Origin of the sequence: Providencia sp. PROV210 (assembly GCF_028479445.1) — a bacterium.
In the GTDB taxonomy this organism is placed as follows: domain Bacteria; phylum Pseudomonadota; class Gammaproteobacteria; order Enterobacterales; family Enterobacteriaceae; genus Providencia; species Providencia rustigianii.
This window is the reverse complement of the sequence record NZ_JAMPNQ010000003.1, coordinates 173014-288356: the sequence shown is the minus strand read 5'-3', so window position 1 is coordinate 288356 and position 115343 is coordinate 173014. Positions and strand designations below refer to the sequence as shown.

The 115343-nt window shown below is 41.0% G+C and carries 88 protein-coding genes, 3 tRNA genes and 2 pseudogenes (2 of these 93 only partly in view); 48 read left to right on the top strand and 45 right to left on the bottom strand.

The window, feature by feature from the left end:
- Nucleotides 1-161, bottom strand: partial view of a nucleoid-associated protein YejK gene (gene yejK / locus PR761_RS01835; protein ID WP_154611161.1) — the start only. The gene continues 841 nt to the left of window position 1, outside the view; 161 of the gene's 1002 nt are visible here — the first part of the coding sequence; its start codon is at nucleotides 159-161; its stop codon lies off the left edge, out of view.
- A gap of 238 nt (nucleotides 162-399) precedes the next feature.
- Between yejK and PR761_RS01830 the strand changes: the two genes are divergently transcribed.
- The 20 genes and pseudogenes from PR761_RS01830 (at nucleotide 400) to PR761_RS01730 (ending at nucleotide 26985) form a co-directional block, all read left to right on the top strand.
- A complete protein-coding gene (locus PR761_RS01830) occupies nucleotides 400-627 on the top strand; it encodes a YejL family protein (protein ID WP_039855328.1) in 228 nt (75 codons plus the stop codon).
- A 20-nt stretch (nucleotides 628-647) separates the two neighbouring features.
- Entirely contained in the window at nucleotides 648-2363 is a 1716-nt protein-coding gene (gene yejM / locus PR761_RS01825; RefSeq protein ID WP_039855330.1) for an LPS biosynthesis-modulating metalloenzyme YejM, read from the top strand.
- 95 nt (nucleotides 2364-2458) lie between these two features.
- A tRNA-Pro gene (locus PR761_RS01820) sits at nucleotides 2459-2535 on the top strand.
- Between the two features lie 677 nt (nucleotides 2536-3212).
- On the top strand, nucleotides 3213-3710 hold the full coding sequence (gene tssB, locus PR761_RS01815) for a type VI secretion system contractile sheath small subunit (RefSeq protein WP_006815467.1): 498 nt from the start codon (nucleotides 3213-3215) through the stop codon (nucleotides 3708-3710).
- A 19-nt stretch (nucleotides 3711-3729) separates the two neighbouring features.
- Entirely contained in the window at nucleotides 3730-5274 is a 1545-nt protein-coding gene (gene tssC / locus PR761_RS01810) for a type VI secretion system contractile sheath large subunit (protein WP_006815468.1), read from the top strand.
- Between the two features lie 22 nt (nucleotides 5275-5296).
- The gene (tssK, locus tag PR761_RS01805) at nucleotides 5297-6634 is read left to right on the top strand and encodes a type VI secretion system baseplate subunit TssK (protein ID WP_006815469.1); all 1338 of its coding nucleotides are present in this window, start codon (nucleotides 5297-5299) and stop codon (nucleotides 6632-6634) included.
- On the top strand, nucleotides 6631-7287 hold the full coding sequence (gene tssL / locus PR761_RS01800) for a type VI secretion system protein TssL, short form (protein WP_154611162.1): 657 nt from the start codon (nucleotides 6631-6633) through the stop codon (nucleotides 7285-7287). Before tssK ends, tssL begins: the two co-directional genes overlap by 4 nt.
- 2 nt (nucleotides 7288-7289) lie before the next feature.
- Nucleotides 7290-9029 (top strand): OmpA family protein, encoded by a 1740-nt coding sequence (locus PR761_RS01795; protein ID WP_195848297.1) that lies wholly within the window; start codon nucleotides 7290-7292, stop codon nucleotides 9027-9029.
- A 2-nt stretch (nucleotides 9030-9031) separates the two neighbouring features.
- A complete protein-coding gene (locus tag PR761_RS01790; protein ID WP_006815472.1) occupies nucleotides 9032-9523 on the top strand; it encodes an Hcp family type VI secretion system effector in 492 nt (163 codons plus the stop codon).
- Nucleotides 9524-9739: 216 nt separating this feature from the next.
- A pseudogene (gene tssH / locus PR761_RS01785) lies at nucleotides 9740-12441 on the top strand (type VI secretion system ATPase TssH).
- Nucleotides 12438-14834 carry a type VI secretion system Vgr family protein gene (locus PR761_RS01780; protein WP_006815474.1) on the top strand — a complete coding sequence of 799 codons (2397 nt, stop codon included), beginning with the start codon at nucleotides 12438-12440 and terminating at the stop codon, nucleotides 14832-14834. The pseudogene tssH and the gene PR761_RS01780 overlap by 4 nt, the downstream one beginning before the upstream one ends.
- A gap of 9 nt (nucleotides 14835-14843) precedes the next feature.
- Entirely contained in the window at nucleotides 14844-15707 is an 864-nt protein-coding gene (locus tag PR761_RS01775) for a DUF4123 domain-containing protein (protein WP_006815475.1), read from the top strand.
- A gap of 2 nt (nucleotides 15708-15709) precedes the next feature.
- Nucleotides 15710-18355, top strand: a pseudogene (locus PR761_RS17115) (T6SS effector BTH_I2691 family protein).
- Between the two features lie 2 nt (nucleotides 18356-18357).
- Entirely contained in the window at nucleotides 18358-19305 is a 948-nt protein-coding gene (locus tag PR761_RS01760) for a DUF6708 domain-containing protein (protein ID WP_006815477.1), read from the top strand.
- Nucleotides 19306-19410: 105 nt separating this feature from the next.
- The gene (locus PR761_RS01755; RefSeq protein WP_006815478.1) at nucleotides 19411-19677 is read left to right on the top strand and encodes a PAAR domain-containing protein; all 267 of its coding nucleotides are present in this window, start codon (nucleotides 19411-19413) and stop codon (nucleotides 19675-19677) included.
- 4 nt (nucleotides 19678-19681) lie between these two features.
- A complete protein-coding gene (locus PR761_RS01750; RefSeq protein ID WP_148449438.1) occupies nucleotides 19682-20884 on the top strand; it encodes a hypothetical protein in 1203 nt (400 codons plus the stop codon).
- Between the two features lie 59 nt (nucleotides 20885-20943).
- Entirely contained in the window at nucleotides 20944-24321 is a 3378-nt protein-coding gene (locus PR761_RS01745) for an ImcF-related family protein (protein ID WP_154611164.1), read from the top strand.
- A 167-nt stretch (nucleotides 24322-24488) separates the two neighbouring features.
- Nucleotides 24489-25835, top strand: coding sequence for a VasL domain-containing protein (locus PR761_RS01740; RefSeq protein ID WP_006815482.1), 1347 nt, complete (start codon nucleotides 24489-24491; stop codon nucleotides 25833-25835).
- A 99-nt stretch (nucleotides 25836-25934) separates the two neighbouring features.
- Nucleotides 25935-26612 (top strand): DUF1345 domain-containing protein, encoded by a 678-nt coding sequence (locus PR761_RS01735; protein ID WP_039855335.1) that lies wholly within the window; start codon nucleotides 25935-25937, stop codon nucleotides 26610-26612.
- 112 nt (nucleotides 26613-26724) lie between these two features.
- Nucleotides 26725-26985, top strand: coding sequence for a DinI-like family protein (locus PR761_RS01730; protein ID WP_006815484.1), 261 nt, complete (start codon nucleotides 26725-26727; stop codon nucleotides 26983-26985).
- 132 nt (nucleotides 26986-27117) lie between these two features.
- On the opposite strand, the gene PR761_RS01725 is transcribed toward PR761_RS01730, so the two are convergent.
- Nucleotides 27118-27357, bottom strand: a complete 240-nt coding sequence (locus PR761_RS01725; RefSeq protein ID WP_006815485.1) for a hypothetical protein — start codon at nucleotides 27355-27357, stop codon at nucleotides 27118-27120.
- 162 nt (nucleotides 27358-27519) lie between these two features.
- Between PR761_RS01725 and PR761_RS01720 the strand changes: the two genes are divergently transcribed.
- From PR761_RS01720 to PR761_RS01710, 3 genes are all read left to right on the top strand, one after another.
- On the top strand, nucleotides 27520-28194 hold the full coding sequence (locus tag PR761_RS01720) for a response regulator (protein WP_112836973.1): 675 nt from the start codon (nucleotides 27520-27522) through the stop codon (nucleotides 28192-28194).
- Nucleotides 28184-29551 carry a sensor histidine kinase gene (locus PR761_RS01715; protein WP_006815487.1) on the top strand — a complete coding sequence of 456 codons (1368 nt, stop codon included), beginning with the start codon at nucleotides 28184-28186 and terminating at the stop codon, nucleotides 29549-29551. The genes PR761_RS01720 and PR761_RS01715 overlap by 11 nt, the downstream gene beginning before the upstream one ends.
- A 93-nt stretch (nucleotides 29552-29644) precedes the next feature.
- A complete protein-coding gene (locus PR761_RS01710; protein WP_006815488.1) occupies nucleotides 29645-30220 on the top strand; it encodes a cysteine hydrolase family protein in 576 nt (191 codons plus the stop codon).
- A 321-nt stretch (nucleotides 30221-30541) separates the two neighbouring features.
- On the opposite strand, the gene PR761_RS01705 is transcribed toward PR761_RS01710, so the two are convergent.
- Complete coding sequence (locus PR761_RS01705; RefSeq protein ID WP_112836975.1) at nucleotides 30542-31054, bottom strand: anti-virulence regulator CigR family protein; 513 nt, start codon at nucleotides 31052-31054, stop codon at nucleotides 30542-30544.
- 179 nt (nucleotides 31055-31233) lie between these two features.
- Between PR761_RS01705 and PR761_RS01700 the strand changes: the two genes are divergently transcribed.
- The 5 genes from PR761_RS01700 to PR761_RS01680 all read left to right on the top strand — a co-directional run bounded on the left by PR761_RS01700 (nucleotide 31234) and on the right by PR761_RS01680 (nucleotide 37323).
- Nucleotides 31234-32484, top strand: a complete 1251-nt coding sequence (locus PR761_RS01700) for a mechanosensitive ion channel family protein (protein ID WP_039855338.1) — start codon at nucleotides 31234-31236, stop codon at nucleotides 32482-32484.
- Nucleotides 32485-32792: 308 nt separating this feature from the next.
- Nucleotides 32793-35222 carry a DMSO/selenate family reductase complex A subunit gene (locus tag PR761_RS01695; RefSeq protein WP_115164453.1) on the top strand — a complete coding sequence of 810 codons (2430 nt, stop codon included), beginning with the start codon at nucleotides 32793-32795 and terminating at the stop codon, nucleotides 35220-35222.
- Nucleotides 35223-35233: 11 nt separating this feature from the next.
- Nucleotides 35234-35851 carry a DMSO/selenate family reductase complex B subunit gene (locus tag PR761_RS01690; RefSeq protein WP_006815493.1) on the top strand — a complete coding sequence of 206 codons (618 nt, stop codon included), beginning with the start codon at nucleotides 35234-35236 and terminating at the stop codon, nucleotides 35849-35851.
- 1 nt (nucleotide 35852) lies between these two features.
- The gene (locus PR761_RS01685; RefSeq protein WP_154611165.1) at nucleotides 35853-36629 is read left to right on the top strand and encodes a dimethyl sulfoxide reductase anchor subunit family protein; all 777 of its coding nucleotides are present in this window, start codon (nucleotides 35853-35855) and stop codon (nucleotides 36627-36629) included.
- A 94-nt stretch (nucleotides 36630-36723) separates the two neighbouring features.
- Entirely contained in the window at nucleotides 36724-37323 is a 600-nt protein-coding gene (locus tag PR761_RS01680; RefSeq protein WP_039855488.1) for a TorD/DmsD family molecular chaperone, read from the top strand.
- Between the two features lie 65 nt (nucleotides 37324-37388).
- Here the strand turns inward: PR761_RS01680 and PR761_RS01675 are convergent, their stop codons facing one another.
- On the bottom strand, nucleotides 37389-37931 hold the full coding sequence (locus PR761_RS01675; RefSeq protein ID WP_115164454.1) for a DUF924 family protein: 543 nt from the start codon (nucleotides 37929-37931) through the stop codon (nucleotides 37389-37391).
- A 414-nt stretch (nucleotides 37932-38345) separates the two neighbouring features.
- On the opposite strand from PR761_RS01675, the gene PR761_RS01670 reads away from it, so the two are divergent.
- Entirely contained in the window at nucleotides 38346-38615 is a 270-nt protein-coding gene (locus PR761_RS01670) for a hypothetical protein (RefSeq protein WP_006815497.1), read from the top strand.
- Nucleotides 38616-38653: 38 nt separating this feature from the next.
- On the opposite strand, the gene PR761_RS01665 is transcribed toward PR761_RS01670, so the two are convergent.
- From PR761_RS01665 to PR761_RS01645, 5 genes are read right to left on the bottom strand one after another with little or no spacing between them, the layout of a single operon-like run.
- Nucleotides 38654-40396, bottom strand: coding sequence for an acetyl/propionyl/methylcrotonyl-CoA carboxylase subunit alpha (locus PR761_RS01665; protein ID WP_006815498.1), 1743 nt, complete (start codon nucleotides 40394-40396; stop codon nucleotides 38654-38656).
- Nucleotides 40383-41987: an urea amidolyase family protein gene (locus tag PR761_RS01660; protein ID WP_154611166.1), complete on the bottom strand. Its 1605-nt coding sequence runs from the start codon at nucleotides 41985-41987 to the stop codon at nucleotides 40383-40385. Before PR761_RS01660 ends, PR761_RS01665 begins: the two co-directional genes overlap by 14 nt.
- Nucleotides 41988-41995: 8 nt before the next feature.
- Nucleotides 41996-42802, bottom strand: coding sequence for a putative hydro-lyase (locus tag PR761_RS01655; protein ID WP_126436971.1), 807 nt, complete (start codon nucleotides 42800-42802; stop codon nucleotides 41996-41998).
- Entirely contained in the window at nucleotides 42799-43578 is a 780-nt protein-coding gene (locus PR761_RS01650) for a LamB/YcsF family protein (protein WP_154611167.1), read from the bottom strand. Before PR761_RS01650 ends, PR761_RS01655 begins: the two co-directional genes overlap by 4 nt.
- 26 nt (nucleotides 43579-43604) lie before the next feature.
- The gene (locus PR761_RS01645) at nucleotides 43605-44843 is read right to left on the bottom strand and encodes an NRAMP family divalent metal transporter (RefSeq protein WP_039855343.1); all 1239 of its coding nucleotides are present in this window, start codon (nucleotides 44841-44843) and stop codon (nucleotides 43605-43607) included.
- A gap of 392 nt (nucleotides 44844-45235) precedes the next feature.
- Between PR761_RS01645 and PR761_RS01640 the strand changes: the two genes are divergently transcribed.
- From PR761_RS01640 to PR761_RS01630, 3 genes are all read left to right on the top strand, one after another.
- A complete protein-coding gene (locus tag PR761_RS01640) occupies nucleotides 45236-45898 on the top strand; it encodes a GntR family transcriptional regulator (protein WP_006815503.1) in 663 nt (220 codons plus the stop codon).
- A 365-nt stretch (nucleotides 45899-46263) separates the two neighbouring features.
- Nucleotides 46264-47574, top strand: a complete 1311-nt coding sequence (gene gltP, locus PR761_RS01635; RefSeq protein ID WP_006815504.1) for a glutamate/aspartate:proton symporter GltP — start codon at nucleotides 46264-46266, stop codon at nucleotides 47572-47574.
- A gap of 448 nt (nucleotides 47575-48022) precedes the next feature.
- Nucleotides 48023-49531 (top strand): phosphoethanolamine transferase, encoded by a 1509-nt coding sequence (locus PR761_RS01630; protein WP_006815505.1) that lies wholly within the window; start codon nucleotides 48023-48025, stop codon nucleotides 49529-49531.
- Nucleotides 49532-50353: 822 nt separating this feature from the next.
- Here PR761_RS01630 and PR761_RS01625 read toward each other — a convergent pair.
- Together PR761_RS01625 and PR761_RS01620 are read right to left on the bottom strand one after the other, a co-directional pair.
- Nucleotides 50354-50429: transfer RNA gene (locus PR761_RS01625), tRNA-Thr, on the bottom strand.
- 5 nt (nucleotides 50430-50434) lie between these two features.
- Nucleotides 50435-50522: transfer RNA gene (locus tag PR761_RS01620), tRNA-Ser, on the bottom strand.
- Between the two features lie 215 nt (nucleotides 50523-50737).
- On the opposite strand from PR761_RS01620, the gene rcsD reads away from it, so the two are divergent.
- Together rcsD and rcsB are read left to right on the top strand one after the other, a co-directional pair.
- Nucleotides 50738-53437: a phosphotransferase RcsD gene (gene rcsD, locus PR761_RS01615; RefSeq protein WP_006815506.1), complete on the top strand. Its 2700-nt coding sequence runs from the start codon at nucleotides 50738-50740 to the stop codon at nucleotides 53435-53437.
- 1 nt (nucleotide 53438) lies between these two features.
- Entirely contained in the window at nucleotides 53439-54089 is a 651-nt protein-coding gene (rcsB, locus tag PR761_RS01610) for a response regulator transcription factor RcsB (RefSeq protein WP_004259923.1), read from the top strand.
- A 67-nt stretch (nucleotides 54090-54156) separates the two neighbouring features.
- Here the strand turns inward: rcsB and rcsC are convergent, their stop codons facing one another.
- Together rcsC and gyrA are read right to left on the bottom strand one after the other, a co-directional pair.
- Nucleotides 54157-57009: a two-component system sensor histidine kinase RcsC gene (gene rcsC / locus PR761_RS01605; protein ID WP_154611168.1), complete on the bottom strand. Its 2853-nt coding sequence runs from the start codon at nucleotides 57007-57009 to the stop codon at nucleotides 54157-54159.
- A 148-nt stretch (nucleotides 57010-57157) separates the two neighbouring features.
- Nucleotides 57158-59764 (bottom strand): DNA topoisomerase (ATP-hydrolyzing) subunit A, encoded by a 2607-nt coding sequence (gene gyrA, locus PR761_RS01600; RefSeq protein WP_039855351.1) that lies wholly within the window; start codon nucleotides 59762-59764, stop codon nucleotides 57158-57160.
- Nucleotides 59765-60106: 342 nt separating this feature from the next.
- Here gyrA and ubiG point away from each other — a divergent pair, with 342 nt between their 5' ends.
- From ubiG to yfaE, 4 genes are all read left to right on the top strand, one after another.
- Nucleotides 60107-60829, top strand: coding sequence for a bifunctional 2-polyprenyl-6-hydroxyphenol methylase/3-demethylubiquinol 3-O-methyltransferase UbiG (gene ubiG / locus PR761_RS01595; protein WP_039855353.1), 723 nt, complete (start codon nucleotides 60107-60109; stop codon nucleotides 60827-60829).
- A gap of 334 nt (nucleotides 60830-61163) precedes the next feature.
- The gene (gene nrdA, locus PR761_RS01590; RefSeq protein WP_006815510.1) at nucleotides 61164-63455 is read left to right on the top strand and encodes a class 1a ribonucleoside-diphosphate reductase subunit alpha; all 2292 of its coding nucleotides are present in this window, start codon (nucleotides 61164-61166) and stop codon (nucleotides 63453-63455) included.
- Nucleotides 63456-63466: 11 nt separating this feature from the next.
- Complete coding sequence (gene nrdB, locus PR761_RS01585; RefSeq protein WP_039855355.1) at nucleotides 63467-64603, top strand: class Ia ribonucleoside-diphosphate reductase subunit beta; 1137 nt, start codon at nucleotides 63467-63469, stop codon at nucleotides 64601-64603.
- Between the two features lies 1 nt (nucleotide 64604).
- Nucleotides 64605-64868: a class I ribonucleotide reductase maintenance protein YfaE gene (gene yfaE, locus PR761_RS01580; RefSeq protein WP_112836987.1), complete on the top strand. Its 264-nt coding sequence runs from the start codon at nucleotides 64605-64607 to the stop codon at nucleotides 64866-64868.
- A 237-nt stretch (nucleotides 64869-65105) separates the two neighbouring features.
- On the opposite strand, the gene PR761_RS01575 is transcribed toward yfaE, so the two are convergent.
- Nucleotides 65106-66446 carry an anaerobic C4-dicarboxylate transporter gene (locus PR761_RS01575; protein WP_006815514.1) on the bottom strand — a complete coding sequence of 447 codons (1341 nt, stop codon included), beginning with the start codon at nucleotides 66444-66446 and terminating at the stop codon, nucleotides 65106-65108.
- A gap of 501 nt (nucleotides 66447-66947) precedes the next feature.
- Here PR761_RS01575 and tyrP point away from each other — a divergent pair.
- Complete coding sequence (gene tyrP / locus PR761_RS01570) at nucleotides 66948-68096, top strand: tyrosine transporter TyrP (protein WP_230083615.1); 1149 nt, start codon at nucleotides 66948-66950, stop codon at nucleotides 68094-68096.
- Between the two features lie 251 nt (nucleotides 68097-68347).
- Here tyrP and PR761_RS01565 read toward each other — a convergent pair whose 3' ends face one another.
- The gene (locus tag PR761_RS01565; RefSeq protein ID WP_006815516.1) at nucleotides 68348-68890 is read right to left on the bottom strand and encodes a YfaZ family outer membrane protein; all 543 of its coding nucleotides are present in this window, start codon (nucleotides 68888-68890) and stop codon (nucleotides 68348-68350) included.
- Nucleotides 68891-69233: 343 nt separating this feature from the next.
- On the opposite strand from PR761_RS01565, the gene PR761_RS01560 reads away from it, so the two are divergent.
- The gene (locus tag PR761_RS01560; protein ID WP_197721682.1) at nucleotides 69234-70676 is read left to right on the top strand and encodes a catalase; all 1443 of its coding nucleotides are present in this window, start codon (nucleotides 69234-69236) and stop codon (nucleotides 70674-70676) included.
- 52 nt (nucleotides 70677-70728) lie between these two features.
- Here the strand turns inward: PR761_RS01560 and menE are convergent, their stop codons facing one another.
- From menE to PR761_RS01530, 6 genes are all read right to left on the bottom strand, one after another.
- Nucleotides 70729-72138, bottom strand: a complete 1410-nt coding sequence (gene menE / locus PR761_RS01555) for an o-succinylbenzoate--CoA ligase (protein ID WP_154611170.1) — start codon at nucleotides 72136-72138, stop codon at nucleotides 70729-70731.
- Nucleotides 72126-73097, bottom strand: coding sequence for an o-succinylbenzoate synthase (gene menC / locus PR761_RS01550; protein ID WP_006815519.1), 972 nt, complete (start codon nucleotides 73095-73097; stop codon nucleotides 72126-72128). Before menC ends, menE begins: the two co-directional genes overlap by 13 nt.
- On the bottom strand, nucleotides 73097-73954 hold the full coding sequence (gene menB, locus PR761_RS01545; protein ID WP_004912212.1) for a 1,4-dihydroxy-2-naphthoyl-CoA synthase: 858 nt from the start codon (nucleotides 73952-73954) through the stop codon (nucleotides 73097-73099). Before menB ends, menC begins: the two co-directional genes overlap by 1 nt.
- A gap of 12 nt (nucleotides 73955-73966) precedes the next feature.
- Nucleotides 73967-74749 carry a 2-succinyl-6-hydroxy-2,4-cyclohexadiene-1-carboxylate synthase gene (gene menH / locus PR761_RS01540; protein WP_154611171.1) on the bottom strand — a complete coding sequence of 261 codons (783 nt, stop codon included), beginning with the start codon at nucleotides 74747-74749 and terminating at the stop codon, nucleotides 73967-73969.
- The gene (menD, locus tag PR761_RS01535; protein WP_126436987.1) at nucleotides 74749-76422 is read right to left on the bottom strand and encodes a 2-succinyl-5-enolpyruvyl-6-hydroxy-3-cyclohexene-1-carboxylic-acid synthase; all 1674 of its coding nucleotides are present in this window, start codon (nucleotides 76420-76422) and stop codon (nucleotides 74749-74751) included. The genes menH and menD overlap by 1 nt, the downstream gene beginning before the upstream one ends.
- Before the next feature lie 126 nt (nucleotides 76423-76548).
- Nucleotides 76549-77874, bottom strand: coding sequence for an isochorismate synthase (locus tag PR761_RS01530; protein ID WP_265694464.1), 1326 nt, complete (start codon nucleotides 77872-77874; stop codon nucleotides 76549-76551).
- A gap of 700 nt (nucleotides 77875-78574) precedes the next feature.
- On the opposite strand from PR761_RS01530, the gene PR761_RS01525 reads away from it, so the two are divergent.
- Both PR761_RS01525 and PR761_RS01520 read left to right on the top strand, forming a co-directional pair.
- The gene (locus PR761_RS01525) at nucleotides 78575-79786 is read left to right on the top strand and encodes an alpha-xenorhabdolysin family binary toxin subunit A (RefSeq protein ID WP_154611172.1); all 1212 of its coding nucleotides are present in this window, start codon (nucleotides 78575-78577) and stop codon (nucleotides 79784-79786) included.
- 12 nt (nucleotides 79787-79798) lie between these two features.
- Nucleotides 79799-80809, top strand: a complete 1011-nt coding sequence (locus PR761_RS01520) for an alpha-xenorhabdolysin family binary toxin subunit B (protein WP_006815524.1) — start codon at nucleotides 79799-79801, stop codon at nucleotides 80807-80809.
- 61 nt (nucleotides 80810-80870) lie between these two features.
- Here PR761_RS01520 and nuoN read toward each other — a convergent pair whose 3' ends face one another.
- The 14 genes from nuoN to PR761_RS01450 form a co-directional block, all read right to left on the bottom strand.
- Nucleotides 80871-82376: an NADH-quinone oxidoreductase subunit NuoN gene (nuoN, locus tag PR761_RS01515; protein WP_112836993.1), complete on the bottom strand. Its 1506-nt coding sequence runs from the start codon at nucleotides 82374-82376 to the stop codon at nucleotides 80871-80873.
- Nucleotides 82377-82384: 8 nt separating this feature from the next.
- The gene (gene nuoM / locus PR761_RS01510; RefSeq protein ID WP_006815526.1) at nucleotides 82385-83908 is read right to left on the bottom strand and encodes an NADH-quinone oxidoreductase subunit M; all 1524 of its coding nucleotides are present in this window, start codon (nucleotides 83906-83908) and stop codon (nucleotides 82385-82387) included.
- Between the two features lie 19 nt (nucleotides 83909-83927).
- Nucleotides 83928-85784 carry an NADH-quinone oxidoreductase subunit L gene (nuoL, locus tag PR761_RS01505; protein ID WP_006815527.1) on the bottom strand — a complete coding sequence of 619 codons (1857 nt, stop codon included), beginning with the start codon at nucleotides 85782-85784 and terminating at the stop codon, nucleotides 83928-83930.
- Entirely contained in the window at nucleotides 85781-86083 is a 303-nt protein-coding gene (gene nuoK / locus PR761_RS01500) for an NADH-quinone oxidoreductase subunit NuoK (RefSeq protein ID WP_006815528.1), read from the bottom strand. The genes nuoL and nuoK overlap by 4 nt, the downstream gene beginning before the upstream one ends.
- Nucleotides 86080-86622: an NADH-quinone oxidoreductase subunit J gene (gene nuoJ, locus PR761_RS01495; RefSeq protein ID WP_006815529.1), complete on the bottom strand. Its 543-nt coding sequence runs from the start codon at nucleotides 86620-86622 to the stop codon at nucleotides 86080-86082. The genes nuoK and nuoJ overlap by 4 nt, the downstream gene beginning before the upstream one ends.
- Before the next feature lie 12 nt (nucleotides 86623-86634).
- Nucleotides 86635-87177 (bottom strand): NADH-quinone oxidoreductase subunit NuoI, encoded by a 543-nt coding sequence (gene nuoI, locus PR761_RS01490; protein ID WP_006815530.1) that lies wholly within the window; start codon nucleotides 87175-87177, stop codon nucleotides 86635-86637.
- 14 nt (nucleotides 87178-87191) lie between these two features.
- Nucleotides 87192-88169 (bottom strand): NADH-quinone oxidoreductase subunit NuoH, encoded by a 978-nt coding sequence (nuoH, locus tag PR761_RS01485; protein WP_039855361.1) that lies wholly within the window; start codon nucleotides 88167-88169, stop codon nucleotides 87192-87194.
- Nucleotides 88169-90892 (bottom strand): NADH-quinone oxidoreductase subunit NuoG, encoded by a 2724-nt coding sequence (gene nuoG, locus PR761_RS01480; RefSeq protein ID WP_112837553.1) that lies wholly within the window; start codon nucleotides 90890-90892, stop codon nucleotides 88169-88171. Before nuoG ends, nuoH begins: the two co-directional genes overlap by 1 nt.
- Before the next feature lie 97 nt (nucleotides 90893-90989).
- Complete coding sequence (nuoF, locus tag PR761_RS01475; RefSeq protein ID WP_006815533.1) at nucleotides 90990-92351, bottom strand: NADH-quinone oxidoreductase subunit NuoF; 1362 nt, start codon at nucleotides 92349-92351, stop codon at nucleotides 90990-90992.
- Nucleotides 92348-92887 (bottom strand): NADH-quinone oxidoreductase subunit NuoE, encoded by a 540-nt coding sequence (gene nuoE, locus PR761_RS01470; protein ID WP_006815534.1) that lies wholly within the window; start codon nucleotides 92885-92887, stop codon nucleotides 92348-92350. Before nuoE ends, nuoF begins: the two co-directional genes overlap by 4 nt.
- A 2-nt stretch (nucleotides 92888-92889) precedes the next feature.
- A complete protein-coding gene (nuoC, locus tag PR761_RS01465) occupies nucleotides 92890-94692 on the bottom strand; it encodes an NADH-quinone oxidoreductase subunit C/D (RefSeq protein WP_006815535.1) in 1803 nt (600 codons plus the stop codon).
- Nucleotides 94693-94766: 74 nt separating this feature from the next.
- Entirely contained in the window at nucleotides 94767-95441 is a 675-nt protein-coding gene (locus tag PR761_RS01460; protein ID WP_006815536.1) for a NuoB/complex I 20 kDa subunit family protein, read from the bottom strand.
- Between the two features lie 18 nt (nucleotides 95442-95459).
- A complete protein-coding gene (locus PR761_RS01455) occupies nucleotides 95460-95903 on the bottom strand; it encodes an NADH-quinone oxidoreductase subunit A (protein WP_006815537.1) in 444 nt (147 codons plus the stop codon).
- 991 nt (nucleotides 95904-96894) lie between these two features.
- A complete protein-coding gene (locus PR761_RS01450; RefSeq protein ID WP_039855364.1) occupies nucleotides 96895-97812 on the bottom strand; it encodes a LysR family transcriptional regulator in 918 nt (305 codons plus the stop codon).
- A gap of 773 nt (nucleotides 97813-98585) precedes the next feature.
- On the opposite strand from PR761_RS01450, the gene PR761_RS01445 reads away from it, so the two are divergent.
- Both PR761_RS01445 and yfbR read left to right on the top strand, forming a co-directional pair.
- Entirely contained in the window at nucleotides 98586-99800 is a 1215-nt protein-coding gene (locus PR761_RS01445) for a pyridoxal phosphate-dependent aminotransferase (RefSeq protein WP_006815540.1), read from the top strand.
- 479 nt (nucleotides 99801-100279) lie between these two features.
- The gene (gene yfbR, locus PR761_RS01440) at nucleotides 100280-100861 is read left to right on the top strand and encodes a 5'-deoxynucleotidase (RefSeq protein WP_006815541.1); all 582 of its coding nucleotides are present in this window, start codon (nucleotides 100280-100282) and stop codon (nucleotides 100859-100861) included.
- A gap of 42 nt (nucleotides 100862-100903) precedes the next feature.
- Here yfbR and PR761_RS01435 read toward each other — a convergent pair whose 3' ends face one another.
- The 6 genes from PR761_RS01435 to yfbV form a co-directional block, all read right to left on the bottom strand.
- A complete protein-coding gene (locus PR761_RS01435) occupies nucleotides 100904-101323 on the bottom strand; it encodes a hypothetical protein (protein WP_006815542.1) in 420 nt (139 codons plus the stop codon).
- Nucleotides 101324-101348: 25 nt separating this feature from the next.
- Nucleotides 101349-101723: a hypothetical protein gene (locus PR761_RS01430; protein ID WP_006815543.1), complete on the bottom strand. Its 375-nt coding sequence runs from the start codon at nucleotides 101721-101723 to the stop codon at nucleotides 101349-101351.
- A 166-nt stretch (nucleotides 101724-101889) separates the two neighbouring features.
- Entirely contained in the window at nucleotides 101890-103719 is a 1830-nt protein-coding gene (locus tag PR761_RS01425; RefSeq protein ID WP_112836997.1) for an SLC13 family permease, read from the bottom strand.
- 84 nt (nucleotides 103720-103803) lie between these two features.
- Nucleotides 103804-104481, bottom strand: coding sequence for a sugar phosphatase (locus PR761_RS01420; protein WP_039855497.1), 678 nt, complete (start codon nucleotides 104479-104481; stop codon nucleotides 103804-103806).
- A 166-nt stretch (nucleotides 104482-104647) separates the two neighbouring features.
- On the bottom strand, nucleotides 104648-105142 hold the full coding sequence (locus PR761_RS01415) for a YfbU family protein (RefSeq protein WP_006815546.1): 495 nt from the start codon (nucleotides 105140-105142) through the stop codon (nucleotides 104648-104650).
- A gap of 161 nt (nucleotides 105143-105303) precedes the next feature.
- Complete coding sequence (gene yfbV / locus PR761_RS01410) at nucleotides 105304-105759, bottom strand: terminus macrodomain insulation protein YfbV (protein ID WP_039855366.1); 456 nt, start codon at nucleotides 105757-105759, stop codon at nucleotides 105304-105306.
- A 596-nt stretch (nucleotides 105760-106355) separates the two neighbouring features.
- Here yfbV and ackA point away from each other — a divergent pair.
- The 3 genes from ackA to PR761_RS01395 all read left to right on the top strand — a co-directional run bounded on the left by ackA (nucleotide 106356) and on the right by PR761_RS01395 (nucleotide 111043).
- Entirely contained in the window at nucleotides 106356-107558 is a 1203-nt protein-coding gene (ackA, locus tag PR761_RS01405) for an acetate kinase (RefSeq protein ID WP_154611173.1), read from the top strand.
- A 79-nt stretch (nucleotides 107559-107637) separates the two neighbouring features.
- Entirely contained in the window at nucleotides 107638-109767 is a 2130-nt protein-coding gene (gene pta / locus PR761_RS01400; protein WP_154600492.1) for a phosphate acetyltransferase, read from the top strand.
- Nucleotides 109768-109906: 139 nt separating this feature from the next.
- On the top strand, nucleotides 109907-111043 hold the full coding sequence (locus PR761_RS01395; RefSeq protein ID WP_154611174.1) for a hypothetical protein: 1137 nt from the start codon (nucleotides 109907-109909) through the stop codon (nucleotides 111041-111043).
- Between the two features lie 30 nt (nucleotides 111044-111073).
- Here the strand turns inward: PR761_RS01395 and yfcD are convergent, their stop codons facing one another.
- Nucleotides 111074-111616 carry an NUDIX hydrolase YfcD gene (yfcD, locus tag PR761_RS01390; protein WP_039855369.1) on the bottom strand — a complete coding sequence of 181 codons (543 nt, stop codon included), beginning with the start codon at nucleotides 111614-111616 and terminating at the stop codon, nucleotides 111074-111076.
- 302 nt (nucleotides 111617-111918) lie between these two features.
- On the opposite strand from yfcD, the gene PR761_RS01385 reads away from it, so the two are divergent.
- Complete coding sequence (locus PR761_RS01385) at nucleotides 111919-112824, top strand: TIGR01777 family oxidoreductase (protein WP_006815553.1); 906 nt, start codon at nucleotides 111919-111921, stop codon at nucleotides 112822-112824.
- Here PR761_RS01385 and PR761_RS01380 read toward each other — a convergent pair whose 3' ends face one another.
- The 3 genes from PR761_RS01380 to cvpA all read right to left on the bottom strand — a co-directional run.
- Nucleotides 112825-113397 carry a UbiX family flavin prenyltransferase gene (locus PR761_RS01380; protein WP_112837000.1) on the bottom strand — a complete coding sequence of 191 codons (573 nt, stop codon included), beginning with the start codon at nucleotides 113395-113397 and terminating at the stop codon, nucleotides 112825-112827. It lies immediately after the preceding gene.
- A 257-nt stretch (nucleotides 113398-113654) separates the two neighbouring features.
- Entirely contained in the window at nucleotides 113655-115172 is a 1518-nt protein-coding gene (purF, locus tag PR761_RS01375) for an amidophosphoribosyltransferase (RefSeq protein ID WP_006815555.1), read from the bottom strand.
- Nucleotides 115173-115186: 14 nt separating this feature from the next.
- Nucleotides 115187-115343, bottom strand: the 3' portion of a protein-coding gene (gene cvpA, locus PR761_RS01370; RefSeq protein ID WP_006815556.1) for a colicin V production protein. The gene runs 347 nt beyond the window's last position; only the last 157 of its 504 coding nucleotides appear in the window; its start codon lies beyond the right edge, outside the window; its stop codon occupies nucleotides 115187-115189.

The following is a 115343-nucleotide window of genomic DNA, read 5'->3' as shown; positions in this document are numbered from 1 at the left end:
AATGCTTTACTCTTCGCACTATACACACGATGTAATTCTGCCATCATGTCTTGCACAACGTTATCTGTCGTTAATAACGAATCACGTAACATGACTTCTAAGGTCTGTTCATCTCGTTTAATCAACTGATGTAAAGCTATCTGGGTAATATCCAGACTCATTGTTGGCTCCTTTAACTCGCAGAAATAATGTCGCGTATTCAAACACTGAAATTATTCTGCTGCAACCTAAACTATCACTCGCCTCTTTTTTATCACTTTTATGGCGAACTATTATCCACTTCGATGATCTAAATAAGCATTATTATCAATTAAACGAAAATTTGTTTAAAGAATGAAGAAAAGTCACCCACAATGGGCTATTATATGGAGCTTTCATTAATTTAGGATGTCACAATTTATGCCACAATCATCTCGCTATAGTGATGAAAAAGTTGAAGGTTTACTGTCTGACCTTGTAAGTGTGTTAGAAAAAAACCATACTCCAGTAGATCTATCATTAATGGTGTTAGGCAACATGGTTACTAATCTGCTCAATACATCTGTCGCTCCGGCGCAGCGTAAAATGATTGCAGAGTCTTTTGCTAATGCATTAATTTCGTCTGTTAAAGAAGATAAATCACACTAATTGGTCGATAAATAAACAGCATGGTCACCCATCAGCGCTACCGTGATAAAGTCTCCAACATGATTGGCTGGGGACACTGGTTTGCACTATTCAACATACTACTTTGCCTCCTGCTAAGTAGCAGCTATCTGTTTATTTTTGACTGGCCAGATACGCTCGCTGGTCGCGTTTATGCTTTTGTCAGTTGGTTAGGTCATTTTAGCTTCGTAGTCTTTGCTACTTATTTGCTTATCATCTTCCCACTGACCTTTATTGTTATGTCTCAGCGATTACTTAGGGTCATCTGTGTTGCACTCGCCACTGCTGGGATCACGCTATTACTTTTTGATATTCGCGTTTTTAGCCAATTTGGTCTTCATCTTACTCCTCAAGTTTGGGATCTCGTTATCAATCCCGCTAAAGGGGAAATGGCACGTGAATGGCAGCTGATGTTTATCAGTATTCCTATCATTTTCCTCGTTGAGATGTTGTTTGCTACATGGAGTTGGCAAAAATTACGTAGCTTAAGTAGGCAAACTTTTGGCAAGCCACTTGCAGGAATTTTTATTGCGACGTTTGTTATGTCTCACTTAATGTATGCATGGGCTGATGCCAATTTTTATCGCCCTATTACCATGCAGCGATATAATTATCCCTTATCACAACCAATGACTGCTCGAAAATTACTCGACAGGTATGGACTTCTGGATTTAACTGAGCATCAAAATCGAGTATTCCAGCAAGGTAGCCCTACAGCCTTGAAACTACAATATCCGTTGAAGCCATTAAGCTATCAAGATCAAGGTACTGGCTATAACTTACTGTTGGTCGTTGTCGATGATTTAGGCAATGAGCGCCAACAAAAACAAATGCGTTCATTACAAGAATTCAAAGATATTAGTTCACAATTTACTAATCACTATACTACGGGACTACGCAATGATACGTCCCTATTTGGTCTGTTCTACGGAATATCATCAACCTATCTTGATAATATTCTTAATGGCCGGCACCCTTCAGTTTTGATTGAAGCATTACAGCATCAAGGCTATCAATTTGGACTATTCTCAACCGATGGGTTTAGTTCACCATTATTCCGTCAAGCAATATTGTCTGATTACTCCATGCCAGCAAAAGCAGCGGATAATGATAATCAAACTATCGCCCAATGGAATTTATGGCTAGATAATGTTAAACAAGGCTCACCTTGGTTCTCATTCTTGAATATTAAAGGTACTCCGGGAAGCCATGAAACAGACAATCAAATTAATCAAGTGATTGAAAAGCTAAAGCTTCAGAATAAACTTAACAACACCATTATTGTGATCACTGCAAATTATAATAATGATGGATCACAAGATACTGACTGGGTAAATAAAAAGCATTTCAATCGCGATAATATGCAAGTACCCCTGTTTATCTACTGGCCAAATACACCATCCCAGCAGATTGACAAGCTCACTAGCCATCAGGATATTATGACAACCATCATGCAACGTATGTTGCATGTCAACAACCAACCAGATGATTATAGCCAAGGTGAAGACCTATTTAGCCCCCAACGCACCTATCCTTGGGTAATTACAGGCGATAATAATGATGTTGTTATTACCACCAATCACTCCACTATGTACATGGATCGTAATGGTCAATTTAACATTTATGACCAGCAAGGTGCTGTAAACGAAAACGAAAAGCCAAACTTAGCTGAACTGTTGAAAATATTTACTGAACTCAAACGTTTTAATGAAAATTAATGTTTTAATTTTAACCATTCATCTTATTTCCATCTTGATTTTGCGGATGATTTGAGTAGTATATTTTGCCTGTGCAAGTCACATGATAGTGCAATCGGCATGTAGCGCAGCTTGGTAGCGCACGGTCATGGGGTGTCCGGGGTCGGAGGTTCAAATCCTCTCATGCCGACCAAATTCCTATAAAAAAACCAACCCAAAATGAAGTGCTCCCATAAAATTGGACTCTTCAAATAGGTTGGTTTTTTTATGTCTTAAATATCACCTTCCAACTTAAACTGATAGATAACGTAGGCTTTACTAATTAGACCAATAAGGTTTCTACTTCATCTACGTTTCCAAATAGCGAAATAAATCACAAATAGTGAAAAATGCTATTTTAATATGCCTGACCACATCCATGAAAAAATAAAAACTCAAATAGATTTAAACTCCAAAATTAATTATTAATTTAACCATTAATATTGAACATTATTCAAATAATTGATTTTATATCCATATAGTTCTATTAAAACCAACTTACACTCCATATGTGTAGGTATGTTTATATATTCTATTTTTCTTAAGAATATACCTAAAAATAAATAAATAGCCTTTCATCAATTCTTTTACAAAAAATAATAATCAATTGAAATAAAAGGATTTATTAAAATTCAACCTTTAAGTTACTGTAAATATACTTAAACTCATTACGTGTAAATCATCATAAAACATAAGAATTGTTGATTTAATTTAATTAAAGTTATATAAATGGAAAAGATCAAACTAAGTTAAATTTAAATTCAAACAGATAGATTATTTCGCAATAGATCGAACTATTCGCGAGTAAGGCTATTTTTAAAGGACTAGAAAATGTCAGATAGCTTCCAGAATGAAGTGCCAAAAGCACGCGTCAACATAAAATTAGACTTACACACTGGTGGTGCACAGAAAAAAGTCGAATTACCTCTGAAATTACTTGCAGTAGGAGATTACAGTAATGGGCAGGACAGCCGAGCGCTGTCAGAACGAGAAAAGATTAACATCAATAAAAATAACTTTAACAGTGTGTTGAGTGAGTTCACTCCAACAATAAATGTAACAGTTAAAAATACGCTTGCAGGTGATAACAGCGAAGAAAGTATTAAATTATCGTTCAAAAATATGAAAGATTTCGAACCTGAGCAAGTTGCCCGCCAAATTCCTCAATTACGAGCAATGTTAGCAATGCGTAATTTACTACGTGACCTCAAATCAAATCTACTCGATAACGCTACATTTCGCCGCGAACTCGAAAGTATCCTCAAAGATCCTGCGCTTAGTGATGAGTTACGTGAAGAACTAGCACAGCTAGCACCAAAAAAAGATTAATTTGGATTAATAAAGGATTATGCTGATGTCTGTAAAAACTGAATCTACCCAAAGCGCAACTGCAGTGCTCGATGACGCATCTAACCACGGTGTTTACGCTTCATTATTTGAAAAAATCAATTTAACTCCGGTCTCAACAATAACTGATATTAATGCTTTTCAAGATAACGCTGCACTTGCTGATGCCACTGCGGATGAACGAGTGACTGTTGCTGTGCAAGTATTTCTTAACCGTTTAAAATCATCTGGCCAAAAAGTTGAACGTTTAGACCGTAACCTGTTGGATCACCACATCGCTGAACTAGATAAACAAATCAGCCAACAACTTGATGAAGTTATGCATCATCATGATTTCCAAAAAGTTGAGTCCACATGGCGTGGTCTAAAATTCCTAGTTGATCGTACGGACTTCCGTCAAAATGTGAAAATTGAGCTTCTTGATATTGCTAAAGACGATTTACGTCAAGATTTCGAAGATAGCCCAGAAGTGATTCAAAGTGGTCTGTACCAGCACACCTACATCGCTGAATATGATACCCCTGGTGGTGAACCTATTGCAGCAATGATCTCAAACTATGAGTTTGACCGCAGCCCGCAAGACATTGCATTACTGCGCAGTATCTCAAAAGTCTCCGCATCCGCTCACATGCCATTTATCGGTTCTGTAGGTCCAAAGTTCTTTGGAAAAGAAACTATGGAAGAAGTTGCTGCAATCAAGGATATTGGCAACTATTTTGATAGAGCTGAATACATTAAATGGAAATCATTCCGTGATTCTGATGATGCTCGCTATATTGGGCTCACCATGCCCCGTGTTTTAGGGCGTCTACCTTACGGTCCAGATACTGTCCCAGTACGTAGCTTCAATTATGTTGAAGAGGTTAAAGGACCTGACCATGAAAAATATTTGTGGACTAATGCGACATTTGCTTTTGCTGCCAATATGGTAAAAAGCTTTATCAATAATGGCTGGTGCGTACAAATTCGTGGACCTCAAGCTGGCGGTGCTGTTAAAGATTTACCTATTCATCTCTTTGACTTAGGTACTGGTAGCCAAGTAAAAATCCCATCAGAAGTTATGATCCCTGAAACTCGTGAATTTGAGTTTGCCAATCTTGGTTTTATTCCTCTGTCCTACTATAAAAACCGTGATTACTCTTGCTTCTTCTCTGCTAACTCGGCACAAAAGCCAGCCTTATATGAAACTGCTGATGCAACCGCTAACAGTCGTATCAACGCGCGCTTACCTTACATTTTCTTATTGTCACGAATTGCTCATTATTTGAAGCTTATTCAACGTGAAAACATCGGTACCACTAAAGATCGTCGATTGCTTGAATTAGAACTCAATAATTGGGTTCGAGGTTTAGTGACTGAAATGACAGATCCAGGTGATGATTTACAAGCTTCTCACCCACTGCGTGATGCAAAAGTTGTCGTTGAGGATATCGAAGATAACCCAGGTTTCTTCCGAGTGAAATTGTATGCGGTACCACACTTCCAAGTAGAAGGTATGGATGTTGATTTATCACTAGTTTCACAAATGCCTAAAGCAAAAGCATAACGGAAATTAAAGGTCATTCAGGATGAAAATCTACCGTCCATTATGGACTGACGGGGCCTTTTTAGCCCCTCAACAATTTCAGCAACAAGCTCGCTGGGATAGCCATGTTGCAGAGGTCATTTCCCGTATGGAAATTGCTTCTCCATGGGGTGTTATTAGTACTGAATTTGATGAAAGTGCTCTTGCACTTTCTCGCCTCAGTGCACAAAATATGATCGTCCGCTTTCCGGATGGGACTCTTATTGATACCACTCTCGCAGATGCACTTCCTCCCGTTTTTTCTTTAAATGAATATGCTGAACGACAAACTTTAGATATCGTTTTAGCATTACCATTGATGTTAGCAAATGGCGGTAATCTGATTCCTGAAACAGGCACCGATCGTCCACGTCGATTTAATCAAGAATGGATAAAGGTCCAAGATTTGCTGGGCCATGAGCAGACGGACATCGCAGTGTTACGTCATATGGTAACCCTACGTTTAGCGCACGATGAAAATGCCGCATTCATGACTTGCCCTGTTGCAAGGCTAATACGGAATACACAAGGTGCATGGGTATTTGACACACATTTCATTCCTCCGCTCTTAGCTTGTAGTGGTAGTCTTGAGTTGGTCACCCTGCTCTCTGAATTCATGCATCGTCTAGTCGCTAAACGTCGCCGGTTAATGGCATTACGCCGTGAAAGTAATGAAAAAATGGCAGATTTTGTTGTCGCGGACGTTTCACTATTTTGGTTATTAAATTCCCTCAATAGCGCTGAACCTGTTTTAAATGAGCTTAGTGCATCACTAAGCCGACATCCTGAATTATTGTATAGGGAATTAGCCCGTCTAGCTGGAAGCCTATTAACTTTTTCCCTTGACCATCAACTTGACGATATTCCGTTATATAAACATGGTCACCCAGAGCAGGTTTTTCCTCCATTATTTACGCTCTTAAATACATTGCTAGAAGCGAGCTTACCATCTCGAGTCATTAGCATCGATCTCATAAAAGAGGGACCTTTCTGGAAAGGTCATCTCCATGATGGTCGATTACGTGAAGAAGCTGATTTTTATTTATCTGTACGTTCATCTTTACCAGCTCACTTGCTGATCACTCAATTCCCTTTACTGTGTAAAGCGGGTAGCAGTGATGATGTTGCAGACGTCGTAAATGTGGCATTAAATGGCATTCCATTGAAAGCTCTCAGCCATGTCCCAACCGCAGTTCCTCTCCGATTAGAAAATCAATATTTTGCGTTGGATATTGAAACGCCGGCAGGTCAGGCCATGTTGTCTTCAGGGCAGTGTGCGTTTTACGTCCCTAGCACATTAGGCGACATTCAATTAGAGCTATTCGCGGTACTTCGCTCATGAATAATCCAACCTCACACCATACTATCGACATGATTTTTGCACAAACATGGTTGATGGTTTGTCAGATCAATCAAGGAATATCCATCACTAATGGTGATGGATTTTACCGTCGTGTTTGCCAACTTGTGGATGAAACACGTCAAAAATTGCTAGAGCATGGGTATGCTGAATCCGCTGTTGAACATATGCAATATGCGCAATGTGCACTAATTGATGAAAGTATCATGAACCGCCAAACACGGGATGAAGGATATAACACTTGGATTCAATCCCCTCTCCAAGCTCGTTATTTCAATACATTAGAAGCTGGCGACAAACTATGGGATAGATTACGTAGCATCTTAAATGAAACAGCTCCTAATCCTGATGTTTTGCTGTGCTTTCATCGTGTTCTCACTCTTGGATTTGTCGGTAAATTTCGCCGTAAAGATGCCCCAGAACGTGAGCAAGTTATGGCTCAGCTCAACGTTCAATTGCCTGATTACTTAATCTCATCTGAATTACCTCTTGTGGTAAAACCTAAACTACGCTTTAGCCGTCGCCGACTTTATTGGCTAGGTTGGCTTTGCGGAATTCTATTACTCGCTGGTATGTGGTGGGGCTTTTCAGCGTCCTTAGAACAGTTGCTCCAACAATGGATGACACAAGGATAGTCATGCAAAACCCAATCAAACAGTGTCTGACGCTTTTTGCGACGGGTCTTTTCCTGTGGCTACTCTGGGGATTTTGGTCTCTGGGACAGACTGTCACCATTTTTATTTCAGTCTTAGTTTTAGCTCTCACCAGTGGAATATTATTTTGGCACTATAAACAGCGACGCCAAAATATCTCCACTGAACACGACTATACAGGTGCATTTCCTACGGATAATTATCAGGGACCCGTAATTTTAGTTTGCGGGCAATCACAGGCATTATTCCTTGATAATCAATTACATCGTGAAACTAGCCAAGGCTGGTATATTCATGTTTCTGCACCAACCGAATTAGCTAAGTTGGTGACTGCCTTAATCGAGTATGCTCCATCCTTATTAGGACAAATCTCTTTACTTTACACGGTGATACCTGAACAACTAACCCAGCAAGAAACATTTACTCAAGAATTACTTAATTGGCGACGTGCTATTGGCGAAAGCCGCCAGAAGACAGGTACTAAACTGCCATTTTGGGTAACTGTTTATATTTCCACTCCTCATCAACTAGATTCAACTTTTCGGGTCGACTATGAGCATACACCATGGATGACATTACTCAGTCATCAAAGTGAATTTCAAGTGGAGCAAGAGGGCACGATGTCAGCGCCCTACTCCTCATGGTTACCCGCACAAATTGGGCATACTGAGCAGAGTCTTCAACTTTCACTCTGGTTTGATCTTCTGCAAAGCTGGTTAAACCAAATCCTCATCCCTCAGCTGACAATGCCTCAAGCTGGAGCTCCAAAATTGATCCCTTCTGCATGGGCAATTCAGTGGATCAACATTTCCAGTCAACCAAACAATTTATGGCAACAATTTATTCAAGAAAAAACATCGTTACCTTTAGCCCTCTCAACTCAAGTAACTGATTTATTGCCATTACCTGATGTGATGCTACGTCGCTTAAAACACGACATTAGCCTGAGTCGTACAGAACGAACTGTTGGTGCTGTAGGTCTGCTCTTTGGTATTTTTCTCATTGGTGCGTTAGTAGGGAGCTATCATCATAACCAGCAACTTATTCGCCATATTGGCGAAGATACAAAACGATTTTTACAGCTCTCGGATAACCCTCTGGCGCCAAAACTCACTGCATACCAGCAATTACAGGAAGATGCAGTTCAGCTATCCCGTTGGGAGCGTGAAGGGATTCCAACAGCCTATTCATTAGCTCTCTACCAAGGAGAGCGTCTACTTCCTTACTTACATACTCTGCTCGGTAGCTGGGCACCTACACAACCTAAAATAATCCCTAATGCTCCTGTTTTAGCACCAGAAATGGTGACCCTCGACAGCTTATCTCTATTTGATGTGGGCCAATATACGCTGAAAACAGATGCAACCAAAGTGCTGGTAGATGCCTTACTGAATATCAAAGCCAAATCAGGCTGGTTGATTGTGGTCTCTGGCTATACCGACAATACCGGCAACCCAGAACTGAACCAAAAACTATCATTAAAACGCGCTGAATCTGTTCGTGATTGGATGATACAAACCAGCGATATTTCACCAACCTGCTTTGCAGTGCAAGGCTACGGGCAAAACAACCCAGTGGCTAGCAATGAAACATCCGAAGGTCGAGCTCAAAATCGACGTGTAGAAATTCGTCTAATACCGCAAGCCGAAGCTTGCCAATTATTGGACATCAAAACCGTGCCATCGATGGATGGTGGCACACATTCCCCACAAAAGGAGAAGTAACTATGGCAATCCCTGTTTATTTATGGCTGAAAGATGATGGCGGTGCTGAAATCAAAGGTTCTGTCAATGTACAAGACCGTGAAGGTAGCATTGAAGTTGTCGCTCAAGACCATAACCTTTATATCCCAACAGATAACAATACCGGGAAATTAACGGGTACTCGCATCCATACTCCATTCATTTTCGTAAAAGAAATTGATGCTTCAAGTCCTTATCTTTACAAGGCCGTGACCACTGGTCAAACCTTGAAAGAAGCTGAGTTCAAATGGTACCGCATTGATGATGCAGGACAAGAAGTCGAGTATTTCAATACTAAACTTGAAAATGTCAAAGTCGTGAAAGTAGCACCAAAAATGCACGATATCAAAGACCCAAGCAAAGAGAAGCACAACCATCTCGAAGAGATTGAGCTGCGCTACGAAAAAATCACGTGGACATACAAAGACGGCAACATCATTCATTCTGACTCTTGGAATGAACGCGCTACCGCATAATTAATCCCAGCAGGCGTTTTAGCGCCTGCTTTTTTATTGCACATATTGTGCAAACCTGACTCGCACAAAATCGACTTTGTCATTAAACACAGAATACTGCGCCATTCTCGGCGTATCACCTATCACGAACATCAACCTTATGAACCTCGGTTAATGGTTAGGGGCGGTAGCGTGCCTAAACACATTGAAACTCACAAGATTATCTAGGGAAAGAACATGGAAAATCCTTCAGTTATGTTATTACGTCGCTTAAATCCTTTTTGTGCAAATGCACTTGAGGCAGCGGCTTCCTTGTGCCAAACACGCGCTCATGCTGAGGTCACGATCGAACATTGGCTTCTCAAACTCCTTGAACTCGGTGAAAGTGATATCACAGTGTTAGCACGCCGTTATGAATGGGATATTTCAGCGCTTTGGCAAAACTTACTAACTGAGATAGATAACCTTCCACGCTCAATCCATACCCGCCCTACCTTATCCAAACAGTTACTTAATTTAATCCAAAATGCATGGGTCATAGCTTCACTTGATGAGGATATCGAACACATTCGCAGCGTACACATTCTTGCGGCAATGGTAAAACAGCCCTCCCTTGTCCCAAATGATGCGCTATGGCCATTAATGACATTAAGTCTCACACAGTTACAACGCTTAAGACCCATGCTAGATGCTCAATCAGATGAACGACCTGAAATTCAGCAATTAGCCGCGCATAATCAATCCCTACCGAATGAAGCTCCTCTTGATGCCAAACCAGTAGATGAATCCAATGCACCAAATTTAATTGGCAATACATTGAACGACGCCTTACTTGCTGTACTCAATAAATTTACGATCGATGTCACCGAAAAAGCGCGCGAAGGGGCAATTGACCCTGTTTTTGGGCGTGATGATGAGATTCGCCAGATGGTAGATATTCTTTCTCGGCGCCGTAAAAATAACCCCATCTTAGTTGGTGAACCCGGTGTAGGTAAAACTGCATTGGTAGAAGGCTTAGCGCTGCGAATTATTGAAGGTAATGTTCCTACTAGTTTACAAACTACATCATTGCGCACGTTAGATTTAGGCTTACTGCAAGCGGGAGCTGGGGTAAAAGGTGAATTTGAACAGCGTCTCAAAAACGTTATTGAAGCCGTGCAACAATCACCAACCCCAATTTTACTGTTTATTGATGAAGCCCATACTATTATCGGCGCAGGTAACCAAGCCGGTGGGGCTGATGCTGCTAACCTACTGAAGCCAGCGCTTGCCCGTGGTGAATTACGTACTATTGCGGCAACTACATGGTCTGAATATAAACAATATTTTGAGCGTGATGCGGCCTTAGAACGCCGTTTCCAAGTGGTTAAAGTGGATGAGCCTGATGACGAAAAAGCCAGTTTAATGCTACGAGGACTAAAACCCCGCTACGCCAAATATCATGGCGTCCATATTACTGATGATGCAGTAAAAGCTGCGGTGACTTTATCCCGACGTTACTTAACAGGTCGACAACTCCCAGATAAAGCCGTTGACCTGCTCGACACCGCCAGTGCACGTATCCGTATGAGTCTCGACACTCTTCCAGATGAAATAACGCGTTTAAAAGCCAAACGTGTCGCTTTAAAACTTGAACAACAAGCCATTCTTGCTGATATAGCGATTGGTAACATGAGCAATCAATCGTTACTCAGTGAATTAGTGACTCAAGATGCTCAAATCATGCTGAAACTGACTGAATTAGAACACCGTTTTGAGCAAGAAAAAAGTTTGATTAATCAGTTAATGGAACAGCGTCGACAAGCCCAAGATGTGAGTGAAATTCAAGCTCAATTAGAGCAAGTTCAGCTCGGGGAACCACTGATTACACCAGATGTGGATGTACGAACCGTAGCCACTGTGATTGCCGACTGGACTGGAGTCCCCCTATCCAGCTTATTAAAAGACGAACAAACCGAACTGCTTGAGCTGGAAGGTTCTTTGGAAAAACGAGTTGTCGGGCAAGAAAGTGCGTTATTGGCACTAGGACAACGTCTACGCGCCGCTCGTACAGGCTTAGCATCTGAAAATGGTCCTCAAGGGGTATTTTTGCTCGTCGGTCCAAGCGGAATCGGTAAAACTGAAACTGCCTTAGCCTTAGCAGATGTCCTGTTTGGTGGCGAAAAATCTTTGATCACTATTAACATGTCTGAGTATCAAGAAGCCCACACCGTTAGCCAATTAAAAGGCTCCCCTCCAGGTTATGTGGGTTATGGTCAAGGCGGGATTTTAACGGAAGCCGTTCGTAAACGCCCATACAGTGTCGTATTACTCGATGAAGTAGAAAAAGCCCATACAGTGTCGTATTACTCGATGAAGTAGAAAAAGCCCACCGCGATGTGCTCAACCTGTTTTATCAGGTTTTCGACCGCGGATTTATGCGTGACGGCGAAGGTCGTGAAATCGATTTCCGTAATACCGTAATCTTAATGACGGCGAATTTAGGCAGTGATTTATTAATGCAGCAGTTGGAAGAATTCCCTGAATCTACAGATAGTGAACTTCAAGAAATATTGCGACCAACCCTACGGGATCATTTCCAACCCGCCTTACTCGCTCGGTTCCAAACCTTGATTTATCGCCCATTAGGCCCTGTCGCACTGCGCCAAATTGTTGAAATGAAACTGGGCAGCGTAATTAAGCGTCTCTACACCCACTACAAGCTTGAAGGCATTGTAGAAGAAGCACTGTATGACACGCTCGTGAGCGCCTGTTTGTTACCAGACACCGGCGCCCGAAATATAGATAGCCTGCTCAATCAACAAATTTTACCGGTACTGAGCCAGCAATTACTCATGCGCCAAGCTAACCACCAGCAAGCGCAAAGCCTAAATTTAGGGTATAGCGAAGAGGAAGGGATCACTCTGAGTTTCAGTGATATTGAGGAGATAAATCCATGAGCCTACTCGATACAGCCAAAAACCTACTCCAAGGTCAAAACCGCTATCGCTTAGAAGTGCAAGGCTGCTCAGATTTACTGGATGTTGAACATTTTACGGGACGTGAAGCCGCTAGCGATACCTATCGCTACCAAATTACGTTTACCTGTTCCGCCCAAGATCTTTCTGCTCAACAATTACTGCGCCGCAATGCCAGCCTGACCTTTTCTGCGCCGATAAATAACGTAATGGGACTCGCCACTCAACCTAGCGTTGCCAAGCGCGTTCATGGCGTAGTGACGGATTTCCGTCGCCTCTCTGGCTCTGCGGATGAAGCTCGCTACCAGTTAGTTATCGAGCCTTTTTTTGCGCTACTACGCCATCAAATTCGTACCCACCGTTTTTTTATTAACCAATCCATTCCTGATGTGGTTGAACAGATTCTGCGTGAGCATAATTTCAAAGGCTGGGAGTTCGAATTTCATCTCGACAAAGCGTACCCAAAACGCGAGCAAATTAACCAGATTAATGAAAGTGACCGCCAATTTATTGAGCGCTTACTCAGTGAAGTGGGTATTTTCTATCGCTTTGGTTTGCAAGATGAAACCCAAACTGAAGTCCTCCATTTTACGGATAGCCAGCGCGGCTATGTGTATGACAAAACCCTGCCATTAAATAGCCCATCTGGGCTGAGCGATAACCATGCCGACAGTGTTTGGGGATTATCTTTGCGTCATCAAGTGGTTGAAAGCAGTGTTTTTGCCAAAGACTATAACCACCGACTAGCGGAAGATACTTTGATTTCCGCCGTTGCAGACATGACCCGCGGTGATGGAGAGAAAACCAACTACGGGGATGTTTACCACTATAAAGGCCGCCACCTAACCCGTGGGGATAAAATTCACCCAGAAACGGAAACGGCTAACTTCTGGGCAAGACTCGACCACGAGCGCTTTTTAGCTCGTCAGACTTTACTGCGCGGGGAAAGTAGCGCAGCAGACCTGACCCCATTATTAGTGCTAAGCATTCAAGACAATCCGCTCAGTTCGACGTTACCCAGCGTATTCAAATCACCGATTTTAATTACTCGCCTACGCTTTACCGCCAGCCGAGATAAAGCACTAACTGTCCGTTTCGATGCCGTGCCTTACACTGAATCACTGTGCTGGCGTCCTGCACTCAAATCACGCCCTGTCATTGCCGGAACATTAATGGCACGCGTCACCAGCGTAAAAGACCAGGATATTTATGCTCATCAAGATGAGCATGGTTTTTATTGGGTTAAATTCGATGCAGATCGTGATGATAAAACTAAGGGTTACGAAAGTATGCCAGTACGTTTGGCAAAACCTTACGCCGGCGATACTTACGGGATGCATTTTCCGCTAATTCAAGGGACTGAAGTTGCCATTGCCTTCCATGAAGGTGACCCTGACCGCCCGTATATCGCCCACGCACTGCATGATTCCCGCCACCCCGACCATGTTACAGATAAAAATAACACCCGCAATGTGATCCGCACACCTGCAAATAACAAGCTGCGCATGGAGGATAAACGCGGGCAAGAGCATATTAAGCTCAGCACTGAGTATGGCGGAAAAACCCAGTTAAACTTGGGGCATTTAGTCAACGCCGAACGCGAACAACGTGGTGACGGTTTTGAGCTACGCACCGATAGCTGGGGCGCGATTCGTGCGGGTAAAGGGTTGTTAATAAGTACTCAAGAGCAAGAAAAAGCGAACGAGCAACAACTCAATATAGATGAAATTAAACGCCAACTTTCTGATGCATTATCTACGGCTGAATCTTTGTCCTCAATATTAGAACAGGCAAATATCGACTCTTTAGACAACCAAACGCAAGAAGTATTTCTACAACAAAATATTGAACAACTACAAGAGCCGGTCATTCTTGTCGGCGCACCTGGCGGTATAGCAACTTCCACACCAAAGCACATTCAGCACAGCAGTAATGGCAATCAAATCTATACAGCAGCAGGCAATACAGAAATTTCATCATTAAAGCGCATGGTTTTATTTGCCAAGAAAAAGATGGTGTTATTCGCTCATGAGTTAGGCATGAAGTTAGTGAGTGCGGCAGGCAAGATAGAAATTCAAGCCCAAACAGGTGAAGTCGACATCATTGCACAAAAAGGACTGAATATTACGAGTACCGACGATGAAATTATCATCAGTGCGAAGAAAAAAATCACACTGCAATCTGGTAGCTCATATATCACCATTGAAGGTTCACAGATAGAGCACGGAACTAGTGGAGACTTCAATGTAAAAAGTTCAAATCTTCAATATATGGATGCTGCAACGTTGAACATACCGTATCCACAATTTACTGCTTGTGAATCCATGGTTTCAGAAGCTGCTCAACAGGGTTCAGGTATTGTACCTCTACGCTAAGGATATTGTATGATACACTATCTACCCCAACATAAAAATTTCGGTGAGCACCAATTTGCATTAATTGATAAAGCATTTGCTCGTTCATTGCTTGATGACTATCCCTCATTAGATATTGTCTCAGCACACTTGGCACCCCAATCACATTTATATCCAGCACTGATATCACTACATGAATTACCCACTTCAGACTGGGATATGTTCACCACTAGAATAACAGAACAATATCAAGGGCTTTCGACACCTAACATCAACTTATTACTCAGTAGCCCTTTATCAGCAGAATCATTGCGCAATGAGCTAGCTAGCCTTCTTTTAATTAATGATGAAAAACAACAAAACTATCTTTTTCGCTACTACGACCCCAGAGTTTTAATTCAATTATCTTGGATGCTGACCCCTTGGCAGTTGCAAACTTACTTAAAAATGCAAGTGATTCCATCTTGGACATTTTTTATTGATAAACAATGGTATACGTTAAATTTTCAAGAAAAAGTACCCTATATCAAAAATGACCCTATTAATTTGCCGTTAGAACAAATTAATAGGATTGGTTTAATTAACCAAGTGTTAGAGCAAGTACCTATTACAAAAAACTTAGACGAAAAAATTAGACTTAGCCGACACATTGATGAATTGCTATTGATCGCATCCAATTGTGGCTTGGTTATAAATAAAGATATAAATATTTTTGTACAGCAAGGCATCAAGCAACAATGTGCTTTTTGGTTACATCATGATGTTCAAGCCGTATTAAAAGTTGCTGCTCATAATCCTGAATATTACCATCGTACAACCTCCAATTGGAATGAAAAGCGCTGGCAAGAAATAAAAGCCAATGCTCCCACGTTAATAACGTCTAAAGGAATCTAGATATGAAAGATAAAAATGAGTCGCAAGGTTGCAGTTTTTGCATTCGACGTGGATTTCCCATTTTATTAGCTCGCCCTGCTATTATGTCTCAGCATGACATTCTCCCTGTTATGCCTAAAAGTATTCATGTCCCCGTTGAAGCCCAAGGGGAAACTGCGTATACCTTGCGGTTATTGCGCTCTGGCTACTTAAATATTTGGGATGAATTAGGTAACTCATGGATTAATTATTATATTACTGACGGTGGGTTTTATTACCCGATTCCCGAAAGTGGTGAAGCACCTGACGATGTTATATCTGGTGAAACTAAACCTTGTGTAAATAATCCTGAGGAGCTGGCAAAAGCCTCTTTAATTACCCTGCCGATAATGCCTAGTGGCATGAAAAATGGTTTATTTTGGTTTGCATGGTCGGAAGTGAAATGGACAGAATCCATTCGAAAACAATTCAAAGATAAAAGCCACCGAGAGCAGTATATGCAGCCCTTTGATATGGATGCATGGCTAAATAGCCAAAATACTGAGCAAACCTTGCCATTAGCACAACTTGAGAATACGATTGCGGAATACCACCAACATGCCCAAAAAAGTCAAATGCGTGGCTGGTCTACCTCACTATTATCCCGAGCGCTTGATGGATTTATCACCTATTCTTATCGAATTCAAACACAGATATTTATACCAACAGCCTCGGGGAATAAAATTGAAACTGTCGTTCAGAGCCCAGATGACCAATTGGATCCTCGTGGTGCTGTCTTTGTACTTCAAGATCCAACGGGAATTTTAAAAGACCTCCCGACATTAATTCAGTATGAACTAGATAGAAATGTCTATAACCGACCAGATATTGAGCGAAAGGTAGCACTCTATGGAGCTATATCTGGCTTGAAGGCGGGTATGAGAACAGACTTTGAAAGAGCTTATACCGCAGAAACAGAGTTTAATGATAAGCGCGCTAGAGGAGGGGTTTTTGAGTACCTTCATGTCAGAAACAAACCCGCTGTTGAAACAATATATACTCCAGTTCGCGATCAACACATGTCAGCAGCTGCCGATGGCAACTGGGCAAAATATCAGCAGTATTATTATGCTGATGCCGTTGATGATTTTAGACTTAAATTCCAAAAAATATTAACCGAATATAATCAGTGAGTTGTCAGCCCCCGAACAAAACTCTATTTGGATTGGTTTCAATCTTCAACACTACAACACTATTTTCAACAATACTTTGACCCTAATGATTTGTTAAGCGGCATTGCTTACACAGCCATTGTTAGCTACTGCATCACGAATATGTCGGACAAAAAAGGCAGCATGGATTTTTTCCATCAGTCACTATTAAATAGCTTGTCTGATCCTAGTAATATTCTGGGAAGAGCTTTAGTACTTAATCAAGCAGTTTTAGCGGAGAAAATTAATGAAGCAACAGCACAGCAATCAATTGAAGTGCTTGAGTTACCATGGTCTACCATCGACAAAAATATTTCCGTCAGCAAAATTACATTGCCTTGGTCTGGGCTAGCCGATGCTTTTGCAAAAGTGATAGAGCCTCAGAGTTTAGCATCGCAATCAGTCATAGCAATCTATTTAGGTCGGCTAGCCACCAGCACAATGAAAGCATTTGATAGCACCATCAGCTCCCCTAAAGTTTATGCTTTTGCTGTCGCAATAGCTGCATTTCAAAATAAAGAAATTGTACGAATTCATAAAAAGGCAAAATTTGGCCATTTTGCTAAAAAAGTGTCAGACGCCTTGATTCGATTAAGTGATAACAACAACGCATTAAACGAATCTGAAATTAATCGGCTTGTCCACGAAGAGTTGAAGCGTTTACGGGTTTCAGGTTTACCGATGAACAAAAATAAAATCTTGGATTATTGGGTTGATATTGATACTAGAGAGCTTGACCGAGTAAAACAGCTTCCCCCGAAACAACAAGAGAGGGCTTTAACTAAACTCTTACGACTATTCAGTGAAACCGAAGCAATAAATTACGCCCAATATCGCACCAGTATGACCTCTGGGACAGGAAAATCCGCTATGGTTGTCAGCGCTGGTGGGTTATCAGTAATTTTACAAAGCTTAGCCTTGTTCCATTCCGCCGATTTAAGTGACAAGAAAACGCTTTCTGAAGATCAATTTGAAGCACATAGCCGTTTCTTGTCAGGCGTTGCTGGTATCATCAGTGGCACTATCGGTGTATTGGATGAAAGTGTTCAACGATTTGTGCTATTACGAAGCTTCAAGAATATCACGGCATATAACACCCTTAAAACATTTGGAGTGCGTGTAGGTGTAGGGGCAGGGATAGTAGCTATTGCGTTTGATATTTTTCATCTGTTTGATGAAGTTGGTAAAAAAAATTATGGCCTCGCTTTTGCTTATTTTCTTTCTGGAGCAAGTGGTATATGGCTTATTCTTGCTGCACTTGTTTCAACAATACCCGTTTTTGGCACCGTGATTGCCGTACTCATCGCATTAGGAACCGCTATTTTTATCGCGTATGAAGGACAGGACAATATTCAAAAATGGTTAGAGAAATGCTGGTGGCGACGAGTCCCCAAACATATCCCTGTAGACAAGTGGCCCGAAATTTATCCCTCTATGTGGATGGAAATGGAACAGTTTAAACGCGCAATAGGACAATAAATATGGATTATTACGGATTATTTCCACAATTTAAAATCAATAGACCATTAAATGAAAGTGAATTTACAGGAAAATTAGAGCAAAAAACACGAATCAATATCGATACGAAACAACTCATGCCGGATTTAAAAGTTATTACGATAAATTCTAATTACTTGGAAATGGTAGATAAATTTTATTCTTCCAAGGGATTATTATCACTTGTTGCTTTCTTCGGTTGTTTATTTTTTTTGGGTACACCATTCGGATTAATTTTTAGTACAATCATTCAGTCACAATATGCAATTGACCATATTTTATTCATGCTAGCGATAACCTTGATTGCAAGTCCAATGGGTCTTTGGATGCTATTCTTATTAAAAAAAGAATGGCTCGCATGGACTCATTACCCTATTCGGTTTGATCGTAAAAACCAGTTGGTACACGCTACACGTATTGATGGCTCTATCTTTACTACCCCATGGCAAAACGTGTTTTTCACGACAGGACTAAATCATCGCAAAGAAATCGGCAAGGATTATTATATTAGTGGGCATGTATTGGCGGATGATGGCATCACGATTATCGATACCTTTTGTCTACCTTCATCACATAGCAATCTTGAAGAACTGAAAGCCCATTGGGAATTTGTGCGTCGTTATATGGAAGAAGGTCCACAAGGTATGAAAGAACGCATTCCTTTTTGTTTACCAATAGCAAATAAAAAAGAGAGTTTTGGATTTACCTTCTTCTACTCCATGACACAACATAATGGTACACCTGTGATCCTGTTTCCTATTACAGTACCGTTAGCCTTTTTATTTGCGTTACCTCGCTATATCGCAATTTTAACCAGCCGTCGTCCTATCTGGCCTGAGTCTATCCAAGCTCAATGCCCGATAGAAAAGGATGACCCATATATTCTTAATGCATCGATGAACCCCAAAAATCTTTGGAAAACCTTTTTTTAATTATTATGAATGGAATTACATTTATTATTTAATTCCATTTTAACGTATGTTTTCTTTAAAGCCGTACCTATCAGCTTCCCATACTAAATGTAAAGGACTTTTATCATGAAAGGTATTATTCGTATTGGTGATAAAAATACAAGTGGTGGACAAGTATTATCAGGTTCTTCATCAATGGTTTTTAACGGTATTGGTGTCGCCCGCTTAGGTGATCCCGTATCATGTCCTAAAAAAGGGCATAATAATGTAGTGATTTCCCAAGGACATCCAACATTTCTAGATAATGGCTTACCTGTTGCATTTGATGGACATAAGTGTAGCTGTGGCTGCACATTGATTTCCTCTCTTCCGAATGCCAAAGCGAGCCTCTAAACTGATGCCTGTTGATTTATTATCACTACCGCCAAAAGCAAAACGTCAAGATTTTCCATCAATTAAACGATGGGGCATTTTTTTTGTTTTACTATCATTAGTCATTTATATTTCACATGGATTTTTAGTTTCCCAGTTGTTAATAGAAAAAATACCAGAGTTTAATTTACTCATTTTCACCATCATAATTTGGCTAGGTTTATATTCTGTTAGATATATATTTTTTCTTTTTAATAAATGGGCTGCTGATGGATGGGATACGCAAAGACAAATAGACAAAGATAAAAGAATATCGATAGGCCAAAGAAGAGTTACACTTTTAGCACAAGCCATGATTCTTCCTCACATAACAAACTGCAAAGATTTATCAACACAAATAATTACTAGTAAAATATCTCTTTTGCCTCCTAACCTAGTCAACGGTAAAGCAAGTTATTGTGCTCAGTTCATTGATAGCAACGCATCAGATGTAGAAAGAGTTATCAATAGAATTAAAGCGTTAGTTAGTGAGCCATCAATGCTAACCGCAATCAAATATCTATCTGACAATGTATCATTAAATATTTTAGTTTCGATTGGTGAAAGTATCATTCTAAGTGAAAATGATACTAAACAAATTAATCAAGAAATTTCTCAATTACTCGAAAGACCATTCAGCATTAATTATAAAAAATATATCCCAATTAGTATTATAGATAACTGGTTAGATAAAGCTGATGATTTTGAATACTTACTCACTATAAACCTTTACCAGATTAAGCAACCTATTGATAAATACACAGAGGTTAGTGTGGCTCATTTATTATCATCACCTAAAAAAACGCAAAAAAAATATATCGCTTTTATTCACCGACCTGAGTCTATATCCCAATATAAGGACAATACATTGGATTTAAATAAATCCATTAATAATGCCCTCCTTTGGGGGAATGTCGAAATAACTAAAGTAAAGTCTATTTTCCTTAACACTTTTTCAATCAGTAATCTGGATGATACTAGAAAAGAAGTTCTATTTACCGAGAGTGGAGGAAAAATCCCTTTATATAGCATTGATAATATTATTGGCTGTACTCAGCACGTCTCACCTTGGGTTAACCTTTATATTAGTACCTCATGTTTAATAAAAACCGAAGCTGCCCAACTTGCGATTACACGCCAAAACAATGAAATATTTGTTTGGACAGTTACCCCGCCAATCGGAATTTAATACTTCATTACATTGAAACACATTAATTACTTTATTTTCATCGTATCTGGAGCCAAGATATGAAATCTTATTTACTCTCTACACTAAAGAGTTTAGAAAAACCATGGGTTATTCTATTAGTGTTATTCTGCATAGCTATACCCCTTGGCTTAGTTCTTTATTTCTCACCAGAAATATTAGAAATTCAGCCAAACTCGGAAAAACAATATAATGCTTTGAATACCCTCGTATGGGTAACTGGTTTTATTGGTTTAGCTTCTATTGTTGTTTTTACTGTTAGCCGCTGGATTGGAAAACAAGCTTATAGTGGCACAAAGGAAAAAACAAATAACGTCATTAAAAATCATAATGATACGGATAATGTATTACTACCAGAAATCCAAAACACCCTAAAATCCCAATACGGCACGTTCTGGCATGCCAAAGTCTCCATTCAGCTCCTCCTCGGCTCTCATTCCGCCGTCGAAAAACTCGCCCCAAGTCTGACCCAAGAAATCTGGCAAGAGTGTGATGGCACCCTACTCATCTACGGTGGCGATATCGGCAGTTCGATGGATGCCGAAAGGCTGGAGACCCTCAAGCAATTGCGCCGACGCCGTCCGCTCGATGGCGTGATTTGGGTAACTGAAAATAGCATTTCGTCCCAGCTTTTAGACAACAACGTCACGTTCACTAACCTCAATACCGCAACAGCCCACAATGCCGGGCGTGCCATCCAAAACCTCTTCCAAGAATTAGGTTGGCGTGCGCCTGTTTGGGTTTGGAGTGTCAGTGACCAACAATCCCTCAGTGCTGTTGATACGCCCTCTATCCTCTGCATGACAGAGCAAAATATGCCCGCCGAGGCGCTATCACCGAGCTTATTAAGCCTGATCCCCGCGCTCGTGATCAACGGAACTCAAGCGTTACTGCGCGAACAGAAACACACCTATCTACTGGCTCTGGCCCAATTTTTACAAAACGGGGGTAGCCAACAGCTCGCGACCGCACTAGCGCCACTCAATACCCAATTACGGACGTTACCTTTTTCCGGCATCACATTCAGCCCTTCTATCCATCCGTTAAATCAGCAACGTTTACCCAATAGTTGGCACCCCGATACACGCTGGAAAAGCTGGTTGAATGTGCAATCTGAACTGGCATCCGGTTTGCAACCTGCCGCGTTAGGTTTTGACAAAAAACGCCTCGTTCAATACGGTGCCGCCACCGCCATGACTTTGTGGGGCGCAGGGATGATTGTCTCTTACTTCGCCAATCGCCAGCTCATCGAAGAGAGCTACCAAAGTGCGAGCGTCGCCGCTAACAGCCAATTACCGGAAACTGAACGCCTCAAAGCCCAGTATGATTTTCAGCAAACCCTAGGTTTACTCAATCATCGCGAGCAAACCTCGGTACCATTTTGGCTGCATTTTGGGCTAAACAGTAATCAGCCTCTACTCGCCCATTTATGGCCGCTATACCAACAAACCGTATTGCCTCCCCTGCGCGATAACATCCGCCAGCAATTAGAACAACAATTACAAACGTATGCCCAACTTTCCCCTAACAGTGATGAACGTCGTCAAGCAACTCAACAGGCGTATCAATCCCTCAAAACCTATTTGATGATGACCACGCCGGAGCGTATGGAGCCAGTCTTCTTTACTGAAAGTGTACTGAATACCCTCCCCGTCCCGCAAGGAATGAACGAAGGGGAATGGCAAACCCTCGGCAAAGAATTACTGATGTTCTATGCCCAGCAGCTACCGAAGCACCCTGAATGGCAATTAACCGCCAACAATAACCTGATTAATCAAAGCCGTACTCTGTTAACCCGACAAATTGGGCAGCGCAGTGAAAGTGCCACACTGTATCAAGACGTGTTACTGCAAGCGCAGCATCAGTTCCCAGATATGACCCTGGATGACATGACTGGGGATACGGATGCCAGCTTTTTATTTACCACCGATGAGTTTGTCTCCGGCACCTTTACCCGCAAAGCGTGGGAAGAGTCCATCGAGCCCGCCATTAAAAAAGTGGTGGAATCCCGCCGCAATGAAATTGATTGGGTATTGAGCGATAACCAGCATGACCTCAGCGAGGACATCTCCCCTGAAGCCTTGAAACAACAATTAACTGACCGTTATTTTGCTGATTTCTCCGATAGCTGGCTTAACTTCCTCAACAGCTTACAGTGGCGCCAAACCGAAAGTTTATCGGATACCATTGACCAGCTATCCTTGATGAGCGATGTCCGTCAATCCCCTATTATCGCATTAATGAATACGATAGCTTATCAAGGGAAAACTGGGCGCCAGCAAGAAAAGCTCACCGACTCCTTTATGAACTCAGCCAAAGACCTACTCAACAAAGACCAAAAACCCATGATCAGCCAAAAAGCAGAATTTACAGGTCCCCTTGAAGAGACCTTCGCCCCTGTTCTGAATTTTGTAGATCCGCAAGCCACCACACAAACCAGTGATAACCTCAGTCTACAAGCCTATCTCACCCGCATAACTCGGGTACGCTTAAAACTTCAGCAAGTGGTGAATGCACCCGATCCGCAAGCCATGTCTCAAGCCCTTGCTCACAGTATTTTGGAAGGAAAAAGTGTCGATTTTTCAGAAACAAAAGATATGGGAAGCCTGATTGCGGCTAGCTTTGGTCAAGAGTGGCAAAGCTTTGGGGAGGCCCTGTTAGTCGAACCGATGACCCAAGCGTGGCAACAGCTTTTGACCCCAACCGCTCAAGGCATTAATAGTGAGTGGCAAAATTCCATTGTCAATGAATGGAATAGCGCATTCGGCGGTCGTTACCCATTGAAAGACACCCAAAGTGATATCTCTTTACCGTTGATGGCACAATATCTCAAACCCGATAATGGACGCATTCAACGTTTTCTCGAAACCCGTTTACAAGGGGTTTTACGCAAAGAAGGTAACCGCTGGGTGCCTAATTCAACGAATGCCCAAAGCCTGCGATTTAATCCTGCGTTTTTAAATGCCCTGAATACGCTCACGGAATTGGGTGACGTCGCTTTTGCTAATGGCGAAGCGCGCCTGTATTTTGAAATGCGGCCAGGCACCAGTAAAAACATCATGCAAACGATATTGGTGATCGATAAACAAAATCTCACTTACGATAACCAATTCCCGGAATGGCAACGTTTTGTTTGGCCAGCCGATACGGTGGCGTCTGGTGCATCCTTAACGTGGATGACCACCTCATCAGGCACCAAATTGTACGGAGATCATCGTGGTGTCTGGGGCTTGATCCGTTTACTCGAAACCGCCAATATTGCCCCTTATGCGGGCAGCACCAGCAGCTATACCGTGACATGGAACACAAAAGAAGGTTATTCGCTGAATTACCAACTTCGTACAGAAATGGGGCAAGGCCCGCTGGCGCTATTAAAACTGCGCAATTTTGTTCTACCTGAAAAAATCTTCTTGGATTAGCGTCGATAGGAAATCGTACTATGCCTTTATTAACCGCATTACGCACAGCCAGCTTTACAGGCCCTCCTCTTGCCGATGGGCATATTTTATTGCACCATCTGAAAAAACAATTCGATCATCTTTAATATTTCATCAATACACCTCCTTTTCTTCGATTTGAGACAATTATGAATCCAGATTTAAATACATTACGACTTGGTGGCGACCCTCGGACATATGCGGACTTTGCTGCACTAAAAGAAGAGTTAAATAAGCGCTTTCATCCAGCACGCCCTGATATTGACTGGGCTCGTGCCCATGGACTATGCCTATCATTATTCAATCAAAATGGGGCCGACTTACAAACCTGTGCATGGTTTACACTGATCCGCCAGCATCAGGCAGGAATTGTGGGATTAAATGAAGGTCTATCTCTGCTCCAACATTTACTCAATCGATACTGGCAAGGGCTATGGCCTCAGCAAACCCATGCCCGCGTTGAAATATTATCCACTCTGAGTCAACAATTGATCACGGGATTACGTAGCTATTCCCCTGTTTACGCTGATCTTTCCTCACTTTATCAAGCTGAGAAAACATTAGAACAAATAGGACAACAGCTACAAACATTGGAATTAAAACATCTCACGCAGCTCGATCGACTACAAAACTTGCTGACAACGCAATCACGCCAACTAGAAAGTACCGATGCCCCAACCAGTGGTTTTATCCCATCAACCCCCTTGCATATCCCTAAAACCGCACCCTCAACGTTTCATGCAAATACTGCCGCTATACCGATATCAATCAAAGCCAATGCCACCATCAGTACACCACCGCAACCTAAGCCCTCTTACCGTAAAGGTTTTGGTGTGGGGCTGGTATGGGGGATTGTCGTCACAGGCGCTATTTGTGCCGGTACGCTTTATATACTCCATCCAAAAATTAGCAATCACGCCTTAACACAAGCGCTCCCTCAACTTCCTGAGTTTACATCGAATATTGAACTCTTACTCGGACAGCAATTACAACCCAATCCATCCCAACCCAATAGTTTTTCTTCGGAAAATCTGAGTTTTATTGATAATTATCTTGGCGAGCTAGAGTCAGTATCCCCAATTTGGTCCCAGCAATACGGGCTCAATATGGTGAATTACTTAACTAAACAGTATGGTGAACATCAGGAAGTCAGTAGTTTTAATGATAAATGGCGTCAGAAAATGCAGATCAATTCGCTTTCGAATGACAAACTGCAACAGTGGTCAAAAGGGATGGAACAGCTTAATCAGCTCAGTGTCCGTTTAGATAGCTTAGATGGAAAACCTCGCAGTTATATAACAGGCTCTGAATTAAAGACTGTTATATTCAATGCTCGACAAAATTTTAACCAAGCTATTCCTCTGGAAGAAGAGTTACGCCGCTTAGAACAGCTGCAAACTCAAGGTAACGTCCCAGAATCTGAATATCAGCGTATTGACAATCACTTTAAACAGCTACTCAATCGCTATGCGTTAATGAAACAAGATGAAAAGTGATTCTCTTATTCCTTGAAATCCGATAATTAGAGCTTCATTTCTATCGGTGATATACTCGTTTTATATTAAGAATATATGTTTATTTTCAAGGAATATCTCATGCTTCGTTATGCTGCTCGTATCACACGCTGGTTACGTCATGCATTTCATTCTCGACCGCGATTTTTAGTGTCATTAATCGCGGCATTTATTACCTTTTTTGCGTTATTTAATGACCAAAATTTGATCATCAATCTCATCATTAGTTGGAATGTGTTTGCTTGGTCCTATTTGCTCTTTCTATTTCAACGAATAATTAGTCATAACGTCAAAGATATTCGTAGACTCACCAAAGTCGAAGATGAAAGCGCACGGATGGTCATATTCTTCTTGATGTCCGGTTGCTGTGTTAGCTTATTGGCTCTATTTTTTGCCCTTGGTGGTCATAGTGATATCCCAAAAGCAGATAAAATTTACTCTTATATTCTAACCGCGTCGACACTCATTTCCTCATGGCTGCTTTTACCAATGGGGTTTACCATGCATTATGCCCACCTCTATTACAGCAATGTTGAAAATGAAAAACCTTGGCTGAATTTTCCCGATAAAATTAGTGAGCCAAGCTATTCAGATTTTCTGTATTTTTCATTTACGATTGCTGTTGCTTCTCAGACCGCGGATGTGGAGGTCGCCTCTACACCAATGCGCAGAGCCGTATTACTGCAATCTATTATTTCGTTTATTTTTAATATGGCGATCCTCGGATTATGCATTAATATCTCCGCCAGCTTCTTCTAAATTCATTTAACCTCCGCAGAAAGAGTAAAAATATTATTGGATGGATATTGACAATTACCCAATATCCATTTAAAAATACTGTATATCAATACAGTCTTTAGTAGAGGCTATTATGTTACGTATCGAAGTATTATTTGACAAAAATGCAGCACAGAAACCAAGTAATCAGGTTCTACAGGCTTTAGAGTCTGAGATTTTGCGCAAACTACAATCTCAATATCCTGATATCGTCACGCGTGTTGGTTTTAGTTCCCAACAAGCGGTCAATATTTCTGGTACTAAAATCGCAGAAGATAAGGTTCGCATCCAAGAAATTCTCGAAGAAATCTGGATGGATGACGGCTGGCTCCCCGAAGAAAACATAGAAAATTAATATCTGAATAGAGGAAAAGGAATGGCTTATCTTAAAGATATCGCATTCTTTTTCCTGATTTTTTATATTTATTATTCCGAATTAACGTTTTAACCTTCCAATCTAATCTAGCTCTCATCGACCAACTTATCCTTAATAGAGTTTTTTTCGTAAAAAAGATCTAATCTCTTTTACCAGATTAACCCCATCATTATTAGATACTAATACATGGTCATTCAATTTGCACTTATTGGTATCCGTACAAATAGACATTTCATTAAATGTTAAATTACCAATTTTAATCTGTGGCTTACTCAAATTTGTACCCATAAGAGTAACTGCAATAAAAATAATCACAAAAAATAATGGTACTTCAATAAATGCTTTCTTCATTTTCAATTCTCTCTCTTTTAGAGCGTGAGAGCATATTAGTCATTTATATTTTTAGTACCTTAAAATTTAGTTAAACCAACCTTAAGGGATACTTAAGATGTCAAATATGGTGGTTGCTGGGATAAAGCTGTCTGCTTATACTCCGTACCAGAGGTAACAAATATGAATATTTTATTGGTCGAAGATGATCTTCAACTTGGAAAAGCGTTGTGTCGAGGACTTGAATTAGCGGGTTTTAACCCTTGTTGGGTTAGGCTATTAGCTGATGCAAAACAGCAATTAACCACTCGCAATTTTGATCTCATGCTACTGGATTTAGGTTTACCAGATGGAGATGGCCACAATGAATTAATCGCATGGCGCCAAGCCGGTGAATCAATACCGATTATCATTCTGACTGCCCGCAATAAAATGGACAATTTAGTTGCCAGCTTAGATTCCGGAGCCGATGATTTTTTAACTAAACCATTTGAAATGCCTGAACTCATCTCACGAGTCAAAGCGATTAGTCGTCGGATGGCTGGGTTTTCCTCTGAAATATGGCAATTAGATAATCTGCAATTAAATCCGCTGAATCATCAAGTGACTTTGAATGACCAGCTACTGTTGCTGTCAGGCAAAGAATATTTATTACTCTTCGAATTAATAAAAAACTCAGATAATGTAGTCCGTAAAACCGATTTAGAACAGCGCTTGTTTGGACTTGATGATGTAGAAAGTAATTCACTTGAAGTTCACATTCATAACTTGCGCCGTAAAATTGGTAAAGACCGAATTGTTACTATCCGGGGTATCGGCTATTTATTGAAAAAAGAAGCTCAACCTAGTGAAAATTAAATCGTTCCTTGTTTATACCTTTGGGATCCAAATTGGCTCTGTCATTTTACTATGGCTGCTTCTAATTGGCTGGCTACAGTTTTTTTATCTTCCCGATATTGTTGATGATGATGATTTCAATCAGCAACAGCAAATTGTTACCCAAGGTATAGCGCAAACTCTCGGAACCGTTTCAGACAATCAGGAATATTTTGATACGTTAGCCGCTACCTTGCAAAAAATGTATACCGATGCCATGGAAAATGGCTTGGATACTAGCTATAAACCTTTTATGGTCGTCAGAGATAAGCAAGGTCATGTGCTATACCGCAACAGTGAAAAGATTGCCGACCCCTCCTTAAAATCAGTCAAGGACTTGACCAATCTATACAAGGATTGGCATTTTACTTCCGCTTGGGACGATAAACATAAATTAGAAGTCGTCATCGCAGAGTCTTATCTTGAGCGCAGAAAATTGATAGGTAACCCTGCGGAGGGAACCGCTATCCCTTTAGCCTTTATTCTGGGGATTATGTTAATCGCAATTTTAATTACTGCATATTTCAGTATTCGTCCAATCAAAAAAATTGCGACTATTATTTCTTCGCGTCAGCCGGGAAATTTAGCCCCGATTGATACTAAAGATATGTATAAAGAAACTCGCCCGATTATTTCAGCAATTAATAAATTAATGGCCCGCGTAGACGAGGCAAATCAACGAGAAAAACGTTTTATGGCTGATGCAGCTCATGAACTACGAACCCCTATTGCCGCAGTCACGGCGCAACTACATTTGTTAATGAATATTGATAATCCAAAAGAAAAAGCTGAAATCATTAATGACATGAAAGAAACGCTCAATCGCGCCGCTTCGGTATCCCATCAATTAATCGATCTCGCCAGATTAGAAGCTGAAGACTTCACCATTCGCAAAGAAAAAATTGATTTGCCGACGCTAATTAGCCATCTGATTTCTTCACATATTCCTTATGCATTAAGTAAAGATATCGATGTCGAGTTACAAAGCCCTGATGCGTTTGACGTGACTACCGATAAATTGGCGCTAAGTAACGTTTTTACTAGCCTAATTGAAAATGCGATCAAATATTGCCCTGAAAAAGCAAAGATTAAAGTGACGATAAAAAATCTGAGCCCATTTGGTGCAACAATTACGATTCAAGATAATGGTCGCGGGATCCCTGATGAAGAACGAGAGCATCTATTTTCTCGCTTTTATCGTGTTCCTGGAACATTAGAAATGGGTAGTGGTTTAGGATTATCTATTGCACAAAATCTTGCATCCAAAATTGGGGCAACATTAAAAGTGACTGAGGGGCTAGATAATAAAGGGATCGGCTTTATCATTGATGTACCTTAAATAGAATAATGCTATTGAGTTAACATCCCTCCCTACGAATAACCACTACAATGCCACTTTACGTTTATTTACTTAGCCATTGAAGGGGCAATAATGTCAAAAGCGCTAATTATCATCGATCTTATTAACGATATTGTTGGTAAAAATGGATTATCCAACAGTAGCTATCTACAAACTAACTCGCGAAAAATTATAGAAAAAGCAAACCAAGCAGCGAGTTATGCACGTAATCAAGGTATTCCCGTCATTTGGGTCAAAGTCGGTTTTAGCGATAACTATCAAGATATTCCCACTGGCTCCCCCCTATTTCAACACGCGAAACAAGTCGGCGCCCTTAAATTAAGTGGGCACGGTTGCAGCTGGGTTGATGAGCTAGAAGTTCATATGCATGACCGAGTGATGATTAAAAAAGGTGTTTCTGCTTTTGCTGGGAATAAGCTTCATCAATGGCTACATGATAATGACATCACCCATCTCTATTTTGGTGGAGTGAGTTCTGTGATGGCAATTCAGAGTAGTGTAAGACAAGCCCACGACCTCGGCTATTTTTGTCATGTATTAGAAGATCTCTGTGCAGCCGCAACCCCTGAATTACATGACCAAAGTATGTTAGAACTCACTAGTTTATCAATAATTTCATCAACTAAAGAATTTATGCAAACAAAATAGTCCGCAATATACCTAAGGTTGTAAATAACTTTTTACACTCATTAGGCTACAAATAAGTTTAATGTTTAAAATATTTTTTAATCGATTATTGACTTTGGTCAATAAAAAATTAGAATGCTCCTACGTGATCAAGATCACACATTAACATTCGGAGCTAATATGAACAGCATCAAAGAATTTTTCGTTAACCTGCAAGAAGTTGTTGAATTGTTATCTAAACGTTTTATGTAATTTGCGTTAAATCATAGTCAATCAAACTTTTATTTACCTCATTCTAGTATTTGCAAAATTTTGCTAACGGCCTTATTAAAGGCCGTTTTTTTATTCAAAAACATTCTCAATAATTTCAGCAATAACCGCTGTGCCAATTGCAACCAAAATTAAATCCTTTCCACTCATTTTCCATTCATAGCCTGCATAGGCTGGTAATTGATGTATGAATTTCGATGGCAATATTTTTTTCGCAATTCCTGGCGGTAATGGTTTTCCTCTTCTTACTTGTTTTGCAATACCCGGCGGCAATCCTTTATAGCCTGTAAGACCATATTCAATAGCTAGTGGCCTCACCTCCCCAAAACTCACACTAAAACTGATATTTGGAGCAATACGCAAAGTTCCTTGAATACTCGAATTATCATTATTCCATTGCTTCATTTTATAATGGTCATCGTCTTTATTCTTATGGCCGTTGTTGCCTTTAAATTCTTTATTATGTTTGTTACCGTTTCCATGCCCGTTGTTACCATTCGGATCGGAGAACGCAAGTGGGGATATCCCCATGAATACCAAAATAAGAACAAGTGGTAGGCACCTATTTCTTGTAGGCTTTTTCATCAGTATTTCCTCGTAATCATGATCGTCTGAGAGTATCCCTCAAATTATAGAGCATCAATCAGATTAACCGCCATTTTCCGTAATCTTATGTAAATATTCATGATTTTTCACAAATCTGACACATATTTCCCTATACTAGATTGTCATTTATGGATGTTCTGAACCGCAAAGGAGAACCTATGCAGCAGCAACTGCTCAACTGGGTACACCAGTTTAATCAAGACTATGCCAACCTCGCTTCACTACTGATGGTTCTTGGGCTGATTCTCATTGTTGCCCTCGTCTTACACCTGATTCTACATAAAATACTTTTACCTACCCTTGAAAAAAGAGGGAAAAAACTGGGATCCGGCTGGCAGCATCAACTAACACAACATAATTTATTCAATCGTATTGCCTTTATTATTCAAGGTGTTGTGGTTAATATTCAATCGACACTGTGGCTACAATCAGGCTCGACGCCACAAATTGTTCTTAATGTAGCTTCCCAAGCGTGGTGCTTGTTGTTTGGTTTGCTTGCCATTTATTCGATCCTAGATATCGTACTGGAAGTACTACAACGCGCAGCGAAAACAGCTCACCTGCCCCTAAGAGGGATTTTCCAAAGCATCAAATTGATCGCCACCCTACTGATCTCAATAATGATCATTGCGCTACTCATTGGTAAATCACCACTGATCATTCTGAGTGGCTTAGGGGCAATGACTGCGGTCATGATGTTAGTATTTAAAGACCCAATTATGGGACTCGTTGCTGGTATCCAATTATCAGCAAACAATATGGTCAACATCGGCGATTGGCTAGAAATGCCGAAATATGGTGCTGATGGAGCAGTGATTGACATTGGATTGACTACGGTGAAAGTCCGAAATTGGGACAATACCGTGACGACAATCCCAACCTACGCTCTAATTTCTGACTCTTTTAAAAACTGGAAAGGGATGACGGAATCTGGTGGGCGTAGAATCAAACGAAGCCTGCGTATAGACGCCAACAGTATCCATTTTTTGCAATCAGATGAAATTGCCTATCTAGAGAAAGCAAACTTGCTTGAACCTTATATAGATAAAAAAATCTCTGAAATTCAATCATATAATAATTCATTACCCGAAGATAAAGCGGTTCCATTAAATCAGCGACGTTTGACCAATATTGGTACATTTCGCGCTTATATAGAAGCCTACTTACGTTCTCATCCTAATATCCATAAAGGAATGACGATCATGGTTAGGCAGCTAGAATCTGATTCCAATGGTATTCCAATCGAGATTTACGCCTTTACCAATACTACCGTGTGGCTAGAATATGAGCGCATTCAATCGGATATTTTTGATCATATATTCTCTATATTGCCTCAGTTCAATTTACACGTTCATCAGTCACCTACCGGAAATGATGTTCGATTAATAGGCCATTCAACAGTTAAATAGCTAATTAGATGCAACTTATAAATCCTGCTTAATAATTCTAATGCTGTTCCATGACCTTTAGAGGGGGAAACCCCTCTTATACTCCCTATACCACTTTATGGTTATATATAAAATAATATAACGATTGATAACCAAAACAGAACTAAAACTATCTCCTAATCAGAAAAAGTCCTTAAAAATTAAATAAATAAAAACATTTACCATGCTTTTATCATGGTTATTGTTGATGTATATCATGTTAGCAATGGGCTATTTTTTCTAACATATAGGCATACACCTAATACGTTTTTTACATATAGGCAATGTCGATGCATAAAAATAAAATAACACCTAAATTCGCAGAACTGAGCAGGAGGGAGTTTATACAAACCTCCGCAACCGTCGCTGGTGCAGCAGCGGTCGCAGGCTCAATCACTCTGCCTTTTGCTGCTCAAGCAAAAACACCAACCATCATGCCAGATGAAGTCAGCGAAAAAATCAGTTATAGCGCATGCTTAGTTAACTGTGGTAGCCGCTGTCCACTTAAAGTTCACGTAAAAGATGGCGTCATCAGCCGTATCTCGAATGAAACGATGTATGACGACTCAACCCTTGGCGAACACCAAATTCGCCCTTGTCTACGTGGCCGTTCGGTTCGCTGGAAAACATACAATCCCGATCGCTTAAAATACCCAATGGTACGTGTTGGTAAGCGTGGTGAAGGTAAGTTCAAAAAAATCAGTTGGGATGAAGCAACGACTATCATTGCTGAAAAGTTGAAATATACTATTGATAAATATGGTAATGATGCAATTTACTACCAATATGGTTCAGGTTCTACAGGCGCAAACTTACATGGTCGTGCAGCGTGTAAACGTCTACTGAGTTTAACGGGTGGATTCTTAGGTGACTATGGAACATATTCTTATGCTCAGCTAATGGAAATTACACCATATGTATATGGTAGCGTTGAAGAATCTTACTTATCTGAGATTCAAAATTCCGATTTAGTTGTGATGTTTGGTCATAACTTAGCGGAAACTCGTATGTCTGGAGGGGGACAATTCTATGAAACCCTCAATGCCCTTGAAAAGAGCAAAGCCAAAGTTATTATCATTGATCCTCGTCGTACCGATAGCGTAACCACCCTTGGTGCCGAATGGATCCCTATCTATCCAGGTACCGATGCTGCATTAGTTGCTGCTCTGGGTTATGTGATGATCCAAGAAGGCTTAACTGACGAAGAATTCCTGAAAAACTATTGTGTAGGCTGGGATGAATCAACACTTCCAGCATCCGCACCGCGTAATGCATCTTACAAAGATTACATTTTAGGTAACGGTCCTGACGGGATTGCAAAAACACCAGAATGGGCAAGTAAATTAACCGGAATTTCCGTCGCTCGTATCACTCAGTTGGCTCGTGAAATTGGTAATGCACAGCACGCTTGGATCTCACAAGGCTGGGGCTTACAACGTACCGAAAATGGTGAGCAAGCTTGCCGTTCTATCATGATGCTCCCGATTATGTCTGGCAATATCGGTCGCTCAGGTACCAATACTGGTTTATGGGGTAACAGCTTTGCTTATCCTGTAGCTGGATTTGGTTTGCCAAACCCAGTTAAAGCCCTGATCCCAACCTATATGTGGTCAGAAGCCATTGTTCGCGGTAAAGAACTCACTGCAGAAAATGGAGGCATTAAGGGTGTCGATAAGCTGAATAACGACATTAAATTTATGTGGTGCTACTCCAGTAACGTAATTGGTAACCAACACGGCGACTTAAATAAAACCCATGAAATTCTTGCGGATGAATCTAAATGTGAATTTATCCTCGTTTGGGATAACCACGATACCCCGTCAGCAAAATACGCCGATCTATTGTTACCCGATGTGACTACCGTTGAGACTAATGACTTAATCAATAACTCTTACGCAAGTGGGGCTTATCACTATCTGGTTCGTCTGCAAAATGCTATCGACCCATTATGGGAAAACCGCCCTAATTATGATGTATTAGCTGAAATTGCTGAAAAAATGGGTGTCAAAGACCAATTTACTGAAGGTCGCACTTACGCTGAATGGATTGAGTTCTGCTATAACAAGACTCGAGAGAAAATGCCTCATCTGCCTGAATTTAGTGAAACCGATGGCGCGGGTATTATTGACCGTAAATTCCTCAATAGCGCAGAAAATGTAGCATTGAAAAATTTCCGTGATGACCCTGCGACTAATCCATTGAAAACACCATCAGGAAAAATTGAGATCTATTCTGAACAACTGGTTGAACGCGTTAAAAACTGGGAACTCCCAGAAGGTCAGCGTATCCCAGCAATTCCTGAATATTGTGTGAACAAAGAAGGTGTTGAGGCGCAAAATGCGCAACAAAAACATACTTTATTAATGACCGGCTTCCACGATAAAGGCCACGTTCACTCCACTTATTACAACGTGGCAATGCTACGTGAGGCGATCCCACATCAATTCTGGTTGAACCCAATTGATGCTCAACAACGTGGCTTGAAAAATGGCGACCTTGCTGAAATCTTCAATGATCGTGGGCGTCTACAAATTAAAGTGAAAGTGACAGAGCGCGTATTGCCAGGTGTGATTGCTGTTCCTCAAGGTGCATGGCGCGCGTTGAACAGCGAAGGCTTAGATGTTGGTGGTTGTATCAACACTCTGACCTCACATGTCCCTTCCCCTCTGGCGAAAGGTACACCGCAACATACTAACCTTGTTGAAGTCAAACGCGCTTAAGGAGTTAATTGATGAAACAGTATGGATTTTATTTTGACTCCACAAAATGCACTGGCTGTAAAACTTGTCAGGTCAGTTGTAAGGACGAAAAAGATTTAGATTTAGGCCCAAAATTCCGCCGTGTTTATGAGTTTGGTGGTGGTAGTTGGCAAAAACAAGATGGCATCTGGCAGCAGAATGTTTTTAACTACTATTTGTCTATCTCTTGTAATCACTGTTCTAACCCAACATGTGTAGAAGGTTGCCCAACAGGTGCGATGCATAAACGTGCTGAAGATGGTTTAGTGGTCGTTGACCAATCTATCTGTGTCGGTTGCCGTTACTGTGAATTGCGTTGCCCGTATGGCGCCCCACAGTTTGATGAAAAGAAAAAGCTGATGAGCAAATGCGACGGTTGTTATGAACGTGTCGCAAAAGGCATGAAACCTGTTTGTGTAGAGTCTTGCCCACAACGTGCTTTAGACTTCGATGACATTACAGTTCTGCGTGAGTTACACGGCACAGAATGCGGTATTGCACCAATGCCAGATCCTAGCCTGACTAACCCTAATATCGTCATCAAGCCACACAAAGATGCAAAGCCATCCGGTGATAAAAGTGGCGAACTGAAAAACCCTGCGGAGGTCTAATATGCATGAGTTACCACTGGTTTTCTTTACCGTCTTAGGGCAATCCGCTGTCGGTTTATTCTTACTCGCTTATTTAGCACGCAAGATGGGTTCCATCGATGACAAGCAACTCAGAGTTGCGAATATTATCGGTTTCATCATTGTGCTGATTGGCTTAGGTATTGGAGCGCTACACGTTGGGCAACCACTGCGCTTCTTTAATATGCTACTGGGTGTCGGTCGCTCACCGATGAGTAATGAAGCATTTTTAAGTGGTGTATTTGTGGGATGTGCTGCTGCAACGGTATTCTTTACTCATTTTGTGAAACAATCCGTTCTGCGCGAGCTGGCTAACATTGCCACTGTCATTTCGGGCTTAGCTTTTGTTTGGTCAATACCGCAAGTCTATAATATTGCCACTATTGCTAACTGGAATACGGAATATACGACGCTACAAATGTGGGCAACGATGTTTGTGGGCGGCGGAGCATTGGCTATTGTCATTGGTGCTCGTGGTCTAGGTATTGCGGCTTTCCTACTCGGTACCTTAGCTATTTTTGCTAGCCGTGCAGGATATCAAGCATTTTTATCCGAAACAGGTCCAGCATTGAGTGCTGAACAAACTGGTTTCTGGGGCTTCCAAGTCGTGGTTTTAGTGATTGCATTAGCGGCTTTCGTCGGTTTTGCTCTCAAGCAACGTGCGCCTAAAATCCCGTTAGCAACATGTGCAGCCGCGGTATTGTTAGCTGAATTATCCGGTCGTATCGCGTTCTATAACCTGTGGCAAATCACCATGTAAGGTGCTTTATCCCGTGTTATGATTGATGACCAAAGCGCCTGAATTCAGGCGCTTTGTGTTTAACTCTGCTGACGTTCATCTGATAGGTATAATGATGCAAGCTCTCGATACAACACTTTTTCGTATTTTAGGGGCAATGTTTTATTACTCCCCTGAAAGCCAAACTTTTCAAACCCTACAACCTGTGCTTCCTCAGATCCCCACATTACATACATGGGATGATAATGAACAAATAGCGGCGATCTGTGATCAACTCGCTCAGTATTCTCCAGAGACGCTTCTTTATGATTTTTCAGTGCTCTTTGAGGGGCAAGGTACTATGCCAGCACCACCTTGGGGTTCGGTGTATTTATCCCATGATAATATTGTCATGGGAGATTCCACCAGCGCTTATCGCCATTTTCTTATGGGGCAAGGGTTAGTCACCAATACAGGGATCCGTGAGCCAGAAGACCAATTTGGTTTAATGCTCATGGCGATATCCGCATTGGCGGAACAAGGGGAAAATGCGGCCATTATTGAACTATTGGAAAAACATTTATTACCCTGGGCGTACCGCTATTTAGCATTGGTACAACAGAGTCAAACTGAACATCCTTTTTACCCACAAATAGCCCAAATTACTGAACAGTATTTATCCCACTTGCAGCAGCAACTGGAATTACAACCGACCCCTGCGGAGCTGTTCCGCTAACGTTCAGGCTGAAAACATGAGTTTGTAGTACAAAACTACAAACTCATTTTTATGGTCAGTCTCAATTAAAATGAAGAGTTAGGTTGCTGTAAAAAAGCCACTTCCTCTGCTGTTGACGGTCGGTTCAAAATGCCATTTCGATGAGGGTATCGACCAAACTTATCAATAATTGCCTTATGACGCATTTCATAATCCAACGTATTATCATCCCCTAGCATGCGAAATAACTCTACGGCTTGTAAGTGAATAAAGCTGGATTCTGAGTGCATAAATGGCATCAAAATAAATTTGCGCTGTGATAGCGTCAGCATATTGTAATCAGGTTGCTTGATAGCCTCTTGGGCAAGAACTAGCGCCATACCATCTTGAGCAAAGGCTCGTGGCGTGTTTCGCCATAAGTTACGGGAAAATTGGTCAAGAATAATAATTTCAGCCAGACGCCCTCGAATCGATGAACGCCAGTATGCCAGCTCCCCTTGTGATGCTTGTTCACTGAGTGTTTTAAAACGCTTAGCGATGGTTATGTCAAATTTTTCGCTTTTCTCAAACCATTGTTTTGGGGTCGATTCCTCGAACCAAAATGAAAGCACTTCTTCCATGGCATTCATAATGTACCTATCTCTATTATTATTGCGTTATTTCGCTAATCGTAGATAAAAATCATTTAGATTGACAGGATGGGGATCTTAAAACACACATTTACAGACAACTATTTGGTTCTTTTGCGAGCCAAGCCTAAATTAATCGGACTGTTAAAAATAATTCCCCTCTTTTCGCCAATAACCCGCTATAAATAAAACTAATCTGTTTATGATTATCTAATTAGTGAATTAATCAGTAACCACTTGCTAATTAATGTGAAATGTCATTTATCTATCATCCGAATACATACTTTTAATAAATCCGATGTTAGAATTTGACTTATATTTTTCGAATAAAAGACGCTTTTCACCCTATAAAAACGGTGTTAATGAGTCATCTTGGGTCGGCTTCATTCGTGATTAATTGAGAAGGCAATGTAAATGGCAGGACATATGGTACTTATTGGTTGGGCATTATGGGTCAGCCCTTGTGGTTCCGACTCATGCGATGCATTACCTGTTACCGAAACCATTTATACCCAAGAACAGTGTATGAGTAGGAAAGCTTACTTAGAATCTAAGCGCCCTAATCTATTTTTCCTTTGTGGCGAGGTTTACCGCGATAGCGATGAAATTGCCAAAGAAGAAAAAAATGTCGTACCCGCACCAGCCCCACCACTGCGTAATTTGCCTGAACGTGAGGCGCGTTAAAATGAGGTGGCATATAGCCACCTCGTGATGATTTGAGACTAAATAATCTCCGCAATCTTACAATCCGCACTGATAAAATCCCCTTGATTGGCCGCATATTGTAGCTGTCCTGAGCGGTGGGCTATCACTTGAACCTCCATTTTCATCGCTTCCATGACGCCGATAACATCGCCTTCAAGCACTTTATCACCTTGAGGTACTAACCAATTGAATAATATTCCAGAAATGGGAGCATTCACATTATAAGGACTGTTATCGGCAATATGTGCCTCTTGAACAGCGATATTTTGAGTGACTGCCATACCAGAAAATAATTGTGCAGGTAATCCCAATTCACAACGCTTACCATCAATTTCTATAAACGTACGTGTTAAATCTTGATTGACTTGAGGAAGCTGTTTTTTCGCGGGTGGAATTTCCACATTAAATTCGGTCTCAATCCAACGTGTGTGTACCTTGAACTGTTCACAGAAATCATGGTGATCAATGACTGCACGATGAAATGGTAATACAGACGCCACCCCTTCAATGTTGAACTCAGCAAGCGCTCTGCGTGCTCGTACAATCGCTTGCTCACGGGTTGACCCGACCACAATCAATTTAGCCATCAACGAATCAAATGTACCCGGAATGGTGGTTCCCGCAACGACACCACTATCAAGGCGCACTCCCGGACCTGACGGGGCATCAAAGCGAATAATAGTGCCCGGTGTCGGTAAAAAGCCATTGCCTGCATCTTCGGCATTGATTCTAAACTCAAATGCATGGCCTCTGGGTACTGGTGTTTCCAAAATACTGAGTGGCAATCCTTCAGCTATTCGTAGCTGCTCAATAACCAGATCAATTCCCGCGGTTTCTTCAGTGACAGGATGTTCAACTTGTAAGCGAGTGTTAACTTCTAAGAAAGACAACATTCCTTCTTGGCTCAATAAAAATTCGACTGTTCCTGCGCCAACATACCCTGCTTGACGGCATATATCCGTCGATGCGCGTATAATTTGCTGTTCTAATGCATCAGATAAAAACGGTGCCGGTGACTCTTCGACTAACTTTTGATTACGGCGTTGTAAAGAACAATCTCGCGTTCCTACCACCACTACATTACCGTGTGTATCCGCAATCACTTGGGCTTCAATATGACGAGGATTATGCAAAAATTGTTCAATAAAACATTCACCGCGACCAAATGCAGCTGTCGCCTCGCGTACCGCGGAATGGTATAACTCTTCGACTTCGTGCATCTGCCATGCCACTTTTAAACCACGACCTCCCCCACCGAATGCGGCTTTAATCGCGATAGGTAGACCATGCTGGTGAGCAAATTCAACGACTTCACTGGCTTCTTTGACAGGATTTTTAGTTCCAACGACTAACGGAGCGCCCACTTGGAGTGCAATGTGGCGAGCTTGTACTTTATCACCTAAGGTATCGATACTTTCAGGGCTAGGTCCAATCCAAATCAGGCCGGCTTGTTGTACCGCACGAGCAAACTCTGAGCGTTCTGAAAGAAAACCGTACCCCGGATGCACCATTGTCGCCCCTGATTTTTTGGCGATCTCGATTAGTTTCTCAATATTTAAGTAGCTTTGTGCTGGAGTATTACCGCCAAGACCAAAAGCTTCATTAGCCATCGTGACATGCAATGCATCAATATCACTGTCCGCATACACCGCGACAGAAGCAAAACCATAGTCACGACAAGCACGAATAATACGTACCGCAATTTCACCACGGTTAGCAATTAGAACCTTATGTACTGGATTATTTTTATTCGTTTTCATAAGCCTCACGACTCCCTTCAAATTCATTAAATTCATTCAGTGGATTAAAGCGAATTTTGCCATTGACGGGGATTTGTCCCGCTAAATCTAAATGGTATTCGCACACTGATCCAATCACTGGATAGCCACCTGTTAGAGGATGGTCATTCAAAAATAGAACCGGTTGTCCATTCGCGGGCACTTGAATTGCACCAATACAGGTTCCTTCACTGGGTAATTCTTGTAATTTTTCACGCTCTAAGGGAATTTCCCCTGAGAGGCGTAATCCGATACGGTTCGATGCCGCAGTCACTTGCCAGATTTGTTGCTTAAGTAGAGCGAGCGCTGGTTGACTAAACCAATCTGTTCTCGGCCCTAAAATAATATCCAGCACGACCACATCATCCGCCGTTGGATAATCAAATGCAGGAGTTTCATTGAGTGAAATAGCCTGTGTGCAGCTATTTTTTTCGACTGATAATGACTGCCCTACCATTAAAGGAGCTGGACCCACTTGAGCGAGAGTATCAAATGAGCAACTTCCCAAGATAGGAGCCACATGGAAACCACCGCGCACAGCAAAATAGCTACGTACCCCTTTGGTCGGTCGCCCAATGTGGATGACATCCCCTTTTGCCAGATGAACAGATTGATAATTTGCGACGAAATAGCGCTTTCCTTCATCGGTTGTGATTTCTATTGAACATTCGGCTCCCGTCACGGCGACTAATAAATCTTTATTCGCTCGGGCTTTGAATCCCCCTAACGTGATTTCTAATACGGTAGAATCCGAGTGATTACCGACCAAACGATTCGCACTATACAAGGCGGATTTATCCATCGCCCCTGCTTCAGAAATACCTAATGCCGATTGCCCAATACGCCCTAAATCTTGAAAAAGTACCTGTAACCCTGTCGCGAGCACAGTTAAATCATAAGTTTGTGCGTTATCTGCTCGTTTTTTTTCTGGCTGACTTGGTAGGCTATAACTGATGGCACTTTTGGCCTGATCCACAAAATGAACACGATATCCTGCTTGTAGTAAAGCGGGCTCTGAGCGATTAATATCCCAAACGGCGAGATCCGTAATGCCGATCAATTGCCATCCACCGGGGCTAGCTTGTGGATAGACGCTACTGAACTCACCCGCAAGTGCGACTGAACCCGCTGGTATGCGTACACGAGGAGATTGACGACGAGGTACATGTAACTGCGCCTGTTTGGATACCATATAACCAAATCCTGGTGCAAACCCACTAAAGGCAACTTGATATTCATTTTCTGTATGGCGCCGGATCACTTCATCAACTGTAATGCCCAGATATCCCGCCACTTCCGCTAAATCTTCACCATTATAATGCACCGGAATAGTCACTAATTTGCCCGCTTTGTATTCCAAGGCTTCAACATTGCGTTGGGAAATTTGTTGAATTAGCACCTCAACATTAATAATGATCGGGTTATAACGCACAAGAATGGTACGTGCCGCTGTCGTGATTTCATCAATTCCATTAATCGGCATATTAGTCAAAGAATCAGTGAGTGCCATGGTCTGTTCAAGACTGGGTAATTCAACCATAAAAGCTTTTAAATTAACGGGTAAAAAACGCATAGGCACCTCTATACATGATAAGCCGCATCAGGAATATCGGTGATAAACATATACCCCGGAGCATGGCTCAATGCGAAAGGTACCCCCGATTTCATCACTGCGGCTTGAGGCGTGACACCACAAGCCCAAAATACGGGAATTTCACCTTCTTCGATGCGAACCGCATCCCCAAAATCAGGGCACATAATATCGTGAATACCCAGCGACTCCGGAGCACCAATATGTACCGGTGCACCATGTACCGCAGGAAAACGTCCCGAAATACTTACCGCGTCAGCCACTCTATTTGCAGGAATAGGTCGCATTGACACCACCAATTCACCTTCTAACCGTCCTGCTGGACGGCATAATCGATTGGTTTTATACATCGGTACATTGGAGTTATCCGTGATGTGACGAATTTCAATCCCAGCTTCTAACATAGGTGTTTCGAACGTGAAGCTACAACCAATTAAAAATGTCACTAAGTCCGGATGTTGCTGATAAATTTCGGTAGCATCCGTGATTTCATTCACTAATTTTCCGTGCTCCCACACACGATAGCGTGGAATATCAGTACGTAAATCTGCGCCTTCTGCCAATATCGTCTGCCAACTGCCAGCTTCACAAACATCCAATACTGGGCAACTTTTTGGATTACGTTGGGCATAGAGTAAAAAGTCAAAAGCCCAATCTCGTGGTAATGCAATCATATTGGCTTGGGTCATTCCCGGTGCCATACCCGCGGTCGGCTTATCATAACCTTGACGGATGGCGTCTCGCGCTGCTTTTGCTGCTTGAATTGCAGATTTAGAGGCTTTCATTAATTGGCTCATGACCCGCACCTCTTCCCTGTAAATGCACAGACCTTAATACCTTGTTGCTCAAAGATTTCACGTACTTTCTTCGCCATCTCTAGCGCACCGGGGCTATCTCCATGAACACAAATGGAGTCGGCATCAATCGGTGTAAATTTACCATCAATCGAGATAACCCCGCCTTCATTCACCAGTTGTAGCATACGTTCTGCCACGAGTTCCGGGTCATGGAGGACTGCTCCCGTCAGCTTTCTAGAGACCAGTGTGCCATCGTTGTTATAGGCTCTATCAGCAAAAGCTTCCGCGACGACATTTAGCCCTCGACCCTTTGCCCAACCTACTAGCGGGGATCCTGCTAATGCTACCAAGGTTAAATCGCCATCAATGGCTAGTATTCCATCAATTACTGCCATTGCTTGGCGTTGGTCATGAGCGATGGTGTTATACAGTGCACCATGAGGTTTCACATATTCGACTTTCGCTCCCACCGCTTTGGCCAAACCTTGCAAGGCACCAATTTGGTAAATCACATCAGCGATTAGCTCCTCAGAGGCAATATCCATATTGCGACGACCAAAGCCTACTAAATCGGGATATCCCACATGCGCCCCTACAGTGACGCCATTTTTTTTGGCAGAAGCTAAGGTTTTCATGATGCCTTCGGGAGAACCGGCATGAAATCCACACGCGATGTTTGCACTACTTACGATGCTTAGCATCGCTTCATCATTTCCCATCTCCCACTGCCCAAAACTTTCCCCAAGATCGCTATTTAGGTCGATTTGCTTATTCATTATGATCCCTTAGCCTCTTATCGATTTTATTTTAAGTAGTTGAAAATTGCCGTAACGGACATTGCTCCCATGTACCATGTTAAAGCGCAAGTCACTACCCCAGACCACAATAACCAACGCGGGTAATGGTAGCCTGACATCAAGTCCGCTCTTTTCCATGCGATATACACAAAGATACTCAAACCAATCGGTAGGATCAGGCCATTAAAACCACCCGCAAAGACTAATAATGCCGCAGGTGCCGTCCCCATTAAGAGATAAATCGCCAGAGAAACCGCGATAAAGATGATCGTTGAAATGTTACGCTGTCTTTCTGTAATGCTGGATTTGAACGCTTTTAAGAAGCTCATTGAGGTATAAGCTGCGCCAATCACACTGGTGAGTGCTGCCGCCCATAAAATTAAACCGAAGATACGTAAACCATAATTACCCGCTGCCGCTTGGAAGGCTTGGGATGCAGGGTTGGCCGATTTTCCTGAAATATCAATAGTTACGCCACTTGCAACGACACCGAGAATGGCTAAAAACAGTACGTAGCGCATGATCCCAACCACCACGATCCCTTTAGTTGCCGCGCTCGCTACTGCTTGAATATTTTCAACACCCACTTCACCTTTATCTAATAAACGGTGGGCACCCGCATAACAAATATATCCCCCCACCGTACCACCAACAATCGTTGTGATCATCGCAAAATCAACAGTATCTGGCAGGACGCTTTGACGCAACGCTTCACCCACTGGCGGGTTTGATGCAAACATGACAAACAACGTTAAGCCAATCATCACTAAGCCAAGTACGATAATTAGCCGATCAATAAATGTACTGGCCTTTCGGGATGAGAAAATATAGATGGCAAGTAATGCACTGAGTAATCCACCCCATTTAGGATCCAGACCAACTAACGCATTTAGCCCTAACCCTGCGCCAGCAATATTACCGATGTTAAATATTAAACCGCCGAATATGACTAATACCGCGAGCACATAACCGCTTCCCGGAATAGTGGCATTGGCGATATCCGATGAGTGCATTTTTGTTAACGTCACGACGCGCCAAATATTTTGCTGTACTACGAAGTCAATGATGATTGATGCCAAAATACCAAAAGCAAATGCAGCCCCGAGAGTGACGGTAAAGGTTGCTGTTTGAGTGATAAATCCCGGTCCAATTGCTGATGTCGCCATAAGAAAAATAGCGCCAATTAAGGATGAACGACGTTTTTTTACATATTCTGCGGTAGTCGTATTTTCTTGAGCTGCCATACGCATACTCCTCTATGAATTGTTTTTGTAGTTATGAATTTATGTGTGTTGTGCTGATTTATAGAGGCAATTTTCGTGCCATTGTTCTACTAATAGTGAAGATTGTTTATTGATCTGCATTGGATTGTTCAACAATTAATATGAAATGATGAATAAACAATCAATGAAAATCGTTATTGATGATTAAAAAATCAAAGCTTGATCACTTTTTTAACAAGTAACCTCAATTATTAACATTTAATATTCCAATACAGACCCAAACTTGTGCGATGACTGATTCCATTTTTAGATCCATGCCCAAAATAAGTGCATAAAAGGAATCTTGCTGCGATTAACTGAATATGTGAAGATATCTGCCTATCACTCTCATCCACTCAATTAAGCTTGTCTTTATGAAGAAACAGCCTATGGCTCAAACACTGTCAGTCACCATTGCAGAAACTATTCGTCATAAAATTACGATCGGTGAATTAACACCAGGACAGCGTTTATCTGAGGCGATGTTGAGTGAAGAATTAGATATTTCACGCAATACCCTGCGGGAGGTTTTTCGCGTTCTGACTCAGGAAGGATTACTGACTTATGCACCAAATAAGGGCGTTTATGTGTCAGTACCTGATATGGCCGCGATTATCGACATTTACCAAGTTCGCCGATTAATTGAATGTGATGCACTAACCCATGCCTATGCCCTGCATCCCGCAGTGCAAAAAATGAAGCAATCCGTCAGCGAAGCACGCGAACATGAAAAAGTAGAAAATTGGATTGGTGTGGGTACAGCAAATATGAATTTTCATACTGCTATCGTTGAGCTGTCTGACAGTGAACGTCTTATTAAGCTATATCATAATATTGCCGCTGAATTACGGTTAGCTTTCGGTCATTTAAATGATCCAAAAATTCTTTACGCTCCTTATATTGATAAAAACCAAGCTATTTTAGCGTTATTAGATGCAGGGAAAAACCAAGATGCGGCAAATACCTTACGTGAATATCTTGATTTATCTGAGCGTACATTATTAGCTGCATACAAAAGAAGCCAATCACGGTTATAAACCCCACTCTAATTTATCCTCTCTGTTATCTGAATTCTTCCATTTATTTCGATAAATATTTTATTCTTAATATATAAAATCCTGTCTATTTTCACTTTCTTTAATAAATTATATTTAACCATCCTCCTGAGTAATTAACATCTTATTTTATTATCCTCACCGATACATAATAACTTACATATAGAAACAAAATGAAATAACACAGCGATATTAAATAACATTTTTTACATTTTATTATCAATAACCTTTGTAAATAACTCCATTTTCTCGAATAAATGATTGTGGTTTTTCCGAATATTAGTTATAAAAATGCCCATAACAAAAAATACAATGTTAAATATTATTAATATATTTGAGAATTAATCATGACACTAAACAACATCGTTCCAAAAAAAACATTTAAATTTGGCCTAGGATGGCAGATTCTAATCGCTCTCATTTTAGGGGTTATTGTCGGTGCTTTGCTGCATGAAAGTGCAGAATATAAAGATTGGCTAATCCTAAATATTTTATCTCCCGCAGGTAAAATTTTTATTCAATTAATCAAAATGATTGTTGTCCCGATTGTTATATCAACATTAATTGTCGGGATTGCAGGTGTGGGTAATACCAAGCAATTGGGAACATTGGGTTTTAAAACCATTGTTTACTTTGAGATCATAACGACAATAGCTATTATTGTGGGGATCTCTTTTGCTAATATCTTTGAACCTGGTGTCGGTATTGATATGTCTCAACTGACACAAGTTGATATTTCGCAATATGAAAAAACCACTCAAGAAGTTGCAAGTCATCCATCTGGCATTGTAAACACGCTATTATCTCTGGTTCCTAGCAATATATTTGCAGCAATGGCAAGTGGCGATATGCTTCCTGTTATTTTCTTCGCGGTATTATTCGGTTTGGGGCTATCTTCTCTACCTTTAGAAAAAAAACAACCTCTGCTGAATGTTCTACAAACTTTCTCAGAAACCATGTTCCGTGTGACAAATATGATTATGCTGTATGCGCCTGTTGGGGTATTCGCATTAATTTCGGTTACTGTCGCAAATTTTGGCTTTAGCTCATTAATCCCACTACTTAAATTAGTTATTTTGGTTCACTGTGCAATTATCTTCTTTGCTGTTGTTGTGCTGGGACTGGTCGCGCGTTATTGTAAAATCAATATTTTCACACTGATGAGAATACTGAAGGATGAATTATTATTAGCCTATTCCACAGCCAGCTCCGAAACAGTTTTACCGCGGATCATGGATAAGATGGAAAAGTATGGAGCTCCTAAATCAGTTACCAGCTTTGTAATCCCAATTGGTTATTCCTTTAACCTTGATGGCTCCACTCTCTATCAAAGTATCGCTGCCATTTTTATAGCTCAACTATACGGCATAGAGCTTTCTATTGGCCAAGAACTTATTCTGGTATTTACCCTAATGATTACTTCAAAAGGAATAGCTGGTGTACCAGGCGTATCTTTTGTTGTTCTTCTCGCCACGTTAGGTTCGGTTGGGATTCCATTGGAAGGTTTAGCCTTTATTGCGGGCGTGGACCGTATTCTAGATATGGCTCGTACTGCACTCAATGTTGTCGGTAACGCATTAGCCGCATTGGTTGTCGCTAAATGGGAGCATAACTATGATGTGACAAAGGCTCGTGAATATGAAAAGAGTTTAGGATAAATATTTAACCTTTGACTATTAATAGACAGCTTACCTATCATTAAATCTTAAAATCACCTTTCTTAATCATAGAAAGGTGATTTTAAATTATATTCATTAAAAGAGTTAATTTTCTAAAGTAATCATCTTCAATATTAAAGTACTTCGATACTAAAAATAGAAAGTGATTATGAATTAGTAATCATTAAAATATCAATTTTAGTGTATTTTGATAATCAAAAAGATATTGAATAAAAATAGTTTTTACTATTTGTTTTTTTTCATTTACCATTCATCAGCGCAAAAAAATCTCTGCAAACTCTATGCTATTTCTCTTATCGTTTGATGATTTTTAGTACGATAAAAACAGCAAGATTAGACGCTCTAATGGCAAGATTCTCTGTCTGAGGTCTGAGGATTCTTTATAAAATGGCTAAAATTCAACCATAGCTCCATCATAGATAATAATATGCTTAAATTAGTCAAGAACAAAACATCATTTAATACGTTAATTTTATTTTTATTTTTTACTGCCATTCATTATGCAATGGGGTATCACTTCAAAATTTTCTATGTTCTCGCGATGACTGGGCTACTTGTTGTCATTAGTCGCTTTACGATAACCTATAGAATTATTATTTTGTTCTACACAGTGATAGCTTCATTTTACTTACCCGTAGGTTTATTGTACGGCTATCCTGATTATAATATTTTTTCCTCTTTTTATTATACTGACAGTGAAGAAGCGAAAGGTTTCTTAACAAACATAAATTTAAAATATTATGCCCTATCGATTTTGTTATTTGCCTTTGGTGTCTTTGTCTCTCGGCTTAAATTTGAAATAGGTAAAAAAAGCCAATACGCATTTCTAACATTTTTCATTATTATTACAGCAATTTCGCCCATCAAAGCTATGTCGAGTGGAAGCTGGAGGCTACTTTTAACCTCAGGGCTCCCCGAGTTTCGTTTTTTCACTGAAAGTCTTTTCTATTTAGATTATTTAAATCAAGAAAAAAAATCTGTTGAAGGGGACGATACCTTCGTATCTCCAACAGTAAATCCAAAATACAATATTTATGTTGTTGTTATTGGTGAGAGTGCACGTAGAGATTTTATGCATAGCTACGGTTTTCCTCTTGAAAATACACCATTCATGGATAATGCTCCCGGCTATATTTTTAATAATTTTATCTCTGCAGCAGGATCAACAAATTTATCGTTATCCCATACGTTATCAATGTATCCAAAAATGCCTAATAATCTAATAACCTTAGCAAATAAAGCCGGTTTTAAAACATACTGGATATCAAGACAAGGAATTTTTGGTAGACATGATGGCCCAGTAGCTTCGATTGCCAAACGTGCCACTGAAAACCATTTCGTAGGGGGAAGCCAGCTAATAGATGATAATGTTATGTCCCAAGATGCACCGGTTATCCCTAAATTTATCGAATCTCTTAATCAGCCCGGTAAACATAAATTGATCGTTGTACACTTAATTGGAAGCCATTCCCCATTCTGTGAGCGCAGTTTTAATGCCTATGACCAATTTTATAAGAGCGATAAACTATCTTGCTATGTACAGACAATAAAGAATACTGATTTACTGCTTTCACAATTACAAAAAATCCTTGTAAAACAAAACACCTCATGGTCAATGCTCTATTTTTCCGATCATGGCTTATCATTTATTGATAATCAAGAAGACCTCATTCATGGAGATAAAAAGCGTCAAAACTTTGAAATCCCATTCTTTATAACCTCTTCTGATGCAACTCAACAGGAAGTTATTTCTGCTCGACGAAGTGCTTTTAGCTTCTTGAATCTCTTTGCTGAGTGGACGGGTATATCTGAAAAGCATATCAATACTTCATGCAAAATGATTTCCAATCAAGAATGTGATAATCAAAATACAGTTATTAATTTTGATAAAAATACAATGAACTTTGATCAGCTTGATCATGATGATATTCAATAGAAGAAATCAGCAATTTATTCATTGGGGTATATTGCTGGTTTTTATTGACTAAAAATAAGTATTTTTACTTGCTATAAGTTTATTTAAAAAAATATTATGTATTTTTTTAGCAAAATACTATTTCCCTGCTAATCTCAATATTACTCAACTTTTGCATTCCATATATTTAGGTTAGTTGCAATGAATCAGGTCAGACGTTTTCTATTGTTTCTCAAAGTTATTCAACATTTAATGGTTATCTTTTTATTTTCAATGTCATACTTTATGCTGCAAAACTGGCTTCAATAATAAAGGAAAATAAACTATAGGTAATCGTAATCTACTCGATACAAGTAGATATAGAATTCTTTTGTCTAATGATTGATAAATGTATTTTTTAGTATTAAAAATTCAATATTGAGCTATAAAAACCAAATAAAGGAAATTTTAAAGATAAATTATCCTAAATTAAATTATCTCTGTTCTGCTTTATATTTTATATAAAGCACCATTATTATCCTGCACTACGCTAATTCTCATTGGCTCATATACTTTGCAATAACAATTAGTACCTATCATACACCCCGTAATCAGGTTTTTCCCCTCTCATAACTGCTCGTTGTTGCTCATGAACCGCTTCCCTATCCACTCTTTTTTGTTCAGATGAGCGAGAATCTTTATGTGTCTTTGGCCATGCAGACTTATTTGGCTCATATGTAGGCGTGAATGAGCATCCTGTAATAATAGATAAACAAAGTAGTGATATGATTAATTTCATTATTTTTCTAAGCATGAGTAAAAAGAAAAAACCCGTTGCATCTTTCGATGTAACGGGTTCTTATTTGGTGCCGGCTACCGGAGTCGAACTGGTGACCTACTGATTACAAGTCAGTTGCTCTACCAACTGAGCTAAGCCGGCTAATTTGGCGGAGAGATAGAGATTCGAACTCTAGGATGGTTACCCATCGGCGGTTTTCAAGACCGCTGCCTTCGACCGCTCGGCCATCTCTCCATGGGGCGCGATTATGGAGGAATCGCAGGGGCTTGTCTACCCCTGAAAGTAAAAAAATTGCATTTTTTTGTTCATTTGACTAATCTTCACTCAATTGTTCTCTATTTCCCTAAAAAAATGCTAATATCGAGGAGAAATCAGTATTTGCCCGCTGTCTAGGTGTATGATTTTTAATCTAATTAATTCAATTTGCCCGTGGGACTGCGAAGGACTGTATGTACAAACAATCACTATTAAAATCAAATACGCTTTCTCGCATCTTTATTGCGTTTGTTATTCTGCTGGTCGCCACTTTATTCTTATCTTTGTACAACTTTTATCATGCGTGGATGCAAGGTCATCAAACTGCGGTCAATACGCTGGCGAACCGTCTTGCTTATCAAATAGAAGACTACCGTTATCAAGCCAGTCAGATATATAAATTAGCAAATGATAAAAGTGCCCCCGACTCAATGAACGACATCACTGTGACTGAAGTCCGTAATGACATGTATTGGCTAAGTAGCGCCAATCAAACTATTGACTCAGTGGTTTTTGGAATCAATAAGCCGAGTAGTAAAGTGTTAGCATCTAAGCTTGCTAACTATATGGAAATTGTGTGGGGAGCTCGTAACGAGTTTAACTCCATGTATTATTTAAATGGTCAAGATAATACATTAGTGCTGGTCACGACCCATTCTATTTTAAAACCGGAACTACGCTATAAAGAAAGCTATTTAACTCTCACTGCCGAAGACAAGCGTGCTGACATGATTTCTCAATCCACCTTACTGGATCGCCGTGAAATTATCTCTAATGTACAAAAAAATAGCGCTGACAATGTCTACTATTATACTTATCGTTTAGTGTTCAACTCACCGGGGCGACTCAGCAGTGTAATTTCTTTTGATATTTCAGTTAATTCTATTCTGCCATTTACGCTGCAAGGGAATGATGTTTCGCTATCTCAGCGCGCAAATAACTCGACAAATAATGAATCTAGTATGTCCTTAGTGGGAACCAGCGTCGTGTTATCTAAACCTGTTGAAGGAACTAATTACCAAGTTCAATACAATATATCGCTGAGAAATATCATATTCGGTGTGGTCAGCTATAACTTATGGTTGATTGTTTGTATATTCGCAGTGGCATTTTTAGCGATGTTAACGACTGTATTCATCCGTAAGCGCGTGATCTCACCTAATGCGACTATGTTGAATGAGTTAAGATTTAAAGACACACTCAATAACGATATTATTAGCCATATTTCTTACGGAATCCTAGTGTATGACTTTTATACCAACAAGAAAATATTGAGTAATAGCATTGCTAACCAGTTATTTCCATCAATGGACTTAAATCACATCAAGGAAATGGCAACTGAGCACAATGATATTATCCAAGTATCTATTGAAAATAATGTTTATGAGATCATTTTAGTTAATAGTGCAGCCACTGAGAATATCATTCTCTTTATCATTATTGATAAAGATAAAGAGCTTTTGACACAGAAGCGCCAAGAGATGGCAAATCGTGAGTACCAGCGAAATATCCAACTAAGAAAAATCGCATTTGAAAATATTTGCAGTGAGATCTTACCGGCAATCACTCATATTGATCACTCATTCACTTTACTTGCCGATTCCGAACACATCAAAGACAAAGCATCACTCATTGAGATTCAAAATCAGTTCTTCTATATTCATAATTGGTTTAAAAATATTGAATTAATTAATCAGCTCGAAGCTCAGCAGGTAGATTGGAAACAAGAAAAATTCTCTATTAGCCACCTTATTAGCCAGTTTATTAAGCAAAATTTAATACATTTAGGAAGCAAGGGGCTAGGGTTTTACTTTTATAATCGCGTTCACCCTGACTTTTTAATTGAAAGTAGCCCATCCCATTTACGTACACTATTTCAATTAGTCTGGGATTACGCCATTGAAACAACCGCCTTTGGTAAAATTGTTGTTTCTATTGACTACGATGAAGAAAAACATGAAGTTGAAATCAATATTAAAGACAGCGGTATTGGTTTAACCCCTATCGAGTTAAATAACCTACAAAGCCCATTTACTGGACAAATTTTACATACTTCAGTATTTAAACGTTCAGGAATGACTTTTTATCTCTGCAAATTGTTAACTCAAAAAATGCATGGCTCATTTTCGATAAAATCTAGCGAAACCATTGGGACACATTATCAAATCTTGTTGCCTGCATTGATGGATCAGCAAACCAATGAATATCCAGCCCTGCTAGAGGATATTTATATCCGGCTTAATATTCATAATGCAGATAGTGCCCGCATAGTAAAACGAGTCCTAAGTAACTATGGTGCGGAATATCTTGATATACATGAAAGTTCGCCTCATGGAGATTGGGATCTATTACTGACAGACAATGATGAAATTGATTTTAATAACATAATTAAAATTAATGGTAATTTACGTGGGATCCATAAAACTAAGCCAAATTACATCGAGGTTAACTATAACTTTGCAGATGAATTAATTGATGCAATCTCTTTGTTGATAGAAAATTCCGAGCTCGTAGAAGATAACCCTGCATCTCAAGAGATTTTGATGCAGAAAAAACTTATCGAACCGCTTGAAACTAATCATTCAATAGATGAAATTCTTTATAGCTATCATTTAATTCTGTCAAAGAGTGATTATAAAGATTTGTTTATCACAACAGTACCGATAGATATTAATAAACTGTATAATAGTGAAAGTGTTGCGAATTTAACCGAATTAAAAAACACTGCACATCGACTAAAGGGAGTTTTTGCTATGCTTGAATTCGAATATCTTCATCAACTCTGTGAGGATCTAGAACGTTTCATAGCAGATGAAAACGGACTTGAAATAAAAAATTGCATTAGAGAACTGGATGTCTCAGTAAAAAGACTAATGCCAGAAGGTAACCAATAATATGAATAACCTAAATGTCATTGTTGCCGATGATCATCCTATTGTTCTTTTCGGTATTAGAAAGTCGCTTGAACAAATCGAATGGGTGAATATCGTTGGTGAATTTGAAGATTCTACTTCTTTAATTAATAACTTAGCGCGTTTAAATGCTGACGTGCTAGTTACTGATTTGTCTATGCCCGGCGATAAATACGGTGATGGAATTACGTTAATCAAATACATTAAACGCCATTACCCTGACCTTTCTATTATTGTTCTTACCATGAACAATAATCCTGCAATTTTAAGCGCAATTCTTGAGCTCGATATTGAAGGTATCGTTCTGAAACAAGGTGCTCCAGCAGATTTACCAAAAGCACTTGCCGCGTTACAAAAAGGAAAAAAATTCACGCCTGAAAGCGTCAGTAAACTGCTTGAAAAAGTGAATGCAAGTGGTTATGGCGATAAACGTTTATCACCAAAAGAGAGTGAAGTACTGCGTTTATTTGCAGAAGGTTTTTTAGTGACCGAAATCGCGAAAAAACTCAATCGCAGTATTAAAACAATTAGTAGCCAGAAAAAATCTGCGATGCTAAAACTCGGTGTTGAAAATGATATTGCACTGCTTAACTACCTTTCCTCAGTGAGCATTGATAACTCGCCTAGCGAATAAGTTCGTTTTTTTAGATATTCAAATAAAAACCCGAAATCGGGTTTTTATTTTTTTGAATCTATTGGATCTATGCGTTGGGCTTTACGTATTTAACCAACGCCTCTCGAAGTACTCTAATCGACGTTGGTTTAGAGAGACAATCATTCATTCCCGCATCCAGACAACGTTGTTTTTCTTCTGCCATTGCATTCGCTGTCAACGCAACAATAGGCTGGCTAAAACCAGTTTTTCGTAATGCCCCTGAAAGTTGATAACCATCCATATTTGGCATATTCACATCCGACAGAACAATATCTACTTGATGATGCTCCAAATATTTTAGGGCATCTAATCCATCCACCGCGGTTCCCGTACTGAACCCTATACTCGTTAGTTGCTCAACCAGTAACATTCTATTAATTGGGTGGTCATCAACAATGAGAATTTTAAATTCATTTAGCGCTATATCAGTCTCTTGTTTATTCTCATCATTGAATAGCTCTTTTGAATTTTGGGCGACTTTAACAATGATTTTATCAATCAGCATCGGTAATTTGTCTAGCTGATAAGTATTGTAACTCCAATCATTAGGTTGAATTTCAATCAATTCACCCGTATACAAATCAAGTAAACGAATGAGATTTTCTCCCGCAATAGCAACCTCATGTTGATGGTCGGTAATCACTAAATCAACATGTTCGTTGTCTTCAATATGTTGGCTCTCAACCACATTAAAATGGTGGTGTTTCAGTAATCTAATCAAAAAATTCATTAAGAATGTATTTTGACAAGTCACTGCAATACGATAATTTTTTCGATATTCAGGTATAACCTGTTCTAGATATTTTTGTCCGTATAAAGGAATTCGAATCGTAAAGGTACTTCCAAGACCAGCTTGTGAGTTAACCGCAATATCACCATCCATCAAGTTAATCAGTTTTTCACAAATAGCTAAACCGAGTCCTGTACCTTTATGACCATTATTTTGGTCATAAACTTGAAAGAACGGATCAAATAGCTGCATGACTACCGCAGGCGTCATCCCTATCCCAGAATCTTTAATTTCTATTTTAAGGTAATTACTATCCTTCCATACGTGCAACATAACAAAACCAGAGTCAGTAAATTTAATGCTGTTATTCACGATATTAGAGATCACTTGTTGAAGTCGAACAGCATCACTTAGCATTAGATCGGGAATATTAGGTTCAACATAAGAATAGAGTGAAATATGTTTCTTACTTGCTAAAGGAACGTAATTTGCCAAAACAAAAGCAAAAACATCTCGACAATTGAATGATTTATTTTCTATTTTTAGCTGTTCGGATTCAATTTTCGAAAAATCGAGAATATCACTAATAATTTGTAGCAATAATGACGATGAGTTGTCCATTGTAGAAACAAGCCTCACCGCTTTATCTGATAAGTCATAGCGTTGTAATAACTCAATATTACCGATGATCCCATACAATGGTGTTCTTAGTTCATGACTAACTGTAGCTAAGAACATAGATTTTGCTTGGTTCGCTTGTTCCGCGGCATCAGCGACATCCTGCAAAGATTTCTCCATTTGTACACGTATGCTGATATCAATCAGCACACAAATAGCGACATCTTCATTTTGGTAACGAGAGTTCACGAAACTAATTTGTAAGTGTGTTCCGCTGGTTGTCACAACATCAATATAGTTACTAGATTTTTGACGAATAATACTGAGTATTCGCTGTTTATCTTCATCATTCAGCAATCGAAAATAGTTATGAGCCAACTCATTACTAAGAATATTCCCACCATCACTAAGTCTTAAAATAATGATCCCTACAGGAGCGGATGCCACAATTTTGTGGTTAAACTGCTCATGTTCTTCGAGACGAATTGCCGTATTTTCTGCTGGCTCCAACATTTTTCTTTCTAATAACCAAATAAGAAAGAAAATGAGTCCGCCAGAGAAAACATTAAGAAATATTGCATAAAATATTGAATTTTTTATGTTTTCAATGAGATGGGATGTTGATATAGAATAAATCACAGTGAGCTGAGAAGGCACTAAACGTTTTTTAAAGAATAGTTTTGTATAATCAGAATTAAAACCAAAATAATTTTGCTCACTCGCCACTAATAATGGAGAGGCTTTAATATTCGCATCAGATGAACTAAATAGGATCGGTTGGTTCGATGAGTTCACGATCATAATATCGACCGCTTTATTATTACGCAAATTAAACTGGTTTAAATTAATGGCTCTCTCAACACCAATAAAACCGACCAATAGATTTCTACTATAGATTGGCATCAAAACATAAATTTGACCATTATCAGACTGAGCGCCATGCGCAATGGCATATAAATTATGCTCTTGCCCCTGCATCTTGAATGCTTTATAAGAGCGCGTCGTCTCATATGCAATTCGTTTTAAACCTTCAAGATCAGTCACTGCAGAGCGTGTTGGGTAATCCATCATGCATTGGCTAATTGTTCCTGTAATGAACACGTGATTAAGCCCTTGAGGAGCACCAATACTGTCTTTCCAAAAGTAGTTTAATTGCTCAAAAGCTGCTAAATAATTTTTAGTATTTTTTTTGAAACTTTCACAATCAGCAGTAGGTATCAGGGGATAAAGGTTATACGACGTTGATGTAGGCATCGAGATTGATTCAGGTTGTACATCTATTTTCTGCTGATACTCTTCATACTTTACCTTTTGCTGCTCTGTCATTGAATGGATCAGACGCAACGTAGTACTGGTTTGCTGGATGTAGGTTTGTAGATTATCGTAACCGGAATGGAATTGTTGGCGTAAATCAGATTTGCTTTCGTTAAACTGCATATAGAGAAAGAATAGCGTGATAAATAACCCCATTCCCCATAACATTAAGCCGAGGACACGAAAAAGATCTCGAGATAGTCTAAGGGATGTTTTAAACGAGGGTAAGTATCTCAATCTGTTACCTGCAAGTACAGTCTCACTGACACTGAGTATACTCGATTAATTAAATGAAAAGCGATAAACAATAAATTATAGATATTTTATCTAGTGTAAATATAGAAAAACGGGCGGAAAACCGCCCGTAAAACAAAGTATTAAATAACTATTCTTCGTTATTTGTCTCGTTGTCAACGTTTACATCATCAGCATCTTCTTGATCGTTGCTGTCATTGTCATCGTCTTCAGTTTCCGCAACACGCTGCAAGCCAACCACTTTTTCATCTTCGGCTGTTCTAATCAAGGTAACACCTTGAGTATTACGCCCGACAACACTAACTTCAGAAACACGGGTACGTACTAGTGTTCCAGCATCAGTAATCATCATGATTTGGTCAGTATCTTCAACTTGAATTGCCCCTACCACGTGACCATTACGCTCACTGACTTTGATAGAGATAACCCCTTGAGTTGCACGAGATTTTGTTGGGTATTCTGCTTCTTCTGTACGCTTACCATAGCCATTTTCAGTGACGGTCAAAATATGGCCTTCCCCACGAGGAATAATTAAGGAGACAACTTTATCGTCATCCATTAATTTAATACCACGTACGCCGGTCGCAGTACGACCCATGGCACGAACAGCGTCTTCAGCAAAACGAACCACTTTACCTTGAGCAGAGAACAACATGACTTCATTGCTACCATTGGTCAAATCAACACCAATCAGTTCATCACCCTCATTTAAGTTAACCGCGATAATCCCGGCACTTCTTGGGCGGCTGAAATCTTGCAGAGGTGTTTTCTTAACTGTACCACTAGCGGTAGCCATAAATACATAGTAGCCCTCTTCGTATTCACGAACAGGTAAGATTGCGGTGATACGCTCGTCTTGTTCTAAAGGTAATAAGTTAACAATTGGACGACCACGAGCCCCACGGCTAGCTTCCGGCAATTGATAGACTTTCATCCAATACAAACGACCACGACTCGAGAAGCACAGAATAGTGTCATGAGTGTTGGCGACCAATAGACGCTCAATAAAGTCTTCTTCTTTAATACGTGCTGCTGACTTACCTTTACCACCACGGCGCTGTGCTTCGTAATCAGACAGAGGCTGATACTTCACATAACCTTGGTGAGAAAGCGTCACAACCACATCTTCTTGGTTGATCAGATCTTCAATATTAATGTCAGCTGTATTTTCAGTAATCTCCGTACGACGAGCGTCGTTATAGACATTACGAATCGCTTCTAATTCTTCACGAATAACTTCCATCAAACGATCAGGGCTACGTAAAATAAACAGTAACTCTTCAATTTGCTTCAGAAGGTCACGGTATTCTTCAAGCAGTTTTTCATGCTCAAGACCCGTTAGTTTTTGTAAACGTAAATCCAAAATTGCTTGCGCTTGCTGCTCAGTCAGGAAATATTCTCCATTATGAACACCATATTGTGGCTCTAACCATTCTGGACGCGCAGCATCATCGCCCGCACGTTCCAGCATTGCTGCCACAGTACCCAGCGCCCAAGAACGCGAAATTAAACCAGCTTTAGCTTCTGCAGGTGTTGGCGCTTTACGAATCAGCTCGATAATTGGGTCGATATTTGCCAGCGCAACGGCCAATGCTTCAAGGATATGAGCACGGTCACGGGCTTTGCGTAATTCAAAAATAGTACGGCGCGTAACAACTTCACGACGATGGCGAACAAACGCTGCGATAATATCTTTCAGATTCAGAATTTTTGGTTGGCCTTGATGTAAAGCCACCATGTTGATACCAAAAGAAACTTGCAGTTGAGTCAGTGAATACAAGTTATTCAGGACAACTTCACCCACCGCATCACGTTTTATTTCAATCACAATACGCATACCGTCTTTATCAGACTCGTCACGTAATGCACTGATACCTTCAACGCGTTTTTCTTTAACTAATTCAGCAATTTTTTCAATCAAGCGAGCTTTGTTCACCTGATATGGAATTTCACTGACGATGATGGTTTCGCGACCATTTTTCTCATCGACTTCGACTTCAGCACGGGCACGGATATATACCTTTCCGCGACCAGTACGATAAGCATCAATAATACCACGACGTCCATTGATGATAGCGGCAGTCGGGAAATCAGGTCCCGGAATGTGCTCCATCAAGCCTTCGATGCTAATGTCTTCATCTTCTATATAGGCTAAGCAACCATTAATCACTTCACCTAAGTTGTGAGGAGGAATATTGGTTGCCATCCCGACAGCGATACCCGAAGAACCATTGACCAAAAGGTTAGGAATTCGTGTTGGCATTACTGCAGGAATTTGCTCTGTACCATCATAGTTAGGCACAAAGTCTACGGTTTCTTTTTCTAGGTCAGCCAGCATTTCATGGGCAATTTTCGCCATACGAATTTCCGTATAACGCATTGCAGCTGCGGAGTCTCCGTCAACTGAACCAAAGTTCCCCTGACCATCTACCAGCATGTAACGCATAGAGAAAGGCTGTGCGAGACGAACAATCGTCTCATAAACAGCGCTGTCGCCATGTGGATGGTATTTACCGATGACGTCCCCGACGATACGGGCAGACTTTTTATAGGGTTTATTCCAATCATTTCCCAGTACATTCATCGCGAATAACACTCGGCGGTGTACTGGCTTCAGTCCATCTCGAACATCTGGAAGAGCACGGCCGACGATAACGGACATTGCATAATCCAAATATGAGCTTTTCAGCTCTTCTTCGATATTGACTGGGGTGATTTCTCTGGCAATCTCGCTCATGGAACCACTGTCCCTCATAACTTCAGATTCAAAGAGTAAACTATACCACAACTCCCCTACTTAATTAAGAGATAAGAGAAGTGAGTATTTGTCTTTCAAGCTATGTATAATAGCGGAAAAATGAGTTTATGTGTCCGATACTTGTAGAATAATCAAGTAATAGTCTCGAAAAGATTCTATGATTGGTCACAATCGCAGTAAATTAACTTACGGGCAGCTATCGCTCCATTACTAATACCTCTCTATATCATCTGTAACGTGTATGAACACGAGCAATTAAATATAGTTCATCGGGTAAAATTTGGTAATGCGGGGATAGATATCGATATAGGAGCTCCTGACATGAACGATACCCAAGACCAAACGTATTTAAACGTCGATAAACAAGAGATTGAAAAATTTGAATCGATCGCGTCGCGTTGGTGGGATCTTGAAGGTGAATTTGCACCATTACATCGTATCAATCCGCTGCGCTTGGGTTATATCATGCAACGCGTAGAAGGTATTTTCGGCAAGAAAATCCTCGATGTCGGTTGCGGTGGTGGAATTTTATCTGAAAGCATGGCAAGAGAAGGCGCAGAAGTCACAGGTTTAGATATGGGGGCCGACCCTCTAATGGTTGCCCGCTTACATTCGCTAGAATCAGGCATTCCAGTAGAATATGTCCAAGAAACAGTGGAACAACACGCAGATAAATATCCTCAAACCTACGATATTGTGACCTGTATGGAAATGTTAGAACACGTTCCAGACCCACAATCCGTGGTGAGAGCGTGTGCCAAATTAGTGAAACCCGGTGGTCACGTTATTTTTTCTACTATTAATCGAAACAAAAAAGCCTGGTTAATGGCGGTAGTCGGTGCGGAATATGTCATGAAGATGGTTCCTAAAGGCACTCATGATGCGAAAAAATTTATCCGCCCATCAGAACTAATTGGTTGGGTAGACAGAACACCATTAAAAGATAAACATATCATAGGGTTACATTACAATCCTATCACAGATAAATTTTGGTTAGGTCCAAACGTAGATGTAAACTATATGCTGCATACCATCAGCGAATAAATAGCAAGCGGTACGTTTAAGAAAGCAGCAAACGATCTCAACTTTACAAAATAATTTTGACCAGTATGTCGGTAACGCAATTTTTAGTAACTCCTCTTCTCATGCAGCTTACCGACATGATCAATTTTCTTATCCAACCTGTTATCCACAAGATCCATCAAATTTGTACACTTGATAAAATCGCATATTAACATTATCTTGTTATTGTATTCTTAATAAACTACTACATATAGTGGTAATCCTAGAATTGACATACAAGTCTCATGATCCTACATCATGAGCTTTTTTACGTTTAGGGTCTGCTATTTGTAATCCAACCAAGGTGTACTTGCTCATGAACCAGAGTCTGTTAGTCACAAAACGTGATGGACATAAAGAACGCATTGACCTCGACAAAATCCATAAAGTGATTGCTTGGGCGGCGGAAGGTCTTAATAACGTATCAGTATCTCTCGTAGAGTTACGTTCTCAGATTCAGTTTTATGATGGGATCAGAACCTCTGATATCCACGAAACCATGATCAAAGCCGCTGCTGACTTAATTACTGGCGATACTCCTGATTATCAGTATCTTGCTGCGCGTCTCGCGATTTTTAACCTACGCAAAAAAGCCTATGGTCAGTTTGAGCCACCAAAATTATACACACATGTAAAACGCCTTGTTGAAATGGGCAAGTATGATAAGCATTTGCTGGAAGACTACTCAGAAGCAGATTTCGAGCAAATGGATGGTTTTATTGACCATTGGCGTGATATGAATTTTTCCTATGCCGCGGTTAAACAGCTTGAAGGAAAATATTTAGTTCAAAACCGTGTTACCGGTGAAATCTACGAAAGCGCACAATTTTTATATATTCTGGTTGCGGCTTGCCTATTCTCTCATTATCCAAAAGAGACTCGTTTAGATTATATCCGTCGTTTCTATGATGCGGTTTCTACTTTTAAAATTTCACTACCAACGCCAATTATGGCGGGGGTACGTACACCAACTCGTCAATTCAGTTCTTGTGTACTAATTGAGTGTGGTGACAGTTTAGATTCTATCAATGCGACCTCTAGCGCGATTGTGAAATACGTATCTCAACGTGCAGGGATTGGTGTAAATGCCGGTCGTATTCGTGCACTGGGTAGCCCAATCCGTGGTGGTGAAGCATTCCACACGGGCTGTATTCCATTCTATAAACATTTCCAAACCGCGGTAAAATCTTGCTCTCAAGGCGGTGTCCGTGGTGGTGCAGCGACCCTATTTTACCCAATTTGGCACTTAGAAGTTGAAAGCTTGCTGGTTCTGAAAAACAACCGAGGTGTTGAAGGTAACCGTGTACGTCATATGGACTACGGTGTACAACTCAACAAACTGATGTATGAACGACTGATCAAAAACCAAGATATCACCCTATTCAGCCCATCTGATGTCCCAGGTTTGTATGATGCTTTCTTTGCAGATCAAGACGAGTTTGAACGCCTATATGTTCAGTATGAGCAAGATGAAAACATTCGTAAATCCAGCGTTAAAGCGGTTGAGCTGTTCTCATTAATGATGCAAGAACGTGCATCGACAGGTCGTATTTATATTCAGAACGTTGACCACTGTAATACACACAGCCCATTTGATCCGCAGGTTGCCCCTGTTCGTCAATCTAACCTGTGTTTAGAAATCGCACTACCAACTAAGCCATTGAATAACATCAATGATGAAGAAGGTGAAATTGCACTGTGTACACTTTCGGCCTTTAACTTAGGGGCGATTAACAGCTTAGATGAGTTAGAAGAGCTAGCGGTTCTCGCAGTTCGTGCGTTAGATGCACTGCTCGATTATCAAGACTACCCAATCCCAGCGGCGCAAAAAGGCTCGATGGGTCGTCGTACTCTTGGTGTGGGTGTGATCAACTACGCCTATTACTTAGCAAAACACGGTGTACGTTACTCTGACGGTAGCGCAAATAATCTTACCCATAAAACATTTGAAGCTATCCAATATTACTTATTGAAAGCCTCTAATGAGTTAGCGAAAGAGCAAGGCGCATGCCCGTGGTTCAATGAAACCACTTATGCACAAGGCGTATTACCTATCGACACTTACAAACGTGAGCTCGATAAATTAACTGACGAACCACTGCATTATGATTGGGAAACTCTGCGTAAAGAGATCCAACAATACGGCCTGCGCAATTCTACGCTATCGGCTTTAATGCCTTCAGAGACTTCGTCTCAGATTTCGAATGCGACCAATGGTATCGAACCACCTCGTGGCTACGTCAGCATTAAAGCATCCAAAGATGGTATCTTGCGCCAAGTGGTTCCTGATTATGAAAATTTAAAAGGTGCTTATGAGTTGTTATGGCAGATGCCATCGAATAACGGCTATTTGCAACTCGTTGGGATCATGCAGAAATTTATCGATCAGTCGATCTCTGCCAATACAAATTATGACCCAACGCGTTTCCCAAGTGGCAAAGTACCAATGAATCAATTACTAAAAGATTTATTGCTCGCCTATAAGTTTGGTGTCAAAACACTTTACTACCACAATACTCGCGATGGCGCGGAAGATGTTCAGGGTGACCTGGAAGAAGTTGTTGAGTCTGCTGATTCCGATTGTGAAGGCGGCGCGTGTAAAATTTAATAGGGATGGTTATGTCACATACATACACTATTTTTTCTCAAAAAAAGAATGACCAATTACAGGAGCCGATGTTTTTCGGCCAACCTGTTAACGTGGCGCGTTTTGATCAGCAAAAGTATCCTATTTTTGAAAAACTGATTGAAAAGCAACTTTCATTTTTCTGGCGTCCAGAAGAAGTTGACGTGTCTCGCGACCGTATCGACTACAACGCTCTGCCAGATCATGAAAAACATATTTTCATTAGTAACCTGAAATACCAAACGCTGCTTGATTCTATTCAAGGCCGCAGCCCTAACGTGGCATTCTTGCCACTGATTTCAATCCCTGAGCTAGAAACTTGGGTTGAAACTTGGTCATTCTCAGAAACTATCCATTCGCGATCGTATACGCATATTATTCGTAATATCGTGAATGATCCGGCGATTATCTTTGACGATATCGTTGAAAATGAAGAAATTCTGAAGCGTGCAAAAGATATTTCTGCGTACTATGACAAACTGATTGAAATGACAAACTATTACCATATGTTTGGTGAAGGGACGCATACTTTTGGTGGCAAACAAATCGTTGTTTCATTGCGCGAATTGAAAAAACAACTTTACCTGTGCTTAATGAGTGTCAATGCACTTGAAGCCATCCGTTTCTATGTCAGTTTTGCATGCTCCTTTGCATTCGCTGAACGTGAGTTAATGGAAGGTAACGCCAAAATTATCAAGCTGATTGCACGCGATGAAGCGCTACATTTAACGGGCACTCAACATATGTTGAATCTGCTACGTTCAGGTCAAGACGACCCTGAAATGGCAGAAATTGCTGCTGAATGTGAAGAGCAATGTTATCAACTCTTCGTTGATGCTGCTGAGCAAGAAAAAGAGTGGGCTGAATACCTATTCAGTGAAGGCTCAATGATTGGTCTAAACAAAGAAATTCTATGCCAATATGTGGAATATATCACCAATATCCGCATGCAAGCGGTAGGTCTGAAACTGCCATTTGAAGCACGTTCAAATCCAATTCCATGGATCAATGCATGGTTAGTATCGGATAACGTCCAAGTGGCACCACAAGAAGTGGAAGTTAGCTCTTATTTAGTCGGTCAGATTGACGCTGAAGTTAACACCGATGACTTGAGTGATTTCGAACTGTAATATGGCTAGTCATAAAATCACCCTGCGTCTTACGCAGGGTGTGCAAGTCCCCTACCACACAGAAGTTCATTCCAGCTTATTGGAAGCGCTAGAAGATAGCCGCGTTGCTGTCGAGTATCAATGCCGTGAAGGGTATTGTGGCTCGTGTCGCGTAACATTATTAAAGGGAAAGGTTGGATACAAACAGAAGCCTTTAGCCTATGTTCAAGAGGGTGAGATCTTACCCTGTTGCTGCCATCCGCTTTCCGATATTGAAATCGAGTAGCGGCGCGAGTCATACTGTATATCTAACAATAAAAAGCGATTGCTTTGATGACTCGAGCAATCGCTTTTTGCTTATAAACTTTTTGCTTATAAACTTTTTGCTTATAAAATAATGCCCTAAATAATTCGAGTTGCAGGTAGGCAGCAAACGAAGATAGTCGGGGAGCATACACAAGTATGTGACCCGACTAGCTAAGAGCAGCTAACACCCCTGTACCTTGAAGTATGACGGGTATTTTTATAAATAACCGTACAACGCAGCAAACACCCAACCAAACACACAGGATACACCCACTCCAATTAAGCCTGGCAGGATAAAGCTATGGTTGATAACAAACTTACCAATGCGCGTGGTTCCTGAACGGTCAAACTGAATTGCAGCAAGATCACTCGGGTAAGTCGGCAGAATATAGTAACCATAACAAGCAGGCGCAGATGCAATAATATAAGCAGGATCAACACCAATACCCAGTGCGATTGGTACTACCGCCGCTAAAGCCGCCGCCTGTGAGTTCACAAATTTAGATACTAACAGTAAAACAACCGCATAAGCCCAAGGGAAATCCTTCACCAAAGTCCCTAACGTTCCTTTGATTTCATCCATATGAGCACCGAACATGGTTTCTGCCATCCATGCGATACCGTATACCGCAACAATAGCTATCATCCCTGAACGGAAAACTTCGTTTTTAGAAATCTGTCCTGGATTGGTTTTACAGATAATAATAATCAGCGCACCCGCTAATAACATAAACATCTGAATCACCAAGACCATAGACAACGGCTTACCGTTAATTAATGGTCTTAACTCAGAGAATGCACCAAGCAAAGCAACAACAACAATGGATGCTAAAAAGATCCACATTGCCACCCAGTTAATTTTAGGCAGCTTTTTATCCAGTAGCGTAACCGTCTCACCATAAACATAATCATGGTTTTCTGGAACAGAAATAAACTCTTGGAATACTGGGTCCTTATCGAGATCTTTACCTCTAAACCAACTGAAAATACCAATGGCTAAGATACCAAGTAATGTCGATGGAATAGTAATTGCCAGAAGATCTAAGAACTCCAGAGATTTACCATTGATTGAAACCCCATTAAGCATCGCAACTAATGACACAACAGCTACGGATACTGGGCTAGCAATAATCCCCATCTGCGCACCAATACTACTCGCCGCCATTGGTCTTTCTGGACGAATATTATTCTTGATTGCGGCATCATAGATAATTGGCAAAATGGTGTACACCACATGCCCGGTACCACACAAAATGGTTAAGATACAGGTTACGAAAGGTGCCACAATAGAAATGTATTTTGGGTTTTTACGCAGTAAACGTTCTGCAATTTGTAGCATAACGTCTAAACCGCCTGATGCTTGTAACGTTGCTGATGCTGCAACAACAGCGATGATAACAAGCATAACATCAACAGGCGGTTTTCCCGGCGGTATACCAAACCCGAAAACGAGGATCACCAGACCCACACCACCTAACAGCCCGAGTGCCATCCCCCCTTTCCTTGCTCCGTAGAACAAGCAAACGAGAATAATGGCGAGTTGAATAATAAAATCCATAAAACCATCCTTTAATTATATATTTATATGTTTCCTACATTATCTAGATGGTCTTAATATATTAATTTGATTTATATTAATTAAAACATTAATATTTTTTTATTTTTTTACACAACTTTAAATCCACATCACAATAATTTACCTTAGTTACTGCTACCCTGTGAAATTAATTGCTTTTTTGCAATAAAATCATATAAATACACCATATATTTTAACATTTCCCCTCATTAAATTTCACTTACCATTTTATTATCAAACTCAATTTATGTTCAATTTCACGATATTTCATCAATATGGGATCATTTAAACATTAGGGAAATTATTAACTAAAATAGACTGTAATCTATTATTTACAGCACCTGTAATTAAGATTTGACAGAATAATCTCAATCGCATAACCTGCTCAAATTATTAATAACTCGAATTCAATCAGAGGAATTTGTGAAGAATCGTACCCTTGGCAGTATTTTGATCGTTGCGGGAACAACAATTGGTGCAGGGATGTTGGCTATGCCACTAGCTGCTGCTGGTGTAGGTTTTACTGCTATTGTCTGTTTATTAGTTGGCTTATGGATGCTAATGAGTTACACCTCATTGCTGCTAGTCGAGGTTTATCAGCATAACCCTGCAAACATGGGGCTTGGTACTGTCGCCAAAAAATATTTAGGTCCTGTTGGGCAAGTTGTCACTGGCTTAAGTATGTTGCTCCTAATGTATGCACTGACAACAGCATATATCGGTGGTGCCGGCGTACTTATCTCTGATAGCTTATCGTCTTGGTGGGGTGTTACTGTTTCCACTGAAACTGCCATTGTTATGTTCACTATAGTCGGTGGCGCAATTGTCTGTGTAGGGACTCACTCTGTCGACTTTATCAACCGTATCCTCTTTACCGCTAAAACTATTTTTTTAGTGATCATGCTTGCCGTCATGATGCCCCATGCCGAGGCGGTTAACTTAAGCACTCTGCCACTAGAAAAAGGTCTTATATTAGCCGCCGTTCCTGTTATTTTTACCTCTTTTGGCTTCCATGGCAGTGTTCCGAGCTTAGTGAATTATATGAATGGTGATGTACGTAAGTTACGTATCATTTTCATTACAGGTAGTGCAATCCCCCTTGTCGCTTATATTTTATGGCAGATTGCAACGTTAGGGGCTATCCCATCAGAGACCTTTATGGGAATTCTAGCTCAATCATCGGGATTAAATGGTTTGCTCATCGCTATTCGAGATGTGGTTGCAACACCAAGAGTCAATATGGCGGTTGCTCTATTCATGGATTTAGCCTTAGCGACTTCTTTCTTAGGCGTTGCCCTAGGGTTATTTGACTATCTTGCTGACTTATTTAAGCGTAGTAATAATTTTATTGGTCGATCTCAAACTACATTACTGACATTTGTACCACCATTACTCGCCGCACTATTCTTCAGCAGCTTTGTACAGGCTTTAACTTATGCCGCTGTAGCATTATCTGTCTTAGCATTAATCATGCCAGCACTGTTAACGATGCGAGTACGTAAGTTAGAAGCTCCCGGTATTTACCGCGTCAAAGGCGGCACTCCAATCCTAAGCTTAGTTCTGCTGTGTGGTATCGCGGTCATCGCCATCCAGTTCTCGATTGTAGCCGGCTTCCTACCTAACGTAGGTTAATCCTCACCACAATTTCACGCATAAAAAAACACCCCAATATGGGGTGTTTTTGTTTTGACGTGTTTTTTTCTATTTTTGAAAAATACATTTCCGCCATTTTTCAAAACATAACGAGCACTAGCGTTATTCTCTAAATAGTTTGAATTGTGGCTAGGCGGCAAACGAGGATATCTTGGGGAGCATACATGAGTATGTGACCCGAGTAGCCGAGTGCGGTCAACAACGCCACAAATCAAAATATGACGAGAATATTAGAATGAGAGGCCGGCGCCCACATACCACCCATCTGCAAGTTTCTCATTACGATCATCATGAGCACCTTTCATCTCAATTAAGCGGTAACCCGCATCAACTGACAGTGGCTTGAAGACCGTAAAACGCGCACCTGCTTTCGCTTCGGTATAAGATTTGCTGCCAGAAGTCAGTGATTCCGGTGCACCATACGCTTCACCGTATAAATTTAATGATGGCAGGACTTGCCAGCTTAAACCACCACCTAATGCTGCCGCCGCGCCATCATTACCATCTTTAGGCGACAAATATAATGCTTTCCCTCCAACATAGGCGTTGAAAGGACCTAAAGGTAGTCCAAATGTGGCACCTAAACTTCCTAGTTGACCATTATGATCACTACGAGCCCATGAACCATTAAATGCTAAACCAGAACCTTGTGTACCAAAACCACCATTCAGCTCAGTAAAATGTTCACCAGCAGTAAAATCAGCAGAAATTGCCTGCGCTGCACCCATATAGAATGCAGAAGTTGCCGCAACAAGTAATAGAACTTTGCGCATTGTTATATCCTTTGTTATTTGAATTAAAACTATCAGGGTGATGGTACGTGATTTAGCGCATCGACTCAGTATTTTTTGCTTAAATTTACGTTAACGGTAGTTTACAAAGCACGATAAGTGTAATTTCACCCTATTTTCATATAGTAAGATAAAAAATGCATTTTTTCTTACTCTACATTGTCTCCAAACGATTGCAGTAATTGGCGACTCTGATTAGATTATTAATTACATGCTCATTATACTAGTCACCAAGCTTATTATAGAAACGAAGTCATATTTTACAAATATTCAGCTAATTAGTTATTTTTTAGTAGTTTATAACTCTAAATATTCTGGGAGTATTATGATGAAGAAAAAAGGTCTAACTACCGCGTTTGGCGCCCCTGTTGCAGACAATAACAACGTAATGACGGCGGGTAAACGTGGTCCAATGTTGCTGCAAGACGTTTGGTTTTTAGAAAAACTGGCACATTTTGATCGTGAAGTTATCCCTGAACGCCGTATGCATGCTAAAGGTTCCGGTGCTTTTGGTACATTCACAGTAACCCACGATATAACCCGTTATACTCGTGCAAAACTGTTCAGTGAAATTGGCAAAAAAACTGACTTATTTGTTCGTTTCTCTACCGTTGCAGGCGAACGCGGTGCTGCGGATGCAGAACGCGATATTCGTGGTTTTGCCATGAAATTTTATACTGAGGAAGGCAACTGGGACATGGTGGGTAACAATACCCCAGTATTCTATCTGCGCGACCCATTAAAATTCCCTGACTTAAACCACGTTGTAAAACGCTGTCCTTATACAAATATGCGTAGTGCAGCATATAAGTGGGATTTTTTCTCGCACTTACCCGAAGCTTTGCACCAATTAACTATTGACGTCAGCGATCGTGGCTTACCAAAAAGCTACCGCTTTATGCATGGATTTGGTAGCCATACCTACAGCTTTATCAATGCCAACAACGAGCGTTTCTGGGTTAAATTCCACTTCCGCAGCCAACAAGGTATTAAAAACTTGATGGATGACGAAGCTCAAGAGCTGATTGGTAAGGATCGTGAAAGCTCACAACGCGATCTCTTTGAAGCCATTGAAAAAGGTGACTATCCTCGTTGGAATCTTCAAATTCAGATTATGCCGGAAAAAGAAGCATCTACTGTTCCTTATAATCCGTTTGATTTAACTAAAGTTTGGCCACACAAAGATTACCCATTAATCGATGTTGGATATTTTGAATTGAATCGCAATCCAGCAAACTATTTCTCTGATGTTGAACAAGCTGCATTTGCGCCTACAAATATCGTACCGGGTATTGGTTTCTCCCCAGACAAAATGCTGCAAGGTCGCTTATTCTCTTATGGTGATACCCAGCGTTACCGCTTAGGTGTTAATCACTATCAAATCCCTGTCAATGCGCCACGCTGTCCATTCCATAATTACCATCGTGATGGTGCAATGCGAGTTGACGGGAACAGTAGTAATACCGTCACTTATGAGCCGAACAGTGCGGGAATGTTCCAAGAGCAGCCAGACTACAGCGAACCGCCATTATCCCTAGAAGGTGCCGCTGATCATTGGAATCATCGTGAAGATGAAGATTACTTCAGCCAGCCTAGGGCGCTGTATGAGTTGTTAGATGATGCAGAACATCAGCGTATGTTCCAACGTTTAGCAGGCGAGTTAATTGAAGCATCAGAAGAAACTCAGAAACGTCAAATTGAGTTATTCAAGAAAGTACACCCTGAATACGGTGCTGGGGTTGAAAAAGCATTAAACGCACTAAAATAAATCTATTATTTTAATTGTTATCAAGCGCTAGAGCCTTCTAGCGCTTTTGTATTTAATTAGCTAGTTGCGCCAATACCCACTGCTTTACCTGCTGGCGAGACACTTTAATTCCCCCTGCTTTCAGTTCAGGAACTAAATGGTAAAATGTCTTTGGGAATTGATAAGGTGCTAATTTATCTTTCAGCCAATCCGCCAGCATCGTTAACCCTAAACTCTCGTCAGCTTCAATGACTGCAACAGGACGCTGCCCAAACTGCTCATCATCAATGGGAATGATAAAGCTTTGGCTAACTTGAGGATGGCTATTGATCACCGACTCAATATCTTCTGGCTGGACACATTCTCCACCACTGATAAATAAGTTATCTAAGCGACCCAGAATTTGATATTCCCCGTCAATTAATGCACCTTTATCGTTAGTTTTGAACCAACCTTCGCTACATTTTAGCGGTAATAATTCGCCATCAAACCAATACCCCATGGCTTGACTTGAGGATTGTATTTGGATTTCATCATCCACAATACGTAGCTGTTTGCCTTTTAATGGCAACCCAACCCCTTTTTTTCCATCGGCTCGCTTCGCACAAACCGTCGATGCCATTTCCGTCATGCCGTAGCCACTCCAACAAATAATCCCTTGGCTCATGGCTAATTCTGTCAATGGGGTTGGGATCATAGCGCCCCCCAATAAAACCTCTTTTAAGTTGATATCAACTTGCCGCCCATCATTCAATAAGCGCCATAGTTGAGTAGGAACTAAAGATGCATGGGTTACGCCTTGTAGTGCTTCTGGTAGCGGTGCCGTACGTAATGCTAAGCTCCCACCTTTTAGCAACCAGCGCCAGACTATACCTTGCCCTGACACATGAAAAAGTGGCAAAGAAAGTAGCCAGCAATCATTTTGCTGGTAATTCATTACACTTAATACACCATCCGCACTGTTTAAATGTGCTGCAACACTATGAACAGCGGCTTTTGGTAACCCCGTAGAGCCTGACGTTAAAATTAACGTCGCAGGTTGGTCAATTACCTTTTGAAAGTTATTAAGTTTGAATGACTCTTCACCAATACAGTGATCATAGAGCTGATAGTCCAAGCGGGGGTAACCCGACAGAATTTTATCGTCATCTGTAAAGTCGATAACAAAATCCACATCAAGATGAGGTAATAATTCGTCTATAAGCCTTTCAGGAAGACGAGGATTTAACGGTAAGACACGAGTGCCACAGGCAATAATTGCCAATTGGCTCAATAATAATTCAACTGAATTTTTTCCACGCAAAACGACACATTGCTCTTGTGTTAAACCCTGCATTGAAAAATAAGTAGAAAGATTAGATACCTGCTCGCTTAATGTCTGCCACGTATAACTTTCAGAATCCGTTAGCAATGCAATTGAATCAGGATGCTGACTGGCCCAATGCCGCCAAGGCCAGTCAGTAAAGTGGGTTAGCTCTGCCATACAACCGTCAAGTCATCTAACTGTTGGATAGGAATATCACACTGTGGCCAAGGACGAATTAACTGAGATTGGATCAGTGAAACTGTATCCAAACCCGGAATAGTATTTGGTGTTAACCAATTAGCCACTCGAGCCAGTTGCGTTAGACCAAAACTGGTTTCAATCGATGAGCTGATAACTGCTTGTAAACCCAGTTGGTGTGCTTGCTCTACCAAACGACGGCAATTATCCAAGCTGCCTGTCAGGGTTGGTTTAATCACAATTGCAGCCACTCCGGATTGAGCTTCAACTTTAAAGCCATCCTCACGGACACTTTCATCCCAAGCAATGGCAATTCCTGTATCCGCTGCAAACTGTAGCGATTCTTCACGGGTCTTGCATGGTTCTTCAAGAAATGCGATACGATCACGATAATCGGGATTCACGTATTTTGCGAACCCATCCGCTTTTGCTCGTGTCCAGCTACGGTTAGCATCTAAACGCAGTTTTAGTTCAGGCACAGCTTCAAGAAGTAAATTCGCAACCATACCATCACGAACGGCCTCATATAAGCCCACTTTCACCTTAGCAACCTTTTCACCATCCATCGCATCTAAGCTCAGGATCAAGTCATCTGGGTCGCCACTGCACAAGGGTGCTTTACGATAATCTGCTTGTTGAGGTAATTCCCCCGAAAGCTCGGCGAGAGCACAGCTGCAACCAAAGGCGACAGAAGGTAATTCACTTTCAGGTTGATTGCCTTCATTCACCCATCCCTTCAGCCATTCAATGGTTTTTGCTGTCGCATCTTCCAATGTTTCACGGCTAAATTCAGGCAGAGGTGAAATTTCCCCCCAGCCTTCGCTATCCCCATCTTGTAAACAGACCAATAACCCATCACGGGTTTTGAGCCGTTGATAGCGAAGGATAACGCCTGCCTCCATCGGCAGGCTGAACGAGTAAAGTGTTGCTTTTCTCATTATGGATTACGCTTATATTTAGAAAAATCTGGTGCACGTTTTTCGTTAAATGCGTTACGACCTTCCTGACCTTCATCAGTCATGTAGAACAGCATTGTTGCATTTCCTGCTAATTCTTGCAGGCCTGCCTGGCCATCACAGTCAGCATTCAGTGCCGCTTTAAGGCAACGTAATGCCATTGGGCTGTTTTCCAGCATTTCACGACACCAGCGAACTGTTTCTTTTTCAAGGTCAGCATAAGGCACGACGGTATTGACCAAGCCCATGTCTAATGCTTCTTGTGCATTATACTGACGGCACAGGAACCAAATTTCACGCGCTTTCTTTTGACCGACAATGCGAGCCATGTAAGATGCGCCCCAACCACCATCAAACGAGCCAACTTTCGGCCCTGTTTGGCCAAAAATCGCATTATCCGCAGCAATCGTCAGATCGCACATCATGTGCAACACATGACCGCCACCGATAGAGAAGCCAGCAACCATGGCCACAACCGGTTTAGGGCAAGTGCGGATCTGGCGTTGAAAATCTAAAACGTTCAGATGGTGAGTTCCACTTTCATCGCGGTAGCCGCCGTAGTCACCACGAATTTTCTGGTCACCACCTGCACAGAATGCTTTTTCGCCTTCACCCGTCAGGATAATAGTACCAATGTGATCATCATAACGGGCGTCCGACAATGCTTGGATCATCTCTTTGACTGTTTGTGGTCTGAAAGCATTACGCACTTCAGGACGATTGATGGTGATTTTCGCAATCCCTTCAGGGGATTTGTGATATCGAATATCTTCAAAGCCTGTCGAGCAGTCTTGCCATTCAATTGGCGCGTACAGTTTTTCTTCGCTTGGATAAATCATTATCAAGTTCCTTTAACCACAGTTTGATAAAAAATGGTGAAGTGCAATCACATAATGTTGGGGGTTTTCCCGATGCGCATTATGCCCTGCATTTTCAATTAGCGTAAACGGCAATGCGTATTGTTGCGAAACGCTTCGAAATTTTTGGTCTCTCTCACCGCAAAAATAACGATAAGGAGTGAGTAACTGTTGTAACTTTTCCACTAAAAATGGTTGTTTTGCTAATGACGTATTTTCCAGCATGTCTGCCACTGCTAGTGGATTATTCTTACCTCGTAATTGCACCAACTGTTGGCGTTGCTTCAAGGTCAAATCTGCAAATACCGCTTGCTGGTACCAAGCATTCAACACTTTTTCCATAGGCTGTTGGCGAAAACGTTCAGCCCATCGATGGTCATTTTCAGCGCGAGCTATTCGTTCATTTTCATTATTGAGCCCTACATTTCCGCCTTCAATTACTAAACCTTTTAGCCCCTGATGAGGAGCAAAACAGGCAAAGTGCATGGCTAAACGAGCTCCCAGCGAATAACCAATTAATACATATTCTTGGATATTATGATGATACAATAACTCATTAAATTGCTGATCAAAGTCATTGAAACTTTGGCAATTGATTGCACTAGAATCCCCATGTCCGGGTAAATCGACCACTAAACAAGGATACTCTTGGCACTGTTCTACAACCTCTTGCCAATCATCACTACTACCTAATAACCCATGTAAAAAAACTAACCACGGCTTTGCTTTAGCCTGATTTGAGTCATTTAAAATGTCGTAGCGTTTAGCGGATAACATTACAAGTTTTCCACATCTTGCAGTAATTGTTTTAAGGTACAAGCGCCCTCATCACCATTAACCACTAACTCCACAAGCAAGGTTCCATATTGGTTATGCCAGAATTTTTGCACAGTCTCTTTCAAGGTACTCCAGTCCGTTGGCGCGCAATATTGCAAACCAAACATCGTTGCAGCCCCAGCAAAGCTAACATTTTGCGGCATACAGTAATAATGCTCCCTTGCCTCTTTCGATGTTGGTAGCATGGAAAAAATTTGCCCACCATTATTGTTCACCACGATGAGTACCGTTGGTGCAGATGGTGTACGTAGCAAGGCCAGACTATTTAAGTCATACAATGCAGAAAGATCGCCCACAATACCTAAGGTTGGTCTCGCGGTCGCACGTTGAACGCCTGCCATTGTTGAAATTAATCCATCAATACCACTCGCACCTCGATTACTGTAAACAGGATACCCCGCAGGAAGCTGAGCTAATGCGTCGACTAAACGGACAATTAAGCTGTTACCGACAAAAAGTTGCCCGCGAGGAGGGAAAAGTTGAGGTAATTGATGGGCAATCGCGGCTTCAGAATATTGATCCTGTAATAGTGCCTGTATATGCTGCTGGGTTTTGCTTGCAAGTGTAGCGAGTCCCTCACACCAAGGACTGCGTGGCTGCGCAGGATGATTATCCAACCAACCTTTGATGCTGCATGTTAATTTACGACCAGTATGATTCGCAGGGTCTAGGCGCCCTGGGATAGTATCAATAATCCAGTATTCTTGAGGCTCACAATGACTTTGCCATTGTAAGGCTCTTTTTCCGGTTATACTCGACCCAAATTGTATGACTAACTCAGCTTCTTGTAGCCATGCTTGGGCATCTGCGTGTTGTAACCATAAATCAGCACAAGGATAAGGTTGACCCGTTTGCGATAAAACATCACCAATAATAGGCCATCCCAGTTCAGCAGCCCATTTAGCAACATATTCACCTTCACTGCTCCCCATGCGCCCAGCAATCACCACGCCTTTTTTCTGGCGCCAAAAATACCAATCTGCAACTAATGCAACAGTATGAGTTGGGGGTTCACTGAGCCATGGATGATTAGAATTCCACCAATTACCAAGACTTTCATGCCATTGGTACTCCCCTTCAGTTTCCCCATATAAAGGTTCCGCAAAAGGGCAATTAATATGAAAAGCACCATGGCGCAATTGGTTCATGCCATTATCGATAGCAGATACCAGCCACTTTGCCGAGATATCCTGCGTCGGTCTAGGTAACATTAAATCTTCAAACGGATGGCTAGCAAAAATATGTGTCTGACGAATTGCTTGGTTTGCACCACAGTCGATTAATTCGGGTGGTCTATCCGCAGTCAGAAAAATGACTTTTTCGCCCGTTAACCCCGCCTCTATCAATGCAGGATAAAGATTAGCAACTGCGGTTCCAGATGTAACAATGACCCCAACAGGTTCACCACTGGCTTTCGCTAAACCCAAAGCTAGATGCCCTAATCCGCGCTCATCGAAATGAGTGTGGCAATGTAGTTTACCGTTATTAATGGCCGCCAGTGTTAACGGCGTTGAACGGGAACCAGGGGCAATGCAGATATTTTTCATACCATGGCGGGCGAGCGCTTCAATAATTACCTCAGCCCAACGGATATTAAAAGCAGAATTCGACATAATGTGCTCGGTAAATTATTCATGATACTGAGTGTAATAGGATTGAGATAAATTTCTTGATCTCAGGACAATTTTTCATGAACCAATTGAAAATAAAAAGAAATAACCACTTTAGATATAGGGGTTTTATACATTTCCTAGCAAAGATTTTAATCCTGCCGCTTTATTTTCAATCTCTTCCCACTCTTGTTCTGGATCTGAGTCACTAACAATACCCGCTCCGGAATAAAGTGAAATAGACTCCCCGTCAATCTGTGCACAACGCAAAGAAACTGCGAATTCGCTCTTATTCAAGCTAACGAAACCTCCCGTACCCGCGTACCAACCTCGCGAGAAGGATTCATGTTTAGCTAAATATTCTCGGGCTATATTCCGAGGTAACCCACATACCGCCGCCGTGGGTTGTAAACGTTGTAAGCAATCACTGTCTGAGCGAGAAAGTAACGTTGCTACGATTGAACGATACAAATGTTGAATTTTTCTGAGCCGAATAACTTTAGCTGGTGAAACATCAATCCCCATAACAGCACCTTGTAATTGCTGACAAATATCATCTACAACCACTAAATTTTCATGCTGATTTTTACTATCTTCCATCAACCACTTAGCATTATCAGCCGCTATGCTATCATCAACATGATTCGCTACCGTACCCGCCAAGGCTTCTGAATTAAGTTGATAATCTTGACGTAAATAGAGACGTTCTGGCGTTGAAGACATAAATCCAGAATCTCGACTAAATGCCATCATAAAATGGTAGCAATGGTGATTGACTTGTTGGCTTGCAGATAAAAATTGCGCCACAGAAATAGGATGCGATAAGGTCAGCTTAGTTTCTCTCGCCATGACCACTTTTTCCATTTTTCCAGCGCGCATATCTTGAATAGCGTTAGTCAGTAATCGACACCATTCTTCACGTTCCGGAATATGTTGCTGTCCAATAATATTGACAGATAATTGAAGTGTTGCTTGGGAAGGTGATTTAAGTTTTTGTAAGAACTCAATCGCATTCAAGCGATCCTGTTCACCATTAATATATAAAGAAATCGTCGCATTTGAGCGCAAGCGAAATATTTCGAGACGAGGTAAAAAATAGTACGTTGATGCACGCTTAAGCTCTTCAGAAATGCCATCACCCACTCCATTCCAACCATTTAATCCCCATAGGCGCATATCAGGCCATTGAGCATGAGTGGATAAAAAACGTTCAACCTCAGTAATTCCATTGAATGATTTAACCATACCTAATGCACTACATTCATCAGAACCTGTTCGGTGATACCAATAAAATTGCGGGTAAAATTCTTGCTCGGATAGCCACGCGAGACCAGGGAACGAGCCTTGGATATCAAATTGCCAAGTTAGGCGGGTGAACTCATTAGGGCTAAGCGTCAATGTAGACAAATGATTCAGGATTTCAGCTAATAGTTTTTCGATTTTTGTATATATCACTTTAGATTCCCACTGCTACATCACACCGATTACTTTCAATTATTATATATCGCAATGAAATTTATTAATACATTCATCATTTAATAGCATGATATGTTCAATAATCGCTCAAAGAGTGATGCTTTTTATTAGTATAAATTATGAGCACATCTTTCCCGTTCATTATAAGATCAAGTGGTTATCACATTAATTGATCTATTTTAAAGTTAGGTTTCGGTGCATGAGAGTGAAAGAGATAATTTTGAAATTTTAGTTCCAATCGAAAATTTTTGTTTCTTGAAATAGGATTTTTAATTCTAGCTATAATAATTGAAATTATTTATATCCTTAAGTAAAACTTATAGACTATAAATATAAAATCGACATCTGATATTAATATAAATAATTATTAACAACTCATTACCCCTAATAATTAAATTACCCTACCAGCCAAATTAAACTTAATAATTGAAAATTAAAATTTCATTTAAAATCAAAATTAAACAGTCATTTTTTATCGATGTTTTTCATTTTTTAATATCAACGTAAGCTCTAAGTTTCTAGTAGGTTAAGAAGCGATAAATTGAAAGTGACCATTCATTATTATTGATAATAATGAAATATCTCATAGATAATGTAAAAAACCATTATATGAAAAAATATAATTAGCTTTCAAGTACAAATACTCCTCCTTTCCACCAAAACTAATTGGAAAACCATAATGAATAATCAATTTAATTATGACAGAATCATTGAAAAGGAAAATATTGGTGATGCTACATTAGCTTTATTAACTAATCAGGACTCCCTATCAGCTAGAGATGCAGGAATCTTTACTCTTGATGATTTAATTAATATTCATAGGCATGTTCAATTTGCGCTTACGCTACCGATGAAAGAGTCAGATATATTAAAATGGTTTGGAATTAATGATGAAAATGATGAATTACTTCCAGCAACTGAATTAGCAGATGTGATTATTAATATTCGAAGCCATGCTAATACTTGGGACAATGTAGAAAAACAAGTAAAAGAGCAGTCCGTTGACTTATCATTAACGAGCCGCAATATTATACAAACAGGCGACCAAATAGTTGAATATATCAATCATATGCCTATTATCCAAAAGATATCTGAAAGCTTAGACAACTTATCAGAACATGAACTAAAACAAATAACCTATCAAAATGATGACCAGCAAATTGCCACTGAATTACTCAGTATCTTGCAACTGATTAAAGGCGATATAAAGCAACAGTCTGTCAAAACTATCCGGATTAAAAATACAGTCTCTGATTTTCGTGCCCATATCACGGGTGGATATTTATCTGATTATAGTCATGTTGAATCACTATTATTTAATATTAAAGGGCTTTATCAACAATTAGAATCTAAAAATGATCCAGAGACTTCTGAATCCTTCTTAAAAGAGCTTATTGAATTCAAGAAAAATGAATTAATTCAGCTTGAACAGGAATACTCCCATTATGTAAAACTTTGCTTTACTGGTTTAGCCGGAGGGATCATTGGGTTACTTATCACTAGTAGCATTTTTGGCTCAAAAGCGGAGGCTATACGTCATAGAAAAAATTTAATTATCAAAGAAATAGAGGAAACCAATGCCAAAATAAACCAAGAAAAACTACTCCAAAAAACTATTTTTGATATTCAGATTAATTTACAAAAAATTGAAGGGCTATTTAAAGATGCTCGTTTGGCCATCGATCATCTTGACTATATGTGGCTTGTCATCCTCACTGAGGTCAAACAGTCCATTGATATTTTCTCTAAGATCAATAATGCAGAAAAATTACTTCGTTTTATTACCCAATTCAAACGCATCATTACCTCTTGGTCTTCAATTCAAGACTACTCGGTTCATTTAATTAAATTATTTGATGAACTACAAATTAATGACAAAATCTCTCAATAAAAAGGTATTTATATGCATGATATCCTTAAGTTACCAAAATTACCTTCCATTGATATTTACCAATTACGGTGTATCTCAAACAACATTAGTTCATACAATAAAAATATTATTAATTATGATTATATCATTTATAGCAGGCTCCAAAAGATAGCGATTAAAACTGAAAAAATCAATGAATTGATCCGTAACTCCATTCCTATATTACGTATAAAAGTCAATTATATTTTACAAAATGAGCTTCATGAAATACAGAATACAGAGTTAGCAGATAGTGAATACCTAGATTCAAAAAGAAAAATTATCACAGCAGGATTTGTTGATGATTTAATTGATATAAAAACCGAATTGGAAAACTTAATTTCAAAGACACGTTATACACTTGAGTCATTACTCGTTTTTCATCTCAATGAGCCTAATATGCTTAAGCTATCGCAATATACATCACAAAAAGAGTCTTTGGTAAATTCTAAAAATGGAAAACAGTTAAAAGTGAATGAGTTAAATAATAATCTTTCCGTCATCATGGCTGCTGAAGATATTATTTTAAAACATAAAATAACTGATTTTTTTGATAAATATTTTCAAGGAAAAGAATTAATTGACTCTATCGATATTCAACCAAATAAAAAAGATATATTGAAAGCGGCTATCAGCTACATTAGGAATTTACTTACTATGGTTGATGATGGATTACAATTCAGCCAGTTGGTTGATGTGAGAATCTACCTGAGTGATAAAATTATTGAACTACGAGAAGAAATAAATACGCTTGATAATAATATTTTTAGATTGACTCAACTGATGGCATATTCAAGCGACATCACCGCAATAGAAACTTATAAACAAACCATTATTACACAAGTAGGATTGCTTAAAGTGTATTGGGAATCTTGGTGCCATTTTATCGGCGAAAAAATTTTAGACAAAACGATAGATTTAGCCCAAATAAACATGGCAAGCCAAATGTTGATGACCTATCTAAATGATGTTGAATACCAATATCAGCGACAATTGCCTGATTAAAAAAAGACCGGTTACTGTGAGGTAACCGGTCTTTTCGACATCTTCTTTTTTAGCTAATTCTTTAGCCTAAAAATGCCATCCCAGTATAGGCTAATTCGATTAATGGTTGTGGCCATACACCAAATACAATCACCGCAATTGCACAAATCGCAGCGAAAACAGTACCAACAGTTGCTTTTTCTGGTCCTGTATAGCGATCCCCATGTTCAGTATCACGGCTATAAAGGCTTGCCATAAAGCGCAGGTAATAGAATAAACCAAGCGCACTACCGACAACAACAGCACCCGTTAACCACCACAGTTCTGCATAAACCGTCGACATGACCGCATAGAATTTACCAATAAAGCCAACTGTGATTGGGATACCGGCAAGGGATAACATCATGACCGTCATGACCATAGCAAGCACTGGCTTGTGCCAAAATAAGCCACGGAATGCACTGAAATCATCCTGGTCATCACCGCGGTATGGGCTAGAAATAACGCTAACCACACCAAATGCACCTAAGCTTGCAAACAAGTAACCCGCTAAATAAATAAGCACCGTCATTTGTGCCAGATAAATATCTGCGCGCATCGCCACTAAGGTCACTAACAAATACCCCATATGGGCAATTGATGAGTAACCTAATAGGCGTTTAGCACTTTTCTGAGTCAGTGCTAACAAGTTACCAAACAGAATTGAAGCCACTGCAATCACAATAATGACCGTAGATAACGTATCTGTTTGAGGCAAAGAATTACTGTGTGTGATCGGTGATTCAAGGAACAGTCGCACTAGTACCGCAAAAATAGCGATTTTACTGCCGGTTGCTAAGAACCCTGCCACTGGCGCTGGCGCACCTTGGTAAACATCTGGTGTCCATAATTGGAATGGGAATAGCGATAATTTAAAGCCGAAGCCTACAATCATCATCCCTAAACCAACCAGAATTAATGGAGCATGGAGACTGTTTTCCGCTAAACTTTTGCCAACCGCAGAGAACGTTAAACTACCTGATTCCGCGTACAGTAATGCAATACCGAACAATAAGAATGAAGACGCTGCCGCAGAGAGAACCATATATTTAATACCGGCTTCTAAAGTACGGCTACGTTCAAAGGTATAGGCTACTAATCCAAATAATGGCAGGGAAATTAATTCAATACCAATAAACATCGATGCCATATGGTTCGACATAGCAAGCAGAATTCCACCCGTCACGGCAATCGCCAGTAACAGATAAAACTCTTCTTTGTTATCGTCAAAGCCTTCTAACCAGTGGTAAGCAAAGATCGCAGTCCCGATACCCGCAATCAAGACTAATCCAGAGTAGAACAACGCGAAACCATCGACTATCAATAACGACGTCACATACCTAGGTAACAGTGCGTTACCATCATCCGGTGATGCGGCGAAATAGATCAAAATCAGTGATAGCCCAGTAATAAGAAAGCCAAACACTGTCAGCGAGGCACTTGTTATATGGTCGCGTCGCCACGCAATGGACAGCATCACAACTACCGCATTCAATCCAGCAAGGATGAGCGGCAATATTGCGAACAATTCTGAAAGTTGTATTGTCATGGCGAATACTACCCTTGTGTTGTCATTGAAGCAGAATACAGGTTATACAACGTTTCCATCGAGCCCGCAGACGTATCTAAGATAGGCTGAGGGAAGAAACCAATAATAACCAGTAAAGCCGCCAGAACTAGTAAAACACCAAACTCACGGGCAGTTAACCCTTTCAGTTCAGTTTCCGATTTAGGCATTCCGTAGTAAGTCTGCTGCATCATCCACAATGCGTAGATAGAGGCAAATACCACACCAAACACCATAATACAGGTGACTAAAGTGAATTGGCTGAAGCTACCAAACAGGATCATAAATTCGCCGATAAAGTTACCTGTTCCCGGCATACCTAATGTCGCAGCAGCAAAGAATAAGGACATTCCCGGTAACCATTTAATCCGCTTCCATAACCCACCCATCATACGCATATCACGAGTTTGAGTGCGTTCGTACAGCTGACCACTGATAATAATCAGCGCGGCACCAGATAGACCATTCGTGATCATCTGAATGACTGCACCTTGGTATGCCAATACTGAAGTTGCGTAGATTGCGACAGTGACAAATCCCATATGAGATAAGCTACTGTAAGCCGCTAAACGTTTAATATCCGTCTGTTTGAACGCTAACCAAGCACCGTAGAAGATACTGATTACACCCAGAGTCATAGCGACCGGTGTAAATGCAAGTGAAGCTTCAGGGAATAGCGGTAATGTGAAACGCAGGAGGCCATACGCTGCTGTTTTCAGCATGATACCCGAAATATCCACAGAACCCGCCGTTGGCGATTGTTCTTGAGTATCCGCCATCCAGCCATGGAAAGGCACTAATGGCATTTTTACCGCAAAAGCAATAAAGAAACCTAGCATCAACATAAAGCCAGTAATGCCAGACATCGCACTTTCGGTGCCAAGCAACTGGTTATAATCGAAAGTGAATACGTCGGATTCTTTATAGTGAACGAGCACTAAGCCAATAATCGCCACTAACATAATCAAACCGCTGACCTGAGTATAAATAAAGAACTTAGTCGCAGCGTTGATATGTTGACGATTTTCAGTCCCTTTGTGTCCCCAATTCGCAATCAGGAAGTACATAGGGATCAACATCATTTCCCAGAAGAAGAAGAATAGGAATAAGTCTACCGCAGTAAAGATCCCCATCACACCTGCAATAATCCATAACAGGTTAAAGTGATAAGCACCTTGATTTTGCTGTTTTTCACTCCACGAACTGAGTATAGAAAAAGCACCCATAATCGCAGTCAGCACAACCATCAGTAGAGATAAACCATCAACTGCTAATGAAAAATTGATACCCAGCGCAGGGATCCACTCACGAAAATAAACATCCTGCCATTGTGGAATACCCTGAGGGTTTACCAGTGAATAATCTCCTTGCAGCCATAATAGCACAGCAAGGATCAGCGTTGTTCCCATCGTCCCCAGCGCAATCCAGCGAGGTGCGCGGTGATTAAATCGATCGGCCTGCCAGCTTAGCAAGCCACCGATGAAGGGAATAAGTATTAGCCAAGGTAGTAGCATGGCGCAATGTGTCCCTTTATTAAACCAAAAGCAGCAGAGCAAGAATTAGCACTGCACCCAGCCCCAGAGAGGCAATATACCAACGGATCTGACCGTTTTCACTCACTGCAAGTCCTTTGTTCACCCAACGTGAAAGGTGGGCAGGAATATTCATCAGTGAGTTTATCGGATCGCTTTCGAGCAACCATGCAACACCTTTAAAAGGTTTTACAAAGATAACGTCATACAGCCAGTCAAAGCCCCATGCGTGATACCACCACGTAGAGAAGAAACGACCAATTGCTGTTTTAGCGATCCCGTCAACGATAGAGCGTCTAAACAGATAGAGGAATATCGCAATTAACAAGCCTGCGACGGCAAAACCACCCGAGATCACTTCGATAAGCACTTTGCCATCTTCTGCTTCAATTGGTTTTGCAGGGAATACTCCCTCTAATGGCTGGTGGATCATGGCTCCCACGAACGTCGCTAGGACTGCCAAGATTGCCAGTGGTACTGTGTGAGTGATGCCTTTAACTTTATGCGCTTTGATTTTTGCTTCACCGTGGAACACGATGAAAATCATACGGAAGGTATAAATTGCGGTCATCAATGCACCGATAATACCTGCCCATAACAGCACAGTTTGCCCATCCAGTTTCGCCCCCCACAAGATGGCATCTTTACTGTAGAAACCAGAGGTAAACAGTGGCAACGCAGCCAAGGCACTACCGCCGATTAACATCACCCCATAAACGAATGGAATTTGCTTACGCAACCCACCCATCTTGAAGATATTTTGCTCGTGGTGACATGCAAGGATCACGGAACCTGCGGACAGGAACAATAACGCTTTAAAGAATGCGTGAGTCATCAGATGGAAAATTGCTGCATCCCATGCTTGGACGCCAAGTGCCAAGAACATATAACCAATCTGGCTCATGGTTGAGTAAGCAAGAACACGCTTGATATCCGTTTGTACTAATGCTGCACAGCCTGCAAACAGTAAGGTAGCCGCACCAACAACCCCAACTAAATGTAAAATTTCAGGGGTTAATAGGAATAGACCATGGGTACGCGCGATTAAGTAAACACCTGCGGTCACCATGGTTGCGGCGTGGATCAGTGCTGAAACTGGCGTTGGACCCGCCATCGCATCGGCTAACCATGTTTGTAATGGTAACTGAGCAGATTTACCTACCGCACCACCTAATAACATCAGCGTTGCCCAGTTCAGCATTGATAAGCCTTCTGGAGATAGCTGAGCCGCACGTTGTGCCATTTCGCTAAAGTTTAATGTTCCCAGTTCGTTGTACAGGATGAACATGCCAATAGCTAAGAACACATCACCAATACGGGTGACGAAAAAGGCTTTCATCGCCGCTTTGCCGTTATCTGGATTGGTATAATAGAAACCAATTAACAGATAACTGCACAGCCCTACCCCTTCCCAACCGAGATACATCAGCATCATGTTATCTGCCAGCACTAATACCACCATGCTCGCAATAAACAGGTTAGTGTAAGCGAAGAAACGTGAGTAACCTTCCTCACCACGCATATACCAAGAAGCATATACATGAATAAGGAAGCCCACACCCGTTACCACACCTAACATGGTCAGCGAAAGACCATCAAGAGAGAGGCTAAATGGAATCGTGAAATTACCTACGGACATCCACGTCCAAAGCTCTTGTGGATATGGCTCATGTCCACCATTAGGTAAAATGGGTTGAGCTAGAAATTCATTGCCTGCATAAAATGCAACTAGAGCGGCGAGGCCGACTGAGCCCGCACCAATAATCGCTGAAACATTTTCTGACCAACGACCGCGGGAAAATGCGAGAAGCACAGACCCTAACAGCGGGAACAGAATCGTTAAATAGAGTAGGTTCATTCGCGCATCTCACTGACTTTATCAATGTTCAGGTTTTGACGATGACGATGGAGTTGCAGTAACAACGCCAATCCAATACTCGCCTCCGCAGCAGCCAGTGTAATCGCCAGAATATACATAATCTGGCCATCCGGTTGCCCCCAAAAACTCCCAGCAACGACAAAAGCCAATGCTGTGGAGTTCACCATGATTTCTAGCCCGATCAGCATAAAAAGCAAGTTACGGCGAATAACAAGACAGCTAAGTCCCATTACAAAAAGAATTGCCGCTAAAATCAGACCATGTTGAAGAGGTATCATTGTTGCTCCTCCGCATTACGGTTGCTGACAAGGTCAGCGCTGTTTTCTGTACGGTCACGACCGACATGGAATGCCACCACAAGGCCTGCAAGCAATAATAATGATGCTAGCTCAACCGCTAAGACGTAAGGACCAAATAAACTGATACCCACTTCTTTTGCAGTAATAATCACGCCTTCCGTTTTCTCTTGGTGAGAAATGCTGGTGATCCCATACACTAAAATCCCTAATAAAACCGCAGATAATAATGACGGACCAATCCACGTTTTCGGTGTTAACCATGCTCGCTCTTGTTCTTGCACTGAACGACCAAGGTTAAGCATCATGACCACGAAAACAAACAGAACCATAATGGCACCTGCGTAAACGATAATCTCCAATGCCCCAGCGAAATATGCGCCTAGGGAGAAGAACACCATTGACAGTGCCAGCAAAGAAACCACCAGATACAACAACGCATGTACTGGGTTGGTATTGGTAATCACCCTCAAAGTTGCTAAAACAGCAACCAGACCGGCGATATAAAAAGTAAATTCCATGAATATCGCTCCTTACGGCAACAGGTCTTTGACGTTAATCGGTTTCGCTTCGTTATCCGCTTCACCTTTGTCTTTACCTGAAATCGCCATACCCGATTTACGGTAAAAGTTATAATCAGGATATTTACCTGGACCTGAAATTAGTAGGTCATTTTTCTCGTAAACCAGATCCTGACGTCGCCAATCTGCCATTTCAAAGTCTGGGGTTAATTGGATTGCCGTTGTTGGGCAAGCTTCTTCACACAGACCACAGAAAATACAGCGAGAAAAGTTAACGCGGAAAAACTCTGGGTACCAACGTCCGTCTTCATGCTCAGCCTTTTGCAGCGAGATGCAGCCCACTGGGCAAGCAACCGCACATAAGTTACACGCAACACAACGCTCTTCACCGTCAGGATCGCGCGTTAGCACGATACGCCCACGATAACGAGGAGGCAGATAAACTGGCTCTTCCGGGTACATTTGCGTTTCTCGTTTGTCGAACGCATGTAGACCCACCATCCAAATACTGCGTACTTGGGTGGCGAAACCGACCAATAACTCTTTTAATGTCATGGTTCAATCACCCCTTACTGAGCGTTGTATAAAATCACTGCTGCGGTACCCAGCAGGTTAAGCAGTGTCAGCGGCAGACAAATTTTCCAACCGAAAGACATTACTTGGTCATAACGTGGACGCGGTAAAGAAGCACGGATCAAGATGAACATCATCATGAAGAATGCTGTTTTAATCGCAAACCACAGGAATGCAGGCAAGAACGGACCATGCCAGCCACCAAAGAACAGCGTCACAATCAGTGCAGACACCGTCACGATACCGATATACTCACCCACGAAAAACAGACCGAATTTCATACCGGAATATTCAACGTGATAACCGTCGGCAATTTCTTGTTCAGCTTCTGGTTGGTCAAATGGATGACGGTGACACACCGCAACACCCGCTATCGCAAAGGTAATGAAGCCAAAGAATTGTGGAATCACGTTCCACATGCCTGCTTGAGAGTTCACGATGTCAATTAAATTAAATGAGCCGGCTTGCGCGACGACACCCATTAATGACAAACCTAAGAACACTTCATAGCTAACGGTTTGAGCTGATGCACGCATCGCACCCAATAATGAGTATTTGTTGTTACTTGACCAACCCGCAAATAGAACCGCATACACGGCTAAACCAGCCATCATCAGGAAGAATAAAATGCCGATATTCAGGTCAGCAACGTGCCATGTCGGGCTGACAGGAACAATTGCAAAGGCTAAAAACAGTGAACAAAATGCAATAACCGGGGCAAGAGTAAAGATTTTCTTGTCCGCGAACTGAGGGATCCAGTCCTCTTTAAACAGCATTTTGAACATGTCGGCAATCAGTTGTCCCATCCCGAATGGACCCACTCGGTTTGGACCATAACGATTCTGGAATAGACCGAGAATTCGGCGCTCTCCCAAACTCATGTATGCCCCACAGGTCACGACAACCAGTAAGATAACAACAGACTTGAGGATGGAAATTATCACTTCCATCACCGCTGGAGAAATCCAATCCATCATGCTCCCCTCCGCAGATTATTCACAGTCACCCCAGCCATCACTGGTGCAATTCCCGGCATGCCTAGTGGTAAACCGATTTGACCTGTTGCAAGGTGATTACTGATACGTACGATCAGGCTCAATGTTTGTCCTGCATGACTAAATTCAGCTTTCACACCAGCATTCAGACCAAGCGCTGCTGCATCTTGTGCATTCAACATGATGTAAGGCTCAGGCATACGCTGCTGGATCACATCAGAACGCTGCGAGGTTTCATCACTGCCGAACAGATGGTAATACGGAGCAACAACCCACTGAGCTTCAGTGCCTTGGTAAGCCGTTGGGATCTCAGTAAAGTACGCTAATTTACCTTCAGTCGAGTTGAATAACCGCACGCCTGGATCACCAAACAGCAAGTGACCACCGACTTCTGCTTGGAATTTATTCCATGCTTGTGGGGAGTTCCAACCCGGCGCCCATGCAAATGGAATTTGCTGACGAGGTGCAGTTGGCGAGTTATTCCCTTCCATTGAGAACGCAAATGGCGAGTCAATATCTTGTGGTTGGCGTGGCTCATGCACCGTTTTATTCGCTAACATCGATGTACGGCCGCTGTAGCGATGTGGTTCACGCGCTAACTTCTGACCACGAATGCGGAAAGAGGCTTTTGGTGCCGTATTTTTGATACCTGCAAATTGTGGCATTGCAGTGACACATTCTTCGATAACATGATCTAACTGAGACCAGTCCGCATCACGCTGCTGAGCTTCAGTTTGCAGAGAATGCATCCAGCGCCAGCTTTCGTTCATCACGATACTGTTATCGTAGTAAGTTGGGTCAAAGACTTGGAAGAAGCGTTGTGCACGACCTTCTTGGTTAATCAGCGTACCATCCGCCTCTGCAAAACTTGCTGCTGGCAGAACTAAAGTCGCTTTATCCATGATGTCAGTGTGTTGATGATCAGCCACAATCAACTGTTTCAATTTGCTGAGTGCGCTATTTACTGCATTCACAGTGCTGTGACGGTATAGATCATTTTCCATCACAATCGCCACATCCGCTTCATTGGCTTCAATACGCGCAAACGCATTCTCGAGCGGCTGAGCATTCATCATGGCTAAACCAAAGCTGTTCGCGTGGGATGCTAGATAGGACAGACCAACGTTGGATCCCTTCGCTTTCAGCGCGAATGCGACGTTAGCTGCAGCTTCAATCATTGCATCACTCGCACTGTGGCTACCGCTGATAATCAGTGGTTTCTTAGCACTTGCTAATGCTTGAGCGATAGTTTCCACTTTCGCTTTCAGATCTGCCGGTAAATCATTGACCGCTGGCGCTTCGCCATTGATCATATTGGCAATCGCAAAACCTAAGCGAGCTTGGTCAGCAACTGGTGCTCGGTAGTTAAATGCCGCCACGTCGTCTAAGCGAGTATCATCCACATTCGTAATAAACAGTGGATATTTCGCATGCTGGCCGATATTTTGGATTGCTGCAATTTGCCAGTCAGCGACTTTCTGTGCTGCTGCCATTTCGCGCGCTTTACCTTTCACCGCTTGGCGAACAGATAGTGCCATACGGGCACCTGTCTGAGTTAAATCTTCACCCAGCACTAATACCGCATCGTAGCCTTCAACTTCACGCAATGTCGGGGTATAAATTCCGCCATTTTGCAGAATGTTTTGCATCAAGCCTAAGCGACGCTGCTCATCCGCAGAAATGCCGGAGTAGAAGTTTTCTGCACCGACTAAAGCACGTAATGCATAGTTACTTTCGATACTGGCACGCGGCGAACCGATACCAATCACTTTTTTCGCTTGATTGATAATTTGCGCACCACTTTGCATCGCTTCAATCGCAGAAATAACTTGCTGCACACCCTCTTTATTTAACAGTGCTTGGCGAGGTCTATCTTTACGGTTGACGTAGCCATAACCAAAGCGACCACGGTCACACAGGAAATAGTGGTTTACGGAACCGTTATAGCGGTTTTCAATGCGACGTAGTTCACCATAACGTTCACCTGGGCTGGTGTTACAACCGATACTGCACTGTTGGCAGATACCTGGTGCAAATTGCATATCCCATTTACGGTTATAGCGTTCTGAGTGAGTTTTATCAGTGAAGACCCCTGTCGGACATACTTCAACGAGGTTTCCAGAAAATTCGCTTTCCAGAGTACCGTCTTCTGTACGACCAAAGTACACATAGTTATGGGCGCCATAGACACCTAAGTCTGTGCCATCCGCATAATCTTTGTAATAACGAACACAGCGGTAACACGCGATGCAACGGTTCATTTCATGACTAATGAACGGTCCAAGGTCTTGGTTAATGTGTGTACGTTTTGTAAAACGATACTTACGCATGGTATGACCGGTCATCACCGTCATATCTTGTAAGTGGCAGTTACCACCCTCTTCACAGACTGGGCAGTCATGTGGATGGTTAGTCATCAGCCATTCAACAACACTTTCACGGAACTGTTTGGCTTCTTCATCATCGATGGAGATGTAAGTTCCTTCCGTTGCCGGTGTCATACAAGACATCACGAGGCGACCACGAGTGTCATCCGCGTTTTGATACTGCTTCACCGCACACTGGCGGCAAGCGCCAACGCTTCCCAGCGCCGGATGCCAGCAAAAATAAGGAATATCTAGCCCCAGCGATAAGCAGGCTTGTAACAGGTTTTCAGACCCGTTTACGTCATATTCTTTGCCGTCTACATATATCGTAGCCATAGTCAGCATGCTTCCCAAAGGCCCGCGTTAGCAGGCGTTAATCATAAATACGTTCTTCGTCAAAAATTCGTTTAGCGGTTGCTCAATCGCTAAATGCTTACCAACGCTGCTTTAACAGGTTTGGCTGGATACCTGCAATCTGCACAATATTGCGCAGATCTTTTTTCGAGATACCCGCTTCGAATTCTTTACGGAAATATTTGATAGCACTTTGCAGTGGTTCAACCGCACCTGGCGCATGAGCACAGAAAGTTTTACCTGGACCTAAGAAACGACAAAGTTGTTCTAGGGTTTCAATATCCCCTTCTTGTCCTTCGCCTTTTTCCAGTGCCTGTAAAATTTTCACACTCCACGGCAACCCATCACGACACGGAGTACACCAACCGCAAGATTCGCGTGCGAAAAATGTTTCTAAGTTGCGCACTAACGACACCATATTGATTTCGTTATCCACTGCCATCGCCAGTGCAGTCCCTAGACGGCTACCTGCTTTTGCAATATTTTCGAAATCCATTGGTAAATCAAGGTGGTCATTGGTCAGGAAATCAGTACCCGCGCCTCCCGGTTGCCATGCTTTAAGTTTCAGTCCATCACGCATACCTCCAGCGTAATCCTCTAAAACTTCACGGGCAGTCGTACCAAATGGCAGCTCCCATAAACCTGGGTTTTTAACGCGGCCAGAGAAGCCCATTAGCTTAGTGCCGGCATCTTTGCTCTTACCGGCGCTTAAATCGATATACCACTGATCTCCGTGCTCTAAAATCGCAGGCACGTTACAGATAGTTTCGACGTTATTAACGCAAGTTGGTTTACCCCATGCTCCTGATGTTGCAGGGAATGGCGGCTTAGAGCGTGGATTCGCGCGACGACCTTCAAGGGAGTTAATCAGGGCTGTTTCTTCACCACAGATATAGCGACCCGCACCGGTATGGACAAACAGTTCAAAATCGAAACCTGAACCGAGAATGTTTTTACCTAATAGACCTGCTGCTTTCGCTTCTTCAATGGCGCGACGTAAATGCTTTGCGGCCTCAATGTATTCACCACGTAGGAAAATATAACCACGGTAAGCTTTTAATGCATAAGCGCCGATAATCATACCTTCAACTAATAAGTGAGGCAGCTCTTCCATCAGTAAACGGTCTTTATATGTGCCCGGTTCCATTTCATCCGCATTACATAAGAAGTAACGCAGTTTCATGTTTTCGTCTTTTGGCATCAGGCTCCATTTCAGACCCGTAGAGAACCCTGCACCACCGCGACCTTTCAGTCCAGCATCTTTAACAAGGTTGACTACTTCATCTGGCGCCATGCCTTTTAATGCACGTTCGACACCTTTGTATCCGTTTTTGCTGCGATACTCATCCAACCATACAGGTTGACCGTCATCACGCAAACGCCATGTTAGCGGATGTGTTTCAGCAGTTCGGATCACGGGTTTAACGGAGGAGTTTGTCATGGATACTGCTCCAGTAGCTTTTGAATATTTTCAGGCTGTACATGTGTGTGAGTGTCTTCATCGATCATCATCGATGGACCTTTATCACAGTTGCCTAAGCAACAGGTTGGCAGTAGCGTAAAGCGACCATCTTCTGTTGTTTGACCTGGGCGAATATTCAGCTGTTTAATAATTTCAGCTTCTAAGCCTTGGTAGCCCGTAATGTGGCAAACAACACTGTCACAATAGCGAATAATATGACGACCAACCGGTTGACGGAAAATTTGGCTATAGAATGTTGCGACCCCTTCGACATCACTTGCAGGGATCCCTAAAACTTCAGCGATAGCGTGAATAGCGCCATCTTCTACCCAGCCACGGTTTTTTTGCACAATTTTCAGCGCTTCAATTGACGCTGCGCGTGCATCCTCATAGTGGTGTTTTTCACCTTCAATTTCAGCACGCTCTTCATCTGTTAGGATAAAGCCGTGATTCAATTGCGGTTCAAAGACATTAACCACATTGAGTTGGCTGTTATTATCATGTTCATTATGCATGGTTAGCGATCCACATCCGACATTACAAAATCAATACTACCCAGATAGACAATCAAGTCAGAAACCAAGCTGCCTCTAATCACCGCCGGAATTTGCTGTAAATGCTCATAACTCGGGGTGCGAATACGGGTACGGTAGCTCATTGTGCTGCCATCACTCGTTAAGTAGTAGCTGTTGATTCCTTTAGTTGCTTCAACCATCTGGAATGATTCATTTGCTGGCATTACTGGTCCCCAAGACACTTGCAAGAAGTGGTTGATCAGGGTTTCGATATGCTGCAATGTCCGCTCTTTTGGTGGCGGCGTGGTCAGTGGATGATCCGCTTTAAATGGGCCTTCTGGCATATTCTTCAAGCATTGCTCAAGAATACGGATACTCTGACGCATCTCTTCCACTTTGATCATCACACGGTCATAACAGTCACCGTTATGGGCAATTGGGATATCGAACTCAAAGTTTTCATAACCTGAATAAGGACGCGCTTTACGTACGTCAAAATCAACACCCGTTGCACGTAGACCAGCCCCTGTTACACCCCAAGCTAATGCTTCTTCTTTGGTGTATGAAGCCACACCAATAGAACGACCTTTTAAGATGGAGTTTTTCAACGCTGACGTCACATAGGACTCTAAGCGTTTAGGTAACCAATCTAATAATTCACGCAGCAATTTATCCCAACCACGAGGGAGGTCATGAGCGACACCACCGATGCGGAACCAAGCTGGGTGCATACGGAAACCGGTGATCGCTTCAACGACGTTGTACACTTTTTGTCTATCAGTAAATGCAAAGAACACCGGCGTCATCGCACCAACGTCTTGAATATAGGTACTGATGTACAAAAGGTGACTATTGATACGGAATAGTTCAGACATCATCACGCGGATGGTTTTCACGCGATCAGGCACTTCAATACCCGCCAGTTTTTCAACAGCTAGGATATAAGGCATTTCGTTTACACAACCACCGAGATACTCGATACGGTCAGTGTAAGGAATAAAACTATGCCATGACTGACGTTCACCCATTTTTTCAGCACCACGATGGTGGTAACCAATATCAGGAACGCAGTTGATAATTTCTTCACCATCGAGCTGCAACACGATGCGGAATGCACCGTGAGAAGATGGATGGTTTGGACCCAAGTTCAGGAACATGAAATCTTCGTTTTCATTTCCTCGTGACATGCCCCACTCTTCTGGTTTGAAAGTCAACGCTTCCATTTCCAGATCCTGCTTCTGCTTCGTCAGCACAAACGGGTCAAATTCGGTAGCACGTGCTGGGTAATCTTTACGCAGCGGATGACCTTCCCAATTTGGTGACATGAGAAGACGGCGCAGATTCGGATGACCTTGGAAGGTGATACCGAACATGTCCCAGACTTCGCGTTCATGCCAGTTAGCATTTGGGAATAAAGAAACTATCGATGGTACATTTAAGTCGTTCTCATTGAGAGCAACTTTCAGCATGATATCGCGGTTTCGGTCAATAGAAATGAGATGGTAGAACACACTAAAGTCGGCTTCTGGCAGACCTTGGCGATGAATACGTTGGCGTTCATCGACCCCGTGTAAATCGAACAACATCACATAAGGTTTTGGTAGTTTCTTTAAGAAATCTACAACTTCCAGCAGCTGCTCACGACGCACCCAAATAACTGGCATGCCAGTACGGGTTGCTTGAACAGAAAAGGCATCCGGGCCAAATTGATTGCGCAGTTCCAGAAGCACAGGGTCATTAATGTGATCCTGCGTCTGCCATTCTGGCTGGGTACTACTCGCTTGCGCTCTCTGATCTGTCATCATTCTTCACCATAACGCTTGATCAGGTTTATTATTTCGCAACAACATTGCTCTGTTACGCTGAATGGCTTAAAGCCTTAAATTTCGTCTGGGGTTCGCAGATTAGTTACTGCGATACGTTCACCGTGTTTTCTTTCTCTTTCTGACTGCATATTTGCACGATAAACACCCTGATCACCCACGACCCAAGAGAGTGGACGACGCTCTTTGCCGATGGATTCTTGTAACAGAAGGAGAGCCTGCATATAGGCTTCAGGGCGTGGTGGGCAGCCTGGAATGTACACATCCACGGGAATAAATTTATCGACACCTTGTACAACAGAATAGATATCGTACATACCACCAGAGTTAGCACATGACCCCATGGAGATAACCCATTTCGGTTCTAGCATTTGGTCATAAAGACGCTGGATAACAGGTGCCATCTTGGTGAAACAGGTTCCTGCAACAACCATAAAGTCGGCTTGACGAGGTGAAGCACGCAGTACTTCCGCACCAAAGCGGGCTACGTCATGAACAGACGTGAACGATGTCACCATTTCTACATAGCAACATGAAAGACCAAAGTTATAGGGCCATAGGGAGTTTTTGCGTCCCCAGTTGACCACATCGTGAAGTGCATGAGAAAGTTTGCCCATGTAAACACTGTTTTCAACTTGCTGCTCTAGGGGATCAGTCACGATTTCCTGAGTTTGCAGTGGGTAACGGTCGTTCTCACCGTTCGGATCTATGCGGGTGAGCGTATAATCCATTGTATAATGCCTCGCTTTTTACTGCGGATGACGATTGCTGATTTTAATAACTTTACTAGGACCTTTAACTGCGCGACGTGAACGGACTGGAGTCCAATCCAATGCACCAACGCGAACCAGATAAAATAATCCCGCCAACAATACAAAGATAAAAATAGCGGCTTCGATGAAACCAACCCATCCAGCTTCACGAATGGCAACAGACCATGCGAATAGGAACATAGCTTCAACATCGAAGATGACGAAAAACATCGCAACCAAGTAGAACTTGGCGGACATACGAAGACGAGCACTACCGACAGAGTCAATACCTGACTCATAGGGAACGTGTTTGGCTCTGGCTTTGGCGCGGCTACCCAAGAAATGACCTGCGGTCAACATGAAAGCGCAAAGACCAATAGCGCCGATAAAGAATATAGCAAAGCCCCAGTTATGGGCTAACTCTAGGATTGATGTAGACATACTCGTTGCTTACTCATTACTTATGGTGCGTCACTGCTCTTTTTTACAACACGGCAGCATTGCACCACAATTGCCCAGTTAATAGAGAAGAAAGACCAACATTGATCTTCAAACTAAAAGATCACCAAACTAAAATCAGTCCAGTAGACTGGCGTTTGGTTTGTCCTCTCTCACTACATGTTATTTTGCTCAAATGAGACAAAATGACCCGTATTTATTACAAACATTTTACATACAAAAAACATTAGAATAACAGAAAGTACTCATTGTCTGCTAAAACGTGTCAGTTTGACTATACACAAATAAACACGCTGACTAGTCTAACTGATTATTCGTTTTTACTACACTATTATCTCAGGAAAAACCTGTCTTAACAGATGAAAAAATGTGCTTTTTATTTGATCTAACGCACAGATTTATTGAAAATATACTCAATTTGTTTACATGGTAAGCGAATTTAATTTAAGCATCTGTAACGATTTTTTATTCAAATACCTAACTAACTCACTGACTACTCAACGCTATTTTATCAATTTAGTAAAAAAATATTGTTAACAGCATAACAAATCATTAACTAACTAACGAAATTCGTGTTATGCCATCTACATCACAATTATTTCATGCTCTTACGCGTTAATCCATACTTATTAAGTGGGCATTCCGTGTATTTTATCACCGAATAGAAAGAAACCTTGTTCACTTTCATATACACAAGGTTTTAAGTTAAATATTTTCCATTAAAAAATGATGTCACGTCCATTAAACCTTTTGGTTCGTAAGGGGAATCATTATTGAGAAACTCTCGTTAAAATTCAGTATGGTTAAGTGAATGAAAAAGATATTAAGAAGGAGAAGAAATGCCAACACCTAGAATTCTAAATAAAAACGGCTGAGTCAGAATTAACTGAACCCAGCCGGATGATATTTTTATGCTTACTTGCCATCTACCGCTGATAAAAAATCTATTTTATCGGTAAGGGCTTAGTTAAGTTTATTGGTCATTACTCTCAGTTGGTTCTGCTGCTGGAGCTACCGCGTAAGGGATTTTTTTATTTTCAATCGCATTAAATACGGTTAAAACGAAATCTTTTTGTTCATCCGCATTTTTGTATAACCAATACTGAATATCTGGAAGACGAGGTAAACCATCCGCCTCACTTAAAATACGTAAATCTGCATTTTGCATTTCCATTGGGCGAGCCGTGACACCAACTTCTGCATTCACTGCCGCACGAACAGCCGGTAATGAGGCTGCTTCATACGCCACATGCCATGCTAACCCTGCTTCATCTAATGCTTGAGTACATAATTTACGGTACGGGTTTGTCTCATCCATCACCACTAATGGGATTGGCTCATTACGGCGCAACTGGAAATCGGGTGCGCTATGCCATAAAACAGGCACCGTTCTTAATGCTGTTTTAGGGTGATGAGTAATACGCGTGGTTGTTAGTGCTAAATCGATTTCATGGTTGTCCAACATGGACTCAATGTATTGGGCGCGTTTAATGCGGACTTCTACCGCAATACGTGGATACACGGAGGCGATACGATTAAGCAAAAATGGCAGTAAGATATCAACTGTATCATCAGATGCACCGATTCTTAGCTCACCGTCTGCGTCGTTATAGGTTAAAGAGGCTGTCGCATCATCGTTTGCACGCAAGATTTGACGCGCATAACCAAGTAGTTGCAAACCATGAGCCGTGAGTAATTTATTACGACCATGGCGCGCAAATAACTCCCGACCGACTAATTGCTCTAAACGTTGCATTTGCTGACTAACCGCAGATTGGGTTCTACATACAGCCGCTGCGGCTGCAGCAAAGGTATTTAGATCCGCCACTGCGACAAATGTACGTAGTAAATCAAGATCTAGATTCATTATGGGACGATTTGAATTTATCATCGTTCATTCTCTTATATAATTTTATGGTACCTGGTGTTTCTGCTCTCCTCCGTGAGAATCAGCGAGTTTTATAGAAAACTTAATTTCAGCATCTCTAATCCTTAGATCTGCTGGTCACAACTCTGGTAATACTAAAATTATCTATATCTCTATGATAATTAAATAAATCAATTTTTACTCACTAACGTTAATTATGCATTTTTAGTTAAGGAACTAAATTATCACCCGTCTGTTGAGTAAGGCTAAATAGTAGCATATTTAATGTAGTTGCAATTATTTTAATGTAAGCACTTTGTGTAACATATGATGTAAAATAACAATTTTATTAATTATCAATACTCTAAATATTAAAATACTATTTTCATTAAGAATATTCTCATTAAAACAATCAATATCGCTAACAAAAAAAGCTAAAAACCAATCTAAAAGCCTCAATCAATGGTTAAATTTATTTCTAGATTCATGATTTAAGATCCTATGTTACAAGGCGATACAATTTTGCGATGTTTGTCATTTAGTTGTATTTCCGGCCCCCTAACTCCAAAACAACGTCAATTGACAGAATTAGATTCCAACTTAATATTAAAAACCAAAACCTTTATCTAACTTATTTTATATTTTAAGATAGCATATAACTCATTTATGTCTAAACCAACCTTTTACACCAAAAATTATCTAGCATCTTCAAAAGCTTCCGAGGGAGGAGTAGAGTAAGGTAATAATGCCGGAACATCCCTATCATACAGTTAGCCCGCTAGGGTAATGAGAGAATCATGAATAACATAACAAAATCCAATAAGCTCGATAATGTCTGCTATGACATTCGTGGGCCAGTTTTAAAAGAAGCTAAACGCTTAGAAGAAGAAGGGAACAAAGTTCTCAAACTGAATATTGGTAACCCGGCACCGTTTGGCTTTGAAGCCCCAGATGAAATCCTCGTTGATGTTCTACGTAATTTGCCAAGCTCTCAAGGTTACTGCGACTCAAAAGGCTTATATTCTGCACGTAAAGCGATTGTCCAACATTACCAAGCCCGTGATATCCATGATATGACGGTTGAAGATGTTTATATCGGAAATGGGGTATCTGAATTAATCGTACAAGCGATGCAAGCGTTGTTAAATAATGGCGATGAAATGCTGGTTCCAGCACCAGACTATCCATTATGGACAGCAGCAGTGTCCCTGTCAGGTGGGAATGCGGTTCACTATATGTGTGATGAGCAGCAAGGTTGGATGCCTGATCTTGACGATATTCGTAAAAAAATCAGCCCACGTACACGTGGTATTGTCATCATCAACCCAAACAACCCAACGGGTGCGGTGTACAGTAAAGAGTTATTGATGGAAATCGTCGAGATTGCCCGTCAACATAGCCTGATTATTTTTGCCGATGAAATTTACGACAAAATTTTATATGACGATGCACAGCATCATTCAATCGCCGCATTAGCCCCAGATTTATTGACGGTCACATTTAACGGCCTATCAAAAACCTATCGTGTTGCAGGCTTTCGCCAAGGTTGGATGGTCTTAAATGGTCCGAAGAAGCATGCTAAAGGTTATATTGAAGGGTTAGAAATGCTGGCATCAATGCGTTTATGCGCTAACGTTCCAATGCAACATGCAATCCAAACAGCATTGGGGGGCTACCAAAGTATCAGTGAATTTATCCAACCAGGTGGTCGATTGTATGAGCAGCGTAACCGAGCATGGGAACTAATTAATCAAATTCCAGGAGTCTCTTGTGTTAAACCACAAGGCGCACTCTATATGTTCCCGAAAATTGACATTAAGCGTTTCAATATTCACGATGACCAAAAAATGATCCTCGACCTGCTACTACAAGAGAAAGTATTGTTAGTGCAAGGAACTGCATTTAACTGGCCACACCCAGATCATTTCCGTATCGTTACCTTGCCTTATGCTGATGATTTAGAAATGGCAATAAACAAATTTGGTCGCTTTTTAGAAAATTATCGCCAATAGCTTTCTACGTTAGCTAACCAATAAAAATAGCCCATAATGGGCTATTTTTATATTTATAACTAAAAATAAAACATCTAAATAAGAGAGTCTTTATTAGATAATTAAATAATAGAAATAAAATAAACCGCGGCTAAGAAAAATAGAACTAAAATTATTGGAAAATATTTCATTTCATCCTCAATATTATTTTCAATTAAATATTACCTTGATTGTAATGATTTAAATAAACCATTCAAATATTAATTACAATAAAGCATAAAAATACAATTAAGATAATCTTAATATGAGCATCTTTATTTGTGTATTTTTTAGCTTAAAAAGTAATTTCATTATTAAATCCTCTTTATTCTGATTGAAGATTATTTTTATCTTTGTCTTAACTAACAACCCATTAGCGAATAAATTCTATTATTCTGATATCTCTTTCGTTGTAATAGCGCTATAATTTTGTAGATTAATTCATCATTAATGAGGGTCTTATGAGTTACTTTTTTGCCCATCTCGCTAGAATGAAACTCATTCATCGCTGGCCTCTGATGCGTAACGTCCGTACAGAAAATGTGTCTGAGCATAGCCTACAAGTTGCTATGGTTGCCCACGCTCTAGCTATCATCAAAAATCGTAAATTTAGTGGAAACGTTAATCCAGAAAAAATTGCCTTATTTGCTATGTACCACGATGCAAGCGAGGTTATTACTGGTGATTTACCAACGCCAATAAAATACCATAATCAGCAAATTGCTCATGAATACAAAAAAATCGAGAAATTTGCTCAGCAAAAACTGTTAGATATGTTGCCTGAAGAGCTCCAAGAAGACTTTAAAGCATTATTAGTGGAGGATTTGCAAAGTGATGAAGATCATTTCATTGTTAAACAAGCAGATACACTTTGCGCCTATCTGAAATGTTTAGAAGAGCTTTCAGCCGGAAATAGCGAGTTTACATTAGCCAAGAAGCGTTTAGAAAAAATGTTGAAAGAAAGAAATAGCCCAGAAATGGAATATTTTATGAAAATTTTTGTTCCCAGTTTTACACTCTCTTTAGATGAAATCAGTAATTAACTCAAAGGTGGGCGCTATTATCCCCACCTTTTGCATTAAACCTTAGCTTTCTTCAATTAACTTAGTACTACAACCTGATGATGATGAAAAGGCAACATACAAGGTTTTCGCCTCACCATTAACACCTAATATTACCTTTCCACGATCTTCTTCCTTGATTGAACAATAGAAATTTTTCTTTGTTGCATATGTTTTACCGCTTATTGTTTCTAATTTAATAAACCAATAGTCAAACGAATTAGGCAAACCTAATTCATATTTAAACGAAAATATATTCTCAGATATTGATTTATTAGGTAAATTATTAAAAAATTTTTCATCAATAAGTCTACTTTCACTTCCTTTATGGGTAAGTCCTGAAACATAATGTAGTACATAAATATACTTTAACTCTTCACCAAAGAAATTTTCGATTGTTGCCTTACCATTATAGTAACGTACTATATCTGTATTATTTACCATAACGCCCCCCTCTATAATCTTCGTATTAATATAGATTCAAGTTTGTTTTACAATCTGATGATGATGGGAAATTGACGTACATTGTCTTTTCTTCGCCATTCATACCTATAGTGACCTGCCCATGATCCTCTTCACTTATGGAACAATAGAAATTATCTTTTGTTCTATATTTTTTCCCTGATAATGTTTCAATTTCCATGTACCAATAGTCTTTTGGCGAACCAATTCCTAATTGATATTGAAATATCAATGCATCCTTATAAATAGTACCATCAGGCATATCAAAGTGCGTTCTGACTTTCGTCAAAAATCCCGTATGAGATAAATACACGCGCTTGAGATGTTCACCCCAGTAATTTTCGAGTGTAACAAACCCTGTTTTGGGTAATGTAATATTCATAATATCTCCGATATATAAAATTAATTAATTTACGGAAATAGACTACAAATTTTTCCTTAAAATAAAAATAACCATAATTAGCAGTATCTTTTTATTTTAATACTGTTAATTATGGTTATTAATTTTCATGATGTAATAGGCTCTACGTGTTAGAGCCTATTACTGTTCAAAAAGGGAATAAAACAGGGATCACGGCTACGCTAATGATCATAACAATAATGGTGAATGGAACCCCCATTTTCAAAAAATCTGAGAATTTATAACCTCCAGGCCCCAATACTAACGTATTTACAGGGGAAGATACGGGGGTCATAAATGCCGCGGAAGCCGCAATACCAATAACCATGGCGAACGGTAACGGAGAAACATCCATTTGACGAGCAGCGGCTATCGCGATGGGGGCCATTAAAACAGCCGTTGCGGTGTTAGATATAAATAGCCCAATGGTGGCACACAGAATAAATAAGCAAAGTAGCATCACATGTGGCCCTAATCCCCCAGCAACTTTCATTAATGCATCAACAGCAAGGGCTATCCCCCCAGTTTCTTGCAGTGCGATAGCAAACGGCATCATCCCCACAATTAAAATAATGCTCGGCCAGTGAATCGATTTATACGCGCTTTCCATATCGATACAGCGGAATTTTCCCATCAATAAACATGCTATCAATGCGGCAATAAAATTAGGAATTTCATTAGTCACCATCATCGCCACCATCAATGCCAAACAGAACAGAGCATGTGGGGCTTGTGAGGATGCAGGTGCAACCGCTTCAACTTCAGCAGCTAAATTCAATACAATAAAGTTACGGGGTTTAGTAGAGAGTACACGGATCAGTTTCCAGTCACCTATGACCAGTAATATGTCGCCTAAACGCAGTGATTCATCCACCAGCTTACCATCTAGTGCCTTACCATCTCGACGGATACCCACCACGTTTAACCCATACCGAGTACGGAACTTAATCTCTTTTAGGCTTTTGCCAAGTAACTCCGAGTCCGGATTCATGGAAACCTCGGCCATGCCCACATCACGGGATTGATCTGAGAAATAATCACCACGGAGGATCATCGGTTCGAGAAGCTGTTCACTGCAAAACTTACGTAATTCATCATCGCTAACGGAGATATCAATTAATAATACATCACGCTCCCGTAATTCAGTTCCCCCGGTAGCACTTACCATAACACGGCGAAATTTACGCCAGCGCTCAATCCCTACTACGTTTGCGCCATAACGGGAACGTAAATGAAGTTCATCTAAAGTGTGCCCAATGAGTGATGAGCCTTTACGGATTGCTAAACGACGCGCACGACCCGCTAATTTATAATCACGGATCAAATCTCGGAAACTCCGTTGATACTTTACTGGCTGTTTATCCGGTTCATTGCTACCTAGCCAACGACGCGTCACCCACATATAACCGATCCCAGCAAATAAAATTAAAATGCCAATCGGTGTAATTGAGAAGAATTGAAAGCTCGGTAAACCTTCACGGACTAATTCGCTGTTGACTACCATATTCGGCGGAGTTGCAACCAGTGTCATCATGCCACTAATCAACCCAGCAAAACCGAGGGGCATCATTAAGCGACTTGGTGAGGTTTTCATACGAGCAGCGACACTTAAGACGACGGGGATAAAGATAGCCACGACGCCTGTTGAGCTCATAAAGGCACCAAGCCCAGCAACAGTTAGCATCAGGAAAACTAACATTTTACTTTCACTGCTGCCTGCCACTCGGACAAGCCAGTCACCCATTTGATAAGCGATTCCGGTACGAACAAGACCATCACCAATAACAAATAGAGCAGCAATCAATAAGACGTTTGGATCAGCAAAGCCCGCTGTTGCCTGTTGTAAAGTCAATGTGTCGCTCAACACAAATGCGACAATAACTAACAGGGCAACCACATCCATGCGAACTTTGTTGGTGGTGAATAAAACAATTGCGATCAATAGGAGGGTTAGTACCCACAGCAATTCTCCGTTCAAAATATCCCCTTTCGACGAAAAAAAACAGGCTAAAGATTTTGCTTAGTTAACCATGTTTTACGGAGAATTTCTTTGATTAGATCGCTATTCGCTGTTTTTTGACATTAAAAGTTCAAAATACCCATCATTGTCAGGTCCCGTAACAGAAATTTGCTCTAATGAACTAATAATTATATCAATTTCACTTCTACGTGGCATGCCTTCTGGTGCATGCACTGCCACAACTTGGCAACCTGCGCTAAGTGCAGAATGGATCCCTGCGGGAGCATCTTCAAAGGCAATGCAATCTTTTGGTGAAAGAGCGAGGCTCAGCGCACCGAGTTGGAAAGGCTCTGGATCCGGTTTTCCTTTCGACACTTTTTCAAAAGTGACCCAGTGTTTAGGCTCTGGTAAACCTGCTGCTACTTGTCGGCCATGGGCAATAGGGACAGTTCCTGACGTTACAATAGCCCAAGGTGCACCAATCTGATTTAATCGGGAAAGGAGTTCAATAGCACCGGGTAAAGCTACTACCCCCTCAGTATCTTCGCTTTCCAGTTTCTCTAACCAACGAAAATGAGTTTGTAGCTCCTCTTCATTTGCATCTGGAAGAAAATGGCGCAAAGTTGTCATTGCGGGTTTCCCATGGATAAAATCGATGATTTCTTGTTTGTTAGCGCCGATCCTATCACCAAAGAGGCACCAACTACGTTCAACGACCGCTAATGAATCAGCCAGCGTTCCATCAAGATCAAATAAAAAACCTTTTGCTTTTAGCTTCACATCGATTCCTTTTTTCATTTGTCCAATACCTATATCACACTCTATTTTCTCATCAATACTTTAGATCACTCTGAATCACAAGCAAAAAACTCGGGAGTATAATCGTTATACTCCCGAGTCAAAGAATTCATAATAATACGACTGTAACCCAAAGAACGATGGAAAATTATGCGTTTAAAATCTGGGAAATTTCTACCGCTGAAAGGTGGTATTGTCGTGGGCATGATTGCCAAATTTTCAGCATTCTCAAATATTTATCCCACATAGGTGTTTGTGAATTAAACCCATGAGTTCCACAATCAAAATGAGTATAGCGCCCTTCTGTATTTACCATAAAACGAACATAACTGAGATAGCGAGCTTCTGTCGCAGCGTCAAAACCTAAAAATTGGACACGACGAGCATCGACACCATGTTTATCTTCCATATTGCCGTAAGAAACTTGCAATGCATGGTACATTTCCATGATTTCAATAACAGTACGACATGTTTGTTCACTGAGCTCACTGAAATCTCGGTCTAATTCACGCATTTGTAAACCAAACCCACGTTCAATAATGGTTTGCAGACGACGATAACGCTCCGCATTATCAGGATCTAGCATCGTCATCATTTTATATTGATTTGATAAGATTAAGCGTTCAGCATTGGTCATTTCCATTACAGCTCTCCGTAGATAATTTTAGGTAATCTTCGCATTCAACAGGAATCATGCACAGATAAAATGCCACTTTTATTGATCTAGACCGGCTTTTTATATTACTTGTTGTTAATCCAAACTTTTTACTGATTTTAGTGGGCAGTAGAAGCCTAATCTGAAAATTAAAGATCTTCCATAAACGTGTTATCTAGCTGTTTAAACGCTTTCCTCAACAGTTCAGCTAACGCCATATAGTCCGGCTGCTGTTCCACTGGTGCCACCGCAATACCTGCCGCAGTAAACTTATCTCGAATTTCATAGAACCAGCTTAATAGCCCTGCGGGTAATGGTGTTGATGCGCGCTTTCCCAACCACCATAAACCTTGCATTGGTAAGCTACAGGCAAATAATGCAGTTGCGATGGCGGGACCCAGTTGTCCCCCAAGGGCGATTTGCCACGCGAGAGTGAATATAGCAATCGGAGGCATAAATCGAATACCGAAACGAATAGCTTTATTAATACGCAGCTCTGGAAATAGTGGCGTCAGCTTTTTTTCCATAGGAAACACTTTCAGATAATGGTTACCCAATCTGAAGCGCTTAAAAAATCCCGGGGGTGTATTTTGCATTGTGCTCATCAATAACTTCCTACTGCTATAATCAAAATATTATCAATTTATTCTTAGCTTACGCCAAACTGATTGTGAACGCACACTCAGAATCCGAATAATCTTTTTTCAAATCTTGCTTAACTCAAGCCGGCTTCAGTAAAACCCGCTATGCTCATGTTATTCTCACAAATATCTAACTTATCGCTATAACTGCACTTTATAGGGCATTTATGATTTTAATCAACCAAAGACCCCATTTCTAAAAAAAACGTATAAAATATAAAATAATTTTAGTAGAATCGACCGTATTTAGAATTCCTGTTGACCTATGTGACTTAATAGTTCTCTTTGTTAAGTAATCAACAGTGATATATTGGGGTTTTGATCGTTATTTCAACACCAAGCCGTTAATTTATTTTTTACAGTTAATTAACAGCATTACACAACGTTAGCTTCATAAAACCCTGTAAAATTGCCGATCCATGCAATTTTTTACGTTAATCATGATATCCATCATGAATGACTCAGTAACAAATGCGCTAGGCTCTAGCTAATTAACTTTTACATTTGAGTCTTTTAGTTTAAAAAAGGCTTCACAACAACAATTAACGATAGGTATTTCCATGTCAAGTAAGCTGGTACTGGTTTTAAACTGCGGTAGCTCCTCACTGAAATTTGCAATCATCGATCCGACTAATGGGGATGAATTTCTATCAGGTTTAGCTGAATGTTTTAATTTGCCTGAAGCCCGCATCAAGTGGAAAATGGATGGCGCGAAAAAGGAAGCTCCTTTAGGTGCAGGTGCTGCGCATAGCGAAGCATTAAACTTTATTGTTAATACTATTCTTGCTGAGAAGCCTGAACTTTCAGCGCAAATTACTTCTATTGGTCATCGTATTGTTCATGGTGGCGAGAAATTTACCTCTTCTGTTGTCATTAACGACGAAGTTATTGCGGGTATCAAAGCAGCAATCCCATTTGCACCATTACATAACCCTGCTCACCTGATTGGTATTGAAGAGGCAAGAAAATCTTTCCCTCATCTGATTACTAAAAACGTTGCGGTATTTGATACTGCTTTCCATCAGACAATGCCACAAGAAGCTTATCTGTATGCTCTGCCATACGAACTGTATTCAGAACACAGTATCCGTCGCTACGGCGCACACGGCACTAGCCACTACTATGTTTCTCGCGAAGCAGCCAAAAGACTTAACAAACCTGTTGATGAACTGAATGTTATCACTTGCCATTTAGGTAATGGAGGTTCAGTATCTGCTATCGTTAATGGTAAATGTGTTGATACTTCAATGGGTTTAACTCCATTAGAAGGTTTAGTAATGGGAACTCGTAGCGGTGATATCGACCCTGCAATTATTTTCCATTTGCATGATTCATTAGGCATGAGCGTTGATCAAATCAACAAAATGCTGACAAAAGAGTCTGGTTTACTGGGCTTAACTGGCGTGACTAGCGACTGTCGCTATGTGGAAGACAACTATGGCACGAAAGAAGATGCAACTCGTGCAATGGATGTATTCTGCCACCGTCTTGCAAAATATGTGGGTGCTTACAGTGCGCTGATGGAAGGCCGTCTTGACGCTATCATCTTTACTGGCGGTATCGGTGAAAACTCCGCTCAAGTTCGTGAAATTACATTGAAGAAACTGGCTATTCTTGGTTTCGAATATGACCACGAACGTAACTTAGCGGCACGCTTTGGTAAAGAAGGTGTTATCACCACCGATAACAGCCGCCCAGCATTAGTTATCCCAACCAATGAAGAGTTGGTGATTGCTCAAGATGCTGCACGTTTAACAGCATAAAAACTTTTGCCGCCAGCTTTATGCTGGCGGTACTGCTTTAGAGTAACCAAAAAACGAGGTTCCCGTGTCCCGTACAATTATGTTAATTCCTACAGGCACCAGCGTTGGTTTAACCAGCGTCAGCTTGGGTGTCGTCCGCTCGATGGAACAAAAAGGTGTCCAACTGAGCGTGTTTAAACCAATCGCACAACCACGCGTTTCTGGTAATAAAGATCAAACTACTGAAGTTTTACGCTCTCATTCAAGCATTACGACCATTGTTGAGCCATTAACAATGGAGTATGTAGAATCCCTGCTAACCTCTTCTAAAAAAGACGTTCTGATGGAAGAGATTGTGGCTCGTTACCATGAGCACACTAAAAATGCAGAAGTTATTCTAATTGAAGGCTTAGTTCCAACTCGCAAACACTCTTTTGCTCAATCACTCAACTATGAAATTGCCAAGACTCTTGGCGCTGAAATTGTCTTTGTTACCGCACCAGGTAATAGTTCAATTCAGCAAATGCAAGAGCGTTTGGAATTGGTTCGTAATGAGTTTGGTGGACAGCGCAACGAAAGCATCATTGGGGTTATCGTTAATAAAGTTAACGCGCCTGTTGATGATCAAGGCCGTACTCGCCCTGACCTATCTGAAATCTTTGATGATTCAACCAAAGCGTCTATCGCGAATATCGATACGAATGCGCTCAATGGATTAAATCTGCCTGTATTAGCAGCCATCCCTTGGAACTTTGACCTGATTGCTACTCGAGCAATCGATATGGCAAAACACTTAAATGCAGAAGTGATTAACGAAGGTGAAATCAATACTCGCCGCGTTAAATCCGTCACTTTCTGTGCGCGCAGTATTCCACATATGCTGGAACATTTCCGTCCGGGTTCATTGTTAGTGACTTCAGCTGACCGCCCTGATGTCTTAGTTTCTGCATCACTTGCAGCCATGAACGGCGTAGAAATTGGTGCCATCTTATTAACTGGCGGCTACCACATTGATGCTCCGATTCATAAACTGTGTGAACAAGCATTCGAAACTGGCTTGCCAGTATTTATGGTTAAAAGCAACACATGGCAAACTTCCCTGAATCTGCAAAGTTTCAGCCTTGAAGTGCCAGCTGATGACCATGAGCGTATTGAAAAAATTCAAAACTATGTGGCTCGCCATATTAGCAGCGATTGGATTGAATCTCTGGTTGCGGATTCTGAGCGTCCAAACCGTCTGTCACCACCAGCATTCCGTTATCAGTTAACAGAACTGGCACGTAAAGCAGGCAAGCGTATTGTTCTGCCAGAAGGTGATGAGCCACGTACTGTTAAAGCAGCATCAATCTGTGCTGAACGTGGTATCGCGACTTGTGTTCTTTTAGGTAATCCTGAAGATATCCGTCGTGTTGCTGAGTCTCAAGGTGTCGAATTGGGCGCTGGTATTGAAATTGTTGACCCAATTAAAGTTCGTGAAGAGTATGTTGCTCGTTTAGTTGAATTGCGTAAAAGCAAAGGTATGACCGAAGTGGTTGCTCGCGAACAACTAGAAGATAACGTAGTTCTCGGCACGCTGATGCTAGAGAAAGGCGAAGTTGACGGCTTGGTTTCTGGTGCGGTTCACACCACAGCAAATACTATTCGTCCACCGCTACAGTTAATCAAAACTGCACCGGGTAGCTCATTAGTGTCTTCTGTGTTCTTTATGCTGCTACCAGAACAAGTATTTGTTTACGGTGACTGCGCAATTAACCCAGACCCGACAGCAGAGCAGCTATCTGAAATCGCTATTCAATCTGCAGATTCAGCAAAAGCTTTCGGTATTGAGCCTCGCGTTGCAATGATCTCTTACTCTACAGGTAACTCCGGTGCGGGTAGTGATGTTGAAAAAGTGCGTGAAGCGACTCGCTTAGCACAAGAAAAACGCCCAGACTTGATGATCGACGGTCCATTACAGTACGATGCTGCAGTAATGGCAGATGTGGCTAAATCTAAAGCACCAAATTCACCTGTTGCAGGTAAAGCTACGGTATTCATCTTCCCAGACTTGAATACCGGTAACACCACTTATAAAGCGGTACAACGTTCTGCGGACTTGGTCTCTATCGGTCCAATGCTGCAAGGTATGCGTAAGCCGGTTAACGACTTATCCCGTGGCGCACTGGTAGACGATATCGTTTATACTGTTGCGTTAACTGCTATCCAAGCGGCACAAAACGAAAACGCTTAATTTTTGTTATTAAGCATTACGTTAAAAGGTCAATCAGGAAACTGGTTGACCTTTATTTTTCATCGCTATATGAAAGCGTATTTTCTATCATTGAATATCATTACCCTCGATATTATTATCTATTAATATAAGAGCCTGTATGTTTAATTCGATAAAAGTGAATGAAAAATTCGATCAATCTAAAATTATTCAACACTATAAAAATACAATAAAAAATGAATTTTCAAGAAAAATAATTGGTATTGATAATATGAAAAAACTTGAGGATGGCCTTTGCTATGGACTAACTCATCTATTCTTGCGTTATGCTCACGCTAATTATGAACGAACTTTCGTCACCGAATTTTATCGTGAAATAAAACTAGCTAAAAATAAAGGAAACCTTACAGACAAAAGCAATTCCTTTATAAATAAATTATTTCATTCCGCATCAAAAATACAATTGCTCAGTGATAGAATTATCAATATCCATAACACAAGATGTGACTTTAGCTATCCACCACAAAATCATAATGAAACTATTGAAAATTATTTAATACGTATACTTAAAATAAATATAATTCAATCTTCATCTCATAAACTGTCTAGCACAGATTCATTAAAGTTTTATGAATTAACAATGCAACTCTACTTTTATACTTATTTTCCAAACCTTAGAAAAAATTTATTGAAAGATAAAATGCCTTTTGAAATTGATTGTATTAAAGAACACTCAAAACAAGTTAAACAAAAGTGTTCTAATCACTATCAAAATAATTTATCAGCTAATAGCATTGAATCCTTTTTTAAATTATCCGAATGTTTTCAAACTAGTTTACTAAAAAAAATTTTAGAGAATAAAAATAAAAAATATGGAATTTTTTATGAGCCATACCGCTCCGCAAAAAAAATATCAGAATATAGTTACAATGAAAAAATGACACTAAAGCAGTTCAAGCAAAAAATTGACTTACGTTTAAAAAGGAAACAGGACACCATCAGTGATTTTTCATCACAATTCCATGCGATGGGAATTGCTATCAAACATCTAGATGGTGTTCCCATATTTGAATTTTTTGAACCCAATAAAGGGTTAGTCATTACAACTGAAAAAGAAAAGTTTTTCCGAGTATTAGATAAAGTGTCTAATAATTATACATTTTTAAAAAATAAATCTGGAGAAAAGGTTATTGATGCCAATATATCTTACGCCGACAAGCTCCATCAATACCCTCTATCCGATAAGATCAAAGAGCCCAAGCTCACTAATCACAAAAACACAAAAGGACTACTTTAGTAGTCCTTCTTGGGTATTAATAGTTATAGCTTACTCTGGGCTTGAGCAGCTGATCGCTTTATTTGACTCATTATTGCGTGTTAACCAAAGAGATAGCGCTTTTAATGAGTCCGGCGTGAACTCATCACAACGTGCAGTGATCTCTTTGGGAGTCAACCAACTCACTTCGACCACTTCACTTTCTTGTAAGGCAAAAGGACCATGGCTAACACAACTAAATAACCCACCCCATACTCGACAATTTTCATTCTCAAAATAGAATGTGCCATGTTCTGCAAAAGGAACACCCGCAACACCAAGTTCTTCTTCTGCTTCACGCTTAGCTGATTCTAGGATATTCTCATCTCGCATAACCACTCCACCGGCAGTGGCATCTAATAACCCCGGGTAGAAATCTTTAATGTCCGTTCTTCGCTGCACTAAAATTTTCCCCATACCATCATGCACGACGATGTAAGTAGCACGATGTCGCAAGTTTTCAGCGCGCATTTGACTACGCGTAGATTGTGCTATCACATTATTGTCTTCATCAACAATATCTACCCACTCCACGAATTCGGTCTGTTGTTCCATCCTGAAAACCTTATTTAGCCTATTCACCAGAAATACCTCGCTACAAAGTATTCTTTTCATCAATATGATGCAAGGGATCCTAACCAAATTTGCCGCTGGACTCCATTACAAAAATCAACACATCCCTTTATTACAAAAATCAACACATCCCTTTAAGATATAATACAAAATTCTTTTTTTCGAACCGTTAACTGAAACCCAACAATTCCTAATTCCTAATGCTATAGTTATCTATAATAGGACGATAAATATTAGATTATTTAGGTATCGTGAGTAACCTAAAAATCGAATGAGGGTGGAAAATGAAAATTTTAATTACTGGCGGTACTGGGCTAATTGGCACACAACTCGTTCAAGAGCTAGTTATGCATTCCCACCAAGTCACCGTATTAAGTCGTTCCCCACAAAAAGTATATAGCTTATTTTGTAAAGCGGTAGAATGTTGGACGACCTTAAATGATAAAACCAACCTCAATGATTTTGATGTGGTCATTAACCTTGCTGGCGAACCTATCGCAGAAAAACGCTGGACTGCGGATCAGAAAAAAATTCTATGTGATAGCCGCTGGAAAATCACACAAAAAATCACAGATTTGATTAAAGCCAGCTCAAATCCACCCAGTGTATTTTTATCTGGCTCTGCTGTCGGCTATTACGGGGATCAAGGTCAATCCGTGATCACCGAAGTGGATCAACCTCATGACGAATTTACTCATGACCTTGCTGCCCGCTGGGAAGCTATCGCCCAAGAAGCAGAATCACCAAAAACTCGCGTATGTCTACTGCGAACAGGGTTAGTATTGTCCCCAAATGGTGGATTATTAGCAAAAATTCTGCCGATATTCAAAATGGGTGCAGGCGGGCCTATCGGCCATGGCAAACAATATATGCCATGGATTCATATTAAGGATATGGTAAAAGCGATTTGCTTTTTAATGGAAACTCCAGGGTTATCAGGTCCCTTTAATATGACCTCTCCTTACCCTGTTCATAATGACCAATTTGCAGCCATGATGGGGGATGTCACTAACCGCCCTTCTTTTATACGTACGCCAGCATTTGCAGTCAGAGCCGTATTGGGTGAATCGGCAACATTATTGCTAGGAGGGCAACAAGCCATTCCTAAACGACTAGAAGAAGCAGGATTCGAATTCGAATTTATTGAGTTAAGAATTGCTTTAGAGGATCTATTAACGCCTGAGCAATAATTATTTTGCACCTTGCCAACGAGTGAATAGATCTTGCTCTAGTTGAATATCAAACTGATCGAGTACTCTATTCACCGTTTGGTCAACGATATCTTGAATTGCTTGAGGTCGATGATAAAACGCTGGCATAGGTGGCATAATCACGGCGCCCATTTCTGCGGCTTGGACAAGTAAGCGCAAGTGACCTAAATGTAATGGTGTTTCACGAACTCCCAGTACCAATTTTTTCCCTTCTTTCAATACCACATCTGCGGCACGGGTGACTAAGGTATCAGTATAGCTATGTACGATGCCAGATAGGGTTTTCATGGTGCACGGCATAATTACCATACCTGCGGTACGAAAAGAGCCTGAAGAGATTGCAGCCGCGATATCTCGGCTATCATAAACATGGTCAGCGAATTGTTGAACATCTTTGACACTGTAGTCGGTTTCCAACGCCAATGTCTGACGCGCTGCCGCACTCATCACTAGATGGGTTTCTACATCTTGTACCGGTTTGAGTACCTCTAGCAATCGAATACCGTAGATTGCCCCACTCGCCCCAGTTAACCCAATGATAAGTTTTTTCATGTCAGCCCCAATTTCACGCAATTTCTTGCATTATATACCAAATGTCATGAAGTTGTAGGGCGCGAATTTAATGATAGAAAGGATATCAGGGGGGATTGGAACGTTGATTACATATAGTGTGATATTCAAACAAATTTTCTAAATAATTAGTTTCATAACTAGGCAGCAAACGAATGAGCGCTAGGAGCATACAAAAGTATGTGACTAGCGCTCACGAGTGCAGCTAACAACGTTGTGGAACTAATTATGAAGAAAATTTAGCCTTCGTTATAAATCTCAAGATCCTCAACATCACTCTGATCTTTCAATTTCAACTCATCATCTTTACGTAAATTTTCCAGATAATCTAAATAGGTTTGGTCAATATCTTTCGTCACATAGATGCCGTCAAATACTGAGCACTCAAATTCGTTGATTTCTGGATTCTCTTCACGAACCGCATCCACTAAATCGGAAAGGTCTTGGAAGATCAAACCATCTGCACCAATCAATTTACGAATTTCATCCACTTCACGACCATGAGCAATTAACTCATTAGCGTTTGGCATATCAATACCGTAAACGTTAGGGAAGCGAACTTCAGGAGCGGCTGAGGCGAAATAGACATTTTTAGCTCCTGCTTCACGAGCTAATTCAACGATTTGTTCAGACGTCGTTCCACGCACAATTGAGTCATCAACCAGTAAAACATTTTTATCACGGAACTCTGCACGGTTAGCATTTAATTTGCGACGTACAGACTTGCGGCGTTCTTGCTGCCCCGGCATGATAAAAGTACGACCTACGTAGCGGTTTTTTACAAAACCCTGGCGGTAAGGTTTATCGAGTATATGAGCAATTTCTAACGCAATATCGCAAGAGGTTTCAGGGATTGGTATGACAACATCGATATCCAAATCTTCCCACTCACGCGCAATTTTAGCCCCCAGTTTTTGCCCCATACGTAATCTTGCGTTATATACCGAGATTTTATCGATGAATGAATCTTGGCGAGCAAAATAGACATATTCAAAAATGCAGGGGGTCAGTTGCGGATTTTCAGAACATTGGCGAGTAAAAAGTTTACCGTCTTCAGTCACATAAACTGCTTCACCCGGTGCAACATCGCGTAAAAACTCAAAACCAAGGGTATCAAGCGCGACACTTTCTGATGCTACCATATACTCATGTTCACCCGTTTCCAGTACCCGGCGCCCTAGTACTAATGGACGAATACCGTGGGGATCGCGGAATGCCAACATACCGTGTCCAATAATTAGGGCAACACACGCATATGCACCACGAAGTTTTTTGTGCATAGAAGCAACTGCACTAAAAACGTTGTCTGGTTCAAGAGGAAAATGGTCAAATTTATCTAATTCGTAAGCTAATACGTTGAGTAAGATTTCAGAATCTGACGTGGTATTAACATGGCGACGCGCTGTTTCAAATAGGCTACGAGCCAATTCGTGCGCGTTTGTCAGGTTACCATTATGAGCGAGCGTAATACCAAAAGGGGAGTTCACGTAAAAAGGCTGAGCTTCAGATGCACTTGAACTACCCGCTGTTGGGTAACGCACGTGTCCTATGCCCATAGAACCTTGAAGCCGCAACATATGGCGAGTTTCAAAGACATCTTTCACTAAACCATTAGCTTTACGCAAACGGATATTATTTGTGCTATCAATCGTAGCAATACCCGCTGCATCTTGCCCACGGTGCTGAAGCACCGTTAGCGCATCATAAATTGATTGGTTTACCGGTGAAACACCGGCGATACCGACAATACCGCACATTTAGTCTTTCCTCATCAGCCAGACGGAGAAATATTCTCCGGTAGGAAACTTGACGCATTTTGCAGGTAGTCAAAAAACCACCTAATAATATGACTGAACTGCGGAATAAGTTCTGAACGCTGCCAATCCTCACTTTGAGGAAGTGGTGTGAAGGTATCGAGAAAGAACAAT

Coding starts and splice junctions, on each gene's coding strand:
- PR761_RS01830 (WP_039855328.1), top strand. CDS start 400: ATGCCACAATCATCTCGCTATAGTGATGAAAAAGTTGAAGGTTTACTG.
- yejM (WP_039855330.1), top strand. CDS start 648: ATGGTCACCCATCAGCGCTACCGTGATAAAGTCTCCAACATGATTGGC.
- tssB (WP_006815467.1), top strand. CDS start 3,213: ATGTCAGATAGCTTCCAGAATGAAGTGCCAAAAGCACGCGTCAACATA.
- tssC (WP_006815468.1), top strand. CDS start 3,730: ATGCTGATGTCTGTAAAAACTGAATCTACCCAAAGCGCAACTGCAGTG.
- tssK (WP_006815469.1), top strand. CDS start 5,297: ATGAAAATCTACCGTCCATTATGGACTGACGGGGCCTTTTTAGCCCCT.
- tssL (WP_154611162.1), top strand. CDS start 6,631: ATGAATAATCCAACCTCACACCATACTATCGACATGATTTTTGCACAA.
- PR761_RS01795 (WP_195848297.1), top strand. CDS start 7,290: ATGCAAAACCCAATCAAACAGTGTCTGACGCTTTTTGCGACGGGTCTT.
- PR761_RS01790 (WP_006815472.1), top strand. CDS start 9,032: ATGGCAATCCCTGTTTATTTATGGCTGAAAGATGATGGCGGTGCTGAA.
- PR761_RS01780 (WP_006815474.1), top strand. CDS start 12,438: ATGAGCCTACTCGATACAGCCAAAAACCTACTCCAAGGTCAAAACCGC.
- PR761_RS01775 (WP_006815475.1), top strand. CDS start 14,844: ATGATACACTATCTACCCCAACATAAAAATTTCGGTGAGCACCAATTT.
- PR761_RS01760 (WP_006815477.1), top strand. CDS start 18,358: ATGGATTATTACGGATTATTTCCACAATTTAAAATCAATAGACCATTA.
- PR761_RS01755 (WP_006815478.1), top strand. CDS start 19,411: ATGAAAGGTATTATTCGTATTGGTGATAAAAATACAAGTGGTGGACAA.
- PR761_RS01750 (WP_148449438.1), top strand. CDS start 19,682: ATGCCTGTTGATTTATTATCACTACCGCCAAAAGCAAAACGTCAAGAT.
- PR761_RS01745 (WP_154611164.1), top strand. CDS start 20,944: ATGAAATCTTATTTACTCTCTACACTAAAGAGTTTAGAAAAACCATGG.
- PR761_RS01740 (WP_006815482.1), top strand. CDS start 24,489: ATGAATCCAGATTTAAATACATTACGACTTGGTGGCGACCCTCGGACA.
- PR761_RS01735 (WP_039855335.1), top strand. CDS start 25,935: ATGCTTCGTTATGCTGCTCGTATCACACGCTGGTTACGTCATGCATTT.
- PR761_RS01730 (WP_006815484.1), top strand. CDS start 26,725: ATGTTACGTATCGAAGTATTATTTGACAAAAATGCAGCACAGAAACCA.
- PR761_RS01725 (WP_006815485.1), bottom strand. CDS start 27,357: ATGAAGAAAGCATTTATTGAAGTACCATTATTTTTTGTGATTATTTTT.
- PR761_RS01720 (WP_112836973.1), top strand. CDS start 27,520: ATGAATATTTTATTGGTCGAAGATGATCTTCAACTTGGAAAAGCGTTG.
- PR761_RS01710 (WP_006815488.1), top strand. CDS start 29,645: ATGTCAAAAGCGCTAATTATCATCGATCTTATTAACGATATTGTTGGT.
- PR761_RS01705 (WP_112836975.1), bottom strand. CDS start 31,054: ATGAAAAAGCCTACAAGAAATAGGTGCCTACCACTTGTTCTTATTTTG.
- PR761_RS01700 (WP_039855338.1), top strand. CDS start 31,234: ATGCAGCAGCAACTGCTCAACTGGGTACACCAGTTTAATCAAGACTAT.
- PR761_RS01695 (WP_115164453.1), top strand. CDS start 32,793: ATGCATAAAAATAAAATAACACCTAAATTCGCAGAACTGAGCAGGAGG.
- PR761_RS01690 (WP_006815493.1), top strand. CDS start 35,234: ATGAAACAGTATGGATTTTATTTTGACTCCACAAAATGCACTGGCTGT.
- PR761_RS01685 (WP_154611165.1), top strand. CDS start 35,853: ATGCATGAGTTACCACTGGTTTTCTTTACCGTCTTAGGGCAATCCGCT.
- PR761_RS01680 (WP_039855488.1), top strand. CDS start 36,724: ATGCAAGCTCTCGATACAACACTTTTTCGTATTTTAGGGGCAATGTTT.
- PR761_RS01675 (WP_115164454.1), bottom strand. CDS start 37,931: ATGAATGCCATGGAAGAAGTGCTTTCATTTTGGTTCGAGGAATCGACC.
- PR761_RS01670 (WP_006815497.1), top strand. CDS start 38,346: ATGGCAGGACATATGGTACTTATTGGTTGGGCATTATGGGTCAGCCCT.
- PR761_RS01665 (WP_006815498.1), bottom strand. CDS start 40,396: ATGAAAACGAATAAAAATAATCCAGTACATAAGGTTCTAATTGCTAAC.
- PR761_RS01660 (WP_154611166.1), bottom strand. CDS start 41,987: ATGCGTTTTTTACCCGTTAATTTAAAAGCTTTTATGGTTGAATTACCC.
- PR761_RS01655 (WP_126436971.1), bottom strand. CDS start 42,802: ATGAGCCAATTAATGAAAGCCTCTAAATCTGCAATTCAAGCAGCAAAA.
- PR761_RS01650 (WP_154611167.1), bottom strand. CDS start 43,578: ATGAATAAGCAAATCGACCTAAATAGCGATCTTGGGGAAAGTTTTGGG.
- PR761_RS01645 (WP_039855343.1), bottom strand. CDS start 44,843: ATGGCAGCTCAAGAAAATACGACTACCGCAGAATATGTAAAAAAACGT.
- PR761_RS01640 (WP_006815503.1), top strand. CDS start 45,236: ATGAAGAAACAGCCTATGGCTCAAACACTGTCAGTCACCATTGCAGAA.
- gltP (WP_006815504.1), top strand. CDS start 46,264: ATGACACTAAACAACATCGTTCCAAAAAAAACATTTAAATTTGGCCTA.
- PR761_RS01630 (WP_006815505.1), top strand. CDS start 48,023: ATGCTTAAATTAGTCAAGAACAAAACATCATTTAATACGTTAATTTTA.
- rcsD (WP_006815506.1), top strand. CDS start 50,738: ATGTACAAACAATCACTATTAAAATCAAATACGCTTTCTCGCATCTTT.
- rcsB (WP_004259923.1), top strand. CDS start 53,439: ATGAATAACCTAAATGTCATTGTTGCCGATGATCATCCTATTGTTCTT.
- gyrA (WP_039855351.1), bottom strand. CDS start 59,764: ATGAGCGAGATTGCCAGAGAAATCACCCCAGTCAATATCGAAGAAGAG.
- ubiG (WP_039855353.1), top strand. CDS start 60,107: ATGAACGATACCCAAGACCAAACGTATTTAAACGTCGATAAACAAGAG.
- nrdA (WP_006815510.1), top strand. CDS start 61,164: ATGAACCAGAGTCTGTTAGTCACAAAACGTGATGGACATAAAGAACGC.
- nrdB (WP_039855355.1), top strand. CDS start 63,467: ATGTCACATACATACACTATTTTTTCTCAAAAAAAGAATGACCAATTA.
- yfaE (WP_112836987.1), top strand. CDS start 64,605: ATGGCTAGTCATAAAATCACCCTGCGTCTTACGCAGGGTGTGCAAGTC.
- PR761_RS01575 (WP_006815514.1), bottom strand. CDS start 66,446: ATGGATTTTATTATTCAACTCGCCATTATTCTCGTTTGCTTGTTCTAC.
- tyrP (WP_230083615.1), top strand. CDS start 66,948: ATGTTGGCTATGCCACTAGCTGCTGCTGGTGTAGGTTTTACTGCTATT.
- PR761_RS01565 (WP_006815516.1), bottom strand. CDS start 68,890: ATGCGCAAAGTTCTATTACTTGTTGCGGCAACTTCTGCATTCTATATG.
- PR761_RS01560 (WP_197721682.1), top strand. CDS start 69,234: ATGATGAAGAAAAAAGGTCTAACTACCGCGTTTGGCGCCCCTGTTGCA.
- menE (WP_154611170.1), bottom strand. CDS start 72,138: ATGGCAGAGCTAACCCACTTTACTGACTGGCCTTGGCGGCATTGGGCC.
- menC (WP_006815519.1), bottom strand. CDS start 73,097: ATGAGAAAAGCAACACTTTACTCGTTCAGCCTGCCGATGGAGGCAGGC.
- menB (WP_004912212.1), bottom strand. CDS start 73,954: ATGATTTATCCAAGCGAAGAAAAACTGTACGCGCCAATTGAATGGCAA.
- menH (WP_154611171.1), bottom strand. CDS start 74,749: ATGTTATCCGCTAAACGCTACGACATTTTAAATGACTCAAATCAGGCT.
- menD (WP_126436987.1), bottom strand. CDS start 76,422: ATGTCGAATTCTGCTTTTAATATCCGTTGGGCTGAGGTAATTATTGAA.
- PR761_RS01525 (WP_154611172.1), top strand. CDS start 78,575: ATGAATAATCAATTTAATTATGACAGAATCATTGAAAAGGAAAATATT.
- PR761_RS01520 (WP_006815524.1), top strand. CDS start 79,799: ATGCATGATATCCTTAAGTTACCAAAATTACCTTCCATTGATATTTAC.
- nuoN (WP_112836993.1), bottom strand. CDS start 82,376: ATGACAATACAACTTTCAGAATTGTTCGCAATATTGCCGCTCATCCTT.
- nuoM (WP_006815526.1), bottom strand. CDS start 83,908: ATGCTACTACCTTGGCTAATACTTATTCCCTTCATCGGTGGCTTGCTA.
- nuoL (WP_006815527.1), bottom strand. CDS start 85,784: ATGAACCTACTCTATTTAACGATTCTGTTCCCGCTGTTAGGGTCTGTG.
- nuoK (WP_006815528.1), bottom strand. CDS start 86,083: ATGATACCTCTTCAACATGGTCTGATTTTAGCGGCAATTCTTTTTGTA.
- nuoJ (WP_006815529.1), bottom strand. CDS start 86,622: ATGGAATTTACTTTTTATATCGCCGGTCTGGTTGCTGTTTTAGCAACT.
- nuoI (WP_006815530.1), bottom strand. CDS start 87,177: ATGACATTAAAAGAGTTATTGGTCGGTTTCGCCACCCAAGTACGCAGT.
- nuoH (WP_039855361.1), bottom strand. CDS start 88,169: ATGGATTGGATTTCTCCAGCGGTGATGGAAGTGATAATTTCCATCCTC.
- nuoG (WP_112837553.1), bottom strand. CDS start 90,892: ATGGCTACGATATATGTAGACGGCAAAGAATATGACGTAAACGGGTCT.
- nuoF (WP_006815533.1), bottom strand. CDS start 92,351: ATGACAAACTCCTCCGTTAAACCCGTGATCCGAACTGCTGAAACACAT.
- nuoE (WP_006815534.1), bottom strand. CDS start 92,887: ATGCATAATGAACATGATAATAACAGCCAACTCAATGTGGTTAATGTC.
- nuoC (WP_006815535.1), bottom strand. CDS start 94,692: ATGATGACAGATCAGAGAGCGCAAGCGAGTAGTACCCAGCCAGAATGG.
- PR761_RS01460 (WP_006815536.1), bottom strand. CDS start 95,441: ATGGATTATACGCTCACCCGCATAGATCCGAACGGTGAGAACGACCGT.
- PR761_RS01455 (WP_006815537.1), bottom strand. CDS start 95,903: ATGTCTACATCAATCCTAGAGTTAGCCCATAACTGGGGCTTTGCTATA.
- PR761_RS01450 (WP_039855364.1), bottom strand. CDS start 97,812: ATGATAAATTCAAATCGTCCCATAATGAATCTAGATCTTGATTTACTA.
- PR761_RS01445 (WP_006815540.1), top strand. CDS start 98,586: ATGAATAACATAACAAAATCCAATAAGCTCGATAATGTCTGCTATGAC.
- yfbR (WP_006815541.1), top strand. CDS start 100,280: ATGAGTTACTTTTTTGCCCATCTCGCTAGAATGAAACTCATTCATCGC.
- PR761_RS01435 (WP_006815542.1), bottom strand. CDS start 101,323: ATGGTAAATAATACAGATATAGTACGTTACTATAATGGTAAGGCAACA.
- PR761_RS01430 (WP_006815543.1), bottom strand. CDS start 101,723: ATGAATATTACATTACCCAAAACAGGGTTTGTTACACTCGAAAATTAC.
- PR761_RS01415 (WP_006815546.1), bottom strand. CDS start 105,142: ATGGAAATGACCAATGCTGAACGCTTAATCTTATCAAATCAATATAAA.
- yfbV (WP_039855366.1), bottom strand. CDS start 105,759: ATGAGCACAATGCAAAATACACCCCCGGGATTTTTTAAGCGCTTCAGA.
- ackA (WP_154611173.1), top strand. CDS start 106,356: ATGTCAAGTAAGCTGGTACTGGTTTTAAACTGCGGTAGCTCCTCACTG.
- pta (WP_154600492.1), top strand. CDS start 107,638: ATGTTAATTCCTACAGGCACCAGCGTTGGTTTAACCAGCGTCAGCTTG.
- PR761_RS01395 (WP_154611174.1), top strand. CDS start 109,907: ATGTTTAATTCGATAAAAGTGAATGAAAAATTCGATCAATCTAAAATT.
- yfcD (WP_039855369.1), bottom strand. CDS start 111,616: ATGGAACAACAGACCGAATTCGTGGAGTGGGTAGATATTGTTGATGAA.
- PR761_RS01385 (WP_006815553.1), top strand. CDS start 111,919: ATGAAAATTTTAATTACTGGCGGTACTGGGCTAATTGGCACACAACTC.
- PR761_RS01380 (WP_112837000.1), bottom strand. CDS start 113,397: ATGAAAAAACTTATCATTGGGTTAACTGGGGCGAGTGGGGCAATCTAC.
- purF (WP_006815555.1), bottom strand. CDS start 115,172: ATGTGCGGTATTGTCGGTATCGCCGGTGTTTCACCGGTAAACCAATCA.